At 60.6% G+C, this 112,294-nt stretch carries 115 protein-coding genes (2 of these 115 cut by a window edge); 76 read left to right on the top strand and 39 right to left on the bottom strand.

The annotated features are described in order from the left end of the window. The 8 genes from K8B33_RS07055 to K8B33_RS07020 form a co-directional block, all read left to right on the top strand. Positions 1-1,115, top strand: partial view of an HNH endonuclease gene (locus tag K8B33_RS07055; RefSeq protein WP_223424980.1) — the 3' portion only. It extends 28 nt beyond the left edge of the window; the window shows 1,115 of its 1,143 coding nt (coding positions 29-1,143); its start codon lies off the left edge, out of view; it ends in the stop codon at positions 1,113-1,115. A gap of 472 nt (positions 1,116-1,587) precedes the next feature. Then, positions 1,588-2,826, top strand: a complete 1,239-nt coding sequence (locus K8B33_RS07050) for a hypothetical protein (protein WP_223424978.1) — start codon at positions 1,588-1,590, stop codon at positions 2,824-2,826. Between the two features lie 84 nt (positions 2,827-2,910). Then, positions 2,911-3,813, top strand: coding sequence for a hypothetical protein (locus tag K8B33_RS07045; RefSeq protein WP_223424976.1), 903 nt, complete (start codon positions 2,911-2,913; stop codon positions 3,811-3,813). A gap of 42 nt (positions 3,814-3,855) precedes the next feature. Then, on the top strand, positions 3,856-4,743 hold the full coding sequence (locus K8B33_RS07040; protein WP_223424974.1) for a hypothetical protein: 888 nt from the start codon (positions 3,856-3,858) through the stop codon (positions 4,741-4,743). Positions 4,744-4,845: 102 nt separating this feature from the next. Further along, positions 4,846-5,463, top strand: a complete 618-nt coding sequence (locus K8B33_RS07035) for a class I SAM-dependent methyltransferase (protein WP_223424972.1) — start codon at positions 4,846-4,848, stop codon at positions 5,461-5,463. 166 nt (positions 5,464-5,629) lie between these two features. Beyond that, complete coding sequence (locus K8B33_RS07030; RefSeq protein ID WP_223424969.1) at positions 5,630-6,406, top strand: PhzF family phenazine biosynthesis protein; 777 nt, start codon at positions 5,630-5,632, stop codon at positions 6,404-6,406. A 160-nt stretch (positions 6,407-6,566) separates the two neighbouring features. Then, complete coding sequence (locus K8B33_RS07025; RefSeq protein ID WP_223424967.1) at positions 6,567-6,893, top strand: hypothetical protein; 327 nt, start codon at positions 6,567-6,569, stop codon at positions 6,891-6,893. Between the two features lie 255 nt (positions 6,894-7,148). Continuing rightward, positions 7,149-7,865 carry a hypothetical protein gene (locus tag K8B33_RS07020; RefSeq protein ID WP_223424965.1) on the top strand — a complete coding sequence of 239 codons (717 nt, stop codon included), beginning with the start codon at positions 7,149-7,151 and terminating at the stop codon, positions 7,863-7,865. A 139-nt stretch (positions 7,866-8,004) separates the two neighbouring features. Here the strand turns inward: K8B33_RS07020 and K8B33_RS07015 are convergent, their stop codons facing one another. Next, entirely contained in the window at positions 8,005-8,466 is a 462-nt protein-coding gene (locus tag K8B33_RS07015; RefSeq protein ID WP_223424963.1) for a hypothetical protein, read from the bottom strand. 174 nt (positions 8,467-8,640) lie between these two features. Between K8B33_RS07015 and K8B33_RS07010 the strand changes: the two genes are divergently transcribed. The 26 genes from K8B33_RS07010 to K8B33_RS06885 all read left to right on the top strand — a co-directional run bounded on the left by K8B33_RS07010 (position 8,641) and on the right by K8B33_RS06885 (position 25,454). Beyond that, positions 8,641-9,678: an AraC family transcriptional regulator gene (locus tag K8B33_RS07010; RefSeq protein ID WP_223424960.1), complete on the top strand. Its 1,038-nt coding sequence runs from the start codon at positions 8,641-8,643 to the stop codon at positions 9,676-9,678. Between the two features lie 266 nt (positions 9,679-9,944). Further along, positions 9,945-10,526 carry an NADPH-dependent FMN reductase gene (locus K8B33_RS07005; protein WP_223424958.1) on the top strand — a complete coding sequence of 194 codons (582 nt, stop codon included), beginning with the start codon at positions 9,945-9,947 and terminating at the stop codon, positions 10,524-10,526. Between the two features lie 113 nt (positions 10,527-10,639). Further along, on the top strand, positions 10,640-11,041 hold the full coding sequence (locus K8B33_RS07000) for a hypothetical protein (protein ID WP_223424956.1): 402 nt from the start codon (positions 10,640-10,642) through the stop codon (positions 11,039-11,041). 47 nt (positions 11,042-11,088) lie between these two features. Then, entirely contained in the window at positions 11,089-11,736 is a 648-nt protein-coding gene (locus tag K8B33_RS06995; protein ID WP_223424953.1) for a dihydrofolate reductase family protein, read from the top strand. Between the two features lie 12 nt (positions 11,737-11,748). Beyond that, positions 11,749-12,303, top strand: coding sequence for a dihydrofolate reductase family protein (locus K8B33_RS06990; protein ID WP_223424951.1), 555 nt, complete (start codon positions 11,749-11,751; stop codon positions 12,301-12,303). A gap of 52 nt (positions 12,304-12,355) precedes the next feature. Next, positions 12,356-12,613 carry a type II toxin-antitoxin system Phd/YefM family antitoxin gene (locus tag K8B33_RS06985; protein ID WP_223424948.1) on the top strand — a complete coding sequence of 86 codons (258 nt, stop codon included), beginning with the start codon at positions 12,356-12,358 and terminating at the stop codon, positions 12,611-12,613. Continuing rightward, positions 12,601-12,912 (top strand): type II toxin-antitoxin system RelE/ParE family toxin, encoded by a 312-nt coding sequence (locus tag K8B33_RS06980; protein ID WP_223424946.1) that lies wholly within the window; start codon positions 12,601-12,603, stop codon positions 12,910-12,912. Before K8B33_RS06985 ends, K8B33_RS06980 begins: the two co-directional genes overlap by 13 nt. A gap of 229 nt (positions 12,913-13,141) precedes the next feature. Further along, positions 13,142-13,990: an alpha/beta fold hydrolase gene (locus K8B33_RS06975; RefSeq protein ID WP_223424943.1), complete on the top strand. Its 849-nt coding sequence runs from the start codon at positions 13,142-13,144 to the stop codon at positions 13,988-13,990. Between the two features lie 160 nt (positions 13,991-14,150). Beyond that, positions 14,151-14,621 (top strand): eL43 family ribosomal protein, encoded by a 471-nt coding sequence (locus K8B33_RS06970; protein ID WP_223424941.1) that lies wholly within the window; start codon positions 14,151-14,153, stop codon positions 14,619-14,621. Positions 14,622-14,807: 186 nt separating this feature from the next. Beyond that, positions 14,808-15,170 (top strand): Imm50 family immunity protein, encoded by a 363-nt coding sequence (locus tag K8B33_RS06965; protein ID WP_223424939.1) that lies wholly within the window; start codon positions 14,808-14,810, stop codon positions 15,168-15,170. A gap of 14 nt (positions 15,171-15,184) precedes the next feature. Then, a complete protein-coding gene (locus tag K8B33_RS06960; protein ID WP_223424937.1) occupies positions 15,185-15,799 on the top strand; it encodes a LysE family translocator in 615 nt (204 codons plus the stop codon). Positions 15,800-15,961: 162 nt separating this feature from the next. After that, the gene (locus K8B33_RS06955) at positions 15,962-16,234 is read left to right on the top strand and encodes a hypothetical protein (RefSeq protein ID WP_223424935.1); all 273 of its coding nucleotides are present in this window, start codon (positions 15,962-15,964) and stop codon (positions 16,232-16,234) included. A 12-nt stretch (positions 16,235-16,246) separates the two neighbouring features. Beyond that, on the top strand, positions 16,247-16,657 hold the full coding sequence (locus K8B33_RS06950; protein ID WP_223424933.1) for a hypothetical protein: 411 nt from the start codon (positions 16,247-16,249) through the stop codon (positions 16,655-16,657). A 97-nt stretch (positions 16,658-16,754) separates the two neighbouring features. Beyond that, positions 16,755-17,162, top strand: coding sequence for a GFA family protein (locus K8B33_RS06945; RefSeq protein ID WP_223424930.1), 408 nt, complete (start codon positions 16,755-16,757; stop codon positions 17,160-17,162). Between the two features lie 65 nt (positions 17,163-17,227). Beyond that, positions 17,228-17,653, top strand: coding sequence for a GNAT family N-acetyltransferase (locus K8B33_RS06940; RefSeq protein WP_223424928.1), 426 nt, complete (start codon positions 17,228-17,230; stop codon positions 17,651-17,653). A gap of 474 nt (positions 17,654-18,127) precedes the next feature. Further along, entirely contained in the window at positions 18,128-18,841 is a 714-nt protein-coding gene (locus K8B33_RS06935; RefSeq protein WP_223424926.1) for a sulfotransferase family 2 domain-containing protein, read from the top strand. Between the two features lie 149 nt (positions 18,842-18,990). After that, positions 18,991-19,485: a DUF2938 domain-containing protein gene (locus K8B33_RS06930; RefSeq protein WP_223424923.1), complete on the top strand. Its 495-nt coding sequence runs from the start codon at positions 18,991-18,993 to the stop codon at positions 19,483-19,485. A 1-nt stretch (position 19,486) separates the two neighbouring features. Next, positions 19,487-19,897, top strand: a complete 411-nt coding sequence (locus K8B33_RS06925) for a VOC family protein (protein ID WP_223424920.1) — start codon at positions 19,487-19,489, stop codon at positions 19,895-19,897. A gap of 47 nt (positions 19,898-19,944) precedes the next feature. Continuing rightward, positions 19,945-20,490, top strand: coding sequence for a YdeI/OmpD-associated family protein (locus tag K8B33_RS06920; protein ID WP_223424918.1), 546 nt, complete (start codon positions 19,945-19,947; stop codon positions 20,488-20,490). A 106-nt stretch (positions 20,491-20,596) separates the two neighbouring features. After that, the gene (locus K8B33_RS06915) at positions 20,597-21,241 is read left to right on the top strand and encodes a glutathione S-transferase family protein (RefSeq protein WP_223424915.1); all 645 of its coding nucleotides are present in this window, start codon (positions 20,597-20,599) and stop codon (positions 21,239-21,241) included. Between the two features lie 92 nt (positions 21,242-21,333). After that, the gene (locus K8B33_RS06910; protein ID WP_223424912.1) at positions 21,334-22,164 is read left to right on the top strand and encodes a class I SAM-dependent methyltransferase; all 831 of its coding nucleotides are present in this window, start codon (positions 21,334-21,336) and stop codon (positions 22,162-22,164) included. Between the two features lie 66 nt (positions 22,165-22,230). Beyond that, complete coding sequence (locus tag K8B33_RS06905; RefSeq protein ID WP_223424910.1) at positions 22,231-22,617, top strand: VOC family protein; 387 nt, start codon at positions 22,231-22,233, stop codon at positions 22,615-22,617. A gap of 46 nt (positions 22,618-22,663) precedes the next feature. Continuing rightward, complete coding sequence (locus tag K8B33_RS06900) at positions 22,664-22,984, top strand: VOC family protein (protein WP_223424908.1); 321 nt, start codon at positions 22,664-22,666, stop codon at positions 22,982-22,984. Positions 22,985-23,090: 106 nt separating this feature from the next. Beyond that, complete coding sequence (locus K8B33_RS06895; RefSeq protein WP_263284577.1) at positions 23,091-23,711, top strand: class I SAM-dependent methyltransferase; 621 nt, start codon at positions 23,091-23,093, stop codon at positions 23,709-23,711. Positions 23,712-23,792: 81 nt separating this feature from the next. Beyond that, complete coding sequence (locus tag K8B33_RS06890; protein ID WP_223424905.1) at positions 23,793-24,557, top strand: SDR family oxidoreductase; 765 nt, start codon at positions 23,793-23,795, stop codon at positions 24,555-24,557. Positions 24,558-24,590: 33 nt separating this feature from the next. Continuing rightward, on the top strand, positions 24,591-25,454 hold the full coding sequence (locus tag K8B33_RS06885; protein ID WP_223424902.1) for a methylated-DNA--[protein]-cysteine S-methyltransferase: 864 nt from the start codon (positions 24,591-24,593) through the stop codon (positions 25,452-25,454). 21 nt (positions 25,455-25,475) lie between these two features. Here K8B33_RS06885 and K8B33_RS06880 read toward each other — a convergent pair whose 3' ends face one another. The 15 genes from K8B33_RS06880 to K8B33_RS06810 all read right to left on the bottom strand — a co-directional run bounded on the left by K8B33_RS06880 (position 25,476) and on the right by K8B33_RS06810 (position 44,076). Further along, entirely contained in the window at positions 25,476-28,595 is a 3,120-nt protein-coding gene (locus K8B33_RS06880; RefSeq protein ID WP_223424899.1) for a CHAT domain-containing tetratricopeptide repeat protein, read from the bottom strand. A gap of 9 nt (positions 28,596-28,604) precedes the next feature. Further along, positions 28,605-29,354 (bottom strand): 16S rRNA (uracil(1498)-N(3))-methyltransferase, encoded by a 750-nt coding sequence (locus K8B33_RS06875; protein ID WP_223424896.1) that lies wholly within the window; start codon positions 29,352-29,354, stop codon positions 28,605-28,607. 70 nt (positions 29,355-29,424) lie between these two features. Beyond that, positions 29,425-30,777, bottom strand: coding sequence for an adenosylmethionine--8-amino-7-oxononanoate transaminase (locus K8B33_RS06870; RefSeq protein ID WP_223424894.1), 1,353 nt, complete (start codon positions 30,775-30,777; stop codon positions 29,425-29,427). A gap of 330 nt (positions 30,778-31,107) precedes the next feature. After that, positions 31,108-34,248, bottom strand: a complete 3,141-nt coding sequence (locus K8B33_RS06865; protein ID WP_223424892.1) for an efflux RND transporter permease subunit — start codon at positions 34,246-34,248, stop codon at positions 31,108-31,110. A gap of 21 nt (positions 34,249-34,269) precedes the next feature. Beyond that, positions 34,270-35,400, bottom strand: a complete 1,131-nt coding sequence (locus tag K8B33_RS06860) for an efflux RND transporter periplasmic adaptor subunit (protein ID WP_223424890.1) — start codon at positions 35,398-35,400, stop codon at positions 34,270-34,272. Beyond that, on the bottom strand, positions 35,397-36,173 hold the full coding sequence (locus K8B33_RS06855) for a TetR/AcrR family transcriptional regulator (RefSeq protein ID WP_223424887.1): 777 nt from the start codon (positions 36,171-36,173) through the stop codon (positions 35,397-35,399). Before K8B33_RS06855 ends, K8B33_RS06860 begins: the two co-directional genes overlap by 4 nt. Before the next feature lie 218 nt (positions 36,174-36,391). Beyond that, complete coding sequence (gene hemW / locus K8B33_RS06850; protein ID WP_223424884.1) at positions 36,392-37,543, bottom strand: radical SAM family heme chaperone HemW; 1,152 nt, start codon at positions 37,541-37,543, stop codon at positions 36,392-36,394. A 209-nt stretch (positions 37,544-37,752) separates the two neighbouring features. Continuing rightward, positions 37,753-37,998, bottom strand: coding sequence for a hypothetical protein (locus tag K8B33_RS06845; protein WP_223424882.1), 246 nt, complete (start codon positions 37,996-37,998; stop codon positions 37,753-37,755). A 154-nt stretch (positions 37,999-38,152) separates the two neighbouring features. After that, positions 38,153-38,770, bottom strand: coding sequence for an RdgB/HAM1 family non-canonical purine NTP pyrophosphatase (gene rdgB / locus K8B33_RS06840; RefSeq protein WP_223424880.1), 618 nt, complete (start codon positions 38,768-38,770; stop codon positions 38,153-38,155). Then, a complete protein-coding gene (gene metW / locus K8B33_RS06835; protein ID WP_449697242.1) occupies positions 38,770-39,402 on the bottom strand; it encodes a methionine biosynthesis protein MetW in 633 nt (210 codons plus the stop codon). Before metW ends, rdgB begins: the two co-directional genes overlap by 1 nt. Further along, positions 39,389-40,567, bottom strand: coding sequence for a homoserine O-succinyltransferase MetX (gene metX / locus K8B33_RS06830; protein WP_223424877.1), 1,179 nt, complete (start codon positions 40,565-40,567; stop codon positions 39,389-39,391). Before metX ends, metW begins: the two co-directional genes overlap by 14 nt. Before the next feature lie 171 nt (positions 40,568-40,738). Then, positions 40,739-41,680 (bottom strand): substrate-binding periplasmic protein, encoded by a 942-nt coding sequence (locus K8B33_RS06825; RefSeq protein ID WP_223424875.1) that lies wholly within the window; start codon positions 41,678-41,680, stop codon positions 40,739-40,741. Between the two features lie 13 nt (positions 41,681-41,693). Next, positions 41,694-42,092 (bottom strand): acyl-CoA thioesterase, encoded by a 399-nt coding sequence (locus K8B33_RS06820; protein ID WP_223424873.1) that lies wholly within the window; start codon positions 42,090-42,092, stop codon positions 41,694-41,696. Positions 42,093-42,121: 29 nt separating this feature from the next. Further along, a complete protein-coding gene (locus tag K8B33_RS06815) occupies positions 42,122-43,504 on the bottom strand; it encodes a TRAP transporter large permease (protein WP_223424871.1) in 1,383 nt (460 codons plus the stop codon). Then, the gene (locus tag K8B33_RS06810; RefSeq protein ID WP_223424869.1) at positions 43,495-44,076 is read right to left on the bottom strand and encodes a TRAP transporter small permease subunit; all 582 of its coding nucleotides are present in this window, start codon (positions 44,074-44,076) and stop codon (positions 43,495-43,497) included. Before K8B33_RS06810 ends, K8B33_RS06815 begins: the two co-directional genes overlap by 10 nt. Before the next feature lie 224 nt (positions 44,077-44,300). Here K8B33_RS06810 and K8B33_RS06805 point away from each other — a divergent pair, with 224 nt between their 5' ends. The 9 genes from K8B33_RS06805 to arsH all read left to right on the top strand — a co-directional run bounded on the left by K8B33_RS06805 (position 44,301) and on the right by arsH (position 53,936). Further along, positions 44,301-45,272: a PstS family phosphate ABC transporter substrate-binding protein gene (locus K8B33_RS06805; protein ID WP_223424866.1), complete on the top strand. Its 972-nt coding sequence runs from the start codon at positions 44,301-44,303 to the stop codon at positions 45,270-45,272. Positions 45,273-45,474: 202 nt separating this feature from the next. Further along, positions 45,475-47,772, top strand: coding sequence for an ABC transporter permease subunit (locus K8B33_RS06800; RefSeq protein WP_223424863.1), 2,298 nt, complete (start codon positions 45,475-45,477; stop codon positions 47,770-47,772). 12 nt (positions 47,773-47,784) lie between these two features. Then, positions 47,785-49,461 carry a phosphate ABC transporter permease PstA gene (gene pstA, locus K8B33_RS06795; RefSeq protein ID WP_223424861.1) on the top strand — a complete coding sequence of 559 codons (1,677 nt, stop codon included), beginning with the start codon at positions 47,785-47,787 and terminating at the stop codon, positions 49,459-49,461. A gap of 45 nt (positions 49,462-49,506) precedes the next feature. Then, the gene (gene pstB, locus K8B33_RS06790; protein ID WP_396020966.1) at positions 49,507-50,400 is read left to right on the top strand and encodes a phosphate ABC transporter ATP-binding protein PstB; all 894 of its coding nucleotides are present in this window, start codon (positions 49,507-49,509) and stop codon (positions 50,398-50,400) included. Between the two features lie 26 nt (positions 50,401-50,426). Beyond that, positions 50,427-51,152 carry a phosphate signaling complex protein PhoU gene (gene phoU, locus K8B33_RS06785; RefSeq protein WP_223424859.1) on the top strand — a complete coding sequence of 242 codons (726 nt, stop codon included), beginning with the start codon at positions 50,427-50,429 and terminating at the stop codon, positions 51,150-51,152. A 135-nt stretch (positions 51,153-51,287) separates the two neighbouring features. Continuing rightward, a complete protein-coding gene (locus tag K8B33_RS06780; RefSeq protein ID WP_223424857.1) occupies positions 51,288-51,635 on the top strand; it encodes a metalloregulator ArsR/SmtB family transcription factor in 348 nt (115 codons plus the stop codon). Positions 51,636-51,659: 24 nt separating this feature from the next. Next, positions 51,660-52,157: an arsenate reductase ArsC gene (locus K8B33_RS06775; protein WP_223424855.1), complete on the top strand. Its 498-nt coding sequence runs from the start codon at positions 51,660-51,662 to the stop codon at positions 52,155-52,157. Continuing rightward, entirely contained in the window at positions 52,157-53,227 is a 1,071-nt protein-coding gene (gene arsB, locus K8B33_RS06770) for an ACR3 family arsenite efflux transporter (RefSeq protein ID WP_223424852.1), read from the top strand. Before K8B33_RS06775 ends, arsB begins: the two co-directional genes overlap by 1 nt. Continuing rightward, positions 53,220-53,936: an arsenical resistance protein ArsH gene (gene arsH, locus K8B33_RS06765; RefSeq protein ID WP_111655361.1), complete on the top strand. Its 717-nt coding sequence runs from the start codon at positions 53,220-53,222 to the stop codon at positions 53,934-53,936. The genes arsB and arsH overlap by 8 nt, the downstream gene beginning before the upstream one ends. A gap of 12 nt (positions 53,937-53,948) precedes the next feature. On the opposite strand, the gene K8B33_RS06760 is transcribed toward arsH, so the two are convergent. The 3 genes from K8B33_RS06760 to K8B33_RS06750 form a co-directional block, all read right to left on the bottom strand. Next, positions 53,949-54,212, bottom strand: a complete 264-nt coding sequence (locus K8B33_RS06760; RefSeq protein WP_223424850.1) for a Txe/YoeB family addiction module toxin — start codon at positions 54,210-54,212, stop codon at positions 53,949-53,951. Further along, positions 54,205-54,471 (bottom strand): type II toxin-antitoxin system Phd/YefM family antitoxin, encoded by a 267-nt coding sequence (locus tag K8B33_RS06755; protein WP_223424847.1) that lies wholly within the window; start codon positions 54,469-54,471, stop codon positions 54,205-54,207. Before K8B33_RS06755 ends, K8B33_RS06760 begins: the two co-directional genes overlap by 8 nt. Positions 54,472-54,561: 90 nt before the next feature. Continuing rightward, positions 54,562-55,125, bottom strand: a complete 564-nt coding sequence (locus K8B33_RS06750) for a TMEM165/GDT1 family protein (RefSeq protein ID WP_223424844.1) — start codon at positions 55,123-55,125, stop codon at positions 54,562-54,564. A 282-nt stretch (positions 55,126-55,407) separates the two neighbouring features. Here K8B33_RS06750 and K8B33_RS06745 point away from each other — a divergent pair, with 282 nt between their 5' ends. Genes K8B33_RS06745 through K8B33_RS06735 form a run of 3 tightly spaced genes read left to right on the top strand, consistent with a single transcriptional unit; the run spans position 55,408 to position 56,853 of the window. After that, positions 55,408-55,617, top strand: a complete 210-nt coding sequence (locus K8B33_RS06745; protein WP_223424842.1) for a SlyX family protein — start codon at positions 55,408-55,410, stop codon at positions 55,615-55,617. Positions 55,618-55,642: 25 nt separating this feature from the next. Then, positions 55,643-56,440: an AraC family transcriptional regulator gene (locus K8B33_RS06740; RefSeq protein WP_223424839.1), complete on the top strand. Its 798-nt coding sequence runs from the start codon at positions 55,643-55,645 to the stop codon at positions 56,438-56,440. A gap of 47 nt (positions 56,441-56,487) precedes the next feature. After that, positions 56,488-56,853: a VOC family protein gene (locus K8B33_RS06735; RefSeq protein ID WP_223424837.1), complete on the top strand. Its 366-nt coding sequence runs from the start codon at positions 56,488-56,490 to the stop codon at positions 56,851-56,853. A 54-nt stretch (positions 56,854-56,907) separates the two neighbouring features. On the opposite strand, the gene K8B33_RS06730 is transcribed toward K8B33_RS06735, so the two are convergent. The 5 genes from K8B33_RS06730 to K8B33_RS06710 form a co-directional block, all read right to left on the bottom strand. Then, on the bottom strand, positions 56,908-57,852 hold the full coding sequence (locus K8B33_RS06730; protein ID WP_223424835.1) for a hypothetical protein: 945 nt from the start codon (positions 57,850-57,852) through the stop codon (positions 56,908-56,910). Positions 57,853-57,961: 109 nt separating this feature from the next. Then, the gene (phoR, locus tag K8B33_RS06725) at positions 57,962-59,281 is read right to left on the bottom strand and encodes a phosphate regulon sensor histidine kinase PhoR (protein WP_223424832.1); all 1,320 of its coding nucleotides are present in this window, start codon (positions 59,279-59,281) and stop codon (positions 57,962-57,964) included. Between the two features lie 78 nt (positions 59,282-59,359). After that, complete coding sequence (gene phoB, locus K8B33_RS06720; RefSeq protein WP_223424830.1) at positions 59,360-60,061, bottom strand: phosphate regulon transcriptional regulator PhoB; 702 nt, start codon at positions 60,059-60,061, stop codon at positions 59,360-59,362. An 88-nt stretch (positions 60,062-60,149) separates the two neighbouring features. Continuing rightward, on the bottom strand, positions 60,150-61,025 hold the full coding sequence (ubiA, locus tag K8B33_RS06715) for a 4-hydroxybenzoate octaprenyltransferase (RefSeq protein WP_223426069.1): 876 nt from the start codon (positions 61,023-61,025) through the stop codon (positions 60,150-60,152). 112 nt (positions 61,026-61,137) lie between these two features. Continuing rightward, positions 61,138-61,722 carry a chorismate--pyruvate lyase family protein gene (locus K8B33_RS06710; protein ID WP_223424828.1) on the bottom strand — a complete coding sequence of 195 codons (585 nt, stop codon included), beginning with the start codon at positions 61,720-61,722 and terminating at the stop codon, positions 61,138-61,140. 316 nt (positions 61,723-62,038) lie between these two features. Here K8B33_RS06710 and rd point away from each other — a divergent pair, with 316 nt between their 5' ends. The 3 genes from rd (at position 62,039) to K8B33_RS06695 (ending at position 63,843) form a co-directional block, all read left to right on the top strand. Continuing rightward, positions 62,039-62,203, top strand: coding sequence for a rubredoxin (gene rd / locus K8B33_RS06705; RefSeq protein WP_223424825.1), 165 nt, complete (start codon positions 62,039-62,041; stop codon positions 62,201-62,203). Next, complete coding sequence (locus K8B33_RS06700; RefSeq protein WP_223424823.1) at positions 62,203-63,351, top strand: FAD-dependent oxidoreductase; 1,149 nt, start codon at positions 62,203-62,205, stop codon at positions 63,349-63,351. Before rd ends, K8B33_RS06700 begins: the two co-directional genes overlap by 1 nt. A 102-nt stretch (positions 63,352-63,453) precedes the next feature. Next, positions 63,454-63,843 (top strand): SCP2 sterol-binding domain-containing protein, encoded by a 390-nt coding sequence (locus tag K8B33_RS06695; RefSeq protein ID WP_223424821.1) that lies wholly within the window; start codon positions 63,454-63,456, stop codon positions 63,841-63,843. 91 nt (positions 63,844-63,934) lie between these two features. Here the strand turns inward: K8B33_RS06695 and K8B33_RS06690 are convergent, their stop codons facing one another. From K8B33_RS06690 to znuC, 3 genes are all read right to left on the bottom strand, one after another. Next, a complete protein-coding gene (locus tag K8B33_RS06690) occupies positions 63,935-65,896 on the bottom strand; it encodes a hypothetical protein (RefSeq protein WP_223424819.1) in 1,962 nt (653 codons plus the stop codon). A 265-nt stretch (positions 65,897-66,161) separates the two neighbouring features. Further along, positions 66,162-66,947, bottom strand: a complete 786-nt coding sequence (locus tag K8B33_RS06685; RefSeq protein ID WP_396020975.1) for a metal ABC transporter permease — start codon at positions 66,945-66,947, stop codon at positions 66,162-66,164. Then, complete coding sequence (gene znuC, locus K8B33_RS06680) at positions 66,940-67,752, bottom strand: zinc ABC transporter ATP-binding protein ZnuC (protein ID WP_223424817.1); 813 nt, start codon at positions 67,750-67,752, stop codon at positions 66,940-66,942. Before znuC ends, K8B33_RS06685 begins: the two co-directional genes overlap by 8 nt. 166 nt (positions 67,753-67,918) lie before the next feature. Between znuC and K8B33_RS06675 the strand changes: the two genes are divergently transcribed. Together K8B33_RS06675 and K8B33_RS06670 are read left to right on the top strand one after the other, a co-directional pair. Further along, positions 67,919-68,836 (top strand): metal ABC transporter solute-binding protein, Zn/Mn family, encoded by a 918-nt coding sequence (locus tag K8B33_RS06675; RefSeq protein WP_223424815.1) that lies wholly within the window; start codon positions 67,919-67,921, stop codon positions 68,834-68,836. Positions 68,837-69,118: 282 nt separating this feature from the next. Then, positions 69,119-70,285 carry a cellulase-like family protein gene (locus K8B33_RS06670; RefSeq protein ID WP_223424813.1) on the top strand — a complete coding sequence of 389 codons (1,167 nt, stop codon included), beginning with the start codon at positions 69,119-69,121 and terminating at the stop codon, positions 70,283-70,285. 21 nt (positions 70,286-70,306) lie between these two features. Here the strand turns inward: K8B33_RS06670 and K8B33_RS06665 are convergent, their stop codons facing one another. Continuing rightward, positions 70,307-71,221, bottom strand: coding sequence for a homoserine kinase (locus K8B33_RS06665; RefSeq protein WP_223424810.1), 915 nt, complete (start codon positions 71,219-71,221; stop codon positions 70,307-70,309). A 113-nt stretch (positions 71,222-71,334) separates the two neighbouring features. On the opposite strand from K8B33_RS06665, the gene polA reads away from it, so the two are divergent. Continuing rightward, on the top strand, positions 71,335-74,136 hold the full coding sequence (polA, locus tag K8B33_RS06660; RefSeq protein WP_223424808.1) for a DNA polymerase I: 2,802 nt from the start codon (positions 71,335-71,337) through the stop codon (positions 74,134-74,136). 51 nt (positions 74,137-74,187) lie between these two features. Here polA and K8B33_RS06655 read toward each other — a convergent pair whose 3' ends face one another. Both K8B33_RS06655 and yihA read right to left on the bottom strand, forming a co-directional pair. Continuing rightward, entirely contained in the window at positions 74,188-74,697 is a 510-nt protein-coding gene (locus tag K8B33_RS06655) for a hypothetical protein (protein WP_223424806.1), read from the bottom strand. An 883-nt stretch (positions 74,698-75,580) separates the two neighbouring features. Continuing rightward, positions 75,581-76,306, bottom strand: coding sequence for a ribosome biogenesis GTP-binding protein YihA/YsxC (yihA, locus tag K8B33_RS06650; protein ID WP_396020965.1), 726 nt, complete (start codon positions 76,304-76,306; stop codon positions 75,581-75,583). Positions 76,307-76,508: 202 nt separating this feature from the next. On the opposite strand from yihA, the gene K8B33_RS06645 reads away from it, so the two are divergent. From K8B33_RS06645 to K8B33_RS06605, 9 genes are all read left to right on the top strand, one after another. Then, on the top strand, positions 76,509-76,805 hold the full coding sequence (locus K8B33_RS06645) for a c-type cytochrome (RefSeq protein ID WP_223424804.1): 297 nt from the start codon (positions 76,509-76,511) through the stop codon (positions 76,803-76,805). 14 nt (positions 76,806-76,819) lie between these two features. Continuing rightward, positions 76,820-77,464 carry a c-type cytochrome gene (locus tag K8B33_RS06640; RefSeq protein WP_223424802.1) on the top strand — a complete coding sequence of 215 codons (645 nt, stop codon included), beginning with the start codon at positions 76,820-76,822 and terminating at the stop codon, positions 77,462-77,464. A 174-nt stretch (positions 77,465-77,638) separates the two neighbouring features. After that, positions 77,639-78,292 (top strand): thiol:disulfide interchange protein DsbA/DsbL, encoded by a 654-nt coding sequence (locus K8B33_RS06635; protein WP_223424800.1) that lies wholly within the window; start codon positions 77,639-77,641, stop codon positions 78,290-78,292. Positions 78,293-78,318: 26 nt separating this feature from the next. Then, positions 78,319-79,218 carry an endonuclease/exonuclease/phosphatase family protein gene (locus K8B33_RS06630; protein WP_223424798.1) on the top strand — a complete coding sequence of 300 codons (900 nt, stop codon included), beginning with the start codon at positions 78,319-78,321 and terminating at the stop codon, positions 79,216-79,218. Positions 79,219-79,261: 43 nt separating this feature from the next. Continuing rightward, a complete protein-coding gene (gene recC / locus K8B33_RS06625; RefSeq protein WP_223424796.1) occupies positions 79,262-82,576 on the top strand; it encodes an exodeoxyribonuclease V subunit gamma in 3,315 nt (1,104 codons plus the stop codon). Continuing rightward, the gene (gene recB, locus K8B33_RS06620) at positions 82,569-86,171 is read left to right on the top strand and encodes an exodeoxyribonuclease V subunit beta (protein ID WP_223424793.1); all 3,603 of its coding nucleotides are present in this window, start codon (positions 82,569-82,571) and stop codon (positions 86,169-86,171) included. The genes recC and recB overlap by 8 nt, the downstream gene beginning before the upstream one ends. Next, entirely contained in the window at positions 86,168-88,003 is a 1,836-nt protein-coding gene (recD, locus tag K8B33_RS06615) for an exodeoxyribonuclease V subunit alpha (RefSeq protein WP_223424791.1), read from the top strand. Before recB ends, recD begins: the two co-directional genes overlap by 4 nt. Before the next feature lie 131 nt (positions 88,004-88,134). After that, positions 88,135-90,114: a PAS domain S-box protein gene (locus tag K8B33_RS06610; RefSeq protein ID WP_223424788.1), complete on the top strand. Its 1,980-nt coding sequence runs from the start codon at positions 88,135-88,137 to the stop codon at positions 90,112-90,114. After that, positions 90,111-92,171 (top strand): phospholipase D-like domain-containing protein, encoded by a 2,061-nt coding sequence (locus tag K8B33_RS06605; RefSeq protein WP_223424785.1) that lies wholly within the window; start codon positions 90,111-90,113, stop codon positions 92,169-92,171. Before K8B33_RS06610 ends, K8B33_RS06605 begins: the two co-directional genes overlap by 4 nt. A 17-nt stretch (positions 92,172-92,188) precedes the next feature. On the opposite strand, the gene K8B33_RS06600 is transcribed toward K8B33_RS06605, so the two are convergent. Beyond that, complete coding sequence (locus K8B33_RS06600) at positions 92,189-93,544, bottom strand: deoxyguanosinetriphosphate triphosphohydrolase (protein WP_223424783.1); 1,356 nt, start codon at positions 93,542-93,544, stop codon at positions 92,189-92,191. Positions 93,545-93,722: 178 nt separating this feature from the next. On the opposite strand from K8B33_RS06600, the gene K8B33_RS06595 reads away from it, so the two are divergent. Both K8B33_RS06595 and K8B33_RS06590 read left to right on the top strand, forming a co-directional pair. Further along, complete coding sequence (locus tag K8B33_RS06595) at positions 93,723-94,388, top strand: type 1 glutamine amidotransferase domain-containing protein (protein ID WP_223424780.1); 666 nt, start codon at positions 93,723-93,725, stop codon at positions 94,386-94,388. Positions 94,389-94,508: 120 nt separating this feature from the next. Continuing rightward, positions 94,509-94,988, top strand: coding sequence for a glutathione peroxidase (locus K8B33_RS06590; RefSeq protein ID WP_223424778.1), 480 nt, complete (start codon positions 94,509-94,511; stop codon positions 94,986-94,988). Positions 94,989-95,000: 12 nt separating this feature from the next. Here K8B33_RS06590 and K8B33_RS06585 read toward each other — a convergent pair whose 3' ends face one another. From K8B33_RS06585 to K8B33_RS06570, 4 genes are read right to left on the bottom strand one after another with little or no spacing between them, the layout of a single operon-like run. Then, on the bottom strand, positions 95,001-96,725 hold the full coding sequence (locus K8B33_RS06585; RefSeq protein WP_223424775.1) for a SulP family inorganic anion transporter: 1,725 nt from the start codon (positions 96,723-96,725) through the stop codon (positions 95,001-95,003). A gap of 25 nt (positions 96,726-96,750) precedes the next feature. Then, positions 96,751-97,206: a DUF6691 family protein gene (locus K8B33_RS06580; protein ID WP_223424773.1), complete on the bottom strand. Its 456-nt coding sequence runs from the start codon at positions 97,204-97,206 to the stop codon at positions 96,751-96,753. Positions 97,207-97,209: 3 nt separating this feature from the next. Further along, positions 97,210-97,644, bottom strand: coding sequence for a YeeE/YedE family protein (locus K8B33_RS06575; protein WP_223424771.1), 435 nt, complete (start codon positions 97,642-97,644; stop codon positions 97,210-97,212). Positions 97,645-97,702: 58 nt separating this feature from the next. Continuing rightward, positions 97,703-98,023 carry an ArsR/SmtB family transcription factor gene (locus K8B33_RS06570; RefSeq protein ID WP_223424768.1) on the bottom strand — a complete coding sequence of 107 codons (321 nt, stop codon included), beginning with the start codon at positions 98,021-98,023 and terminating at the stop codon, positions 97,703-97,705. A gap of 111 nt (positions 98,024-98,134) precedes the next feature. Here K8B33_RS06570 and K8B33_RS06565 point away from each other — a divergent pair, with 111 nt between their 5' ends. The 4 genes from K8B33_RS06565 (at position 98,135) to K8B33_RS06550 (ending at position 101,324) form a co-directional block, all read left to right on the top strand. Further along, a complete protein-coding gene (locus K8B33_RS06565) occupies positions 98,135-99,007 on the top strand; it encodes an MBL fold metallo-hydrolase (protein ID WP_223424766.1) in 873 nt (290 codons plus the stop codon). A 12-nt stretch (positions 99,008-99,019) separates the two neighbouring features. Further along, a complete protein-coding gene (locus tag K8B33_RS06560; protein WP_223424763.1) occupies positions 99,020-99,466 on the top strand; it encodes a gamma-glutamylcyclotransferase family protein in 447 nt (148 codons plus the stop codon). A gap of 127 nt (positions 99,467-99,593) precedes the next feature. Then, on the top strand, positions 99,594-100,370 hold the full coding sequence (locus K8B33_RS06555; protein WP_223424761.1) for a hypothetical protein: 777 nt from the start codon (positions 99,594-99,596) through the stop codon (positions 100,368-100,370). A gap of 99 nt (positions 100,371-100,469) precedes the next feature. Next, positions 100,470-101,324, top strand: coding sequence for a DUF6279 family lipoprotein (locus K8B33_RS06550; protein ID WP_223424759.1), 855 nt, complete (start codon positions 100,470-100,472; stop codon positions 101,322-101,324). Positions 101,325-101,372: 48 nt separating this feature from the next. Here K8B33_RS06550 and wrbA read toward each other — a convergent pair whose 3' ends face one another. From wrbA to trhA, 3 genes are all read right to left on the bottom strand, one after another. Continuing rightward, positions 101,373-101,975: an NAD(P)H:quinone oxidoreductase gene (wrbA, locus tag K8B33_RS06545; RefSeq protein WP_223424756.1), complete on the bottom strand. Its 603-nt coding sequence runs from the start codon at positions 101,973-101,975 to the stop codon at positions 101,373-101,375. Positions 101,976-102,190: 215 nt separating this feature from the next. Continuing rightward, positions 102,191-103,330: an acyl-CoA dehydrogenase family protein gene (locus K8B33_RS06540; RefSeq protein ID WP_223426066.1), complete on the bottom strand. Its 1,140-nt coding sequence runs from the start codon at positions 103,328-103,330 to the stop codon at positions 102,191-102,193. 233 nt (positions 103,331-103,563) lie between these two features. Continuing rightward, positions 103,564-104,208, bottom strand: a complete 645-nt coding sequence (gene trhA, locus K8B33_RS06535) for a PAQR family membrane homeostasis protein TrhA (protein ID WP_223424753.1) — start codon at positions 104,206-104,208, stop codon at positions 103,564-103,566. A gap of 203 nt (positions 104,209-104,411) precedes the next feature. Between trhA and K8B33_RS06530 the strand changes: the two genes are divergently transcribed. From K8B33_RS06530 to K8B33_RS06490, 9 genes are all read left to right on the top strand, one after another. Next, positions 104,412-105,206: a crotonase/enoyl-CoA hydratase family protein gene (locus tag K8B33_RS06530; RefSeq protein WP_223424751.1), complete on the top strand. Its 795-nt coding sequence runs from the start codon at positions 104,412-104,414 to the stop codon at positions 105,204-105,206. Between the two features lie 59 nt (positions 105,207-105,265). Beyond that, the gene (locus K8B33_RS06525) at positions 105,266-105,646 is read left to right on the top strand and encodes a helix-turn-helix domain-containing protein (protein ID WP_223424749.1); all 381 of its coding nucleotides are present in this window, start codon (positions 105,266-105,268) and stop codon (positions 105,644-105,646) included. 239 nt (positions 105,647-105,885) lie between these two features. Further along, positions 105,886-106,329, top strand: coding sequence for a Dps family protein (locus K8B33_RS06520; RefSeq protein ID WP_223424747.1), 444 nt, complete (start codon positions 105,886-105,888; stop codon positions 106,327-106,329). 132 nt (positions 106,330-106,461) lie between these two features. Then, positions 106,462-106,866 (top strand): CBS domain-containing protein, encoded by a 405-nt coding sequence (locus K8B33_RS06515; protein ID WP_223424745.1) that lies wholly within the window; start codon positions 106,462-106,464, stop codon positions 106,864-106,866. 87 nt (positions 106,867-106,953) lie between these two features. Next, positions 106,954-107,820, top strand: a complete 867-nt coding sequence (locus K8B33_RS06510) for a crotonase/enoyl-CoA hydratase family protein (protein ID WP_223424742.1) — start codon at positions 106,954-106,956, stop codon at positions 107,818-107,820. Positions 107,821-108,055: 235 nt separating this feature from the next. Beyond that, complete coding sequence (locus K8B33_RS06505) at positions 108,056-108,739, top strand: helix-turn-helix transcriptional regulator (protein WP_223424740.1); 684 nt, start codon at positions 108,056-108,058, stop codon at positions 108,737-108,739. A gap of 76 nt (positions 108,740-108,815) precedes the next feature. After that, on the top strand, positions 108,816-109,310 hold the full coding sequence (locus tag K8B33_RS06500; protein ID WP_223424737.1) for an Mpo1 family 2-hydroxy fatty acid dioxygenase: 495 nt from the start codon (positions 108,816-108,818) through the stop codon (positions 109,308-109,310). A 135-nt stretch (positions 109,311-109,445) separates the two neighbouring features. Further along, positions 109,446-110,252: a helix-turn-helix domain-containing protein gene (locus K8B33_RS06495; RefSeq protein WP_223424735.1), complete on the top strand. Its 807-nt coding sequence runs from the start codon at positions 109,446-109,448 to the stop codon at positions 110,250-110,252. A 46-nt stretch (positions 110,253-110,298) separates the two neighbouring features. Then, a complete protein-coding gene (locus tag K8B33_RS06490; protein WP_223424733.1) occupies positions 110,299-111,561 on the top strand; it encodes an O-acetylhomoserine aminocarboxypropyltransferase/cysteine synthase family protein in 1,263 nt (420 codons plus the stop codon). A gap of 12 nt (positions 111,562-111,573) precedes the next feature. Here the strand turns inward: K8B33_RS06490 and K8B33_RS06485 are convergent, their stop codons facing one another. Beyond that, a protein-coding gene (locus K8B33_RS06485; protein WP_223424731.1) for an AraC family transcriptional regulator crosses the window boundary here: on the bottom strand, positions 111,574-112,294 show its 3' portion. 263 nt of this gene lie beyond the right edge of the window; only the last 721 of its 984 coding nucleotides appear in the window; its start codon lies off the right edge, out of view — the gene reads right to left on this strand; it ends in the stop codon at positions 111,574-111,576.

The following is a 112,294-nucleotide window of genomic DNA, read 5'->3' as shown; positions in this document are numbered from 1 at the left end:
CTGAAAAACCTGATAATGAGTTTTCACTGGAGCATATATTTCCGCAGTCTTTGGGGGGAGCCCAAGCCTCTGATCTGTTTAAAACACGTCATGTTTGTCAGCGATGCAACTCTATAATGGGAATGTTCGTTGATGCTCCTTTAGTAAAGAACTTCTTTAGCCAGAATGATATGGCCGAGAATGCTTTATATTATATCGACTTAAACAAGCCAAGGCCTCTTCCGCTTCGCTACATGGGGGTTCACCAAGGTTTGGTGTCAGACCCTAATTTGACGTGTGAATTATGGATGGGGGCGCACGGTGGATTGGTATACCATCGAAGACTCAAAGCCGACTCTAGGTACGATACGATCGCTGGCGGAAATCCGATTGACAATAAAAAATTTGGCGGCGAGGTCTATATATTTGCTCAACATTCAGATGAATATTGGAATCTTGTGTTGCTCCAGTCTGTCATGAAGAGCTTTAAATCCGCCAAGAGAATATCGGGGAATATTGATCTTCCAAATGACGACAATTACTTCCATGAGCCTACTTCAGATGAGGATGAGTTCCTGTCAAACCTAAAAAATGCTCAAGGAAAAGTACACAAAGGAAGTATGGCGGTCCAAATTGGATTTGAGCAAAGGTTTTTATGTAAGTTTGCTTTGGGTGTAGGGGCTAATAGGCTTGGAGAGCGCTATTTAGAGAGTAGAGAAGCGACAGAGCTTAGGAATGCTCTCTGGGCTAAAACCTCTGATGAAAGAGACTCATATGATGTGGAGTTTTCTGACTTCTTTCAGAATCGAGAACCTGAAGAAGCAAGGCTTTTAGCATGGCCCGGCGTGCACACAATAATGCTCTATCCCGTTCATGGACGGTTGGTAGCAATAATTTACCTCTATGGGAAAAACAGGATGATGGTCACTATATCCAAGGACGAGAGTTTTTGGTCAGCCTCAATCGACCGGCCTGAGGTGTACGTCCTTTGTCCATCTCTCAACAAGTTCTCTGGTCCTATCCGTGTGGAAGATCTGTTGGCGCACCGTCTCGGTCATCGCCAAATAAGCGACTTGGCTGAAATAGAGGAGAAACGCTTTGATCCTAGCACTTTGCCGAAAATTACGGACCTCTAACAAATTGCTGCACACGGACAAATTACTCGCTACGCTCGCAATTTTCCGGTGAGCAAGGCGTTATGTGTCCGCAAAGGTGGAGATAAGGAGTTTCGTTGTGGCGAAAATAAGAAATACTGTGAGCCACCCGGATGGATTCCACGGGCTACCGTGGTATGAGATTAAAGATAACAAGATATATCCCACCGTTTCTCATCCAGACGGTTGGAGTGGGCTGCCGTGGTATGAAATAAGGGGCGACAAAATATATCCCACTGTAAGCCATCCCAAAGGATGGTCAGGCTTGCCATGGTTTGAAATTAAAGGTAACAAAATCAATTGTACTGTTAGTCATCCAGATGGGTGGCAGGGCCTCCCGTGGTATGAAATCGTATAAACACATAACCAAGCGCAGCACTACGCAGCCTTCGGCTGCCGGACGCTCGCAAGCTCGCGCCGGTGTGCGCGGCGTTAGACGTCAGAGGAGAAGTTTGTGGCTCGGGAAGACTATCTTTTCACGGGGCCCGATTGGCATTCAGTTGATCGGCATCAGCGCCAACAAATGGCCGCAGAGATTGAGAAGGTCGACTCTGATCGTTTACTGAATACGTCTGTAGACGATTTGGCGCTCTACTTCTCTGAGAAGTACAAAATCGGCGTTCCGGTTCTTGACGAGGAGAACTTGGTGGTCGATCAGCGAGAGAAGCAGATTGACGTCAGCAGGGATCCGAACAGATACATCACAGATCGAAGTAGACCCTTCTACATCACCGGGTCGGAAATCGAAGTGGAGATCCCGTTCACCGGGGAGGCGGAGGCCTTCAAAATTCAGCCAAACCCGTACACACTGAGCCCGCCGCGGGCGAGCGTACGCGACAACCTACTGACGTTCACGATCGTAGGAACAAATCTTGAGGCTACGCAGGTCCGAGGTGAGATAGAACGGACCCTTCGAGAGATCCAATCGTATCTGACGAATCTTCGAGCCAACGTGGCCAGTTTGAATGGGCAACTTCAGGGTGAGGCTCATAACGTGATCGAGGCGCGACGCAACAAGCTCCTTGCAAACCGCAATACCGTTGCGTCGCTCGGCTTCAAAATGAAAGAGAGGCAGAGCTCTCCGAAAACATATGTTCCGCCGGATGTACGGAAGAAGATTTCCCCTATCATGCCTCCCGCGAGTTCTGCGCCGTACAAGCCAGAGCCCGCACTGGGCCAGACCGACTATGAGCACATCCTTGGTGTCATGCAAAGCATGACACAAGTTATGGAGCTGAGCCCCTCCGCATTTCACGACGTTGACGAAGAAGCTTTGCGCTCGCACTTCCTCGTTCAACTCAACGGGCACTACCAGGGTCAAGCTACTGGAGAGACGTTCAACTACGAAGGAAAAACGGACATTCTCATTCGCTCGGAAGGCCGAAACATCTTTATCGCCGAGTGCAAGTTTTGGGCGGGTCCCAAGAAGCTTACGGAGACTATCGACCAGCTCCTTGGTTACAGCTCCTGGAGAGATACCAAAACATCGGTCGTAGTGTTCAATCGGAACCGAGATTTCTCAAAGGTATTAGCGGCAATACCTGACGCGGTCCGCGCGCACCCGCAATACAAGAAGGATTTGCCTGGGTCGACCGAAACAGTCTTCCGATACCTCTTTGCCAATCGAGATGACAGAAATCGCGAGCTGTACCTGACTGTTATGGCTTTCGACGTTCCAACGCTGCGGCCATGACGTATAACAAGTGGTCCCAGGCGACGGCCTACGGCCGCGCCTGAACTCCAACGTTAGTGGCAACCCACGAATAAAGTGTAATTTATGGATTCAATATTTCGTTTTATCAATGAGTTCCAGCCTGAGAATTTTTACTCAGTGCTTAACTCGCAATTCGCATCATCGATACTAGGAGCGCTACTAGGGGCCTTCGCGGGCGCTTTTGCGGCTCATAAGATTGCATTGAATGCCAAAAAACGAGAGGAGTTGGAGCAACAGATTCGAGGATTGAACGTGGCGCTCTCTACCGCATTTCTGATCTGCAACTCGGCCCTATCTCTCAAGAGTCAGCATATAGAATCATCCTACAAGAAGTTTACTGCAGACCGGAAGTCTTATGAGGATGCCTTGAAACAACCGCCAGCTGGAGGTGTAATTCAGTTCGAAACAGACCTTAAGACTCTTCACATGCCATATTTACCTCTAGAGGTTCTTGAGAAGAACGCTTACGAAAGAATTACGATTAAGGGTCGTCCGTTGGCGCTAATTTCTACCATAGCTAACTCTGTTGAAGCGCTTCGAAATAGTTTAGATCATCGAAATAATCTAATCGAAAAATTTAAAGGGCTATTCCCAACAATTCCAAACAAAGATCGACTCGACTATTATTTTGGATTTCCCTTGCCTGGAGGGAGAGTCCATCAAGAATTCCTGAATACGATGGAAGGAATATATCAGTATGCTGATGATGTGATCTTCTTTAGTTCGTTACTCTGTGAAGATTTAAAGAAATACGGTGAAGGAATTAGAAAGATATATAAGGAAAAATACGACAAGAAAGTGGAGAACATTGTGGGGTTTGATTTCAAGACACCTAAAGCAGTAGCCATTTGGCCAGATGAGGAGAATTACAAAGACTGGATGGAAATGTTTGTTGAACAGGAAGAGGTGCTGCCTTGGTATCGACGTATTTTTTCCACTAACAAACCAAAGCAGTCGGACGAATAAATGCGTCGCTGTTTTGGGCGTTAGCCATTTAAAGGACTCACTATGGATTCAGCTGTAGACCGCTACACAGGGCAAATTGTTGATGGCGAGCAACTCTGGTACATCGACCCGGTTGATAAGGAAGGTTACATCTGCCGAGGATGTGGGGTGACGGTCAACCCTGTTTCCTTCGAGGCTTACCACAAAGTACGTCCTCATTTCAAAGAGCTTCCATCCAAGCCTCATGAATCGTGGTGTGACATTGAGGGCGAAGAAAGGCTCATCGTCAGGGCGCGCAAAGAGCGCGTCACTACTCCGGCAGGGTTTCCTGGTTCTTTCCCTTCAAAACTACAGCTGGTTGATGAGCGGGAAAAAGTAGCTACACCAGGTGTGCCCATGGAAGGGAAACGCACTTCATCTGGTGGCAGTTCATCAGGAACGACAACGAGGAAAACACACACTCAATGGGCAGCACACACGATCCGGCCTATTTGCCGTACGTTCATGAATTTCCCCAATGACCGCGATCTTCCACTTGGCGTTCCCGGTGCATATGGAAACAGCTATGATGAAGTCGTTCGAAAACTTGCGTCACGGGATATCGTGGTATATCCCCAAAAGCATATTTTTATCGCTCCACTGAGCTGGTCTAAACCGAAAGAGATTTCTGGAAAAACTGTTGTTGAACTGAGTTACGGCTTTTGGGCCAACAAGAAGCTTTCATCGCCCTATCGTCTGGTCATCGACTCCTCGAGCTGGAGTGCTGCGAAGAAGAGCTACGTTCTTACAGAGCTAGAAGTTTCCCGTAAAGAAGCCAAGGAACGATCTGGCGCAGGCAAGAAATCTGAGAAGAGTTGGGTGTTCTTTGTTGGCCAGCAGGATTCGACCAGCCCATCGGATTTCGTTGTTTCAGATCACCGCCTAATCTGTTGCCTCACGGGAGAACTGTGAAATGGCTAACCCGGCGGTGTAGCGGGTGCTGCGCGATAAAGCCGCGCAGCACCCCTGACCTTGAACGTTAGCTCTTTGGGGCAATACTGGAATACATGAGCTATGAAAGATTCAAAAGATTTTTGGGATAAAGCTGCAGAAAAGTATATTAAGACTCCTATTAAAGATGAGGCTACGTATCAACAGAAGCTGGCAATTACTCAAGAGTTTCTAAGGTCAGATTCAAAGGTGTTAGAGTTCGGCTGTGGCAGTGGCGCCACTGCAATCTTTCATGCCCCTTATGTAAGACATGTTGTTGCTACTGATATATCTGACAAGATGATAGAATCGGCCAAGAGCAAAGCGGTCGAAGCTGGAGTAAAGAACATTGCTTTTGAGCAGGGAACACTAGAGAGCCTAAAACTCCAAAATGAAAGCTTCGACGCAGTTTTGGGGCTAAATGTATTACATCTTTTGGAGGATGTGGATGATGCGATTGCTAAAGTCCATCAAATTTTAAGAAAAGATGGTGTGTTTGTTTCAAGCACATCGCTAATAGCAGAAATCAATTTCGCTTTTCGATGGTTGATCTCCGGTATGCAGTTAATTGGTTTGGCTCCTTATGTCAGCCGGATTACAAAGAACGGCCTTATTTCCAAATTAATGAAATCCGGTTTTACTATTGAGCGAGAATGGCAGACTAGCCATGAATCGGTGTTTATAGTCGCTAGAAAGATCTAGTCAAGAGGTTGTGTGAAAGCTAACAATCGGCTGTTGTCGCCCCTCTGGGGCTGGGACGGCCTTTCTGCCGCTTCGCGGCTACAAGTCCACCCCAAAGCCGGACGGTAGGCACCGGATTTGCCCACAGATGGTGGACATCCTTTGTAGTTAAAAAAATGAGGAAAATGTGAGCTTCCCAATCTACCAGATCGATGCTTTCACTAACCGGCTCTTCGGCGGCAATCCTGCTGCGGTTGTCGTACTGGATGAATGGCTCGAGGACGAGACCCTTCAGGCTATCGCGGCAGAGAACAATCTCGCTGAAACGGCATTCGTCATCCCGGATGCAAAGTGCTCCGAGCTACGATGGTTCACTCCCGTAGTGGAAGTGGAGCTATGTGGTCATGCCACGTTGGCCGCTGCATACGTGCTGTTCCAGGAGCATTTAGGAGCGGAAAGCCATCTTCGGTTTGAAACTAAAAGTGGTCGCCTTGCGGTGATCCGAAAAGAGAATTTCCTCTTCCTCGATTTTCCTTCACGCCCCGGCAAGGCGGTATCCGTCGATGACAGCCTCATTGAGGTGCTTGGGACAGTACCAGAATCCGCATTCCTGGCCCGGGACCTGATGGTCGTGCTTGAAAGCGAGGCACAGGTGAAGTCGTTCTCGCCCAACTACCTTGCGATCCAGAGCCTTGACGCGTTTGCACTCATCATCACCGCCCGTGGCGATGAAGTGGATTTTGTCTCCCGCTTCTTTGCGCCTGGTGCCGGAGTGCCGGAAGACCCGGTGACGGGATCTGCCCATTGCACCCTCATTCCCTACTGGGCTGATCGTCTCGGGAAGACTGAGTTGGTAGCACGCCAGCTTTCCAGCCGCGGGGGAGAACTTAGCTGTGAGCTTCACGGAGACCGCGTCTTGATCGGCGGTGAAGTCGTTGAGTATATGAAAGGAAAAATCCTTTAAAGCCGGCTTCTATCTTTGGGGCAGGCCCGCATTTTCCGAAAAGGCTTCTCTAGGAAGTGAGAGGCCTGATTACAATTATGATAAAGTACTGGATCAGCCATTTTGCGGCGGCTGCGCCTCTGCCACGAGGCAGCTCGTGTTGGTAGCGCTAGAGGGTTTTATGGAAGAGAAACGGGTTGTTCTATCTTTCGGATCTTTTGTCTTGGTGGGTCTTACCATTGGCATAACGGGAGGCTTTGTATATGGAACTTTCTTTAGCATAAAAGCCCTTATAAATGGCGAGCTGCTTCAGGCTGTCCTGGCGCTCCCGGTTGCCACAGTCGGAAATGGGCTTTCTGTGGCAGTAAGCTCAGCGGTGGGATACCTCCTTTACAAGAGGCTAGTCGCGCGTTTCTACAAGCTGGGCGTGTTGAGTGGTACCTATGAAGAGCCAACCGAGCCTGGTGATATAGCGTTCAGCGATTCCTCCGACGATTCGGTGAGTTAGGGGGCAGAGAATGGCTTTCCTGGCTCAGCGTTATGAGCTATTGAGGTTGAAATGCTAACCATACTCTCTGCAAAAATCTCTGGGGTCAGGTCTGCAATTTCCCACTAAAAGGTTTCTTTTGAAAATAAGAGGCCTGACCCGAATGATACTATTGGCGCATCCTTCCCCTGAGTCTAAAGCCACGGTAGCCTGTATCATTCAGACGAAAAGATTTGCCGTGTGGCAAGCAACCATTGAATCCGGGGGGGTGGCATCATGAGCCGCGTGATTGGGGCACTATTGCTTCTGTGCTTTTTACCTGCCTGTACAACCTACCAGACGCCAGGCGCAGGGGTCGCCATCGGCGATCTTTCCCAGGCGCCCCCGGATATCGCTGAGATGATCCAGCGGGAGCCCGCCGCCCAGTTTCCGGCTCGCCTTGCGACAGCGCGAGTTCAGGCCTCGGGATATGGAATTCGCACCGCTCGGTGCTATGGGGGCGGCGAGTTCTGCGTAATCACTGCGAGAGATTTGGAGGAGGAGGAAGATTACACCCGCCTTTCCGGTATGCCGGGAGTGTTGGAAGTAGGGCGTGTGACCCGGCTCTTGTTGCCGGAGAGAGTAGCCAGCATTGATGACCTTCGTCTGGCTGCTGCCAGGCTGAAGGCAGATGTGTTAATGGTTTACACGATGGATACTCATGTGGATGTTGACGGCCAGAGCCTGGGCCCGGTCACAATGCTGACACTCGGTTTTCTATCAAACAGGCATGTGCATATTACTTCCACAGCATCGGCCGCCTTTCTCGATGTAAGGTCGGGGTTCCTTTATGGTGTTGCAGAGGCAACAGTATCTGATGACTCGCGGAGCAGTGTATGGGCCCAGGATCAGACGATCGAGGTCTTGAGGTTGGCTTCAGAGCGTGGTGCCCTGGAAAAAATGCTCCATGAGGTTGAAGTGCTATGGGCATCTTTGTACGACACCTATAAATAATCAATGAAGTACATCTCTGGGGTCAGGTCTCCTATTTCCCACTAAAGTGTTTTTGGGAAATAAGAGACCTGACCCCAATAACATACCGCCGCATCGCGCCTGGCTACCCGAGAAACGCACTCAACGTCGCATCCTGCTATCAGAAACGCCACCCTATATGCACGGTAGGGAATATGCTGACGCGGTCCTGATCATAGCGTTGCTCCGATAGCTCGACATCGTCAACGTTGAACAAATAGCGTGCCGATATCCAGGGCGAGATAAAAAGATTTTCGTTCATTTGAAAACGATACCCGGCCCGCGGGCCGAAGCCTGTCATGACATCGCTGGCTCTTTCCCCCGACCCTCGCAGACGATACCTAGCCTTGGTTCTGTCAACATCACCGCCGAAGAACCAGCCTCGGCCCTGCCCGCTTGTATAGTAGTCCACCTTGAAGGTGACTCCGGATACGTCAACCTCAAAACGATCATTGCCGTGCAACCAGCGCGGAACGTCGGCACTGAAACTGCCAAGTTGCATGCGCCAATGGCCACCCTTGAACAGGTAGGCAGCGTGGATGGAATGCCCATTGACAAGATAAGCAAACGGATCCGCTTCCATCTCAAAATGCGCGGAGGCTGCTATGGGTGTGAGCCACAACGCAGTGACAAATATAAACCTTCTCACATCATGCCCCTGTATCATCAAAGCGGAAGCCAACGAGTTGCCTTTGTGCAGCGAATTAGCTATAAACCGCTCCTATCGGAAACAGTATGCTAGTGGGGTTCTCTCTGGATGAAGATCGCTCAACCGGACAAAATGAGTAACTATTCCGGACATTCAGCGTCTGTATCAGTGCGATCTGTCCTGCCGGTGCTTGCATACCTGCAAAGCAAGCAGCTGGATGTTAAGAAAATACCTGAGCTGGCCAGAATCAAGGCAGTATCTCTTGATGATATTGAAGCCAGAGTGCCGCACGCTTTGGCCATTTCAGTATGGGAGAGGGCGAGTCGACTCGCCGGCGATGAACATATTGGATTGCATGTCGCTGAATGTGTAAGGCCCGGATCATTTGGTGCGCTGGAATACGCGATTCGCTCCAGTCATGATCTGGGAGCGGGTATTAATCGTCTGGTGCATTATCATCGCGTTATGCACGATATCGCAGAAGTCAGACTCGAGACTGCGGGAAAGAGCGCCATACTCAGCCATTGCCTGCCTGTGCCTGGCGGCGCACCGCAGCCTGTATCCGAGTTCATCATGGCAGGATGGTATCTTGCCTTCTGTCGCCTGACTGGCGTCAGGCTCCGCCTTGACGAAGTCCGTTTTGCCCACGCCAGGCCTGCGAGTGTTCTGGAGTACCAGCGTATTTTTAATGCGCCGTTAAGCTTCTCGCATGATCGAAGCGAACTGGTTTTTCCCGCCGGTTTTCTGGAACTACCGATGCTGGAATCTGATGCCGAGTTACAGCGACTGCTCGAATCTGTTGTCATGACCATGCATGAAAACCTCCCGGCATCCGAGGGCATTATCGGCCAGGTTCTGCGACTGCTACGTGATGAATTGTGTGATGGTGAGCCGACCATGGAGGCTATTGCCAGGAAGCTTTGCCTGACGCCGCGAACGCTGCATCGCCGGTTAAAAGAGGAAGGCACTAACTTCCGCGTTGTTGTGAACACAGCGCGGCGCGATCTGGCTGAGCGCTACCTGCGGGAAGGACGCATGACGATCACTGAAATTGCCTTCCTGCTTGGCTATTCCGACGCGAACGCTTTTCACCGCGCCTTCAAGCGCTGGACCGGCCATGCCCCCCGCAGCCAACCCGTTTCGTGATCGGCATCTGTAACCGCGCCCATCACGCGCCAGTAATCTCTGGGGTCAGGTCTCCCATTTCCCGCTGAACGTGTTCTTTGAGAAGTAGGAGACCTGACCCCAATGACTGACCCAATGACATTTCCTCTTGACCTCAATATAACTTGAGGTTTTAGGCTTGTGGTGTCGAACTTGAATTTCCCATGAGGATGACACTATGAAAATCACGCAAGCTGCAGTACCAATGACCGTTACAGCAGGCCTGGTTGCCACTTTCGGAGGTAAGCATGTCTGAGATCAAACATCGGCTGGCCGTCATTGTTGCCAGCACCCGAGAAGGGCGTCTGGGCCCTGATATTGCCCATTGGTTTGTCCAGCAGGCAGCGCAGCAGGACGATCTGGAGATCATTCTGGTCGACCTGCATGAGGCAGGCTTGCCCGATACCTTGGTCAATGATGAGTTGAAAATACCCGAGACAGTGAAACAGCTTGGCCGAAAGCTGGCAGCAGCAGACGCTTTTGTTGTGGTCACACCGGAGTATAATCATGGCTATCCAGCCCCCCTGAAGACCGCGATTGACTGGTTTCAAGAGGAGTGGTGGGCAAAACCTGTCGGTTTTGTCTCCTATGGCGGCGTGTCAGGCGGCCTGCGAGCGGTTGAGCAATTGCGGCAGATCTTCCCGGAAGTCCATGCACTTACGGTAAGGGATTCGGTGAGCTTTCAGAACGTCTGGCAACTGTTCGACGAGAAAGGACGTTTGATCGAGCCGGACCGTCATGAGCGCAGCACCGCAAAGATGATTGAGCAACTGCGTTGGTGGAGTGCCGCGCTCAAGGCGGGTAGAGCTGCGCAGGCCTATACTGCATAGACATCAAAGAAATAGACATCAAAGAAATAGTCATATAGAAGCCTGCGAAAGGAGCATTGGTAACTGCCATGCACCTACCGCTTTCTACGTAAGCTAATCTGCAGGGCAGACGAATGTTTATTATCCGAAAGGTGCTATGGGTGGACTGCACCGCCGCCGCGATAGCAGGCGCAACGGTGCTGCTTCTCAGCGGGTGGCTCAGTCATCTGCATCTTCTTCCGCAAGAGCTTCTGGTGTTCATCGGTGGGGTCAATCTGACTTACGGTGCCTATTCGTTTTTCCTTGCTCGCCAGGTGGCGCGGCCAATAATCTTGATCAACCTGCTGGTGTTCGCCAACGCCGCGTGGGCCGTCGTATGTTTGGGTCTGGCGGCGAGGTTCTGGGGCGAAGCAAGTCTTTGGGGCATCGCGCACTTGGTCGGTGAAGCGCTATTCGTCGGCGGGCTGGCCGCGCTGGAGTGGAGCCAGCGGCAACAGCTGGCAAACCCCGTTCCGCATGTCGATTATTCAATGTGAGCTTCGACCAGGTGCTGCATACACGGCACAGGCGAGAGGAAAACGCGATGAGCAAGGTATTCGTGAACATCGGGCTTAGCCTCGATGGCTACATGGCACCGGAAGGCATGGCGATAGAGCACTGGGATAAGCCCGACTACAAGGACTGGGGTGCGAAGTGGGGCGCGATGATGGGCTGGATTCTGGAGCTGCAGTACTTCCGCGAGAACCTGAAGTTCGGGCCGGGTGGCGAGACCGGCCCGGTTAATGACATGCTTCGTTACACCATGGAGCGTAGCGGCGCGAGCATCATGGGTAAACGAATGTTCGAGCAAGGCGAGGTCTCATGGCCGGAGGAGGCTCCATTTCATACGCCAGTATATGTTCTCACCCACGAGAAGCGTGGCCCCTGGGTCCGGCCGGGCGGGACGACATTCTACTTCGTCAATGACGGCCCTGAGAGCGCCCTTGAGCAGGCCCGTGAGTCTGCGGGTGGTCGCGATATTCGTATTTCGGGCGGCGCGGATGTCATCCAGCAGTACTTGAATCTGGGCGTGATCGATGAACTTGAGATAGCGATGGCTCCCGTGGTATTCGGCAGCGGCAGGCGCCTTTTCGAGAATCTGCGCGAGCCGGCTCCAAGGTTCCGGGTCGACAAAGTTCTTGATACGCCAGCTGCAACACACTTGCGATATGTGCGTGAGAATCCGCAATAGACGGAGGATGCCATGGGACTCCTGACCTTCAGTATCAACGTCACCCTGGACGGCTGCGTCGACCACCAGGAAGGCATCGCCGACGACGAGACGCACGCCTTCTTCACCTGCCTCATGGACGAGAGCGGGGCGATGCTGTGGGGCCGGGTCACCTACGAGATGATGGAGGGCTACTGGCCAGCGGTCGCCCGCGGCGACGCGGAGGCACCGCCGGCGATACGCGAGTGGGCGGTCAAGCTGGAGGCCAAGCCGAAGTACGTGGTGTCCTCGACGCGAAAGGACTTCCCGTGGACCAACAGCCACCATATCGCCGGCGACCTGCGCATGGGCGTGCAGAAGCTCAAGGACGCGACCCCGGACGGGGTGCTCATCGGCAGCGGCAAGCTCGCGACCGAGCTGGACCGACTGGATCTGATCGACGAGTACAAGTTCCTCGTCCACCCCAGGATCGCCGGCCACGGCCCGACCCTGTACGAAAGCGGGCTACCCGGGACGCGACGGCTCGAGTTGATCTCGGCGAAGCCGCTCCGCTGCGGCGCGGTTGCCATGCACTATCGGCGCGCGTAGCCGCTATCTCCCTCGAGTGATACTATAGTGGCACTCTGAGAGGGGAAGACCCATGAAAGTTGAGCTGGTAACCAGTCTTAAGCGGCATGCGACCAAGATCCTGGCGGATCTGCATGAGAGTAAAGAGGCCGTGCTGATAACCGAGCATGGCCAGCCATCAGCCTACTTGGTAGATGTGCAGGATTACGAGTTTATGCAGCGCAGATTGGCGCTGCTAGAAGGATTGTCCAAAGGAGAGCGAGCAATTCTGGAGGGTAAAGTCACCCCCCATGGCGAGGCCAGGGAGCGGATGCAGAAGTGGCTGAAATAACGTGGACAGATCCGGCGCTGGATCAGCTGGGCGAGATAGCGGAGTACATTGCTCTGGACAAACCTGACGCGGCGGTAGACCTTGTTAAGCGGGTTTTTTCTATAGTAGAGCAACTTGAGCAGTTTCCGGACTCTGGCCATGTTCCTTCAGGGTTGCCCAATTCGATCTACCGGGAACTGTATGTCAGGCCATGCCGAATTTTCTACCGGCAGGACAATGGCGTCGTTCTTGTCATACACGTGATGAGAGAAGAAGGGCAGCTCCGCAAGCTTCTTCTGGACGCTGAGTTGAACAGCTAACAACCAGTCACAGGCGGCCAGCTTCGACCAGATGCTAAATACAGAACGCAGGCGATAGGTTGGTGTCAAGTCATGACTGAGCCAAGAGTCGAGTGGTGGATCCGGCCAGTGATCCAGACGAAAGAATCCCGGAATTTTTTCTTCCCGGGCTCCGAAAGTCCATGACAAAAAAGAAACTACCGTGACGGAAAGTAGCTCGCGCGCGGTTTATGAAGAATATGGGGGTGTTATGAAAGCTAAAGTAGTAGCTGATGCTGGTATTTCACTCTACACCGAATCATTCGGCAATCCGGACCATGAACCCGTTGTTCTTGTCATGGGTGCAATGTCGTCGGCAGTTTGGTGGCCTGATGATTTTTGTATTCGGCTGACCGAAATAGATCGTTACGTAATCAGGTACGATCATCGTGACACAGGAAAATCCACCAGCTATGAGCCAGGCGAAGCCCCATATTCTGTCGAGCATCTTGCAGATGATGTGGTTCGCGTAATGGATGGCTATGGGCTGCCGGCAGCCCACTTGGTAGGCATGTCTCTGGGAGGTTTTCTGTCCCAGCTCGTTGCTCTCAAGTACCCGAGCCGGGTAAAGAGTTTGACGCTGATATCTTCAGAGCGGTTGGCAGATACAGACCCGGATATGCCTACGCTAAGTCCTGCAGTCATCGACTATCACCAGCAGGCAGGAGCGCTTGACTGGTCTGATAGAGATGCAGTGGTGGAGTATCAGGTTGGAGCATGGCGAATCAACGCCGGTACTGCCCATGTATTTGAAACCGAAAAGATTCGCAAGATCGCTCAGGAAAGCTATGATCGCACGCAAGACATTTTGACTACATTCAATCACACCACATTAGGTGGGGGCGAGGAATGGCTTGATCGGCTGAATGAGATCACTGCCCCGACACTGATCATTCATGGCACAGAAGACCCGGTGCTGCCTTATGCACATGGATTGGCTCTGAAAGACGCGATTCGTCATTCAGAACTGCTTACACTGCAGGGTGCTGGGCATGAGCTGCATTCCGCTGACTGGCCAGTGATTATTCAAGCACTGAAGAAGCAGACATCAGAATCATAGACGGCGGGTATAAAATGATGCAGGTAGTGTCGATAGATTAAGAATCATCACCCGTGCGCTTAGACAAACCGGGGAGTGCTGACGAACGCATATAGATTCGAAGAATAGCGAGGAGGTTGCTCCTGATTACCAATGTCTGAGAAAAACAGTGAGGAATTGCATGAGTCTGCCATGTCCATTCTGTGGATTTGAAGCATCTGACTTCAGGGAGAGTTACAACTGGCGATGCGGAAAGTGTGGCAAAGACTACGCGGGATGGCTTATCGATCAGAAAGCGAGAGCCAGTTCGCCGAGGGGTGCTACGCATGACAACGCAAGGAAGAATGAGCCGCTGTTTTCACGGCAGAATATCCCTTCTGAAGCTGAGCCCGTGAAGTTTGCTCAATCGTTGTTTGTATTGGCAATCCTTCTGTTGTTGGTTATGAGCTTCGTCATCGAAGGCATATTCTCGTGGGTTTTCCCTGTTTCGATACCTTTGGTCGGCTATTACGCCTTTACCATGCATAAAACAGGCTACGCCATTTCTCAGCACGCTGTTTATCACCGTGACAGGAATGCGATTATGTACAGGATTCATTTATGGGGGGCTGTCGCGTATATTTTTCTGGCCTCTGGTGTTTGGTTCTATTGATGGTGGGCATATAACCGACAGAGTATGTGGGTCAGCGCAAAGCGCCATCGTTTACAGCCGGTGCTTGTCTTCACCCCGGCGGCGGAGCAGTATTCAAGCGGGGTGACCTGCACTGAATCAGGGGTGCCCGTTGATGTAGTGGTTGTCCCTTTAGAGAGGTGTCCAGTGAGTTGGCCTCATCACCTGATGAATCCTGAATCGTTGTCCACGTTGTTCGATTCCATCGATGAGCTGGACAGGTTGAATGTGTTCGAGATCACCCTCAAGAGAGAGGGCCCGGTTCTGGCGCTTCGCGCGGACCTTCCCCGATTTCCGGAGCGCCCCTCGAAGCGTTGGCCGCCCGGCGCGAATCGGGTTCAGGTCTCCATTGAGCTTCTGGGGGTTGAAGGGCTTTCGCTATCTGGATTCGCGCCCGTGAATCACGGGCATCTGGAGGTGGAGCCTTCGCTGCCAGGCTACGCGTTTTCGTTTCATGCGCAGAACCTGGCGCTGAGTGGAAGGTGTTCCGGCCTGCGCATCGCGGGCGTCAGTGCTTATCTGGAAGCATAAGCAGGAGGGCTTTCATGATGTCAGCGGAGTTTCTCATCACTTCCCTGATTGTGGTGCTCATGCCTGGAACGGGCGTGGTGTATACCGTTTCCATGGGGCTTGCACAAGGTCGCGTGGCGGGACTGTTTGCAGCCCTGGGCTGCACGCTTGGCATTCTGCCGCACCTGGCGGCAACGATACTGGGTCTGGCCGCACTGATGCATACCAGTGCTTTGGCGTTTCAGCTGCTGAAGTATGCTGGTGTGGCCTACCTCCTTTATCTGGCTTATGCCACCTGGCGCGACCGCTCTGCGTTTGCCGTAGAATCGGCGCCGTCACGCACAGCTCGACGCGCGATCGTCATCAAGGCGTTCTTGCTCAACATTCTGAATCCCAAGCTCACCCTCTTTTTCCTTGCCTTCCTGCCGCAGTTTGTGGCGCCGGGTGTCGTTCCACCGTTGGTGCAATTGCTTGTCTTGAGCGCCGTCTTTATGCTCATGACCTTTGCGGTGTTTGTGATGTACGGTCTCCTTGCGTATCTGTTTCGCAGGGCCGTTATAGAATCGCCCCGCGTCCAGTCCTGGCTCCGCGGAATATTTGCGGGTGCCTTTGCCGGGTTGGGCGCTCAATTGGCGTTGTCTGAAAGGTAAGTAAGAAGGAGAGCCTGCCCAGATCGCCTCTACGCTGAGTTGACGTAGTTTCCAGGCTGTTGGTTATCCGGTGAATTGTTTTGGTGCGCGCCTGAAGTAAGAACACTTAATTTTCCGAATGCTATTGGTCTGTGATGTACATTTTATAATAAGGGGGAATGAATGAAGATTAGAACGAGCCAGGGAGTTATTACAGGTGGCGAGCTTTTCAATATTGTATCGCATGGATGGTTCATCGGGATATTGGCAATTATGTTTCCATTTTTTATTCTGGGTGCTCTTGGCTTGCTGTTAGTTGGTGAATTCTCTTTATCCGGATTTCTCCTGGTGACCTTTATGGTCCCACTTATAATTGGGATTCAGGCATTGATTTCTGCAGGGATTGTTCTTCTGGGGTTGTGTATCTTTCCTCCCGGAAAAGAAAACTCGTCGTGAAGCGGGAAAATAATGAGATTCTCGGATTCGATAGTGGTGGCTTTGGCCATTGTGCTAATGGTGGCGGGTGTGAATCTTTTCGACGGGTTGACGGACCTGAAGTTCTTCGAAGGAGAAAGATCCCGCTTCATAGTCCCTGTATATGTCCTGGGTAATGCTGCTATGGGTGCTGTGCCTGGCATAATAATAGGGTGGTATGTTACTCATCGCACGCTTCTGATTGGCGCATGTGCCGGATTCGTCTCCGGCGTTATTATTCACTGGATGCTTATTAGCCAGCTCGGCGCCAGAAAAGACGAGCTGGCCGTTCTCGCTACTCACACGAGCTTGGCGGAGGGGGTTGCTTCTGGGATAGATAGTGCCATCGCCCTGTGCGCGTTCTCTGCGCTGGGCATGGTTCTCAGGCAGCGTCGTGAGCGATAGCAATTAGGCCAGCGGATGCTGCCCTGGAAATTCGGTGCCCGTTGGCGAAACTCAAAAGGGCGGCCGGTGTGGGCCAAAAATAGCAGGAGATATTTCGATGTACTCAGGGAGTTGCCTCTGCGGGGGCGTCCAGTTCAACGTAAAGGCGGAACTCGAGCCCATTCAGGTTTGCCACTGCTCGCAGTGTCGCAAAGCGCAGGGCGCGCCGTTTGCGACGAACATTCCGGTAGCCGCTTCGGCGTTCCAGCTGATCAGCGGTGGGGAGTTGCTTACAGAATTCGAATCCTCGCCGGGCAAGAAACGTGTCTTCTGCAGCCGGTGCGGTTCGCCCGTCTACAGCAGCAAAGATACCCTGCCAGGCGTTCTTCGTCTTCGTGCCGGTCTCATCAATGAACGGCTGGGGACTAAACCCATTGCGCATTTTTACACTGCTTCAAAGTGCAATTGGTGGTCTATTAATGACGATTTGCCGCAGTTTGCAGAGGCCTATCTCCCGAAGGGGTGACGGATACCCCAATCAGGCGCCGCACGCGGGGCGAAGGATGTCAGGAACGGTTTTTCGAGGTGAGAATGGCTATCGAATTCAAGGTGAATTTTCCCATAGCGACAGACCAGTTCATTGAGCTTCTCGAAAGCTCCACCCTGGGAGAGCGAAGGCCGATACATGACCGCGTTTGCATGCAGGGAATGCTCGCCAACTCCAATCTTGTCGTTAGCGCTTGGGATGGTGCTTTGCTCATAGGTATTGCGCGCAGCGTCACTGATTTCCACTATGCGTGTTACCTTTCTGACTTGGCCGTTCGTGCGAGCTATCAAAATGCAGGCATTGGAAAACGTTTGCAGTCTCTCACCCAGGAGCAGCTTGGACCGCGATGCAAGCTGATACTCATCGCCGCACCTGCAGCCGATGCTTACTATGCGGGGATCGGGTATGCGAAAAATGATCGGTGTTGGGTCCTGGAGAGAGATATTTCCATTCATACATATCCGGCGTAATGGCGATGATGTCAGAAGGGATGAAATCCCCGCCGTAGCTGATGATAAAGCATGGTGTTTTCCGGGGAGAAGGGAGTTTTTGTGACTAAAGAAGAGGCGTTGAAGGCAAGTCGTAACGGGCAATAGCGGCTCTATTTATGTTTACATCCTATTATTGACAGGGTGGTTATGGGCCTTGAGACCGGACCATTCTTCGGACTTTGTCTTGCCATTATTTTTGTATTTCTTTGGGAGGGCTATGCTTTCCCCTGGTTTCATTTGCAAGCCCTGCAGCCATGGAGCCGGGCCGCAACTACGCCGCTCGGAACGTGCCTTGGAGATGGGTGCTCGGAGTATGCGCTTCCTGGGAGCGGAAAGGCCGTAGGCGTGAAGCGATCAGGCATTGTACGAAGGGGCATTGCGCTGGATGCGCAATTTCGCGAATATAGCAAGCGGCGGCTCAGAACGCCTGGTGGACTGACTCGGAACCTTTATATGATCATTTCGCACAAGCACAAATTCATCTTCATTAAAACCTGTAAGACCGCCGGTACGAGCCTGGAGATTGCGCTTTCCAAATACTGTGGCCCGGATGACATCATCACGCCCATTAGTGCGGTGGACGAGCAGGTTCGTCAGTCGCTGGGCTATCTCGGCCCGCAGCACTACCTGAAGGCGAGGTCGGAGTATACCCTGGCGGATTACTGGCGGTGGATGCGTAAGCGCGAACCGATCAGTCGCTTTTACAATCATATCTTCGCTCAGGATATACAGCGCCTGGTTCCCGCTGACGTATGGAATAACTACTTCCGCTTCTCTATCGTTCGGAACCCGTTTGATCGCGCCGTCAGCCGTTTCTTCTGGCGCCATCGTCGTGGCGAGGTATCGCCAGAGCAATTCCGCAGTTTCCTGTTCAAGGATCCCGAGGCACTGGGCCGCAATCGCAAGCGCACGGAAATTGATGGGGAGTCAGTGGTCGATCTTATGATCCGCTTCGAGCACCTCGAAGAGGATCTGCTGACTCTCTCTGAAAAACTGGGTTTGCCCCGGGACCTGTACACTGAATTCAAGTCCTTTGGCGCGAAAAAAGGCCATCGTCCGAAGAATTCAACCCCCAAAGAGTTATTCGCCGGCTTTGATGATGGCATTGAATTGATCATGAAGGTCTGCAAGAAAGACATTGAAGAATTCGGCTACGGGCCCCCATAGGTCGGGTCGGAGCGTCGTTATTTCCTGACGCAGGTTCACTGATTGATCTGGTGGGCAGGCGCTTTTTTTGTGTGAATGTGGCGTCGGTCAGACGCCTGGCATACATGTCTATGGGAGCATGTGCTGATGGCCTCGTAAGGAGGATTGATATGACACTTCAGGTAACGGCCGTGATGTTCATCGGCATGGGCGCGACCCTGGTCATGGACCTTTGGGGTTACTTTCAGAAAAAGGTTGTGGGTGTGCCGCCGCTCAATTACTGCCTTGTGGGCCGCTGGCTCTGTCATATGCCGAATGGCAAATTCGCGCATCAAAGTATCTTTTCTGCGGCATCAAAGCCCGGGGAGTGCACCGTGGGTTGGGTGGCGCATTATGCCATTGGTATCGCCTTTGCTGGTGCCCTGGTTCTGATTGCCTCTCCGGGCTGGATTCAGCAGCCGACGCTTGTGCCTGCTCTCCTGGTAGGCCTGGCGACGATAGCGATCCCGTTTCTGGTTATGCAGCCCGCTTTTGGTCTGGGAATCGCTGCCGCGAAAACGCCGAACCCGCGCAGAACCCGGATGCTGAGCCTGGCAGCGCATACATCATTTGGACTGGGCTTGTATCTCGCCGCACTGGCGTTCAGCCCTGTGTTGGGAGGTTGAAATGAAATCGATAACCACGTCGCTCATGTTCGTTGGTGATCAGGCAGGCAAGGCCGAAGAAGCTGTGAAACGCTATGTGTCGCTGTTCGCGAATTCGCGGCTCATTGATATCGAACATTACGGTGCCGATGAGCATGAGCCGGAAGGGGCGGTCAAGATCGCGCGGTTCACGATTGGCGGCACCGAATTCCTGGCGATGGATAGCTATCTTGATCATCAGTTTAACTTTACGCCGTCCATCTCCTTGCGCGTAGAGTGCGAGTCGGAGCAGGAGATAGAAGACGCTGCGCGCGTGCTGGCTGAAGGAGGCGCCGAGCTTATGCCGTTGGATAATTACGGCTTCAGCGAGAAGTTCGGATGGCTGAATGACAAGTACGGCGTGTCCTGGCAGCTGAATTTCTCGGCCTCCTGAGGCGCTCCGGCCACATGGAAAACGGGTATCGAAAAGGTGCATCGACGATGAGTGGCAAGACCATGCAGTGCATGACGACGCTGTTGCAACCGGCGAAGCCGGGTGACGGAACGCCCTGGGCGTTCGTGATTCTGCCGAAGAGCGTGGCTGAAAAGCTGCCTCGCCGAGGCAGGACCACTGTGGACGCAAAGATCAACGGCCATGCCTTTCGCGTTACGCTTGAGCCGGATGGCCAGTTGAGTCACTGGTTACGTGTCGATGCCCCGCTCCTTGAAGCCTCGGGCGCATCCGTTGGTGAGAGGGTGACGCTGGATATCACGCCAGTGGCGCGGGAGCCCGAGCCTGAGGTGCCTGCGGATCTGCAAGCGGCTCTTGCGGCAGCACCCGAGGCGCGGGCGGTCTGGGAGGCGACAACCACCATCGCACGCGTGGACTGGATACACTGGGTGACGTCCGCGAGGCAGGCAAAGACCCGTGCCAAGCGGATTCACGATGCCTGCGACATGCTCGCCTCCGGCAAGCGGCGTGTGTGCTGTTTTGATCCTTCCGGCTATTACAGCAAAGCGCTTAAAGCCCCGGAAGTGGCTAGCTGAAACAACAACATGTGTCGAATCTGCTCCGCCCTGAACGACGGGATGATGATGCGGCCCTGTCGGCCGCAGGCATCACGCCGCGACAGCTTCAGGAAGGAGATCACTGATGATTACCGTATACGGATTTGGCAAAGTCACCCCGTTGGTAGAAGGCATCACACGCGACTTGCGTGCGCTCTGGGCGCTGGAGGAATGTGAACTGGCCTATCAGGTTCGCGGGCTGGATGACTTTGCCGGGGAATTGCATCAACCGGCGTATCTCAGCATCAACCCGTTCGGACAGGTGCCGGCCATCGAGCATGATGGCCTGGTGATTTTTGAATCCGGCGCTATCGTGGCCTATCTGGCGAATCAGTCAGAAAAGCTCTTGCCGGCGAATGCGGCGGAACAGGCTCATGCACTGCAATGGTCGTTTTCTGCCTTGGATACGGTCGAGCCAGCGATGACGCAGATTGCCGCGATGGATTTGTTCGAGCCGGATGCCGGCTGGGTAAAGGCGCGACGCCCCGCGCTGGTGAAAATGGCAAATGATCGTCTTGCAGTGCTCGAACAGGTCTTTGCTGACAAGGACTATCTGTTGGGTGACCGGTTCACGTATCCGGACATTCTGATGGCGGCGGCCTTGTGCCAGATTCAGCATACGGATCTTCTGAAGGCCTTCCCCAGCGTCACCGCGTATCGCAGTCGTTGTCTGGCCAGATCAGCGTGGCGCCGGTGCCTTGACGCCTATCATCAGCGTCTGGCAGCGTAATACGGTATTGCAGTTCGTCAATGAGGTATCTGTAGCGACGCCACGCCACACGAAAGTGCATTCCGGGGCGCACATAGCAAGGAGGTCGACGTATGAGCGACAAAATGCCTGCCACAGACACACCGGAGAACTGGGGCGCGGCCAGCCGGGGTTATGCAGAGGACGTTGCGCCGGTCCTGATGCGCGCTTTTACTGAGCCGTTGGTCGAGCGGCTTGCTGTGGATCAAAGCGCGGAGGTGCTGGAAGTAGGTGCTGGTTCCGGAGTGCTTACCGAAGCGCTGTTTCCCCGGGTGAAATCGGTGATGGCCACCGATTTTGCCCCGAAAATGATTGAGGTGCTGCGCGAGCGGTTGCGGGCGGCGGGGGCTGCGAACGTTCAGTGCAAGGTCATGGACGGTCAGTCTCTGGCGTTTCCTGACGCGAGTTTCGATGCCGCAGCGTCCAGCTTCGCGCTGATGTTCTTCCCGGATCGGGTAAAAGGCTTTGCGGAGCTGTGCCGCGTGGTGCGTCCTGGCGGCCGCGTGGCCGTGACCGGTTGGGCTGGTCCGGACCGGTTCGAGTCGTTCGGGCTTTTTCTGGCTGCCGTGCAGGCCGCATTCCCGGATATGCCGGCGCCGCCGTCCCCGCCGCCTGTTTTTCGCCTGTCTGATCCTGCGGCTTTCAAGTCAGAGATGGAGGCCGCCGGGTTTCGTGATGTCCAGGTAGAGTTTGTTGCACGTGAACTGGCATTGCCTGACTTCGACGGACTGTGGCGCATGATGACGGCGGGCGCGCCGCCCGTGCAGGCGTTGCTGGATCGCGTTGGCCCTTCCGGCAAAGATCGCCTCCGCGAGCGCCTGTACGCGATCATCGAGGAGCGGTTCCCGGGCGGCATCATCAAGGTAACCAATGTGGCGACCCTGGGCGTGGGTGTCGCCCCGTGATGAGGGCCCACAGGTACTGCTGATCGGGCTGAAACGAAGTGCAGCGTATGCCGAGGTGCAAATATGATGGCGTACACCATGGTAGGCACGCAGGATCTGGAGAAAGCGCGGGCGTTTTACGACCCTGTTTTTGACAACATGGCACTGGAAGTCTGCTGGGAAGATGAGGCCTGTGTTTCTTACGGCAAGAACGATGATCTGAGTTTCCCGCGTTTCTTCGTCGGCTATCCGTTTGATGGCAAGCCGGCCAATGTCGGCAACGGCGTCATGACCGCATTCCAGTTTGAAGAAACGAATCAGGTGGATCGTCTTTACGAGTTGGCCATGCAGCACGGCGGCAGTTCAGAAGGTGAGCCCGGCTACCGACCCCAGTACGCCGAGGGCTTTTACGCTGCTTACGTCCGCGATCCGGATGGCAACAAGCTGGCGTTTGTGATGTATCCGAAAGAGTAAACATCAGCGCGAAATCCACAGCAGTTAATCGACTGAGAGTCTTGTCATGAAGAAGATACATATCGCGATTTCCACCGATGATATCGAAAAGACCGTGACGGACTACACGGAGCGCCTGGGCTTTGCGCCCTGTGTGCTGGTGCCGCAGCAGTACGCGTTATGGAGAAGCGATACGCTGAACCTGTCCGTCCGTCAGGATGTCACCGCCCGCCCGGGCTCACTCCGGCATCTCGGATGGGAGGACCCCGACGCGACGGCATTCACCCAGAATGCCGACGTTAACGGTGTCGTCTGGGAACGATTTAACGCAGCGCATCAGGCAGAAGAAATTAATGCGTTATGGCCTGATGCCGGTTACAAACCTTGACCTTCCCCCCGTGTCAGACATTAAGTTCGATGCCATGAAACCAGAAGAGATAGCCGCGCAGCTCCGCTGCCCCAATGGGGACCAGGCAGGCGACGTGGCGCAGCGAATGAACCATGCCAATCAGAGCGCGAATCGTGCGTGCCTGGAGCTCCTGCAGGTGGCGACGGGGGACCGGGTGCTGGAAATCGGGCCCGGCAATGGTGCTTTCGCAGGGGAGATTGTCGCCGGGGCGGCGCAGGTCGCTTATACCGGGCTGGACTGGTCCGCCGACATGGTCGACGCAGCACGCAAGCTGAATCGGGCGCTGGTGCAGCAGGGGGAGGCGGCATTTCTGCAGGGAAGCTCGGACGCCTTGCCTTTCCAGCGCGCGAGTTTCGACAAGGTGCTCTCGGTTCACACCCTCTACTTCTGGGAACACCCGGAACGCCACCTGAACGAGATTCGGCGCGTGATGAAGCCGGGTGGCCGTTTTTGCCTTGCCTTCGCCGACCGGGCTTTCATGCAGGCGCTGCCGTTTGTTGCCCATGGATTCACGCTGTACGACTTCCCGCACGCGGAGCGTCTGCTGCGCGCCAGCGGGTTCGACATTCTGGCCGAACGGCAGCTACAGGATACCGGGCACAGCAATACCGGTGATGTGGTGGACAAGGTCATCAACATCATCGTGGCGACGGTGCCCGCCTTTCATGTGAGCAGCCGGCCAATTCAGCAAGATCCGGGTCGGTAACCGACGCATGGCCTCATAGACTGACCTCGCACAACACCGCAAAGGCGGATCACATGAGGTCAGTCACATGAGGTCAATCACATGAAAAGGCTCGAAGGTAAGGTGGCTATCGTAACGGGGGCGAGTGCCGGCATCGGTGAGGCGACGGCGCGCCTGTTTGCGCAGGAGGGCGCCTCGGTGGTGGTGGTCGCGCGTCGTGCTGAGGTGCTTGATGCGCTGGTGCATGCCATCACCAAAGCCGGTGGTGAGGCATTGGCTGTCGCGGGTGATGTGGGTGAGGAGGCGTTTGCCCGCGTTATGGTCGAGCGCACGCTGGCGCGCTTTGGTCGTCTGGACATTGTTATCAACAATGCGGGCATACTGGGCGCCATGGGGCCGGTACCGGACATGGCCTTGTCGGATTGGCAGCAGGTGATCACGACCAATCTGACCAGTGCTTTTCTGGCGGCGAAGTATCAGTTGCCGGCGATGTTGGCGAGTGGCGGCGGCTCGCTTGTTTTCATGTCGACGTTTGTGGGGCATACGGCAGGTATGCCGGGCATGGCGGCGTACGCGGCGAGCAAGGCGGGCCTGGTCGGCCTGACGCAGGTGTTGGCTGCCGAGTATGGCGCGCAGCGTATCCGGGTGAATGCCTTGTTGCCGGGCGGTACGGATACCGAGGCTGCGCGGGAGTTTGCGGATACGCCTGAGGCTCAGGAATTCGTGGCGGGCCTGCATGCGTTGAAGCGTATCGCCGCGCCAGAAGAAATCGCGCACGCTGCACTGTATCTGGCGTCGGATGACGCCAGCTTTACCACCGGTTCTGCCATGCTGGTGGACGGCGGTGTATCCATCAATCGAGTTTGAGGGATTCGACTCTTCCTGTCCGAGGACCAGGCCATGGCTTTATCTGATTATGAACGCGTTGAAAAAGCGATGGCTTATATGGTCGATCATGCGTCGCGCCAGCCGAGCCTTGATGAGGTGGCCGCGCAGGTGCACCTCAGCCCCTATCACTTCCAGCGGCTGTTTTCCCGCTGGGCGGGCACCACGCCCAAGCGTTTTCTGCAGGCCGTTACGCTGGAACGCAGCAAGCTTTTGATCGAGGATGAGCAGGCGCTGCTGGCGGTATCGCACAGCGTTGGCCTGAGCGGCGGCTCACGGCTGTACGATCATTTTGTGCAGCTGGATGCGGTGACGCCGGGCGAGTACAAGCGCAAGGGGGAAGGGCTGGCTATCCAGTACGGGTTTCACCCCACTCCGTTTGGGCCGATGTTTGTGGCCATGACGCAACGGGGCATCTGCCGCCTGGCGTTCGTGGGCGATGGTGGTGCTGACGATCCGGTGGCGGCGCTGCGCCGGGACTGGCCGTTAAGCACCGTTGAGGAAAATATGACGGTCACTTCTGCGGTAATAGAAAATTTGTTCAGCGCGTCATCGAAGGGCCAGAACGGGCCGCTGTCGTTGCATGTTGCGGGCACCAATTTCCAGATGGCGGTATGGCGAGCCTTGCTGCGTATTCCGCCGGGAAAACTGGCAAGCTATTCCCAACTCGCTCGGGTGTTGGGTCGTCCCGGTGCGGCCCGCGCGGTAGGGAATGCCGTGGGCGCCAACCCCATCGCATTGCTGGTCCCCTGTCATCGGGTGATTCAGCAAAGTGGTGCGCTGGGGGGCTATCGCTGGGGCCTGATGAAAAAGCAGATGGTGCAAGCCTGGGAATTGGCCGAGAAAGCAACAGACCCGATCGAGGGCCGGGCAAACTGACAGTCCGCGGCCGCAGCGACGTCAGAGCCAGTTGCCCATCAGAATAAACGGCGCCCAGTAATAGGGGTGACTGAAAGGCCGGTCCGGGTTGGTGATATACGGCTCAGGCACATTGCCTGATGCAGGCCTGGCCAGACCGCGTGTCAGGTTTTCCGGTACGGCAGAGAGGTCCATCTGGCCGCCCAGCAACGCCAGTTGGGCGCGACGCAGTGCTTCGGCCTTGTGCGTCTGCGCGTGCACCCGATGGTCGTAGAACTGCTGCATGAACAGGCCGGTGCTGGCATCGGCGACCGGCCACAGGGTGGCAATGACCGCTCGCGCGCCCTGACGCTGGGCCATCACACCGAACCCTTCGACTTCGCGCCCGTTATCTCCCGGACCGCCCACGGCGGTATCGCATGCCGACAGGGTGAGCAGATCAACCTCATGCAGAGGGAAGGCGCCATGGCGAAAGTCTTCCAGACTGAGTCGTTGATCGTTACCGAGCACCAGGAAGGAATCCGCTTCAGTGCCGTGCCCGAAATGAAAGTGGCTGGCGATATGCACTACCGGATACGCGTCTTCGAGTATTTCGGTCAATGCGTCGGCATCAAATTCGCCATCCAGATGAATGCTGCCGTGCAGCATGCCGCCTTCGGGATTGCGCAACGGATCGCGCACCACCGAGTGCAGCTCGAACGGCACTGCGGGCAGTGCAGAGAAACCGGCAGCCGCTTCGCTCACTCCCAGGCCAGCGACGCGCCAGTCGGTCCGTGGTGGTGTGGTCAGATTGGTGCGTGCGGCGGCGGTGTAAATGCTGAGGGCATAGTCTTCAACCAGCCAGCGTTCGCCGGAGTGCAGGGCGGCCAGCGGCAAGTAACGGAGATTGGCGTCCAGGCCCAGCATCAGCACGCGCGCCTGGGCTTGCTGCAGATCATCATGGACGGGGGCAATCAGCACGTCATAGAGCGCGCGTGCTGGCGCCTGCGGATCGCGTCGCGGGTCCTGGAGGACCTGCCGATAGGCAAGGATCAGGCGGTTGAGTTCAGCTTCGCTGATGGCGCTGTCACGATGCAGCTGTACATCGGCCGTGGTGACGAGAATGCGCAGCCGCTCTGGTGTCACCAGATAATGCAGCAGTACGGTGCCCGGGCCGAGCTGCCGGAGTGTGCCTTGCAGTGCGCGCAGGCTGTCCAGGTCATGTTCAGCAAAGGCCATGGCCCGTTCGGGGCCGAGTGCAGCAAAGGCGGAGCGCAGGTCCTGCAGATGTGCCTGGTAAGCCTGCCGGGCCACAGCCAGATCTGCTTGCAGGGTCTGATAACGCGCCTGCTGCGCGGCGTCTCTGGTGGCGCGCGGCAGGCGTGACAGTTCATCGTACTCGCGGCCGAGGGCGGCCAGGTTGGCACCAATCTCGTTGTAACGTGCCACCCATGGCGCCTCGAAGGCATTGCTGGTTGCTGCGCCAGAAACCCCCGCCGCGCGCTGGTCACGGCGCACGAAGTCCACATACTCCTGTTCCTTGAGCAGGCCGAGTATCTGTTCGGCCTCGCCCAGACGCCCCTGGCTGATCAGCAGGTCGGCCAGCTCGGTGTAGACGACGCGTTTGTCTGCGAGCAAGGACGTTTGCAACGCGGCATCCAGGGTCTGTGCACCGGCGCGCAGTGACTGGATGGCGTTGACGGCGCGCTTGCCGTAGAACGCCGCTTCGTAAGGCCGATCCATCAACAGCAACAGCTGTTGCAGTGCGTGGTTGACCTGCCATTGCAGCGCCGGCGCGGACGCCATGTCTGCGACCACCAGGGTTTCTTCATAGATGGCCAGTGCCTGCTCATACTGCCCGAGGTGCTGGCGTGTACGACCCTGCGCGAATGCTGCACTGTGCTGTGCTGAGAAGCCGATGTCCTGGTAGATCGTCTGTGCTTGCTGATAGTGGCGCAAAGCTCTGGCATGCCTGCCCTGGGCTTCGTACACGCTGCCTATGCCGTACAGGCTGGCCGCTTCCGCATGGCGCCGGTGTGTACGGCGGGCGATGCGCAGGGCCTGTTTGTGGTGGGCCAGCGCGGCGTCAAGTTGGCCCAGCTGCTGGAGGGCGTTGGCACTGTTGTTGAGTGCGGCGCGCTCGCCGTCGCGGTCGCCACTGTCGCGCATGATCTCGATCGCTTGCTGATAGTATTCCAGCGCCTGCCCGGATTGGCCGAGCTGATGGTGGGTCACGCCAATATGCATCAGCGAGCGGCCTTCCCAATAGCGATCGCCCAGCGCGCGATAGCGCGCCAATGCCTGCTCGCCATGGGCCAGCGCGAGCGCATACTGGCCGAGTTCGCCGTACAGGACATACAGGTTGTTGTGGATCAGTGCTTGCAGCGAGATGTCTTCCGCCCGCTGCGCACTGTCCAGCGCACGGGACAGTGTTTCGACGGCGAGCGTATTGTTTCCCTGGAGCTGATACAAGGTGCCGATATAAAACAGGGCGTCGCTTTCAAGACGTACATTTTCAAGACTGTCGTCGCTGATTTCGCGGGCGATGACCAGTACCTGCTGATGCTCCGTCAATGCGGCGGCGTACTGGCCCAGATCCTGATACAGCAGAGCGAGGCGTCGTCGTGAGCGTGCTTCGCCAGCTAAATCGCCGAGCTCGGCGCGCTTGAGTAATGCTTGCTGGTAGTGCTCCATGGCTTGGGGATAAAGCGCCAGGCGCTCATAGACGATGCCGAGGTTGTTGTGGGTGGTGCCCTCTGCCTCGAGCGCCGCAACCTCGCGGTGAATCTGCAACGCTTGCTGATAATGCTCCCGGGCCTCTTCCAGCGCACCAAGGCTCAGAGAGACGTCGCCGAGATCCTGAAGTGCCCCGCCTTCGCGGCTGCGATCGCCCAGTTCACGATGCAGCGCCAGGGCTTGCTCATAGTGACTGCGTGCGCAGGCGTACTGTCCAAGGTCTTCATATTCGTAGCCGAGGGCGTGCAAGGTCTCGGCTTCGCCGTGCCGGTCGCCGAGTTGGCGGTGCTGCGCCAGCGTGGCTTCGAGCTCAGGCTCGCTGCACACCGGTGACGGCGGGGTGGCCTTGTGCAGACTGGTGCAACCACTGAAGCTGGCCAACAGGCACAGGAGCGGCAGCAGGGGATGGTTTTTCCGGGTGGTGTATCGCAATGGCAGCATGGCCATGGCAGGCGCCTACTGTGTAGTTGATGGGTCTTGTGAGAGGGACAGATCGGCCATAGTCCACAAGGCCGCCAGCAAGGCGACCGGCGCTGTCTCGGCGCGGAGGACGCGGTTGCCGAGGGCGAAGGCGATGAAACCGGCGTCTTGGGCGGCGGTCAGCTCGCCCTCGGTCAAGCCGCCTTCCGGGCCCGTCAGCAGGGCAAGGCTGCTGGCGGCGCGCAGCTGCGCGGGCGCCAGCGGTTGTTCGCCGGGATGGGCAATCAGTTTCAGGTCGGCATCGGTATGTTGCACGAAGGTGGTCAGCGGCAGCGGTGGCAGGATCGTCGGGACGCGGTTCAGGCCGCACTGCTCGCAGGCACTGATGGCCACCTGTTGCCAGTGGCGGCATTTCTTTTCCAGCCGTTCGCCATCCAGCCGCACGTCGGTACGTTCGGTCAGCAGCAATTGAAAGGCGGTGGCGCCCAGTTCGGTGGCTTTCTGGATGGCGTAATCCATGCGCTCGCCCTTGATCATCGGCAGGGCGACGGTCACGGGCCAGGGCGCGCTGCGGTCGTCGTGGCTGTGGGCATAGGGAATGGCGGTGACGCTCTTCTTGCTGATGGCGCTGATGCGCGCCGACCATTCGCCGCCGTCGCCGTTGAACAGGCTGATCTCGTCGCCCACCGCCATGCGCAGCACGCGGGCGATATGGTGACTGGCGTCCGCACCCAGTTCGGTGGGCGTGTCGAGGGCGAAGGGTTGCGGGTCATAAAAGCGGCGCATGGCGGATCCGATAGCGGGTGTTGATCCGGCTATGGTAGCGGAAAGGCGGTGCGCGGCGCTCCCTCATTGTTCAGTCGCGGGTGGCGAGATTGATGCCTTCCCAGGCCACCTCGGCCAGATGGTCAATCTGTTCTGGTGTGATGATATACGGCGGCATGAAATAGGTGACGTTGCCCAGTGGCCGCAGCAGCGCTTCGCGCTTCAGGGCATGCTGGTAAACGCGCAGGCCGCGCCGTTCGCGCCAGTCGTAGACTTCGCGGGTTTGCTTGTTCTTGACCATTTCCACGGCGGCAATCATGCCGGTCTGGCGTACTTCGGCCACATGCGGGTGATCTTCAAAACGCGCCAGTGCCTGGCCCATGTGCGCCGCCAGCTTCTGGTTTTCGTTGATCACGTCATCGGTTTCGAAAATCTTCAGTGTGGCCAGGGCGGCGGCGCAGGCCAGCGGGTTGCCGGTAAAACTGTGCGAGTGCAGGAAGGCCCGCAGGGTGTTGTAGTCGTCGTAAAACGCGTTGTAGATCTCATTGCTGGTGAGCACGGCGCACAGCGGCAGATAGCCGGCAGTCAGGCCTTTGGAGAGCGCCATGAAGTCCGGCGTGATGCCGGCCTGTTCGCAGGCAAACAGGGTGCCGGTGCGGCCGAAACCCACCGCGATCTCGTCGGCGATCAGGTGGACGCCATACTTGTCACAGGCTTCGCGCAGCAGCTTCAGGTAGATCGGATGGTACATGCGCATGCCGCCGGAGCATTGCACCAGGGGTTCCACGATCACGGCGCAGATTTCTTCGTGGTGTTCCGCCAGGATGGCTTTCATGCCAAGGAACTGGCGCCGGGAATAAGCTTCCCAGCTTTCGCCTTGTTCGCGGTGAAAGCAGTCCGGGCTGGGCGCGGTGTGCACTTCCATCAACAGCGGTTTGTAGGTGGACTTGTACAGATCCACATCGCCGACGGCGAGGGCGGCGAGCGTCTCGCCGTGATAGCTGTTGCCCAGGGTTACGAAGCGATGCTTGCGCGGCTTGCCGACGTTCTGCCAGTAGTGGAAGCTCATCTTCAGTGCGACTTCGATCCCGGAGGAGCCGTTGTCGGCGTAGAACACCCGGTCCAGTCCCGGTGGTGTGATCGCCACCAGCTGCTCTGAGAGCGCCACCACCGGCTCGTGGGAAAAGCCTGCCAGGATCACATGTTCCAGCTGATCCAGTTGCTCGTGTACCGCCTGATTGATGCGCGGATTGGCGTGCCCGAACAGGTTCACCCACCAGGAGCTGACGGCATCGATATAGCGGTTGCCGTCGAAGTCATGCAGCCATACGCCCTCACCGCGCTTGATCGGGATCAGTGGCAGCGTCTCGTGATCCTTCATCTGTGTGCAGGGATGCCAGAGGACTTGCAGGTCTCGCTCGATGATGTCGCGGTTGCTGGTCATGGGGGGTGGGTACTCCCTGGGGTTGAGGCTTGGGAGACAAGGGTACTGTGCTGGAGCCTTTGGGGGTAGGGTGTGTGGCGTCGTGCGCCGGGAATACACGGATGCGAAGAGGGCGTAGGGTGTGCTGAGCGTAGCGAAGCGCACCGCTTGCTCACGTTCACTACTGCACTCTGGCAATGGCTCCTCAAAAAACCCGAAACGCCCTGCTGTGACGTCGGTTGTTGCCGGGCGTCCGCGGGGGCGGTGCGCTTCGCTGTGCTCAGCACACCCTACGCACACCCTACGGCCCCCCCACGGGGCGTTCTGCTCCGTGAGGGGCGCGCGGGGGGCTTAATGCGCGGGTTGCAAATCGCTCATTTCTTCGCCGGTGTTGCCCATGTCCTTGCTGATGTACAGGTACATGGCCGGTACAACGAACAGGGTGAACAGGGTGCCCAGGGTCATGCCGGTGGCGATGACGAAGCCCATGGCGAAGCGTGAGCCGGCGCCGGGGCCGCTGGCGATCAGCAGGGGCACCATGGCCAGTACCAGCGCTGCGGTGGTCATCAGGATCGGCCGCAGACGAATGGAGGTGGCTTCCTCGATGGCGCGGCGCTTGCTCAGGCCCTGCTCCTGGAGCGAGTTGGCAAACTCCACGATCAGGATGCCGTGCTTGGAAATCACACCGATCAGCGTTACCAGGCCCACCTGGGTATAGATGTTCATGGAGGCGGTGGGCCAGTAGAGCCCGCCCATCTGGGCAAAGCCACTGATGATGTTGAGGATCGCCATGCACAGCAAGGCGCCACACACCGACATCGGTACCGACACCAGCATCACCAGCGGATCGCGCCATGATTCGAACTGAGCCGCCAGCACCAGATAGATGATCACCAGTGCGAAGAAGAACGTCAGGATCAGCTGCGAACCTTCGGTGCGGAATTGCCGGGACTGCCCCGCATAGTCGGTGCGGTAGCCCTGGGGCAGGATTTCCGAGGCGGCGCTCTCGAGCACGCCCAGTGCCTCACCCAGCGAGACGCCTGGCCGGGGCACGGCCGATATGGTGATGCTGTTGAGCTGCTGGAAGCGGTTCAACTGCTGCGGCTGCACCGTGTGCTTGAGTGTCGCAAAAGTTGACAGCTGCACCAGCTCGCCGCTGCGGGTGCGGGTGTAGTACTCCAGGATCTGATCCGGGTTCAGGCGGTCGGCACGCTGCACCTGGGGAATCACTTTGTAGGAGCGATTCTCCAGCGCGAAGCGGTTGGCAAAGCCACCGGCCAGCATCCCGGACATGTCCTGGTTCAGGCTGCGCATGTCGATCCCCAGGGCGGCGGCCTTGTCCCGGTCGATGACGATTTCCGCACGCGGCTTGTCGATCTTCAGGTCGGTGTTGAGAAAGATGAACTTGCCACTTTCATACCCCTTGCCGACGATCTGCTGCACCAGCTCACTGGCCGCAGCGATAGGCTGCGTGGTGCCGATCACGAACTCCACCGGGAAGCCGCCGCCGCCCCCGCTGGGCAGCGGCGGTGGCTGGAACGCTGCCAGCTGCAGCCCGGGGATGGTGCCGATCATGTTGTTGATGTCCTGCTCCAGCACTTGCTTGGTGCTGCGCTCGCGCTGGTCCCAGGGCTTGAGCACCATGCCGGCCAGGCCGTCGCTGGTGCTGCCGGAGCTGCCGCCGCCAAAACCGTTGATCAGGAATACCTTGTCCATTTCCGGCAGCTCCTGCACTTGTCGGCGCAGGGCGTCGGTATTCTGCTGGAAGTATTCCATCGTGGTGTAAGGGTCAGATTCCGCGAACGCGAGAATGAAGCCCTGATCTTCCTCCGGCGCCAGTTCTTCCGGCAGGCTGACAAACAGGAAGTAACAGGAACCCAGTGCAATGGCGCCGAATACCGCAACAACGAGCTTGTCATTGAGCATGGTGTGCAGGCCGTTGCGGTAGGACAGCCGCAGGGATTCGAACTTGCCGTCCAGGTATTTCTCGAGCTTGCCGCCGCCGTTTTCGTTGTGGGGCTTGAGCAATTTGCTGCACAGCATCGGCGACAGTGTCAGCGCCACAATCCCGGAGAGCAGCACGGCGCCAGCCAGGGTGAAGGCAAATTCCACAAACAGGGTGCCGCTGAGGCCGCCGATAAACCCGATGGGCAGGTACACCGCGACCAGGGTGGTGGTCATGGCGACCACCGGCCAGGCCAGTTCGCGGGCACCCTGGATCGCTGCGTCGTAGGGTTGCATCCCCTCCTCAACATGCCGGTGAATATTCTCCAGCACGATGATCGCATCATCCACCACGATGCCGATCGCCAGCACCATCGCCAGCAGCGTCAGCAGGTTGATCGAGAAGCCCATCAGCAGCATCAGGAACATGGCGCCGACCATGGACAACGGAACGGCTACAGTGGGAATGATTACTGAACGCAGTGACCCCAGGAACAGGAAGATCACCACGATGACGATGATGACCGCCTCGACAATAGTGGTCAGTACCTCACTGATGGCGCTCTGGATGTATTCCGTGGAGTCGTAGGGAATATCACCGGACAGGCCGTCGGGCAGCTCGGGAATGATGTCGGTATCCCAGACCTCGCGCACCGCCTGGATGACGTCCAGGGCGTTGGCGTCAGGCGCGACTTCGATGCCGATAAACGTGGCGGCCTGGTCGCCGAACGTCACGGTGGTGGCATAACTTTCTGCGCCCAGCTCGATGTCGGCGATGTCGTCCAGGCGGATGATGGCACCGCCTTCTTCGCGCACGATCAGTTGCTCGAATTCCGCCGCCGTCTGCAGATCGGTCTGTGCTGTCAGGTCGACACTGACCATGGCGCCCTTGGTGGAGCCCACGGCGGAGAGCACGTTGTTGGCCTGCAGGGCGCCGAACACATCACTGGCCGTGACGCCCAGTGCCGTCATGCGCTCCGGCTTGAGCCAGATGCGCATGGCGAAGGTGCGGCCGCCGAGGATTTCAGCGCGCTGTACGCCGGGCACCGTGGACAGCAACGGCTCTACGACCCGCACCAGATAGTCGGTGATCTGGTTGTTGTCGAGAATCTCGCTGTAGAACGCCAGATACATGGCAGCTGTGGCATCGCCTTCCGCGAGCTCGACCACAGGGTCTTCCGATTCCGCCGGCAACTCGCCGCGCAGCTTGTTGACCTTGGCGGCCACCTGGGTCAGCACTTCGTTGGGGTTGGCATCCAGGCGCAGGAATGCCTGGATGCTGGAGACGCCGCCGAAGCTGCTGGAGGTGATGTAATCAATGCCGTCCGCCGTGGCGATTTCCCGTTCCAGGGGCGCGGTGATGAAGCCCTGGATCAGGTCGGCGTCGGCGCCAATGTAGGCGGTGGTTACACTGATCACCGCATTCTGCAATTCCGGATACTGGCGTACGTTCAGCTCCATCGCGGCGCGCACGCCGAGCAGGAAGATGAACAGGCTGACCACACTGGCCAGCACCGGCTTGCGGATAAAGATGTCGGTAAATTTCATGTGTCGTTATCCCGGTGCTGATCAGGTGTTGTCAGGCGTCGGTGCGGTATCGGCCTGCGGTGCGGCTTCGTCGCTGATGATCACGCTGGCGTTGTTGCTCAGCTTGAGCAGGCCGGATGTGGCCACCCGGTCGCCGGCTTCCAGGCCTTCGGTGATGGCCACCATATCGCCGAGGGTACGTCCCGTACGCACGAAGCGGCGGCTCACCGTGAGGCTGGGTTCGCCGTTCTCGTCTGCCTCGCCCTCAATCACCACAAACACGGCGTTGCCGTAGGGGTTGTAGCTGACGGCGGTCTGCGGAATGGCCAGCAGCGCTTCGGCATCGCCGAGATCAATGTTGACCCGGGCGAACATGCCCGCGCGCAGTTTGTTGTCCGGGTTGTCCAGCGTTGCCTGGATGGTGAAGTTGCGGGTGCCCGGATTGATGCCCGGTTCCATGGCGGTGATCTGGCCGCTGAAGCGCTCACCGGGCCAGGCGTCGACGGTGGCCTCGATATCCATTTCCAGCTGAATGCTGGCCAGTCGTTGCTCGGGCAGGCTGAATTCGATGTACACCGGATCAAGCTGTTGCAGGCTCACCACCGGGGTGCCCGGTGACAGGTATTCGCCCAGATCGACCTGGCGAATGCCCAGCTGGCCGGAGAAGGGCGCGCGAATGGTCTTCTGGTTGACCCGGGCCTGCTGGGCGTTGAGGGCGCCGCTGGCCTGATCCGCCTGACTCTGGGAGCGATCCAGTTCCGCCTTGGAAATGCTGCCCTGCTGGTTCAGCCGCTTGCTGCGGTCCAGTTCCAGCCGCGCCAGCTCGGCCGCGGCTCGCAGGGACTGCAATTCGGCGCGGTCGGTGGCGTCATCCAGCTTCAGCAGAATGTCACCTTTTTCAACCATATCGCCGGAATTGAATCGTATTTCGGTGACGATGCCGGCAGATTCCGTGGTCAGCTGAGTGCCGTTGACGGCCCGCGCTGTGCCCACGGCACTGATGCCCCGTGCCCAGCTCGCGTCCTCTGCCTCAGCCACCGTGATGCTGGCGGCTGGCATCGGCATGCTGTCAAAGAACTGGTTCATGCCAATGCGCATGACCGCCTGGATGCCGAACACCAGGCCAAAAACCACGAAACAGGCCAGCAGGACCAGAAACATTTTCTTGTTCATTGCGATGCGCCCTCAATGGGTTGAGCTGCCCGAGCGGCTACGGCCGGTCGGAAATCATCAAACAGGGTGGAACAGATGCGTGACACCAGTGCGTCCAGTGCCACGTCGTCGAACGGATCCAGCAGAGGTTGCCAGTTCAGTCCGTTGAGCTGCGCGGTGCCGTGGCACAGCAACAGCCGGTACGGGTCACGTATATCGTTCTTGTCCAGCACGCCTTCCGCGTGAACCATGTGATGCATGCCAATGGTCATGGCGTATTGTCCCAATGCCAGCTCCAGAGGATAGCGGCCGCGGCTGTCCACATCCCCGGCGTCGATGCCGTCGCTGACAATGCGCGAGACCAGATCGCCAATCGGACGGTGTGCCTCGATGACCGCGTCTCGTCGGCGCTGGGAGGCAGAACCCCACACCGCCTCGGTAAACACGTACTGGGTCAGACGGTAATGATCCGGGTGCCGTTCGGCAAACAGCATGTCAGCCACCATCAGCGCAAACATGCGATCCCGGGACGGTGCATCCCAGTGTGCGGCCCGTGCCATGGTGGCGACCCGTTTCTCAGCCTGGTCGGCGCAGATCGCCAGCAACAGATCCTCTTTCGAGGAGAAATGCTGGTACAGGGTGCCGGTGGCGTAGTCACAGGAGCGCGCCACTTTGGCCATCTGCAGGGTCAGCAGGCCCTGGCCACTAATCTGTTCTCGGGCAGCGTCGAGAAACAGCTGCTCTCGTTCCGCGAGTTCACGCAGGCGTCTTTCCCGGGTCCCCATGGATGACATGTCTCCGGCGATGGGTTGAGTATGGTTGCGAATTCGGACTAAATTATGAATATGATTCACTTTATGAGCAAGAGTCGCTCAGATAGCCAGTCAGGATGACTGAGCGAGCGAGAGCCGTATTGTAAAAATGCGCAGTATCGGGCTATGGCCGGGACATTGGCAGAAGATCGTGACAGATGCTGGCAGTAGCGCGTGAAGGGGCGGGTTCGGTGTGCGGCTCAGTGGCCGGGCATAAACAGGCTGATGGTGTGATTCAGGTGCGCCAGCCCGAGCGGTGTGCACATCAGCTGATCGGGATGGTCCACCAGCAGACCTTGTTGGCGCGCCTTGTCGAGGGGGGCTGCCAGGGTGCTCAGGGGCAAGCCGGTGCGGGCGCTGAATGTCGCGGCGTTGACGCCGTTCACCAATCGCAGCGCGTTCATCATGAACTCACCCGCAAGCTCGTCGGTGGCGACGATCGCGGTACCGCGCCGCGCCGTGCCGCCCTCGGCAAGATAGTCCGCGGGCATACGGGTCTTGCGATAACGCACCAGTTGCCGGCCCTCGGGGGTATCCCGGGTCACCTTGCCATGGCCGCCGGCGCCCAGAGCCAGGTAGTCACCGAAGGCCCAGTAGTTGAGGTTGTGTCGGCATTGCTGTCCGGCCCGGGCGAACGCTGAGACTTCGTAGCGGCCATAGCCGGCTGCCGACAGCAGGGCAAAACCGGCGGCTTCGGTGTCGGCCATGCTGTCGCCGTCGGGCTGAACGGGGGGCGCCCGAAAGAACGCCGTGTTGGGCTCGATAGTCAGTTCGTACCAACTGATGTGCGTTGGTGCGAGCGCGATGGCCTGGCGCAGGTCCGCCAACGCCTCATCGGGTGACTGTCCCGGCAGGGCGTGCATCAGATCCAGATTGAGGTTATCGAACCCGGCGCGGCGCGCTTGCTCTGCCGCCCGCAGTGCTTCGGCACCGCCGTGGATACGGCCCAGCGCGCGCAGATGGCCGTCATGGAAACTCTGCACGCCGATGGAGAGACGATTGATGCCAGCCTGGCGAAAACCGTTGAAGCGATCTTGCTCCACCGTGCCGGGGTTGGCTTCCAGGGTGATTTCGCAGTCTGGTGCCAGGGTCAGGCGCTGCGCCAGGGTGCTCAGCAGGCGGTGATAGAAATCCGGTGACAGCAGGCTCGGCGTGCCGCCACCGAAGAAAATGCTGGTGATCTCGCGCTGCTGCACGTCCGGCAGTTCCTGCTCCAGATCCGCCAGCAGTGCGCTCAGATAAGCGGCTTCGGGCAGCGCGCCGCTGCGCTCATGGGAATTGAAGTCGCAGTAGGGGCATTTGCGCACGCACCAGGGCAAGTGGATATAGAGTGACAGAGGGGGCAGGGGCATAACGGGCCAGGGGCTGATGATCCGGACGGCAAGTGTAGCAGCCAATGCCGGGCAGCGGGTGGCAAGCTGTTCGCGGGGACTGACGCAGGCACTAAAGCAGGCACTAAAGCAGCAGGCACAAAGCAGGCCCGGGGCAGGCATAAAAAAAGGGTGGCCAGCTGGCCACCCTTTTCGTTACTGCCTGGGTCGCAACGCGTGCGTTATGGACCTCAGTTAGCCATGTCCTCGTAGGTGTCTTCCGCAGCATCACGGGTATCCTCGTAGGCTTCATCGGCACTGCGGCCTGCTTCTTCCATCGGGCCGTCGTTGCCCATCAGGGAATCATAGCCGTCTTCCACGCGATCCATGCCGTCATCAAAGGCTTCGCCAGCTTGCTCGCCGGGGCCGGGATCGCCGCAGGCAGACAGGGCGAAAAGGGAAACCAGAGCAAAACCGGCAATATGCATCTTCTTCATGAATATCTCCTCCATGTGACTGAGATGTCAGGCGCTGCTGACATGTGACAAGGCAGAGCCTACTGGTTATTCGTGAAGAATGTGAGGGGCGAGTCTGCCTTTTGGCAGAGGTTTAACACTAATTTGTAGTTCTTTCGCGGTTCCTGACCTGATTTCAGCGAACAGGCAAGCGCTGGCGGGCAACTGCCATGAAGTCGGCGAGCGCTTTACCGCGATGGCTGAGGCGATGTTTTTCTGTTGCCGACATTTCAGCGGCGCTGCACCCGGCGCCATGGGCGAAGAAATGCGGATCGTAACCAAAGCCGCCATGACCTTGCGGCGTCAGGTGTATCGCACCCTCCCAACTCCCCTGGCAAATGATCGGCACGGGGTCTTCTGCGTGACGCATGAAAACAATGACGCACTGGTAGCGTGCACTGAAGGTGTCGGTGCTATCGGCCTGGCTAACCGAGGCACGCAACTGGCGCACCAGTTCAGCATTGTTGTCGGCATCCGAGGCATCCGGCCCGGCGAAGCGTGCGGAATAGATCCCCGGCGCGCCTTTCAATGCATCGACTTCCAGCCCGGAGTCGTCGCTGATGGCGGGCAGGCCGGTATGCATTGCGGCGTTACGCGCTTTGATAATCGCGTTCTCGACAAAGGTCAGGCCGGTTTCGTCGGCTTCCGGCACCCCGAATTCGCTTTGTGGTAACAGCCGTATGCCCAGCGGTTGCAGGATGTCGGCCAGTTCGCGCAGCTTTTTCTGATTGCCTGACGCCAGCACCATGTCCATCAGCAGGCCACCCGGTAAATGGCGATTTCGCCAAACACATTGGGCCACAAGCGAGTGCCAATGCCCGAGGCATGATCATTGTTCAACACCAGCCGGTCGAGAATGCGATAGCCCCGCTGGCGACAATGCGCATCGAAATCGTTGACCGTGCACAGATGAATGTTGGGCGTGTCATACCACTGATAAGGCAGGCGCCGGGATACCGGCATGCGGCCTTTGAAAAACAGATAACCGCGCACGCGCCAGTGGCCGAAATTGGGGAACGTGACAATCGCCTCGCGGCCGACGCGCAGCATTTCTGCAAGCACCAGGTCTGGACGCTGCACGGCCTGCAATGCCTGAGTCATCAGCACATAGTCGAAACGTTTATCCGCTATATTGCCCAGCCCTTCATCAATGTCCTGCTCGATGACGTTTACGCCACGGCGAATACAGCCGGCAATATTGTCCTGATCAATTTCCAGGCCGTAACCCTGCACGTTGCGCGTGTCGCGCAGGTTCTGCAGCAGCTGGCCCTCGCCGCAGCCCAGGTCGAGCACGCGCGCGCCCTGGGGTATCCATTCGCGGATCAGCGACAGGTCGGTGCGCAGTGTTTCACCGCGTGTGTCGGGCAAGGTGTCAGCGGCGGTCATGACGTGCCTCCAGGTCGCTGGCAATACGATGCATCCAGGCGCCGAACAGCCGGGTATATTCCGGGATGTCCAGCAGGAAGGCATCGTGGCCCTTGTCGGTATCGACTTCGGCGTAGCTCACATCGCGGCCCACCGCCACCAGCGCGTTGACGATCTCTTCCGAGCGTTCCGGTGCGAAACGCCAGTCCGAGGTAAACGACACCACCAGGAACGGGCAGGTTGCCTGTGCCAGTGCGCGCTCAAGGGAATGGTCAAAGTCCCGTGCCGGATCAAAATAATCCAGCGCCTTGGTCATGAGCAGATAAGTGTTGGCGTCGAAATTGCGCGAAAACGTCTCGCCCTGATGACGCAAATAACTTTCCACCTGGAACTCGACATCGAAACCGAAATGGAAGCGACCGCTGCGCAGGTCGCGACCAAACTTGGCGCGCATGGCGTCGTCACTCAGGTAGGTGATGTGGCCGACCATGCGCGCCAGAATCAGCCCCTGCCGGGGATAGGTGTCGTGCAGATAATAGTGGCCGCCATGGAAATTCGGGTCGGTGAGAATGGATTGCCGGGCGACTTCGTTGAACGCAATATTCTGGGCCGACAATTTCGACGCCGAGGCGATCACGGCGGCATGGGCAATGCGCTCCGGGTAATCAATGGACCATTGCAGCGCCTGCATGCCGCCGAGGCTGCCGCCGATCACCGCCGCCCACTTCTGGATGCCGAGGCGATCCGCCAGGCGGGCCTGGCTGTTGACCCAGTCCTTCACCGTGACCATGGGGAAATCCGGCCCCCAGGGCTGGCCGGTTTCCGGGTTGATGCTGGCCGGGCCGGTAGAGCCATGGCAGCCACCGAGATTGTTCAGTGACACCACAAAGAAACGGTTGGTATCAATGGGCTTTCCCGGGCCAATGCAGCCGTCCCACCAGCCGGGTCTGCGATCCTCTTCGCTGTGGTAGCCGGCGGCATGGTGATGCCCGGAGAGCGCATGGCAAATCAGCACCGCGTTGGTCGCGTCGGTGTTCAGGGTGCCATAGGTCTCATAGATCAGGTCGTAGGCCGGCAGCACGCGACGGCATTCCAGCTCCAGAGGCTGGTCAAAATGCATCACGGAGGGCTTTACCAGGCCAACGGAGTCGTGTGCAGGGGTGTCATGTGCAGGTGTGTCGGGCATCGTTATCCGGTTAAGTGTGTCCGGTCAGGCAACAGCAAAGAGCGCAAGTCTAAACAGCGCCCGGGAGTGCTGCAATGCAGCCACAGAGAATGTCACGCCCGCGTGCAGAGTGCCAATGTCGAGTATCAATGCCGGGTGCCAATCTCGGGCGCCAGCCTGGCGCGCCCCGTGTCATGGTGCGCCCGCCGGGTGGCCGTGCGCCGTGCTGAACCATAACCGTGGATCGTCCAGCGGTGTCTCTGGCGGCAACAGCGGATTTTCCAGCACCAGCAGGCGCCGCTGGCCCGGATTGGCTTGCGCCAGTGCCTGCCGGTTGACCGGGTGCTCGTGGAACAACCGCATGAAGCTGCCGTCGGCAAGCGCGCGCTCCAGCCCTGCCGTCAGACGTTCAGCGAGTGCGCTGTTATCCCGGGCGACGAAGAAGTAGGTGGCGGTGGGGTAATAAAGCAGTAGCTCAGGCTCGACCATCAGATTCATGTCGGGCCGCTGTGCCACTTCCTGCCAGGGCTCGTTGAGCATGCGGGGAAGAAAATCGAAGCGCCGTTGCTGCAGCATCAAGAACAGCGGCTCATAGCCCGCAACGCGCTGCACCGGGATGCCATTGGCGGCAAGAATATCGGTGTCGGGCCAGTCGTGTCCCTGCCCGGCCTGCATATGTCGCAGCCCTGCCAGATCGTTGATCTCGGCAAAGCGCGGGGCGTCGTCACTGCGGATCAGCAACAGGCGATAGCCGCCGAGCCCGCGGGCCAGGGGAATGCGAATCGGCGTCAGCGCGGCTTCGCGCTCCTGTGAGGTCATGGTCCACACAACATCCAGTGAGCGGCCGGTGGCCAACTCGCTGAGGGCGCGGCTCTGGGGCATGGGTGTCGGGGTGGCGCTGAGCGTAAAGGCGCCATGGCTGTCGCGGGTCTTTTCCAGCGCCAGCGTCAGCATGGCGATGAAGTAGCTGTTGCGCTGGTCGCGGCTGTTCTCGACCGCGATGTGGCGGATGTGGGTGGTGTTGTGGGTGGAGTTGTCCGCCGGCTCGGGCAAGGCCTCGGCCAGGGCGGACGTGTGTGGCAGTCCGGCAAGTAGCAGCAGAGCGGTCATTCGGTACAACATCTGCCTGCGCATGGGGATCTCCCGGTCAGGTGTTCTCCTGCAGTACGGTGCGGGTGCGGCCGGTTTCGTCGATGGCGACAAAGGTGAACAGGCCTTCGGTGACCTTGGCCACTTCGCCCAGGCTGCGAATCCAGACTTCCACGCGAATGCGCATGGAGCTGCGCCCCACATCCAGCAGGTCGGTGTAACAGCTGACAACGGCACCGATGGGCACCGGGCGCAGGAAGGACATGCCGTCAATGGCCACGGTGGCGACGCGGCCCCGGGCTGCTTTGCGGGCACAGACGGCGCCCGCCAGATCCATCTGGGACACCAGCCAGCCGCCGAAGATGTCACCGTTCCAGTTGGCGTCCTGGGGCATGGCGATGGTCTGGATGGCCAGCTCGCCGGTCGGTTGTGGTTCGTCGTCGCGCTCTTCAGTCATTGTTCTGTTCCGGTTGTGCAGTCGTCGGGTCAGCGAGATACCAGCCCTGGCAGCCAGGTGGCCAGCGCTGGCCACACCGCGAGCAGGAGCAGCATCAGCAGTTGTATAAGGATAAAGGGTATCACGCCGCGATAGATATCTGCTGTGTTCACCGTCGCGGGGGCGACACCGCGCAGATAGAACAGCGCGAAGCCGAACGGCGGCGTCAGAAAGGACGTTTGCAGGTTGAGAGCGATCATCACGCCCAGCCAGATCGGGTCCAGGCCCAGCATCAGCAGGGCCGGGGCGACGATGGGCACCACCACGAAGGTGATCTCGATAAAGTCGAGAATGAAGCCGAGCAGGAAAATCAGCAGCATCACCATCAACATGGCCCCGAAGGCGCCGCCCGGCAGGCCGGTGAGCAGCCGCTCCACGGCGTCACCGCCGCCGTAGCCGTGAAACACCAGGGAAAACACCGACGCGCCGATCAGGATCATGAAGACCATGCTGGTGACGCGGACGGTGCCGCGCATCACGTCTTGCAAGCGGCCCAGGCTCAGCTGGCGCCGCAGTATGGCCAGCAGCGTGGCGCCGGTGGCGCCCACGGCGGCGGCCTCGGTGGGTGTGGCCTTGCCGGTCAGAATGGCGCCGAGCACCGCCACGATCAGCAACAAGGGCGGCAGCAGGCTGGTAATCAGCGCGCGGGCCAGCGGGGGCTGCGGGGCGTCGCCGGCGGCTGCGGGGGTGACGCGCGGCAAATAGTGCGGGCGCCACAGCGCGACCGCCAGGATGTAAGCCGCATAAAGCCCGACCAGCACCAGCCCGGGCACCACAGCCCCGGCAAAAAGATCACCCACGGACACACTGTCGAAGGACCACAGGCCCTGGCGCAGCTGCGCCTGCTGATAGGCGGTGGCCAGCACGTCGCCCAGCAGAATCAGGGCAATGGAGGGTGGAATGATCTGGCCCAGCGTGCCGGTGGCGCAGATCAGGCCGCTGGCGATGCCGGGGTGGTAGCCCTGGCGTAGCATTGTGGGGAGGGCAATCAGGCCCATGGTCACCACGGTGGCGCCGACGATGCCGGTGCTGGCGGCCAGCAGGGCGCCGACCAGGATGATGGCGATGCCCATGCCGCCGGGCAGTGGCCCGAACAAACGGGACAAGGTGCCCAGCAGGTCTTCGGCGATGCGGGATTTCTCCAGCATCATGCCCATGAACACGAATAACGGCACGGCGATCAGGGTGGTGTTGCTGACAATGCCGAACAACCGGTTGGGAATCAGCCCCAGCTCGCCGGGATCAAACACGCCAGCGAGCATGCCGGCAAAGGCGAACAGCAATGCCACCCCGCCCAGCGTAAACGCCACCGGGTAACCCGCCATCAGCACCAGACAGACCGTGACGAACATCAGCAGGGCGATTATTGCCATGGTTCGCTCTCCTGCTGTGGCTGCTGTGGCGTGGTGGGCCGGCCATCGCGCGGCGGCACCGGGTGCCCGGTCAGCACCAGCAGCGCGCGCAGCATTTCGGCGGCCGCCTGAATCAGCAGCACGGTGGGGAGCACCAGTAACAGGCTCTTGAGCAGATACAGGAAGGGCAGGCCGCCAGCTTCCTGTGAGCCCTCGCCACGCGCCCAGCTGAGCAGCACATAATCCAGGCTCATGACGAACAGCGTAATGGCCAGCGGCAGCAACAACAGAAGGCTGCCCAGCAGATCGATGCGAGCACGCCCCTGTGGCCCCAGGCGCTGGTAAAAGATGTCGACGCGCACATGCTCGTCCCGCGCCAGGGTGTAGCCCGCGCCCAGCACGAACAGCGCTGCGTGCAGGTACAGGGCAGATTCCTGCAAGGCGATGCCGCCGATATCAAAGCCATAGCGCAGCACCACGATGACCATCATGACGGCGACCACGCCCAGTGCCAGCCAGCTGACCAACCGGCCGGTGAGCAGGCTGATGCCTTCCAGCAACGCCAGTGCTGCCCGCAATCCTCCCGCCAACATGCGCCCCCCGCCTTTTCTGATGATCGTGTCGTGTGCCGTGCGGCAACGGCGCAGTATATCTCAACCCGGCCCGACGTCTGCCCGGCATACATCCCGGCATAAATAATGTCGTGCGCCCGGATTATGTCCGGGTGTCATGGAATCTTCATAATGGCCCCCTATAGTCCCGGATCAAGCGCAGGGCATCTGCGTGCCTAAACGATTGGGGAAACCTGGAGATCACTATGAAACTGCGTACGGCTCTTACCGCTGCTGCGGTAGCCATCACCACCACTTTCAGCGGCTTTGCCGTGGCGGACGTCGATCCGAAACTGCCAGCCTACCAGCGCGTGGGTGGCATTTCCGGTAACGTGAACAGCATCGGTTCCGATACCCTGAACAACCTCATGACCCTGTGGGCTGAGGAATACAACAAGTTCTACCCGAACGTGCGCGTTCAGGTGCAGGGCGCTGGTTCTTCCACCGCACCGCCGGCCATCACCGAAGGCACTGCCAACCTGGCGCCGATGAGCCGCGCCATGCGTGACTCCGAGATCCAGTCTTTCGAGAACCGTCACGGCCACAAGCCTTACGCGGTACCGGTTGCGATCGACATGGTGGCGGTCTATGTCAACAAGGACAACCCCATCGAAGGCATGACGCTGGCGCAGGTTGACGCTGTGTTTTCTGCGACCCGTCGTTGTGGTTACAAGGAAGACATCACCCGCTGGGGCCAGCTGGGCCTGACCGGCGCCTGGGCAAACCGTGATTTCACCGTCTACAGCCGTAACGCAGTATCCGGCACCTACGGCTACTTCAAGCAGAACGCACTGTGCGATGGCGACTTCAAGCCCACCATCAATGAGCAGCCGGGTTCTTCCGCTGTCGTGCAGGGTGTTGCCGAGTCCATCAACGGCATTGGCTACTCCGGTATCGGCTACATCACTTCCGGTGTGCGGACTGTCCCGCTGGCGCGTGAAGAGGGCGATGCCTTCGCTGACACGACGGCCGAGAATGCGGCAACCGGTGACTACCCGCTGGCGCGCTTCCTCTACGTCTACGTGAACAAGGCGCCCAACGGTGAGCTGGACCCGATCACCCGCGAGTTCGTCAAACTGATCCTGTCAAAAGAAGGCCAGGAAGTGGTTCTGCGTGACGGCTACGTGCCCCTGCCTGAGTCTGAGGCTGCCAGGCACCGTAAGGCGCTGGGCCTGTAAGTCTCTGATCTGAAAAGAAGTACAAGTAAAAGCGCCGGGCGTGATGCCCGGCGCTTTTTTTGTGGGTGCCGTGTCTGTTGTGGATGCCGTGCCTGGCCAACAATCATGACGCGATATTCATTTGTTACAGCGGCTGTCACATTGCTGTCATTTAAGGCGTCTAGTCTGCGGGTCTCGGATTCAGCTTGCCGGATTATCACCTATGACCGATTCCCAGAACGCCCACGCTCCGGAAAACAGAGGCTTTCGCCATCTGCTGCCCGATGCTGATGCGCGCAAGAAGCAGCGCCGACGGCGCATGATCAATGACAAACTCTCTGCGTTCGGCATTTCCATGGCCGGGATGGGTGTGGTTGGCGCGCTGGCGCTGATCTTCGTTTACCTGTTCAGTGAAGTGACCCCCTTGCTGCGTTCCGTCTCGGTGACACCGCAGCTGGGCTATGCCCTGCCGGCGGCCGGCCCGGAAACGGAAACCCTGCACGTGACCCTGGACCGTTACCAGGAAATCGGCACGCAGGTCACCCGCGATGGCCGCATCATCTTCTTCGAAGCAGACTCCGGTGAAGTGCGCAGCGAGTTCTCGGTGCCGCTACCGGAAGGCACCGAGGTGACCAGCTTCGGTTACGGCGAGAAGCGTGATGGCGTGCTGGCGTTCGGGCTGAGCAATGGCCAGCTGATGGTCGCCAAGATCGAATACGAGTTGACCTATCCGCAGGACTTCCGGGTAACAGTGCCCAAGGTCACCTACCCGCTGGGCGAGGCGCCCGTGGATGTGGATGAACAGGGCCAGGCACTGACCCAGATCGCCATCCAGGAAAGCAGCCGCGGTACGGTAGCAGTCGCCCGCACCGCTGATCAGCGGTTGCTGGTGAATGCCTACCGGACCCAGCGCAATATCTTCTCCGGTGATGTGCGCGTGTCTGCCACCCGCACCGAAATGCCGACCTATCCGCATGCGGTGACGCGGATTCTGGTGGATAACAGCCAGCGCAACGTGTTTATCGCCGACCCGGCGGGCTATGTGGCCTACTACAATATTTCCGACGTCAACAACCCGTCCATGGTGGAGCGCCGCCGGGTCATCGACAGCGGAAAGCAACTGACCAGCATGGCGTTCATGGTGGGCACCGTATCACTGGTGATTGGTGGTGAAGACGGTTCGCTGGCGCAGTGGCAACTGGTGCGGGACGATCAGAATCGGTACAGCCTCGCGCGGATGCGCAGCTTCATACCGCACGATGCGCCGGTGACATTTATCGATACCGAGTACACCCGCAAGGGCTTCCTGAGTGGTGCGGCGGATGGCTCCCTCGGTATCCACTTCGGCACGTCCAGCCGCACGCTGCTGCAGGAGCGTGTGATCGACGCGCCGATAGGCCGCATTGCCATCTCGCCGATCAACGGCCGAATGCTGGTGGTGGATCAGTTTGATGGTGTGCACCCGCACCTGGTGGACAACCCCCATCCGCAGATCTCGTTCCGTGCGCTGTGGCAAAAAGTCTGGTACGAGGGGCGTGGCGCGCCGGATTATGTCTGGCAGGCGTCCTCCGCCACCGATGAATTCGAGCCGAAAATGAGTCTGGTGCCGCTGACGGTGGGCACGCTCAAGGCAGCATTCTTTGCCATGCTGATCGCCATGCCGGTAGCCGTCATGGGCGCCATTTACTCGGCCTATTTCATGACGCCGCGCATGCGTGGTGTGGTCAAGCCCAGCATCGAAATCATGGAAGCATTGCCCACGGTGATTCTCGGTTTCCTGGCAGGCCTCTGGCTGGCGCCGTTTGTGGAAGATAACTTGCCGGTGGTGTTCACCATGTTGTTCGGTTTACCGCTGGGCATGTTGCTGGCCGGCTATATCTGGTACCGCCTGCCGCAGGAGTACAAGAACTATGTCCCGGCAGGCTGGGAAGCCGCAGTGCTGATCCCTGTCGTGCTCGGCATCGGCTGGTTGTGTGTGGCGTCCAGCCCGTACATTCAGCTGTACTTCTTCGATGGTTCCATGCGCCAGTGGTTTACGGACCAGGGCATCAACTATGACCAGCGTAATGCGCTGGTGGTGGGTATCGCCATGGGCTTTGCCGTGATCCCGACCATCTTCTCGATTGCCGAAGACGCGGTATTCAACGTGCCGAAACATCTGACCCAGGGCTCGCTGGCATTGGGCGCCACGTCCTGGCAGACGGTGATGGGTGTGGTGCTGCCTACGGCCAGCCCGGGCATTTTTTCCGCGGTGATGATCGGTTTCGGCCGAGCTGTCGGTGAGACGATGATCGTTGTCATGGCCACCGGTAACAGCCCGGTGGTGAACTTCAATATCTTCGAAGGTATGCGCACCCTGTCCGCCAACGTGGCGGTAGAGCTGCCGGAAACGGCGGTCGGCAGCACCCACTTCCGCGTCCTGTTCCTGGCTGCGCTGGTGTTGCTGGTGATGACCTTTGTCGTCAACACCATTGCCGAAATCGTGCGCCAGCGTCTGCGCGCACGCTACAGCAATCTTTGATCGGGGGATCCCATGAGCAAGAAACAAGGCTGGTTTAAAAGTGGCACCCCCTGGATCTGGCTGAACGGCGGGGCGGTCGCGCTCAGTATCGTGATGGTCGCCGGGTTGTTGGGGTTGATTGCGGTACGCGGTCTGGCGCATTTCTGGCCGGCACCCATTGTGCAGTTTGACTACACGCAGCGTGATGGCACGCAGGAAGTGGTCATGGGCGAGGTGGTGCGCAGTCAGACACTGGCCGGCACTATCGTGATTGATTCCGGCCGCCCGGATCTGGCGCAGCCGGATGATCTGGTTACCCGCTTCCTGATCAAACGCGGTAACCGGGATGTGACCAGCCGTGATTTCATGTGGTACCTGCAGCCCGCCATGGGCGAGATGAGCAGGCCGGCTGACGCTGTAGTGATAGAGCGGCGCGAGTGGGGCAATTTCTATGGCCTGCCCCGGGCGGTGCTGGAAGGCGATGTCATCGTGGCCGAGGGCGACGCAGTCATGGTCGAACTGCGCAACCGCATGGCGCGCGCGCTGAGCATCCGTGATGAGATCAACAAGATCGAACGCAGCGATATCGGCGACATCAACTACCGCATGGAACAGATCCGGCTGGGCTCCCGCCGCATCGCACTCAATGATCGCCTCTCGGAAGAGGAAAAAGCGGCACGGGTTGCTGAACTGGAGAGTGGCCGCCAGGCGCTGGATGATGAGTACGCGGTGATTCAGCAGCGTCTGGATCAACTGAATGTCGAAGCCAGCCGGGATACCCTGCTGGCGTTGACGGCAGATGGCAGGGAGATGCGTATCAGTCTGCGCGATATCGTGCGCGTTACGCAGCCCAATCAATTGTCCCTGTTCGGCAAGATGGCCAATTATGTGGATCGCTTCTGGGAATTCATGAGCGGCAATCCACGGGAGGCGAACACTGAAGGCGGTATTTTCCCGGCCATTTTTGGCACCGTCACCATGGTCTTCATCATGAGCCTGGTGGTGACGCCGTTCGGTGTGCTGGCGGCTATTTACCTGCGCGAGTACGCCAGACAAGGGCCGTTGTTGCGCGCCATCAGAATCTCCGTGTACAACCTGGCGGGTGTGCCGTCCATTGTGTACGGGGTGTTTGGTCTGGGCTTCTTTGTCTACACCATTGGTGGCAGCATTGATCAGCTGTTCTACCCTGAATCCTTGCCGGCGCCGACATTCGGTACGCCCGGCCTGATGTGGGCGTCATTGACGCTGGCGCTGCTGACACTGCCGGTGGTTATCGTATCCACCGAAGAAGGCTTGTCGCGGATTCCCAGCACCATTCGCCAGGGCTCGCTGGCGCTGGGTGCGACCAAGGCTGAAACCCTGTGGCGGGTGGTCGTGCCGCTGGCGACACCGGCGATGATGACCGGCATGATTCTGGCGATTGCACGGGCTGCCGGTGAAGTGGCGCCGCTGATGCTGGTCGGGGTGGTGAAGCTGGCACCGACGTTGCCGGTGGACAGCTACTTCCCGTTCATTCATCTCGACCGCAAGATCATGCACCTGGGCTTCCACATTTATGATGTCGGCTTCCAGAGCCCGAATGCCGAGGCGGCGCGGCCGCTGGTATATGCCACCGCTCTGGTGCTGGTGGGCATTATCGTGGTGCTGAATCTCACGGCGATCAGCATTCGAAACCGGTTGCGCGAAAAGTACCGCGCGGAATCCGACTAAGTATATGTTCAAGCGCAAGGTCGCCGCGCAGACAGGAGCAGACAAATGTCCGAATCAAGCACATCAGATACACATCGCAAACAGAATGGAAATGATGCCATGACATCCACAGAGCAGAGCAGTCACGGGTTCGACGCCAGCCAGCTGCGCCAGAGTGGCGCGCCGCAGCTGAATCTGGCCAACGAAAAACTGAAGATGGATGTCCAGCATCTGAATCTGTTCTATGGCAATGACCAGGCGCTCAAGGACATCAATCTGGTCATTCCCGAGAAAAAAGTCACGGCGTTCATCGGGCCGTCCGGTTGCGGTAAATCCACGCTGCTGCGCTGCTTCAACCGCATGAATGATCTGGTGGATATCTGCCGTATCGAAGGCAAGATCATGCTGGATGACAAGGATATCTATGCCCGCGGCGTGGACGTGGCAGAGCTGCGTCGCCAGATCGGCATGGTATTCCAGAAGCCCAACCCTTTCCCGAAATCCATTTACGAGAATGTGGCTTACGGCCTGCGCTTGCAGGGGGGCAAATCCAAGCGTGTGCTGGATGAAGTGGTGGAGAAGTCCCTGCGCGGTGCGGCACTGTGGGATGAGGTGAAGGATCGTCTGGAAGACAACGCCTTCGGCCTTTCCGGTGGCCAGCAGCAGCGTCTGGTGATTGCCCGCGCTATCGCCATTGAGCCTGAGGTCATTCTGCTGGATGAGCCGGCGTCGGCGCTGGATCCGATCTCCACGCTCAAGATCGAGGAGCTGATCAACGAGCTCAAGGATCAGTACACCATCGTGATCGTGACCCACAACATGCAGCAGGCCGCGCGGGTGTCCGACTATACCGCCTTCATGTACATGGGCGAGATGGTCGAGTACAGCGATACCGACAGCCTGTTCACCAATCCGCAGAAGAAGCGCACCGAAGATTACATTACCGGTCGCTACGGTTAAGCGCAGCACACAGAGAGAGCCAGATCATGGACAAGGATAATTATCAGCATCACATATCACAGCAGTTCAACAAGGACCTGACGGCGGTGCGCAACCATCTGATGGAAATGGGCGGACTGGTGGAGAAGCAGGCCGCCGACTCTCTGGACGCGTTGCTGAAAGGCGACACCGGCATGGCGGAGAACGTGCTCAAGGTCGAGGACCGCATCAACAAGCTGGAAATGATGATCGACGAGGAATGCTCGCGCATTATCGTCCTGCGTCAGCCGGCAGCGTCGGACTTGCGCATGATCGTGGCCATTTCCAAAGCGGTTGCCGACCTTGAGCGCATCGGTGATGAATCGGCCAAGATCGCCCGCATGGCGATTCAGTTGGCGGAAGAGGGTGAATCCCCGCGCGGCTACGTCGAGGCACGGCATATCGGCGCGCATGTGCGCCGCATGCTGCACGATGCACTGGACGCCTTTGCCCGTTTTGACGTGGACAAGGCCGTGGAAGTCGCGGCGGAAGATGACCAGGTGGACCTGGAGTACCGTTCCGCGATGCGCTCGCTGGTGACCTTCATGATGGAAGATCCGCGCTCCATCACCCGCGTGCTGAACGTCATGTGGACCCTGCGCTCGCTGGAGCGGATTGGTGACCACGCCCGCAACATCTGCGAACAGGTGGTCTACCTGGTGCAGGGCAAGGACGTGCGGCACATCACCAGCGAGAAGATGCAGGAAGAAGTGCGCAAGCCCGGCAAGCGCTAAGCGCCCCGGGTTGCATGCCCTGATTCACTGCCCCGACCGATTGCCCTGACCGACAGCGTTGGTCGGGGCAGGGGCTTGATTTATATATCCGCTTATCCGAATATACGGATCAAATAACGCGGGAGCCTTCAGACCATGAGCCTGTCACTCAGCCCGGCGATGCTGTGCAAATGCCTCAGCGACGAGACCCGCCTGCAGGCCACCCTGCTGGTGGCGCGCTTCGGCGAGCTGTGCGTGTGTGATCTGGTGGCGGCCCTCGACGCACCGCAATCCACGGTGTCGCGGCATCTGGCGCAGTTGCGCAGTTGTGGCCTGCTCAGCGGTCGACGCGCCGGACAGTGGGTGCATTACCGCCTCAATCCGGAGCTGCCGGAGTGGGCAGGCCGGGTCATCGGCGAACTGTGTGCCGCCGCGACGCTGGCGCATCCTGATCTGATACGCCGCGCCCAGGGCTGTTGTCCGCCCCCCGTCGCCCTGTCATAGCCTGTCGCACTACAAGGAGCCTTCATGCAGCTGCCCCTGAAAATACTCGTCCTGTGTACCGGCAACTCGTGCCGCTCGATCATTGCGGAGGCGCTGGCCAATCATCTGGGTGCAGGGCGCCTGCAGGCATTCAGTGCGGGCAGCGCGCCCACGGGGCAGGTCAATCCCCATGCACTGTCGGTGCTGGCGCGCCACGATGTGCCGGTGCAGGACCCGCGCTCCCAGTCCTGGGATGCCTTCGAGGACCAGCCGCTGGATCTGGTGATTACCGTCTGCGACAACGCGGCCGGCGAGAGCTGCCCTGTCTGGCTTGGCGACACCGTCAAGGCGCACTGGGGGGTGCCGGACCCGGCGCATGTTGCAGACTCCGGTGCGGACGCGGCGGTGATCGAGCGCGCGTTCGAACTGACCTATCAGCAGATGGCCCGCCGCATTGAGGCCTTGCTGGCGCTGCCGCTGGCACAGCTCAGTCCGACAGAGCTGGCCGGTGAACTGGACGCGATTCAACGGCGGTGCGACTGATGGGTGTTTTCGAACGTTTTCTGAGCGTCTGGGTCGGGCTGGGCATTCTGGTCGGCATCAGTCTCGGGCTGGCGATCCCCGGCGTATTTTCTGCCGTGGCGGGGATCGAATACGCCCACGTCAACCTGGTCGTGGCGGTGCTGATCTGGGCGATGATCTACCCGATGATGGTGCAAGTGGATTTCACCGCCATCAAGGATATCCGCAAACGCCCTCAGGGCATCTGGCTGACGCTGGTGGTGAACTGGCTGATCAAGCCCTTCACCATGGCCGCTCTGGGCTGGCTGTTTTTCCGCGTGCTGTTTGCCGATCTGGTTGATCCGGCTTCCGCCACGGAATATATCGCGGGCATGATCCTGCTGGGCGTTGCCCCCTGTACCGCCATGGTGTTTGTCTGGAGCCAGCTCACCAAGGGTGATCCGAATTACACCTTGGTGCAGGTGTCGATCAACGACATCATCATGATCTTTGCGTTTGCGCCGCTGGCGGCGTTGCTGCTGGGCATGACCGACATCACGGTGCCCTGGGAAACCCTGCTGCTCTCGGTGGGCCTGTATGTGGTGCTGCCGTTGATTGCCGGTGTCTATACGCGCCGCCTGCTCACCCAGCGGGGAGGTGTCAACGGCGTCAACCTGTTCCTGTCCCGGGTAAAGCCGCTGTCCATCATGGGGCTGGTCGGCACCGTGGTGCTGTTGTTTGGCTTGCAGGCACCGACCATTGTCAGTGACCCCTTCGTTATTCTGCTGATTGCTGTGCCGCTGCTGATACAGAGCTATGGCGTGTTCATTATCGCCTATGGCGGCGCCAGGGCGCTCAAGCTGCCGCACAATGTGGCGGCGCCGGCGGGGCTGATCGGCACGTCCAATTTTTTCGAGATGGCGGTCGCTGTGGCGATCTCCCTGTTTGGTCTGCACAGCGGCGCCGCGCTGGCGACCGTCGTGGGCGTGCTGGTGGAAGTGCCGGTCATGCTCACCCTGGTGGCGTTTGCCAACCGCACCCGTCACTGGTTCGACGGCGCGCCGTCGGTATCCGGCAAGGGTGTCGTTGAAGGAGTAAGAGAGCATGAGTAATGCAGAGTTGCCCAATCTGGCGAGTGACAGCTTCCGGCTGCCGGATAACGAACAGGTTTTCGCGGCCGCGCCCGGCCAACACAAGCCGCGCATCCTGTTGCTCTACGGCTCGTTGCGGCAACGGTCTTTCAGTCGCCTGGTGACGGAAGAAGCCGCGCGTTTGCTGGAGACCATGGGGGCTGAGACGCGCCTCTTCGATCCGTCCGGTCTGCCGTTGCCGGACAGCGAAGACGCCAGCCACCCGAAAGTGGCCGAGCTGCGCGAGATGGTGAGCTGGAGCGAAGGCATGGTCTGGTGCTCGCCGGAACGCCATGGCGCCATGACCGGCATCATGAAGGCGCAGATCGACTGGATTCCATTGTCGCTGGGTGCGGTGCGCCCGACCCAGGGCAAGACCCTGGCGGTGATGCAGGTGTGTGGTGGCTCGCAATCGTTCAACGCGGTGAATCAGCTGCGCGTGCTGGGCCGCTGGATGCGCATGCTGACGATTCCGAACCAGTCGTCGGTGCCCAAGGCGTATCTGGAGTTCGACGCCAACGATCGCATGAAGCCGTCCCCCTTCTACGATCGCATCGTGGATGTCATGGAGGAGCTGATGAAGTTCACCCTGCTGACCCGCGACCGCGTGGATTATTTCACTGACCGCTATTCCGAGCGCAAGGAAAGCGCCGAACAACTGATGGCCCGCGTCAACCAGCGAGCGCTTTGAGCGGATGGCGTTTCAGTAATGGTAACGGCAGGAAATGATCGTGATGGCCGCATCATCCACCGCATAGACCAGCCGGTGCGTGTCATCGATGCGGCGTGACCAGAACCCTGACAGGTTTTCCCGCAGAGGTTCGGGTTTGCCGATGCCCTCGAAGGGTGTTCGCAAGACCTCGTGGATCAGTCTGTTGATGCGTTTCAGGGTTTTCCTGTCCTGGCCCTGCCAGTAGAGATAGTCGGCCCAGGCTTCGTCAGTCCATGACAACAGGCGGTCAGTCATCCAGTGCTTCTCCTGAGGGCGTGCGCTGGCGTGCCTGGCCGGCGCGGTACTGGGCAATGGATTCGCTCAGGTGAGCCGCGTTGGCGGGGGAGCGCAGCAGGTGCACGGTTTCCATGAGGCTGTTGTAGTACTCCAGCGACATGACCACGGCATCCTCGGCGTCGCGGCGGGCGATGATGGTGGTGTCCGCATCGTTCACCACACCATCCAGAACGCTTTTGAGGCCATTGCGGGCTTCAGTAAACGAGATGATTTTCATGGCGTGTCTACCTGTACGGAAAGTTGTACCAGTTTAGCGCATGGGCAAAACATGTCCAGCCTTCTGTACAGGTTGTGGCAGGAGAGCGTACTACAACCCCGTTAACGTCAGCACACCGAACAGGATGAACAGGGCGGCGCTGATGCGGTGGGCCCAGGTTTCGATACGCGGGTTGGTCAGGCGGGCGCCGAGCCAGATCACCGGCACATTGGCGGCCACCATGCCCAGGGTGGAGCCGCTGAGCACGGCCCAGTAGTCCTCGGGGAAGCGTGCCGCCAGGGCGATGGTGGCCACCTGGGTCTTGTCGCCAATCTCTGCCAGAAAGAACAGCACAAAGGCGGCGGTAAAGGCGCCCCAGCGGCGACCGTTGCCGACCTCCTCGTCCTTGTCCGGGATCAGCATCCACAGGCCCAGCAGAATGAAGCTGCCACCGAGCAGCCAGATCAGCATCTGTGTGGGTAACAGCCCGGCCAATGCGGCGCCCAGCCAGACCGACAGGCCATGGTTCAGCAGCGTGGCCAGCAAGATACCGGCCAGAATCAGCCAGGGTGCGCGATAGCGCTGGGCCAGGGCGAACGAGAGGAGTTGTGTCTTGTCGCCGATTTCACCGATAGCAATCAGCGCAGTAGAGATAACAAAGGCTTCGGCCAGCATGATGATCTATCCAGAGGCGGGACTGAATGATGGACACGGGACACAGGCACCCGTCCCGCCGGAGCGGTGCCTGTGTCCCGGGTCTTGTCAGTCCCGGCGGCCGTGGCCGACGGGGTAGAGACGCCATGCCCTGTGGGGCAAGTATGTTGACGGCTCTCTGCAATACGATCGAGGCAGCGACTACTCCCCCGGAACGGATCGCAATATACCGGCAAACCGTGCCGCAGGCCAACCCCTGCTCAGGCATAATGGGGTTATCTGACTCATGCTGGAGGCATGCCCATGGACGCGACCCGTCTGGTAGACATCGAAACCAAACTGGCCTATCAGGAAGACCTGGTGCAGGCCCTCAATGACATCGTCGCGGCGCAGCAGCACAAGATCGACCAGCTGGAGAAAGCCTGCCGGGGGCTGATCGAGCACTTCAGCGACATGTCCGAGGTGGTAAAAAGCATGCAGGCGCCGGAAGACGAAGCGCCGCCGCATTACTGAGTCATTGCTGAACCATTAGCACGCCATGTACGCACACCTGCCTGATCCGCGTCTGCGGCAATTTGTCAGCCATTACTGGCTCAGCCGCAACAACAGCGCGCCGCATTTCAGCGTGCTGCCGGACGGCTGTGTGGATCTGGTGCTGGCGCTGCATGGTGGCCAGTGGCATGCACTGCTGTATGGCACCACCACGGCCCCGGTCACGATTGCGCTGGCACCAGGGCACGATTATCTGGGTATCTGTTTTCGCCCCGGTCAGGCGCGGCATTTTTTTACGGCGCCGGCCGGTGCGTTGACCAATACCGCCTTGCCGGCAGAGACGCTGACGCGATTTCCGTTATCGCCCTTGGTTGAACAGATCGATGAAGCGGAGGCCGGTGCTGTCGATGTTTTCCAGCGGCTGGATAACGCCCTGCTCGATCAGCTGCGCCATGATTGCCCGTTGCCGACGCGGCTGGACAAGGCGCTGCGCCAGCTGAGCCAGCCCTGGGAAGCGCCCCGTTGCAGTCGTACTGCCCCGCCACGGCAGGTGGCCACGTTGGCGGCAGACACTGGCATCAGCGTGCGCCAGTTGCAGCGCCTGTTTCATGAGGCAGTCGGTGTCTCCCCCAAAACCCTGAGCGCCATCCAGCGCGTGCGCTGGACGGCCCGGCAGCTCGCCGCGGATACCGCACACCGGATTTCGCTGGCGGCGCTGGCCTGCAGTGCAGGTTACAGCGACCAGAGTCATATGAATCGGGATTGTGTCCGGCTGTTGGGTGTGACACCCGCCCACTTGCGCCGGCCCGATGTCGCATTTGTGCAAGAGCCTGATCCATCCTGACGGCATCATGGTGATACCGATATAACCCGGATAACAGGAGGCAAGCTATGCATCTCTGGAGCGGTATCATCACGGAAAAAGTCACAGAAAGCAGAGATTTTTATGTGCGGCTGTTTGGCTGCGATGTGTTGTTCGATGAGCCCTGGTGTGTGGTGCTGCGCTTTGGTGATAGCGAAGTGGGCTTCATGCAGCCGGAGTTGCCGCAACAGGCGCCGGTGTTTCGCGGGGCGTATCCCGGGCAGGGCGTCTGGTTCACGCTGGATGTGGACGATGTGGATGCCGAACATGCGCGCCTGAGCGCACTGGGTGTGCCCATCGCTGTGTCACTGCGGGATGAGGACTGGGGGGATCGGCATTTTTCCGTCATTGATCCCAACGGAATCGGAGTGGACATCGTGACACGCGCCACCTGATGCGGTGGTTGCATGCCGGCCTTGCATGCCGACCCTGCATGTCAGTCCGGCATGTCAGCCCTGCTCATTGGCTGCGCGCTGTAGCGTGTTCTGGTTCGCCCGTTCCCGGGCCTTGTAATCAAGGTAGGTCTCGAGATCCAGCTCGCGGAGCTGGTCCGGGTATTGTTCCGTGAGCGCATGCCAGTGCTTCAGTCGCTGGATATGGTCGTCCTGTGCGGGGGCCTGCAGGAAGGATTCCAGCGCCAGATAAAAGCGCATGGTGTTGCGCTCCACCATGCCGCGTACACCTCGCACTGGCTCCTCGCCATTGTCATCAAGGCTGAAGCCGATGCGGTGGCGCCCGGCCGAGGCAAAATAGATGCGCTGCGCGACGCGGGTGACCATGCTGTGGCGCAGGGAGTAGCTGACGTGCACGAGGCTGGTGTTCGCATCGACGGGCACCGCCTGGATCACGATGCGGTAATCCCGGGTGCCAAACGGACCTTCAGGGCCGTACAGGACGGTGTTGAGATAATCATCCTGAAAGCTGAATGTTTCAAAGACATAATCATTGCGGTGCGCATCGTCCGGGCTCTGGTAGTACAGACGCCCGGTATAGAGGCTGACAGTGGTCGGATCGTTACCGAGATCCATGACGCAGGCCTTGATGTTGAAATGCAGAAAAATGATTTCACACCAGACCCGTTTGTCCGACAGCGTGCTGCGAAGTGTTTCGAAGGGCGTGTCGAGAAGCACATGGATGCCGCCTGCCACCGTGTCATTGTCCTGGCGTGACTCAACGTGGACCGGCGCGTCGAAACCCGCATTGCGGATGGCAGCAAGTACGGTGTCGGTATCAATCAGCGGTGCAGTGCCGTTGCTGTCATCCGCCTGGTTGTCATTCGCCTGTAAGGCGGTGACAGGCAGCAGCATGATGCAGGTGAGTGCGCAGGCGAGTGTGCAGGTGATTGCGCGGATGCGCAGGCAACGCAGGATGAGGCGGGTGGTTCCTGTCATCATGCGGTGCGCTCCATGTGGTGCTCTCCGGAAAGTGCTCTCCCTGACACGGTGGCCGCTGAACCCGGCATGCTCGTGTCTGGAATCAGCCTAGCAGATCAAGCGCTCGCCATCATGATGTCATCGCCGCCGCGTCTTCGCTGGCCAGCCGATGGCCGGGGAAGTGGCAGGTGAAGGTGCTGCCGTGGTTGGGTTGGCTTTGTATGGTCAGGGTGGCGTCGTGGCGCAGCAGCACATGCTTGACGATGGCCAGACCCAGCCCGGTGCCCCCGGTCTGGGTGACGCGGCTGGCGTCCGGCCGGTAGAAGCGCTCCGTCAGCCGGGGAATATGTTCGGCGTCGATGCCGATGCCATCGTCACTGACCGCCAGATGGCCGCCGCTGGCGTCCTCCCACCAGCGGATGCTGATCTTCCCGCCCGCCGGGGTGTACTTGACGGCATTGGTCACCAGATTGGCGAAGGCACTGTGCAGCTCCGCCGGGTTGCCCAGCAGCGCGGCGCCGGGTGCCACTTCCAGCTGGATGTCCTGTTGCTTGTCCGTGGCCATGGCCAGGCCGTCCTGGCGCAGCCGCCGCAGCATCGGGGCCAGGGCCAGGCGCTGGGTGTCCAGATCCGCTTCAGTGCCTTCCAGCCGGGCCAGCAACAGCAGGTCATTGACCAGCGCTTCCATGCGCTGGCTTTGCTGGTTCATCTGCAACAGCGCCCGGTGAATCCGCTTCTGCTCTGCGGGCACCGAATCCATCAGGGTTTCCAGATAGCCCTTGAGGACGGTCAGCGGGGTCTTGAGTTCGTGGCTGACATTGCCGACGAAGTCTTTGCGCATCTGCTCCAGATTATGCAGCCGCGTCACATCGCGCACGATCACCAGCCAGTCGCCGGCGCCGAAGCGGGTGATGGTGAACTCCAGCATGCGGTGTTCGTCGGCGGGTGAGGGCAGTGTCAGCGGGTGGTCAAAACTGCCCTCTTTCAGGTAGCTGGCGAAACGCGGGTCGCGCACCAGATTGGTCAGCGTCTGTTGCTTGTCATGGGGCGCCTTGAAACCCAGCAGCTTGTCCGCCGCGCGGTTCCAGTACTCCAGACGCCCCTGCCGGTCGACCACCACGATGGCATCGCGCAGGGCCGTGATGGAGCTCTCGGCCCGGGTCATCAGGAATTCCAGTTCGTTTCGGGCGCTCTTCTCCCGGCGCAGCAGGTGATACAGGCGGTCAAACAGGTCGCCCCAGGCGCCTTTGCTTTCTGGCGGTGCGGACTGGTCGCGCTCGTAGGAGATCAGCCATCGGCTCAGACGAATCAGCTGCCGGGTGCTGAACATGACACAGCCAAGCATGGCGATGAAGGCGGGCCAGATGCTGTCGATCAGCAACGACAGCACCAGTGCAGCGATCAGAATCAGCGCAAGCCGGCGTATTTCATTGCGGAGTGTGGGCGTCACGGGCTCTCCGTTGCCTTCATGCTCGGGACAACATAGCGGATCTATGGCGGATCTGAAGTATAGCAGTTGTAAAGACTGTCAGGCCCGCGCCGTCTTGGTCGAGAAGCGATACCCGGTGCCGCGCACGGTCTGGATAAAACGGTCGAACTCATAGGGCGACAGCGCCTTGCGCAGTCGCCGGATATGCACATCGATGGTGCGGTCTTCCACGTAGACGTTGGCGCCCCAGACCTGATCCAGCAGCTGGGTGCGGGAGTAGGCACGTTCCTGGTGGCTCATGAAGAATTCCAGCAGGCGGTATTCCGTGGGCCCCATGTCCACCGGCTCATCGTTCGCCGTGATGCGATGGCTCACCGGGTCCAGGCACAACCCTTCCACTTCAATGGCTTTCTCGGCGGCGCCGGCAGAGGTGCGGCGCAGCACGGCCTTGATGCGGGAAATCAGCTCGCGTGTGGAGAACGGCTTGGTGATGTAGTCGTCTGCGCCCACATCCAGGCCCTGGATCTTGTTATCTTCCTCGCCCTTGGCGGTGAGCATGATGATGGGAATCTCATTGGTGCTCTCGTCACGCTTGAGGCGGCGCGCCAGCTCGATACCGCTTACCGTCGGCAGCATCCAGTCCATCAGCACCAGTTCCGGCCGCTCATCCACGATGATCTCGTGGGCGCTCTGGGCGTTGTCCGCCTCCAGCACCTCGAAATCGGCCATTTCCAGGGCTACCGCGACCATCTCGCGGATGGCGGGTTCATCGTCCACTATCAATATTCTGTGTCGGCTCATGGCGCTCTCATTCCCGGCTGTCATTTCCCGTCAGTGTCATGGTGCCTATTAGATGGCCATTTCGTGACAGGGATATGACAGTGCGCCATCACAGCAGATATTGCAGGAAGATACCGGCAAACAACACCGCGCCAACCCACTGATTATTCAGAAAGGCCCGAAAGCAGGCCGCGGGCTCGCGGTCACGGATCAGCCACTGCTGGTATATAAACAGCCCCGCCGCTACAGCCATGGCCAGATACCAGGGCCAGCCGAAGCCCAGCCCCTGGCCCAGCAGCCACAGCGGCCACAGCGCCAGTAATTGCAGGATCCCGATAATCAGCCGGTCCGCCTCGCCGAACAGGATGGCGGTGCTCTTGATGCCCACCTTGAGATCGTCCTCGCGGTCGCACATGGCGTATTGCGTGTCGTAAGCGACCGTCCACAGCAGCTTGGCGACAAAGATCAGCCAGGCGGCGGCAGGCAGGCTGCCGGTCTCGGCGGCAAACGCCATGGGAATGGCCCAGGCAAAGGCAGCCCCGAGGAACAGTTGTGGCAGGAAGGTGAAGCGCTTCATGAACGGGTAGATGATGGCCAGCGCGGCGCCCACGAAGGCCAGATAAAAGGTGAAGCGGTTCAGCAGCAGCACCAGCACCAGCGCCACCGCCATCAAGCCGGCAAACAGCATCAGCGCATCACGCCCGCGCAGCGCGCCAGTGGCCAGCGGACGATTCCGCGTGCGCGAGACCTCGCCGTCAAAATTACGGTCGGCATAATCGTTGATCACGCAACCCGCCGCGCGCATCACGATCACCCCCAGCGTAAAGACAATCACGACCCGGACAGACGGCGAACCGTCCCCGGCGACCCATACCGCCCACAGGGTCGGCCACAGCAGCAGCAAGGTGCCGATGGGGCGATCCAGGCGCATCAGTTGAATCCAGGGCCACAGGGCGGGGTAGCGGTGTTGCAGGGCTTCCAGCATGGAGATCCTTGTGTGCAGTATCGTTGGTGGCGTCGCCGGGCTCATCACTGAGCGCGCGGTTTGCGTCATGATACGGTGCACGGCGCCGCGTCGCATCTGTACCGCGGCATTCTTACCGGGTCTGCAACACGCCTTGCAGCGACCAGAAGTGCGGCAGGAATATTTCCGCCACCAGCAGCGGCTTGCGACGTTTCAGAAACAGGGACTGTCGACCCCAGAGCATGCTGTTACCCGGCAGTTGGATCTGTTGTGACGCATTGGCATGACGTGGCAGTGCGGAGGCGGGCATACAGGTGCCCCATACCGCACTGCGGCGTGCTGGCGGGCGGCGAAACAGCTCCGCGCCAAGCGAGCGGCGTGCCATATGGCCGAGTACGCGGTTGGCGCCGGTGAGCGTGCGCAGGGGCAATACGCTGCGGGCAAAGACGGCGGGTTCTCCGTCGAGGGTCAGGATGACTTCGCGAATCAGTGCAGCCCGGCGCGGGCGCAGGCCCAGCAGGCGTGCTTCATCGTGGCGGGGGGGCGCTACCATCTGGCGCAGCGGTGTGACCGCAAAGCGGCCATGCTTCTTCAGGCGGTGGGTCAGAGAGCCGTCATCCGCCAGCCAATCGGTTACAGCGGCGGGGGCCGCCAGATGTGCCAGGGGGCGCCAGCGTGGCGCAGGGGCAAGGATCGGGCTGGGTGTGAAGCGTTTCAATCGGGTCTCCCACGGCGTGGCAAAGCGACGGGCGCCAGCGCACGTCGATTGCCGGGGCACTATGCGGCAGGCCCTGGCGCTTGGCAAGGCGCTTGCCGGCGGTGCAGAATCAGGCTCTTTGGAGGCCATTTTTGCTTTTTTGTCAGACAGGCATTGATCTGTTGCGATATCACACCCGTAGCGTCATTGATTTTTCACGCCTGCATGGCTAGTTTAAGCCCCTTCGCGCGCGGGGCGGCCTCTGTCGTTGCCGTCGCCCTGTCCCCTGCAGGCAGTCCCTGCAGACAGATCCCCCGATTATCAGAGAGGGCAAACCATGAAGAAGTGGGAATGTGTCGTTTGCGGCTTTATCTATGACGAAGCCGAAGGCTTGCCGGAAGAAGGCATCGCGCCGGGCACTGCCTGGGATGACGTGCCCGATGACTGGGTGTGCCCGGATTGTGGCGTCTCCAAGGATGACTTCGAAATGGTCGAAATCTGATGACGGCTCCCATCGTTGTCATCGGAACGGGCCTGGCCGGCTTCAATCTGGTCAAGGAATTGCGCAAGCATGACAAGGCGACGCCGGTGGTCATGCTGACGGCCGACGATGGCCGCAATTATTCAAAACCCATGCTCTCCACCGGCTTTACCAAGGACAAGGGCGCCGATGATCTGGCGCTGGCGGGCCCGGAAAAAACCGCTGAGACCTTTGATATCACGCTGCGCACTGGCGTGACGGTAACGGCCATCGACCCGGCGGCCCACGCCGTGCAGATCGGTGACGAGACTCTGCGTTACAGCAAGCTGGTGCTGGCCTGGGGCGCTGATGTGTTCCGCCCGCCGTTGGAAGGCGATGCGCTGGATCGTGTCTACACTGTCAACGACCTGATGGATTACGGACGCTTCCGCGAGGCCCTGGCGGGCAAGAAGACCGTATTGGTTGTCGGTGGTGGTCTGATCGGCTGCGAGTTTGCCAACGATCTCACCAATGGTGGCTTCAAGGTGCATGTGGTGGAGCCGGTAGGCCGTTGCCTGCCGACCTTCCTGCCGGAGCCGGCGTCGCTGGCGGTGTCCTCGGCGTTGTCCGATCTGGGCGTGGTGTTCCATTTCGGCCCGTTTGTGCAGCGTGTGGATCAGTCCGGCGACGGCGTGCGCGCTACCTTATCGGATGGCAGCACCGTGGAAGCCGATCTGGTGCTCTCCGCTGTGGGCCTGCGCCCGCGCATTGCCCTGGCAGAGGCCGCCGGTCTGCGCGTCAACCGGGGTATCTGCACGGACCGTTCCCTGTGTACCAGCGACCCGGACATTTATGCCCTGGGTGACTGTGCCGAAGTTGACGGCCATGTGCTGTTGTATGTGCTGCCGCTGATGTCCGCCGCGCGTGCGCTGGCGCAGACACTTGCTGGCCAGGACACACCGGTCAGCTACGGTGTCATGCCGGTCACCATCAAGACGCCTGCCTGTCCGGTGGTGTGCATGGTGCCGCCGCAGGACGTGCAGGGCGAGTGGCAGGTGGATGTGGACGGGCATAACGTCAAGGCCCTGTTCCATGATGCCGACGGTCAGTTGCGCGGCTATGCCCTCACCGGCGAGGCCTGCAGCGAAAAAATGAAACTCAACAAGGAACTGCCACCGCTGCTGGCATAAGTCCAGGCGGGGTGCAGTACAGAACGGGGCTGGCGGGGCATACCTTCCGGCCCTGTTTTGTTTAAGATGACGTAACGACGCAACCGACGACGGTGACTGATTATGAGATTCCGCTTGGTACTACTGGTTCTTGGCTGGCGGTTGCGCTGGCTGGCGTGGCGCAATGCCGATTTCCGCAAGCAGCTGGAAAACCGCAATGTGCTGATGCAATGGCGCACCAAGGCGGGGGCGCCAGCGCGCTGGTTTCATTTTCAGCCACACCAGGTGCGTGCGGTCGGCGGTATTCATCCGGCGCCGACGGTCAGCCTGAGCTTCGAGGATGCGGCGTATGCCTTTGCGACATTGAAGGCAGCGGGCAAGAACCAGATGGCGTTCATGGAAGGCATGCAGCAGGGCAAGATTCGCATTGAAGGCGATCCGGGGCAGCTGATGTGGTTCATGACGCTGATGAAGTTCATCGCGCCGGGCAAGAAGAAGCAGCCTGGCAAGTAGCCTGGCAGACAAGAAAGCGACGCATAAAAAAGCCCGGTCACATGACCGGGCTTTTTCTATGGTGCTGACGGTGGGACGTCAGCGGTGTGGCCTAGGGGAACAGGCCAAAGAGCGCACCAAGGATCGGGCCGATGATCGGGATGTCCTCGATGCCGGAGGTGTCACCACCCTCCAGGGCGCCCAGCAACGTGTCCAGCGCATCGCCCAGACCCGGAATGGCGCTGAGGCCATCGGTCACCGGTGCCAGGGCATCGGTCAGCAGAGCCAGACAGCTGGCCGGATCAGTCGGATCACAGAAGTCGCCGAAGTCACCGCCGGGCAGGTCGCCGCCGGGGAACTCAGGTGCTTCGCCTGCCAGCAGCGCATTGATCAGGTCGCCGAGTACCGGGATATCCGCCAGCAACTCGGTGAGGGGCCCCAGCTGGTCTGCCAGGCCGGCGAGGGCGGCCAGGCAACTGGCAGGGTCTGCCGGGTCGCAGGCGTCAAAGCCCGGGAGTTCCGGCAGTCCGCCGTCGCCGCCCGGGAACTCGGGGACTTCACCGGCGAGCAAACCGTTGATGATATCGCCGAGCACCGGGATCTGGCCGAGGGCATCGCTCAGGGGCGCGAGGGCGTCAGTGAGGATGGCCAGGCAGCTGGCGGGGTCTGCCGGATCGCAGGCGTCAAAGCCCGGGAGTTCGGGCATGCCGCCGTCACCGCCCGGGAACTCTGGCAGTTCACCGGAGAGGATGCTGTTGACCACATCGCCGAGTACCGGAATCTGTGCCAGGGCATCAGACAAGGGCGCCAGCAGATCGGTCAGTGCGCTCAGGCAGCCGGCCGGATCGGTGGGGTCGCAGTCATCGAAGCCCGGAAACGCTGGCAGCTCGCCGCCGTCACCGCCCGGAAATTCTGGCAACTCACCGGACAGGATGCCGTTGATGATGTCGCCGAGCACCGGCACGTTATCCAGCAGGTCGGCCAGCGGTGCCAGCAGCTCGGTGAGTGCGCTCAGGCAGCTCGCCGGGTCGGCGGGATCGCAGGCGTCAAAGCCAGGCAGTTCGGGGATATCGCCGCCTGGCGCGCCGCCGTCGCCGCCGCCCAGAATGGCGGCAAGGATATCACCCAGAACAGGAATGCCATCAGCCATTTCCAGCAGTGGCGCGAGTTCGTCGCCCAGTGCCAGCAGGCAGGTCAGCGGGTCACTGTCCGCATCACAGAGGTCGCCAATACCTGGCAGTTGATCGAACCCGGGCAGGCCGTCGAATCCGCCGCCGCCTGTGCCGCCAGGAATAAAGGCGCTGGCCGTTTCACTGATGCACGCGGCCGGATCGAATTCTTCCGCCATCGCTGCCACCGGGCAGATTGCTACCGTAATCACGTTGGGGCCGAGCAGCAGTTCCTGTGCGTTGGCCAGGCTACCGCCCACTTCGGTGAGGCAGTCCACCGGGGTGGTCGGGCCAAGCGGGCCGAGCGCTGCGACGGGGCAAAGGTCGCCCAGCAGGTCGGTCAGGACCGCCGGGCTTGGCGGCGTGAAGTCGCTGAACATGCTGGCGGCTTCTGTGAAACAGCCCGCAGGGTCGAAGTCGCTCTGCATGGCCGCAATCGGGCACAGTGCCGCGGTCAGCGGGTTGTTGCCCAGCAGGGACTGGATGTTCTGCAGTGTCTCGGTGGTTTCTGCCAGGCAGGCAGGGCCGAAATCCAGCGGCAAGATGCCGACGTTGCTGCCGCCTTCCTCATCGGAAACGCCGATCACCGAAAAGCCCTCTGCCGCGTTCGGGCAGAAGACGCTCAGCAGGTCAGCGTCCGCCGCTGAAATGCCCTGCAATGCTTCGTTTTCGCAGGCGATGCGGTCAATGACCTCGCCGATGGTGCCCATTGACGCGGTATTCGGACAAAAGGCAATGGAGAACTCGTTGTTGGTGTCTACAACCGTCAGTAGCGGTTGGTCGCTGCTGCCGGGGGCACCGCTGCCGCCAGGTGCTGCTGTTGGCTGGGTATTGCTGCCCCCACAGGCGGCAAGTACCAAAGCCAGAGCTGCCAGCAAGGCGCTTCTGGATAGCCATCCGTTCATTGGAAAATCCTCTTATATATGTTGTCGCATCCCATATGCGGGACGATTCCCGCCCATTTCGACTATAAGGAGAGGATGGTCGTGAAATATGTAGGCACTGATTTACGTCATGTAACGGTTCAGCAATATTCGGTGTGGGAAATGCTGCCGGTGTGATGATGGGGTTAAGGGAGGGGCGAGAGTGCAGGCAATAGGTAAGTGCCCGGTGGACGCTTGCCTCGGCGACAATGTCATTCAGGTCGAGCGCCGGGTTGCGAGAGAGGGGTCAGCGGCGCTTGGGTAACAGCAGTGTGATGACGAACAGGGCCGCTGCAGAGACGACAATAGAGGGGCCGACGGGCGTGTCGGCGTACCAGCTCAGCAGCAGGCCGCCGAACACGGAAACTGCGCCGAGCAGGCTGGCCAGCACGGCCATCTGCACCGGCGTGCGGACCAGGCGGCGGGCGCTGGCGGCGGGGATGATCAGTAATGAAGTAATCAGTAGCACACCCACAGTGCGAATGGCCCCGGCGATCAGCAGTGCCAGCATCAGCATCAGCAGGGTGCGCGTCGCCGTGATGTTGATGCCTTCGATGCGTGCCAGCTCTTCATTGACGGTGATGCTCAGCAGGCGCCGCCAGTTCAGCGCGGTGAGCAGCAGGATGAAGAGCGTGCCGCCCCACAGCCAGGCGACGTCGCGCCCGCTCACCGCCAGCAAGTCACCGAACAGAAAGCCGAACAGGTCTACCTGCACGGTGGGCAGCAGGCTGACCGCGATGATGCCCAGCGCCAGCGTGGTATGGGCGACGATGCCCAGCAGGGTGTCCCCGGCCAGGTGCTGCTGTTGCTGCAAGGCGACCAGCGTCAGCGCCAGTATCAGGCAGCACAGCACCACGGCGGGGTACAGGCTGATACCCACGGCGAGGCCGAAGGCGGCGCCCAGCAGGGCGCCGTGGGCGAGAGTGTCACCGAAAAACGCCATGCGTCGCCAGACCACGAAAGACCCCATGGGCCCGGCCACGACGGCCACGGCCAGCCCTGCCGCCAGGGGGGCAAGTAACAGCTCAATGATCATGGTGATCACCGTCGCAGGTGGTTGCGTCGCCGCGCGCATCGATATCACCGTGCAGCGTGTGCTCGTGATCGTGCTCGTGGGTATACAGCGCCAGATTGGCGGCGGGATGACCGGCAAACATGTCGTGAAACACCGGGTCCCGGGTGACCGCCTCGGGCGTGCCGGAGCAGCAGATATGGTGGTGCAGGCAGATCACTTCGTCGGTGGCGGCCATCACCAGATGCAGATCATGAGAGATCAGCAGAATGCCGCAACCGAATTCCTGACGCACTTCGTCCAGCAGGCCATACAGGGCATTCTGACCGGCGACGTCGACGCCCTGGGCGGGCTCGTCCAGCACCAGCAAATCGGGTTTGCGCAGCAGCGCCCGGGCCAGGAGCACGCGCTGCATTTCACCGCCGGAGAGTTGTTGAACCGGGCGCTTGTGCAGATGTTTTACGCCGACGCGGGCCAGTGCTGCCCGGCGCTCGCGGGAGCGGCCCGGCATCGCCAGCGCCAGAAAACCGTCCGCCGTCAGCGGCAGGCTGTCATCCACCTTGATGCGCTGGGGCATGTACCCGATGCGCAGTGATCCGTGGCGCTGTACGCGGCCGGTATCCGGTTTGATGATGCCCAGTACGACGCGGGCCAGTGTGGATTTGCCGGCGCCGTTGGGGCCGATCAGGGTAACGATGCGGCCGGCGCTGAGAGTCAGGCTGATACGGGATAGCACGGCTTCGCCCGCGAAGCGCACGGCAACATCCTCCAGCGTGATCAGGGGCCGTGCCGCCGGAGGCGCTGATCGCAGTGATGTGTCGGTCATGGGTACGCTCAACGCTGTTCTTCAGGGGCGGTCGTCAGGGCCAGTCGTCAGCGCGCCACCGGGTGCCGTCTGTGGGCTGCTGCAACGCCGCCGATGATATACTATTACGCTTTGTAACGCGCCCGGGTTCCCGCATCCGGGCAGTCAGCCTGTCGGAAGTTCGCCAATGCGTGTTTTGCTTTCCCTGATCTTGATCGCGCCGCTGCTGCAGGCCCTGCCCGCCGCCGCCGAGACACCGCGCATTGTTGCCAGTGTCGAGCCACTTGCCATGCTGCTGCGCGAGGTGTTGGGTGACGATGCCCGGGTCAGCACCCTGTTGCTGCCGCAGCAGAACCCCCATCAGGTATCGTTTACCCCCGGGCAGGCTCGCGCATTGAGGGACGCGGATCTGGTGATCTGGCTGGGCCCGGAGGCCGAACCGCAGATCGCGCAAATGGTGCAGCGGCACGCCGGGGCGGCCCTGGCGTTGACGGATTTGCCAATGATTTACCGGCGCGACGGTGACGATGGGCATCTGCACACGGACGACCATGATGACGATGACGGGCATCACCATGCCGACCTGCTCGACCCGCATTTGTGGCTGTATCCGGAAAACATGCTGCGCCTGGCGCAGGCCCTGCCTGATCAGGCCGTCCTGGCCAATGTGCCGGACTGGCCGGCGCGGCTGGCGGCCTTCGACGCCCGCCTGAGTGACACCGTGGCCCGGCAGCGTGCGCGGCTTGAGCCACTGTCAGAGCGGCTGTACCTCAGCCACCACGATCCATGGGCCTACTTTGCCGACGCATTTGGCGTCCAGCGCCCCCTGATCATCAGCCATAACATTGAAGCCTCTGCCAGCAGTCGACGGTTTGCCGAGATCCATCGCACCATGGCGGTGCGCGAGGTGCGCTGTGTCATGGCCGAGCCGGAGGGGCGCCGGGCGCTGCTGGAGCGCTTGTGCCGTGATGATTGCCGGCTGGTCGAAGCGGATCCGATGGGGCGCCACCTTGCCAGCGCCGACCCGGCCGCCCACTACACGGCCTTGCTGACGCATCTGGCCGGCTTGTTCAGCGAATGTCTGGGTGGCCCTGACGCGCAGTGAGTAACGGGTCGGTTTCTTGCATAGTCCTGCGTACGAGGTCCGGGCTGGCGGCAGGCACATCGGGCCGATATCTGTCGGGCCATTGTCGTCGGCCGGCAAATGCGTATGCTGAAGCGCTGCCCGTGAAGGGCTTTGTTAACCTGTGGCTGCCAAGGCAATGCGCCCGGCAGGCTGAACGGCTGTTTTCCTGAACGGGGTGCCCATGAGCCGGGGATATAGTGCAGATGAATCAGGGCAAACGTCGTCGCAAGCGTGCCCGGCCAAAGGAGTTTGCCGCGCTTCATGAGTCATGCAGGCCTGCCCGAACAACAAGCCAACAGTCGCCGTCTGCCTGGTAATCAGCGGTTGGCGCTGGCGTGCTGGGATTATTCCTGGCTGACCCGCCGTGATGGCCGCGCTTGCGAATATCGGGATCTGGATCGCGTGTTTGCCGAACTGGCAGAGCGCGGCTACAACGCGCTGCGGGTGGACCCGTTTCCGCACCTGCTGGCACGCGGCGAAAGTGGTCTGATCAGCGACCGCTTCGATGTGCTGCCCGAGGGGGGCGATCTGCGCCGTGGCGCACGCCGACCGGTACAGGTGCAGCCGCGTCGCGTCCTGCCGGAATTGCTGCGCCGCGCGCGGGATCACGGCATTCAACTGTGGCTGAGCAGCTGGTTCGTGCCCGACAGTCAGGCGCGCCGCTCCTTTGTGCGACGCCCCGGGGACTATGTGCGCGTCTGGGCCGAGACACTGGCCTTTATCGAGACCGAAGGGTTCAGCGACCAGATACTGGCGGTGGATTTCTGCCATGAGTTCCCTCAGGCGCCCTGGGCCCACGGCGCTTACCGGCGCATCTTCAATACCCATCCGCTGAACCCTCTGCCCCAGTTACTGAACTGGTCGCCGTCCACCGCGCGCCGGGTGGAGGAGTATCTCATCGAGGTGCCCAGAGCGTTGCGCGCGCTGCACCCCCGCATTCAGTTTGGTGTGTCCGCCGCCGGGCAGGAAGGCAACCTGCGGCAACTGGACACCAGCGAGCTGGATTTCATTGATCACCATGTCTGGCTCAGCGATGACCCGCGTTTCCGTATCGGTAGCGCCGAGTTGCTGCGCATGGCGCCGACGGCGTTGGGTGAGCGCATCCAGGGGCGCGTGGCCGCGTTGCTGTATCGCAGCCGCCAGAGCCAGTGGGCGGAGCGCCTGCGCAAGCGTTTGCACGAACAGGCGGAGTTCGGTCGTTTACGGCGGTTGCTGCCGGTGCTGGGCGAAGGGTATGTGCGTAACGCCCGGGAAAGCAGTCTGGACTGGGACTGGGTGCGCCTGGTGTCGGAGCACATGGTGGTGGCAGCGCTGGATGAAGGTGTACAGGTCGTCAACGTTGGCCTGCACGCCCGCCCTCACAGCCCGGGTTTCTGGGACGATGCCGCCTGGCACCGCCGCATTACTGCGATGATTCGCGAGGGCTGAGTGCGCGCTTCTCTGAACGTGTTACAGGGCGGCCGCACGGCGCGCGAACAGACGCGCAAATTCTTCCGGATCTTTACTGCCCTGACCAATGGCCTGCTCTGACGGCGGAGCGCCGAGGCGGGACAGCCAGAAACGCAGCGCCGCGATGGCCAGTGCCAGCGGCAGACGCATGCGCGCGGCAGTGCCCAGCGGCCGCTCGTGTTGATAGCCATCCAGTAATGCGGTTTCCAGTGTCGGGTCGGGTCGGCCTGTCGCGTCTACGCACCAGTCGTTCATGGCAATGGCGATATCGAATTCCGCACTGGCGGCCCCGGCATTGTAAAAATCCAGCATGCCGGTCAATTGCTCGCCGTTGAACAGCACGTTATCCCGGAACAGATCGCCATGGCACAGCACCGGTGCTGGCTCGTGCTGGTGCCAGCGCTGCAACAGCTTGCCGGCAACCTCCTGCTGGGCGGTGGGCAGCTTGTCCAGATGGTCCGTGACCAGTTGCGAGAGTTGTGCGTTCGGGTCCGGCGCCGGGCCCGGCGGGGGGAGTGGCTGCGAGTGCAGCCGCGCGAGCAAGGCACCAACAGTGGCGCAATGGCTGGTGTCCGGGCTCTGAATATGGCTGCCGGACAGTCGGGGCACCAGCAGTGCCGGCTTGTCGGCAACAGTCATCAGCGCGGTCTTGCCGCCCAGCGGTGCGGCAACAGGCAGGCCCTGGTGGGCAAGCTGTTGCAGCAAATCGATAAACCAGGGCAGGGCTTCGGCGGTCAATGTCTCGAAGACGGTCAGCACCAGTGCCACGGGTATGCCGTTGGCGCGCCGGGCTTCGAGCATGAAATTGCTGTTCTCGATGCCCTCGACGATCGGGCGCTGGCGCACCAGCGTCAGGCCATCCCGGGACAGCAGCTGCTGTATCTGATCATTACTGAGTGGGGTAAAAACTGTCATGGACGGAGTATAGCAACAACCGGGGCACGGGGGCCGCCTTTGCATTCTGTCGGCACTGCGGCAAGATGCTCTATCCATATGCTCCCTCAATAAAACTGCGGACACCCCAGCTCATGTCTGATCACGAATCTGGCCAGCAGCCTGATCAAAAAGCCGTCGTTCTGGTGGACGGCTCCTCCTACCTTTACCGGGCCTTCCATGCTCTGCCGCCGTTAATGGCGTCCTCTGGCCAGCCCACAGGCGCTATTCGAGGCGTGATCAGCATGTTGCGCAAACTGCTGGCGGATTATCAGCCCGAGCAGATGGCGGTGGTGTTCGATGCCAAGGGCAAGACCTTCCGTGACGAGCTGTTCGAACAGTACAAGGCGCAGCGCCCGCCGATGCCGGATGAGCTGCGCGCGCAGGTCGAGCCGTTATATGACGTGATCCGCGCCATGGGATTGCCGCTGATCGTTGAAGAGGGTGTCGAGGCGGATGACGTGATCGGCACGCTGGCGCGCCAGGCGGCGGCGAACGGGCAACCTGTGGTGATCTCCACGGGCGACAAGGATATGGCGCAGCTGGTGGATGCGCGCATCACACTGGTCAACACCATGACCGGGACAGTCCTGAACCAGGACACGGTGGTGGACAAGTTCGGTGTGGGCCCCGAGTTGATCATCGACCTGCTGGCGCTGATGGGCGACAAGGTAGACAACATCCCGGGCGTGCCCGGTGTCGGCGAAAAAACCGCGCTCGGTCTGCTCCAGGGCATCGGTTCCATGGATGCGATTTATGCCAACCTGGACAAGGTGTCCGGGCTGACGATTCGCGGTGCCAAGACCTTGGCGAAGAAGCTTGAAGAGCACCGCGAGCAGGCGTTCCTGTCGTATCAGCTGGCAACCATCAAGGTAGATTGCGCACTCAACGAAACACTGGATGATCTGAAGCTTGGGGCGCCCGACAAGGCGTCGTTGATTGAGCAGTACCGCGCACTGGAATTCAAGAGCTGGATTGCTGAATTGCAGGACGGGGAGACGCAGGCAGCAGAAGAGGCTTCGGGCGCGGTGTCGGGAGGCGTGCCAGGAGAGACGAGCAATCTCGACGAAACGTCTGCTATCAGTCGCGAAGACTATGACACCATTACCGATATGGCGGCGCTGGACGCATGGATAGAAAAACTGAAAAAAGCGCCGCTGTTTGCCTTTGATACCGAAACCACCAGTCTGGATTACATGCGCGCCGAACTGGTCGGGGTGTCGTTTGCGGTGGCCCCGGGCGAGGCCGCTTATGTGCCGGTGGCGCATGATTATCCCGGCGCGCCGGATCAGCTTGATCGTGACGAGGTGCTGGCAAAACTCAAGCCACTGCTGGAAAGCGACGCGCACAGGAAAGTCGGCCAGAACCTGAAATACGATATGAGCGTACTGGCGCAGTACGATCTGCATCTGGGAGGCGTGGCGTTTGACACCATGCTCGAGTCCTATGTGCTGGATTCGGTGGCGACCCGTCATGATATGGATTCACTGGCACTGAAATATCTGGGGCACAAGAATATTGCGTTCAAGGATATTGCCGGCAAGGGTGCCAAGCAGTTGACCTTCAACCAGATCGCCATCGACGATGCGGCGCCCTATGCGGCCGAAGATGCAGATATTACGCTGCGCCTGCACGACACTCTGTGGCCGAAGCTCGAAGCGATACCGACGTTGGTCAGCGTACTCCACGATATCGAAATGCCGCTGGTCAGCGTGTTGTCGCGGCTGGAGCGCAACGGCTGTTATGTCGATGTCGATATGCTGCGCCGGCACAGTCAGGAGCTGGCCAAGCGCATGGGCGAGCTGGAAGCAAACGCCTTCAGCGAGGCCGGCCGAAAATTCAATCTCAGCTCCCCCAAACAGCTCGGTGCGATTCTTTATGAAGAGCAAGGGATTCCGGTAATCAAGAAAACACCGAAAGGCGCGCCCTCTACCGCAGAAGCGGTGTTGCAGGAGCTGGCGCTGGACGGGCACACCCTGCCGCAGATCATCATGGATTACCGTGAGCTGTCGAAGCTCAAGAGTACCTATACGGATCGCCTGCCTGAAATGGTGCGTCCGCGCACGGGGCGCGTGCACACGTCTTATCATCAGGCTGTCGCGGCAACGGGGCGTTTGTCTTCCAGTGATCCCAATTTGCAGAATATTCCGATTCGCAGCGAGGAAGGCCGGCGCATCAGGCAGGCATTCCGGGCGCCGCCGGGCCGCAAAATAGTCGCGGCGGATTATTCCCAGATCGAGCTGCGCATCATGGCGCACCTCAGCGGCGACAAAGGGCTGCTGGATGCGTTCGCAAAAGGCCTGGATATTCACCGCGCCACCGCCGCAGAAGTGTGGGGCAAGACGCCGGATGAGGTCAGTGATAATGAGCGCCGCAATGCCAAGGCGATCAACTTCGGCCTGATCTATGGCATGAGTGCGTTTGGTCTGGCGCGGCAGTTGGGTATTCCCCGGGGCGAAGCCCAGGAATATATCGATCTGTATTTTCAGCGCTACCCCGGCGTCAAGGCGTACATGGACAACACCCGTGCGCATGCGGGTGAAAAAGGCTATGTGGAAACGCTCTACGGTCGCCGGCTGTATTTGCCGGAAATAAACAGCCGTAACGGCGCCATGCGACAGGCGGCGGAGCGGACGGCGATCAACGCGCCCATGCAGGGCACTGCTGCGGACATCATCAAGCGCGCCATGATTGCTGTCGATGCCTGGCTGGCGAAGAGTGAACTGAAAGCGCTGATGATCATGCAGGTGCATGATGAGCTGGTATTTGAAGTGGCGGAGCAGGATGTGGAGGCGCTGATCAAGGAGGTGTCGGCGCTGATGTGCAACGCGGCCGACTTGCGTGTGCCGCTGGTGGTAGACCCCGGCGTCGGTGACAACTGGGATCAGGCCCACTGATACGGCGCCGCCGACTGTTCAGTCGGCGGCCTGCCGTGCAGTGTCAGTTGCTCAGAAGTAGACGCTCAGCAACACATCTGCGGCGCCCAGATCCAGGATGTTGAAATCGCCATCCACGTCGGTGAAGGTGGCGCCGACACGTACCGCGAGGCTGGCGCGCGGCGCCAGGTTGAATTCGGTACCGAAGAAACCACCGAGCTGCAGGATGTTGAAGCTGCCGTCACCATCGTCCAGCGAGGTGTAGCTCAGGCTGCCGTCGAAAAAGGTGCGCAGGTAAGGCGCGCCGAAATCCTGATAGATGCGCGCGCCGCCGCCCAGGCCCAGGTTGGTATTGCCGTCAGCGTTGACGATGCGCAGGCTGCCGTAGGCCATCAGATCATCGCTCAGGAACATGCCGAGGTTATAGGTCGGGCCGGAGGCGCCAAAGCTCTCCAGGCTGTTGCTGCTGAAAGGCTGTGTCAGAAAAAGCGCGAAGTCGCCTTCGCCGGGCTGTTCGGCGGCGTGGGCGGTGGCGGACAGCAGCAGGGCGGCGGTGATCAATGCAAGCAATCGGTTCAACATGGTGTATGTCCTTATGTTTTGTCAGGGTATGGCCGCAATCGAGGGGCCGCTGCGGCGCGACAGCGAGAGTAGGTGGCTGTCGGTGGGGGCACAATGCGATAGCGGCGCTGATCCCCTGTATGGGGGAGGCCAGTCACCTGTTTGGATGAGAGAGCAGGAGGCGAAGCGTGATCGAGTTGGCAGATTGCACGGCGGGAATGTCGGTGCGGATGAACAAACAAGCGGTTGGATAAGTGTGCTGAGGTAAAATCTGTAAAAGTCGCAAAATATTGAACGCGGTCTCACCGAAAAGCAGGAACTTAACGCCGGTTCGGTGCATCATAACAACAGCTACGGAGCGGTACCCCCCGATCCCCCAGTAACCCTCGCCGGTCCGTAGCTTTTTTAGTCTCTGGTTCTTCCCCCAAAGAACTGGAGGCGGCAAGCCTCCCTGGCAGCGCAGTCGTTCCCTTCCCCCGATTTGCTGCCAGGGATTTTTTTTGCCTGCAGATTTCCTCCCCGGGAGTTCCACAGGCTGGCTGTTATAGATGCAGCAAAAGCCGTGCCAAGATCACGTCACCCGCATGTTTGCTGCCCGGATCTGCCCGAGTGCTCGAGTGAGTGCCCCGCGTATGCCCCGCTGTGGCATCGATCAGGTGACCTGCTGTGACACTGTCTGACGCTGCGCGACGATTGCTCCGCCGGAGGCCGTTGCGGTGGGGTAAACGCAGGTTTGACGAGTGTTTCACGGCGCTGGGGCAATAATCCAATTACTGCGGCGCGGTTCCCCCGATCCCCCCCCGATCTCTGCCGGGCTGCAGTGGATAGCGCTGGCGCGTTCCCCTCGCGCCGGTGGCAGCAAGCTACCCTGGCAGCAGCATCAATCCCCCCTCGATATGCGCTGTCAGGGTTTTTTTTGCGGGGCATGCTCGGCAGCAGTGCTTTCGACCCTTTCGACAAGGGTGTCCTCAGGCGTGTCGGCGGCATCGGTGACCGCCAGCCATTCGGCCAGCTTGTCCCAGGCGTCGGTCAGCCCGGTGCTGGCGGTGGCGGAAAACAGCTGCACCGTGAGCTCCCCGGGGTGGCTCTTCAGGGCCTGGCGGGTTTTGAGCAGGGTGGTCTTGGCTGCCCCGTGGCTGAGCTTGTCAGCTTTGGTAAGCAGGATGTGCAGCGGCATGCGCGCCTTGGCGGCCCAGTCCACCAGCATCAGGTCGTAATCCTTGAGCGGGTGGCGGATGTCCATGAGCAGCACCAGGCCACGCAGGCACTGGCGCCCGGCCAGATAGGCGTCCAGGTCGCGCTGCCACTGCTCGCGCATGCCCTTGTTGACCTTGGCGTAGCCGTAGCCGGGCAGATCAACAAGACGGCGGGTTTCATCCAGCGTGAAGAAGTTGAGCAGCTGGGTGCGGCCCGGCGTCTTGGAGGTGCGCGCCAGGCTCTTCTGGTCCGTCAGGCGGTTGATGGCACTGGACTTGCCGGCGTTGGAGCGGCCGGCAAAGGCGACCTCGAAGCCCTCATCCGGGGGGCACTGGCTCAGCTTCGGGGCACTGATGCTGAAGCTGGCCTGGCGCAGCAGGCGCTCCGCAGGGTGCATGGTGGTTGATGCTGATCGGGGCGTCGTCTGGCGCATAATATCGGTCAATCCCGTGAAGGCTGCGGGTCATTGGGGTGTCTCGCAGAATAGGTATGATGCGACACAACGGTAGTATATAATGCGCGCCGCCAGCGCTTCGCGAAACCCCGAGGGGTGCTGAGCTGCCTGAATGGTAACTTTATCCCGATTGGACCTCAGCCACGCCGATTTGCCGAGTGTGGTCACAGGAGCGCGGACTATGAAGTGGAAGACAGCAGTAATTGCAGCAGTTTCAGTGTTGGCACTCAGCAGCGCGGCCAGTGCGGCCACGGTGGAAGAGCGCTACAACTCCAGCTGCGTGTTTTGCCATGCCAGCGGTGCCGCAGGCGCCCCGAAGACGGGTGATGAAGCTGCCTGGGCGCCTCGTCTCGAGAAAGGCATGGAGACGCTGGTCAAGCATACCCGTGAGGGGCTTAATGCGATGCCGCCGCGGGGTATGTGTGGCGACTGCAGTGATGACGAGTACCGCGCTCTGATCGAATACATGACCAAGTAATGTAAGGAATGGCCATGAAATCCCTGAAGCTGTTTGCTCTTGTACTGGCGGGTGTTCTCGCCGGCCAGGCCCACGCCGGTGATGCGGCGGCGGGCGAAGCCAAAGCCGCTGTGTGTGCGGCGTGCCATGGCCCGGACGGTAACAGTCCGGCTGCCGACTTCCCGAAAATTGCCGGCCAGGGCGAGAAGTACTTCGTCAAGCAGCTCATGGATTACAAGAGCGGCGCCCGGGAAAACGCGATCATGCGTGGTCAGGTCGCGGGACTGTCCGAGCAGGACATGAAGGATCTGGCAGCCTTCTACGCCGCCCAGCCCATCGAAGTGGGTGCTGCGGACCCTGATCTGGTGGAAGCCGGTGAGCGTCTGTATCGCGGTGGCAACATGGATACCGGGCTGGCCGCCTGTTCAGGCTGCCACGGCCCGGCAGGTGACGGCATCGCGGCGGCGGGCTTCCCGGCGCTGAGCGGCCAGCACGCACGCTACATCGAAGAGCAGCTGCGCGCCTTCCGCGCGGCGGGTCGTGATGATCTCGGCGCGGCGGCCTACCGTCGTAACGACACCACCAGTGACGAGCCGGGCATGATGCAGGCCATTGCTGCGAAGATGTCGGACCGCGAAATCAAGGCGGTCGCCAGCTTCATCTCGGGTCTGTCGAAGTAAGACGGTCCGGATGGGGTGCCTGGCACCGGAAAAGGGCGGCCCTCGGGCCGCCTTTTTTGTTTGGCGGCCTGCACGCAAGCCTCACTAAAATCGTATATCCTCCTGTTATCGGGGAGCATTTGCCGAATCTGTCGGTCAAAGCCCCTAATCAGAACCGAATCAAGGAGATTCCCGATGTTGCGACAGATAGCCGGGGCAGTTGCCCTGCTGGGCCTTGCTTTCAGCGCCAGCGTGGCCAATCAGGCACTGGCAGACGGCAAACACAGCCGTTTCGCGGAAGGCACCCATTACCAGGTGCTCAGTGAGCCGGTCAGCGTGGCGGACCCGGACAAGATCGAAGTGCGGGAGTTCTTCTTCTATGGTTGCCCGGCCTGCTACAACGTGGAGCCCACCGTCAACGACTGGAAGGCCAACGCAAGCGATGATGTGGACTTCGTGCGCAGCCCGGTGCTGTTCATTCGTGGTGCAGAGCCGCTGGCACGCGCCTATTTTGTCGCAGAGGCCAAAGGCATTCTGGACGAAATTCATCAGCCGATTTTCGATGCCATCCACAAACACCGCGAGCCGCTGTTCAGCGTGCCGGCCCTGGCGAATTTCTTCCGCAAGTACGGCGTTGACCCGGATGAGTTCAACGAGCTGTACTCGTCTTTCGGCGTTTCGACCAAGGTGCGTCAGGCGGATACCGCGTCACGGGATTACCGCCTGACCGGCGTGCCGTCCTTCACCGTGAATGGCAAATACGTGGTGCTGCGCAATAACCTGCGTAACGACCGGGAGACCTTCGAGGTCATCGATTATCTGGTCAATCTCGAGCGCGAGACGCATTGAGGCAACCTGGATCGGGGCAATCTGGTATGACGCAGGCAGGTGAAGACACCTTCTCGCTGGTAAAACCGAAAGGTGGCTTCTCCCTGGTGCGGGAGGGGCTGCGCCGCCGTACCCGGCGGCCACGCAGCATCGCCCTGCCGGATGATCGTTTGCGTCTGATGAGCTTCAACATCCAGGCCGGGATCGGCACCAGTAATTTTCGTGAGTATGTCACCGGTAGCTGGAAGCATCTGGTGGCGCACCCGGACAGCGTCGACAATATCCGCAACATTGCCAGCGTGCTGCAGAGTTACGACATGGTGGCCCTGCAGGAAGTGGATGGCGGCAGCCTGCGTTCGCGCTTTACCAATCAGCTGGTGCATCTGGCCTCGTTGGCCGAGTTTCCCTTCTGGCACCAGCAGCTCAATCGCAATCTGGGTCGTTTCGGCCAGTTCAGCAACGGCATGCTCAGCCGTGTGGTGCCCTATCACGTGGAAGACCATCGCCTGCCGGGGCTGCCCGGGCGCGGCGCGTTTATCGCCAAGTACGGCCACCCGGACATGCCGCTGGTGGTCGTGGGGGTGCATCTGGCGCTGGGCGGCAAACACCGCAACGCGCAGTTGGCGTACCTGGCGGGGCTGCTCAAGCAATACCGGTACGTGGTGATCATGGGTGATTTCAATTGCCTGCCCCACGAACTGCTCAACTCGCCACTCTCCGAGCTGGATCTGCGGCTGATGGATGGCGAGCATCGCACCTATCCCAGCTGGGCGCCGGAAAAGCATCTTGATCATATTCTGGTCAGCAGCGGCCTGCAGGCGGTGGAAACGGCGGTACTGAACAGTTGCCTGCTTTCGGATCACCTGCCTGTGGCCACCGAAATCGTCATTCCCGGCGAAGTGCTCACCGCCAGCCGCGAATGGCCCCTGGAGAAATCAGACCGGTAACCCCTCGCTGGCGGCGCAGCCCTGCGCGCCGTATCATCCGGCGATGCACTATCTCTATCAGTCCAACCGTCTCGAACATCTTGCTGCCATGCTGGCTGCCGTCATGGCGGCGCGCCCGTCGTCGCCGCTGGTGCCCGAGCAGGTGCTGGTGCACAGCCCGGGCATGGCCACCTGGTTGCGACTGTATCTGGCCGCCGAGCGCGGCATTGCCGCCAATATCGCCTTCCCCCTGCCGTCGTCCTTTTTCTGGCAATTGCATCGTCGTCTGCATCCTGAGCTGCCGGAGCAGTCTGCCTGGAGCAAGGAGCATCTTCTCTGGCATCTGCTGGCCGAACTGCCTGCCTTGCTGGAGGAACCGGACGGCGCGCCGTTGTTGGCTTATCTCGGTGACGGACGATCATCGAGCCAGCGCCCTTTGCGGCGCTACCAGCTATGCCAGCAGATTGCCGATCTGTTCGACCAGTATCTGGTCTACCGCCCGGCCTGGCTGGTGGCCTGGGAGCGGGGTGACTGGCAGGGCGTGCCGGCCAGCCGTCACTGGCAGCCGCTGCTCTGGCAACGCCTGGCCCGGCGCATACGCGCCCTGGCGCCGGATGATCTGCACCGGGGTGAGTTGATGGACGCCCGACGTCTGGCGAGCAATCTCAGCGCGCGGCATCTGCCTGAGCGTGTGTTTCTGTTCGGACCCACGACCCAGCCCGCCGCACAGCTGGAAGCGCTGGGCGCGCTGGGCGAACAGTGCGATGTGCATCTGTTTTTGCTCAATCCCAGTGCCGAATACTGGGGCCATGTGCAGAGCGACCGGCAACTGGCGCGCAGCCGCGTCAATGCACTGCGCGCCGGACAGGTGTGGGAAGAATTGCCCGGCGAAGTGGGCAATCCGCTACTGGCCTCGCTGGGTGGCCAGGGGCGTGAACTGCTGGAACTGTTGCTGGGTGGCCTGTGGCCTGCGGCGCAGGAGGTGGATGCCTTCGATGCGCCGACAGAAGACACCCTGCTGGGTCAGGTGCAGGCCGATATTTTTCATCTGCGCGATGGCCGCGAGGCGCCCCGGCCGGCCAGCGCGTCGCACCATATCCAGCTGCATGACTGTCACAGCCCGATGCGAGAAGTGGAGGTGCTGCACGACCGCCTGCTGGCCCTGTTTGACGAGGATGCCACCCTGACGCCTCGGGATGTTGTGGTGATGATGCCGGATGTCGGGGAGTATGCGCCGCTGATCGAGGCGGTGTTCGGTGCCCAGCGGCAGGGCGAACGTGACAGCAGTATTCCCTGGGCCATCGCAGATCGCTCCCTCGCGGATGAAGCGCCGCTGTTGCGCAGTGTGCTGCAATTGTTGCAGCCGCGGGTCAGTCGCTTTACCGCCAATGAGGTGATGGACCTGCTGGATGTGCCAGCGATTCGGCAGCGTTTCGGTTTTGTCGTGGATGATCTGCCGCTGCTGCGCAGCTGGATCGAGCAGGCTGGAATTCGCTGGGGGCTGGATGGCAGCCACCGGGCGCGGCTGGACTTGCCGGCGTTCCGGGAAAACAGCTGGGCCGCCGGCCTGGAACGTATCCTGCTGGGGGTGGCGCTGGGCGAAGATGAAGTGCTCTGGGAAGCGGTTCCCAGCCTCGCCGGTCTGACCCAGGGCCAGGCCGAGCTGGCCGGGCGCCTGGGCGAGTGTCTGCATCGGCTGCAACGTTTCGAGGCCGAGCTGGGCGAGCCGTGCAGCGCGGCGCACTGGCAGCAGCGGCTTAACCGTCTGCTGGATGATTGCTACGCCGCCGATCCGGCCTGGGACGCGGAACTGGATCAGCTGCGCACAGCGCTGGATGAGCTGGCCCGGGGCGCGACCCAGGCGCTCCAGGATCAACCTCTTGATGTCGAGATGATTCACAGCTGGCTGCGACAGACGCTGTCCGGCAGTGCGGGCGGGCAGCGCTTCCTCGCCGGGCGCGTCAACTTCTGCACCCTGATGCCCATGCGCAGCGTGCCGTTTCGCGTGGTCTGTCTGCTGGGCATGCAGGATGATGCCTACCCGCGCCCGGAGCATCCGGCCGGGCACGACCTGATGCGTCTCAAGCCATTGCCGGGGGATCGTTCCCGGCGCGCCGAGGACCGCTACCTGTTTCTCGAAGCGCTGTTGTCGGCGCGTGACCATCTCTATATCAGCTGGTGCGGCCGCGACGCCCAGGACAACAGCGAGCGGCCGCCGTCCGTGGTCCTGGCGGAGCTGACGGATTATCTGGATCAGGCATTTCTTGATCCCGGCCTGGCCAGGGCCTTGACCGTGGTCCATCCGCTGCAACCCTTCAGTCCCCGTTATTTCTCGCAACAGGGCGGTGACGCCCTGTTCTCCTACGCACGTCACTGGGCGGATGTGGCGGCGGCGCGCAAGTTGAGCTGCCTGAATCCGCCCTTGCCGGCCGATGCCGGGCTCAGTGAGCGGTTGCTGGATATCAGCACCGTTGAGCTGAATCGCTTCTTGCGTAACCCCGCCCGCGCGTTTCTGGAATGGCGGCTGGGTGTCTACCTGGGTGACACCACGCGGGTGCTGGAGGATGACGAACCGTTTGCTGCCGGCGGCCTGGAAATCTGGCAGCTGGAGCAACAGGTGCTGGAACGTGTGTTGGCCGGTGAGGCACTGGAACCGTTGATCACGCGTTGGCAAGGCAGCGGCCAGCTGCCGCCGGGGGCGCCGGGGGAAGCGTTGGTGCAAGCCCACGTCACGTCAGCGGCGGAGCATGCCCGGCGGGTGCGACGGCTCTGGGCCAAAGGCGAACTGCTCTCTCCCATGGCGTTCGATATTGCTGGCACCGGCGCGGCGTCGGATGTGCGGCTGGGCGGGCATTTTCAGGAGTTGGCCAGCTGTGGTGTGCAGATCAGTTCGGCCTCGCGGTTGTTCAGCAGCGCGGACGCACCACGCAAGGAAACAGCACTGAATGCCTCGGCAAAGCTGCCCAAGGTCCGGCATATGCTGGCGCTGTGGCTCAATCATCTGGCACTCAATACGTTGCCGCTGAATGAGTCGGCCCGGCGCAGTACAGCGTTCTTCCGGGATGTGCGCCTGCATCTGCCGGCGCTGCCTGCGGAGGTGGCACAGGAACATCTGCGCGAACTGTTGGCGCTGTACCGGCAGGGCCTGGCGGCGCCGTTGCCGTTCATGCCGCAAACCGGCTGGGCCGCGCTGGTCTGGCCGGAGGATGTGGAGCGCGTGGAAAGCGTGTTGCTGGGCAGTGACCGCGTCGCGGGCGAGGCGGCTGACGCCGCGGTTGCACGGCTGTTTCCCGAACCCGTGATGCGCGAATTTATCCGCCACGGCCGTCGTATTCTGGCGCCGCTGCGTGATGTGGCCCAGGTGCTGCCCTATGAATAAAGTGACGCACAGCCTGAACCTGCCGCAGCCGCTGGATCTGACCAGTATCACGCTGGACGGCTTCAATCTGATTGAAGCCAGCGCCGGTACCGGCAAGACATTCTCCATTGCCGGGCTGTATCTGCGTCTGGTGTTGGGGGTGGGTCAGAGCGCGCCGATACCGGTGGAAAGCATTCTGGTGGTGACCTTTACCCGGGCGGCGGTGGCGGAGTTGCGCGGCCGCATCCGCGCGCGCCTCAGCGACGCGCGGCAGCTGTTCCAGCGCGGCGCCAGTGATGATGCGTTCGAGCGTTACCTGTTGCAGCACATCAGCGCCGACCAGGCCCTGCTGTTGCTGGAGCGCGCGCTGACCAGCATGGACAACGCCGCGATTTTCACCATTCATGGTTTCTGCCAGCGCCTGTTGCGGCAGCACGCGCTGGATCTGGGGGCGCCCATGGAGGTGGCGTTCGTGGAAGACGACAGCGCCCTGGTGCAGCAAGCCGTGGCAGATTTCTGGCGTCGCTTTGTCTATGGCGGCCCGGTGCGTGGGCAGTTGGACGGCGCCCGCCTGGTGGCCTGCTTTGGCACGCCGGACGGCTTGCAGCAACAGCTGCGGCCCTTGCTGCGTGAACCGCTGCCGCGCTTGCGACCGGCGCTGGATATGCCGGGGCTGGAGAAGCAGGCCCGGCATCGGGATGCCATGTTGTCGGAGCTGCGTGTCGCCTGGCAAACCCACGGCAGTGTGGTGAGTCGGCACCTGCAACAGGCCTGTGACGACAAGGTATTCAATGGCCGCAAGTTGCAATGGCGCTGGTTGCAGCCCGCCCTGAACCAGCTGGACGCCTGGGTCGCGGGTGAGGCGGACAGCCCGGTGGCGCGCACCGGTAATGGCGAGTTGCAGAGCCGTCGCCTGTATCCGGAGGAGTTGCGCGCTGCGGCGAAACCGGAACGGCTTGCCGACGTGCCCGGCCACGAGTTGCTGGATCTGCTGCCGGATATTGTGCGCGCTGATGAGCTGGCCCCGGCGCTGGAACGCGCCGGCCTGCTCAGCCACGCCCGTGAGCAGGTGCTGGCGCGCATGGCCCGGCTGAAAGAAAACGCTGGCCAGCGCGGGATGGATGATTTGCTCTCCGATGTGGCGCGCGCATTACAGGGCGAGGGCGGCGACACATTGGCCAGCGTACTGGCGACACAGTACCCGGTCGCGCTGGTAGATGAATTCCAGGACACCGACCCGATGCAATACCGGATTTTCCGCACGCTCTACCACGGGCGAGCGGATACCGCGCTGTTCATGATCGGTGACCCCAAGCAGGCGATCTATCGCTTCCGGGGCGCCGACATTCACGCCTACCTTGCCGCCCGGGAAGACTGTGCTCCAGAGCGCCGCTTTACGCTGGGCGTCAACTGGCGTTCGGGCACGCCCATGGTGCGGGCAGTGAACAAGCTGTTTGCCAGCCATGACGATCCGTTCGTGCTGCCGGGCATTCGCTTCCACAACGCGCGGGCCGCAGGGCGGGCCGATGCCATGCCGCTGGTGACGGACGACAAGCGCGCCGCACTGACGATGGTGCTGGCGGACCCGGACGCCGAGGCACTTGGCGACAGCAAGGGGCGCGGTCAGTTATGGCAGGCGCAGTGGATTGCTGCCGAAATCCGCCGCCTGCTCGGCCTGGCCGCCGCGGGCGGCGCGGCCATCGGCGAGCAACCGCTGGTGGCGCGGGACATTGCCGTGCTGGTGCGCGGGCATGCCGAGGCGCGCCAGGTGCGCGATGCGCTGGCGGAGCAAGGCCTGGGCTGTGTGTATCGCGGGCGGCAAAGCGTGTTCGATACGGCCATCGCGGCGGACCTGGAACAGGTGCTGGCGGCGCTCGCGGAACCGGAAAATGAAAGCCTGGTGCGCAGCGCGCTGGGCACGGCGTTGTTTGCCCAGCCGCCGGCCACGCTGTACCAGCGTTTCCAGCATCCGCAGGAGTGGCCGAGAACCCTGAACCTGTTCCACGAACTGGCGCGCCAGTGGCGCACCCGGGGTGTGATGCCGGCGCTGTACCACCTGTTCGAGCAGGAGCACGTGCTGGTGCGTTTGCGCGCGACCCGCGACGGAGAGCGCCAGCTCACAGACCTGCTGCATCTGTGCGAATTGCTGCAACAGGCTGCAGGCAGTCAGGGCGGCCCGCGTGAGTTGCTGCACTGGTTTGCGCGCCAGCGCCAGACCGGCAGCGACCAGGACGGTCGCCAGTTGCGTCTCGAAAGTGAAGACAATCTGGTGCAGGTGGTGACCATCCATACCAGCAAGGGCCTGCAGTATCCGGTGACCTTTGTGGCGGGCATGTGGCATGCACCGTCCCGGGCGGCGATGGATATCGGTTATACCGACGACGAGGGTCCCTGCGTGGCGCTGGATGCGGAACGCCTGCTGGATGAGGCGGCGTTGGCGGAGGTGCGCGACAAGGCGCGCAGCGAACGTTTGGGTGAGGACATGCGCCTGCTGTACGTGGCACTGACTCGCAGCATCCACCGTTGTTACGTGATGTTCGCTCCGGTGGGGCAGGGGCGCAGTGAAGCGGCATTGCATCACCTGTTGGGGCTGGGCGCCGACGAGACCGATGTGGCGGATTACCGGCGCTGCATGGATGCCCTGGCGGAGAATCGCACGGTGGCCTGGTGTAGCGACATGCCACGCGTCAGCGGCCCGCTGCCGGCCGCCGAGCGCGTCTCGGCGCGCGGCGTGCGCACGTTTAGTGGCGTATTGCAGGATGACTGGCGGCTGACCAGCTACAGCGGCCTGACGCGGAATCTTGAGCACCCGCAGGCGGAGCATTTTGAACCGGCGGAAATCAGTGTGCCCGGTCCCGGTGCGCCGGGTTCGGGTGCGCCCGTTTTGCAGCAGGGTATTCATGGTTTCCCCCGTGGCGCGGCGCCGGGGATCTGCCTGCACGGTATTTTCGAGCGCATTGATTTTCGCGCCCGGACGGTCAATCCGGAGATGGTGGGAGAGCAACTTTCCCGGCATGGCATCAGCAGTGACTGGACGCATGTGGTGACACGCATGGCAGAGGCGGTTTGCCGTTTGCCGCTGGCGCCGGATGCGCCCGCCCTGGGTGATGCGGCGGCCTGGCAGGCCGAGATGGAATTCATGCTGCCGGTCGCCGGGCTGGATGCGGTGGCGCTGGAACAGGCGGTGCAACTGCTGCCCGCCGCGTTGCCGCGCCCGACCCTGGGGTTCGAGCGGGTCGCAGGCATGCTGCGGGGCTTTATTGATCTGGTTTTTGTCGCCGACGAGCGCTACTTCCTGGTGGATTTCAAGAGCAACTGGCTGGGGCCGCAGGGTCGCGACTATCACCCCGCTGCGCTGGACGCTGCGATGGCGGAGCACCGCTACGATGTGCAGGCCATGTTGTATGCCCTGGCTTTGCATCGCCATCTGCGGCAGACCTTGCCGGATTATGATCCGGCCCGGCATTTTGGCGGCATCGGTTATCTGTTTCTGCGCGGCATGGCAGCGCCGGATGCGGCGCCCGGGCAGGGGGTCTGGTTTGCGCAGCCCGATGTGGCGATGCTCACACGTATTGATCAGCTGTTCGGCGCGACGGCCGACGGGGAGGGCACATGAGCGCCCTGCGCTGGCTGGAGCATCGTCTCGACAAGGGGCTGCTGCGGCCGCTGGACATGAGCCTGGCGCGCCTGGTGGCGCAGCACAGCCCGGACGACGACGAGCCGGTATGGCTGATGGCACTGATCAGCCATCTGGCCGGGCAGGGGCATGTGTGTCTGGACCTGAGTCTGCCGATGCCACGTCCCTTTGATGCGGACGACTGCCCCTGGCTGGTGCCGACCGTCGCGCCGCTGGCCGATGGCGTGATTATTGGCGCGCCGGATGACATCGCGCCGCTGATTCTGGAGGGCAACCGTCTTTACCTGTCACGGCACTTTCAGGCGGAGGGCCGGGTGGTGCATGCGGTGCGGCAGCGTTGCCAACTGCGTGACTGGCCCGTGGGGCTGTTGGGCAGCCTCGCGGCGCCGCTGTTCCCGCCGGTCGCAGACGGGCAAGTCGATTGGCAGAAAGTGGCGGCCATCAATTGTGTGCTGCATGGCTTTGGCATCATTACCGGCGGGCCGGGTACCGGCAAGACCTGGACGGTGACACGCATGCTCGCCCTGCATCTGCTGGCGGCGCAACAGCACGCGCCACTGTCTCTGCCACGGCTGCGACTGGCGGCACCCACTGGCAAGGCGGCAGCCCGCTTGACTGAATCCCTGCGTGCCGCGCTGGCCGACCTGCCGTTACCGGATGCACTGCGTGCCGCGATGCCGGTGGAGGCGGTGACGCTGCATCGTTTGCTCGGCGCCAGCCGCGATGGCCGTCCGCGTTATCACGCCGGGCGGCCCTTGCCGGCGGACGTGGTGGTGGTGGACGAAGCCTCGATGATTGATCTGGGGCTGATGACGCAACTGGTGGCGGCGTTGCCGGACCATGCGGCGCTGTATCTGGTGGGTGACAGGGACCAGCTGGCCTCGGTGGAGGCCGGCAGTGTGTTTGCCGATCTGTGCGGGCATGCGGATACCGATCAACCGGACACGGCCGTGCGGCAACGCAATCGCTTTTCACCCAATCTGTTCAGCCGCTTGCTTGGCGAATCCCTCGCGGGTGTCTCGCAGGATGGGCAAACCGGACTGCCGGATGATCAGGTGGTGCGTCTGGAGCAGGTGCATCGCTTTGATGCGGCGTCCGGGATTGGTCGTCTCGCGGAGGCAGTACGTCTGGGGGATCAGGCGGCGGTTGATGCATTGCGGCAGGCGCCGCCGGCCAACCTCAGCTGGCCCGCGCCAGATCGTGCGGCGCTGGTGGAGGATGCCATTACTGCACTGACCCCGATGTTGACGCTGGCCGCCCGGGGCGCGCCTGCCCGGGACGTGTTGGCCGCCTTTGGCCGCTTTCGCCTGCTGTGCGCCCAGCGTCGTGGGCCGCTGGGCATGGAGACGTTCAACGCGCTGATCGTGCGTACATTGCGTGCACGGGGCCTGTGTGGGCCGCATGCCTGGTTTCCCGGACGTGCCGTGCTGCTGACGCGTAATGACTGGAGCCAGGGTCTGTTCAATGGCGATGCGGGCGTCGCGCTCATGGACCCGGCAGACGGACAGTTGAAGGTGGTTTTCGCCGGGGCGGATGGTGAGTTGCGCTATGTGCCACCGGTGCGGTTGCCGGACTTCGAGGATGCCTGGGCGATGACGATCCACAAAAGTCAGGGCAGTGAATTTGATCGTGTGCTGGTGGTGCTGCCGGACAGTGACTCACCACTGCTGGGCCGAGAGTTGCTCTACACCGCCATCACACGGGCCCGGGAGTCTGTGGGCGTGGCGAGTACGGATGAGGTGCTACGCTTGACGTTGGCACGCAAGGTTCGTCGCAGTTCCGGGCTGGCGGAGCGTCTCCGGGAGTCATGACGGGATTGCAGCAAAACAACAAGAATATGTTCAACGGCGATGATAAGGGTGTAGCGTTGTGATGACACACAGAGGTGTTGGCCGCACGGGGGTACGGCATTCAGCTATGAGGACATTGCAGGAGAGACGGTATGAAACTGCCGGCGATGCCAGCGGACGAGGCGTTAAGACAAGCGGCGCTGGAGAGGCTGGATATTCTCGATACACCGGCCGAGGCACGGTTTGATCGTTTGACCCGTATTGCCCGGGAGGTGTGTGATGTGCCGATCGCGCTGGTCACACTGCTGGATGGCAGCAGGCAGTGGTTCAAGTCCTGTCAGGGACTGGACGTCACCGAGTCCGATCGGCGGATTTCCTTCTGCGGCCACGCCATTCTTGATAACCGGATGCTGGAAGTGCCAGACGCCCTTGAGGATGAACGCTTCCGTGATAACCCGCTGGTGACGGGTGAGCCCTTTGTGCGCGCCTATGCCGGCGTGCCGCTGAGAACCGTTGACGGCTATGCTGTCGGCACCCTGTGTGTTCTGGATACACGTCCTCGGCAGTTGACCGACCCGCAGCGTCGTGCCCTTGAAGATCTTGCCGTCATCGTGGCCCAGGAAATCAACCGGGAATATGAAAAAGACCGCTTGCGGTTGAATGCGACCATCGAAGGTACCCACATCGGCACCTGGGAGTGGCATCTGCGGACCGGTGAAACACTGCTCAATGAGCGTTGGGCCAATATTGTCGGCTATAGTCTTGCCGAGTTGGCACCGATCTCGATTGATACCTGGCGCCAGTTATCACACCCGGGGGACTTTCAGGCGTCGGGCGCCATTTTGCGGCAGCATCTGCGTGGGGAGACGGATTTCTACGATTCGGTTACCCGAATGAAGCACAAGGACGGGCATTGGGTCTGGGTGCGTACTCGCGGGAAAGTCATGAGCCACTCGCGGGACGGCAAAGCGAAAATGATGTTCGGTACACTGTCTGATATTTCAGAACAGAAGAATGCCGAGCAGGCCCTGAAAACCAGCGAAGAGCGATTGCGTGCCCTGTTCGAGATGTCACCCATCGGCATCGCGCTCAGTGATTTCTACTCGGGAAAGTTTGTGGAGGTCAACCAGTCGTTGGTGATCTCTTCCGGCTACACGGAGAGTCAGCTCCTGCAACTTTCGAATACGGATATCACGCCGCCGGAATATCAGGAGATTGATGCGTTCTATCTGCGCCAGATGATAGAGACCGGGCGCTACGGACCCTATGAGAAGGAAATTATCGGTCTCAAGGGGCAGCGTTATCCGGTGATGCTCAGTGGCGTGTTGTTGACAGATTCCGGTGGGCGCAAGCTGGTCTGGTCGATCGTGAATGACATCGGTGAGCGCAAACTCATGGAAAAACTCAAGGACGAGTTCATCGCCACCGTGAGCCATGAACTGCGTACGCCGCTGACATCCATCTCCGGTGCACTTGGCCTGCTGGCCGGCGGTGCCATGGGGGAGTTGCCCGAGGGCATCAGGAAAATGGTGGATGTGGCCAGCAAGAACAGCGAGCGGCTGGCGCGTCTCGTGAATGATCTGCTGGACATGGAAAAGCTGCTGGCCGGGAAAATGACGTTGCAGATGGAGGTCGCAGGTGTGAGGGGGCTGATTGATGAAGCGGTGAGATCCATCACGCCATTTTCGCAGCAGCATGACGTCAGCCTGACAGTGCGTTGCGAGGATGTCGGCGCGATTCGCGTCGATGAACATCGCTTTCATCAGGTCATGACGAACCTGCTGTCCAACGCGGTGAAGTTTTCTCCGCCGAAGGGCGACGTCGTGATTCAGGCCGTCACCCACCCGGCCGAGGGCAAGCCGTCGTCGGTGCGCATCAGTGTGATCGATGAGGGCGAGGGTGTTCCCGAGGCCTTCCGTGACAGAATTTTCGAGAAGTTTTCCCAGGCGGATTCCTCTGACAGCCGGTACAAGGCGGGTACGGGGCTGGGGCTGGCCATATCCAGAGAGCTTGTGCAGCGCATGGGTGGCCATATCGATTTTGTTTCAACGCCGGGAAAGGGCGCGACCTTTTACGTTGATTTTCCCTTGCATGATGGCTCTTCAAACGATGGTAGTGGATTGCAAGAATGATCGACCGGCAGTCGCGTTTGTTTGTATTGAAATGGGTGGCGTTGGGCGCGTGTGTGCTGAGCCTGATGGGCTGCGCCAGCCGTGCGTCGCTGACTGGCGAAACGTTCCGGCTCAGCATGCCGGCGCTGGAAGCGGCTATCGCAGATACCACGATCGAGGCTGTGCGGGTGGATGGCGCCCTGCGGCTGGGCTTTATCAATGACAATGAACATCTCTGGTTTACTGTCAATGAGCTTGAGCGTCTCCGCGAAGAAGGTGTGGACATCATTCTCACAGAACTCAATACGCGGGAGCGGTTGCGTCGCCCGCCACGCTATGCCGAGGCGGTTGTCACGCTGGATGAAGACGAGTTTGCGGCAATTCTCCACGACATGCTCAGCTTGCTCACGCCGCTGGGCCCGGAGGAGGGGCTTTCCCTGCGTCTGCGCCGTCGCGAGTTGGTGAGTTGGCGAGACAGCAACAGTGATCTGCAAGTGGCACCATGGGTAGATGTACCGTCCTCCGTGAACGTCACGGGCAGCATCACGGACCGGCAGCTTTCGGCACGCATGCTCACGCTGCTGCAGGACTTCAATCGCCACAGCGACGAGGCAGCCTTCGGCCCCATGTTGTTTACCCTGACGCCGGATCAACCCGGCGCGCTGGGCTGGATTTATGCCGATGTGGAGGCCGGCGAGTTGTACTACATTGTCGCACCGGTCGCCGGCTCGGACATTGCTGCGCCGATCCTGCGCGTTTCGCTGAAGACGCTGGACCGCGTCGTGGTGCGCAGTCATATCATCACCTTTTTCAAGAACCCGGTGACCACCGTCCGGCGGTTGTTCGGTCACGTGGAAGATGCTGTGGTGAGCGCGGTGCGCCGCGCGCCACGGGATGTCGATCCCGATGCGCCGCTGAACGAAGGTTCAGGCATGGACCTCGTAGCCTGGGAGTCGCACCTGGATCGGCTGACGCACAGCCACCGCTATCCGGGCGAGTTGACCTACCTGATTGGCGGGGACGCCTTTTTTCCTGAACTTGTCGAGCGCTTTCATGGTGCCAGTGACAGCATCGATATCCGCACCTATATCTTCGACAACGATGAATATGCTGTGCAGCTGGCGGATCTGCTGCGTGCGCGCAGTGACGACGTGCGCGTGCGGGTGATGATGGATGATCTCGGTTCGATGATGGCCGGGTTGACGCCGCCGCCGGAGGGTTACAGTGCCGGCTTCCAGCCGCCGACGGATATGGTGCGTTACCTGCGCAGCGGTTCTGACGTGCAGTCACGGCGGGTGGGCAACCCCTGGCTGACCGGCGACCATGCCAAGCTGACCATCGTCGATGAAGAGGTCGCCTATCTGGGCGGTATGAACTACGGCGCCGAGTATCGCTATCACTGGCACGACATGATGGTGCGCGTGGAGGGGCCGGTGGTGCGCCGTCTGCAGAACGAATTTGATCGTGCCTGGGCACACGCCGGCCCCGGGGGCGACCTGGCGTACCTGGCGCGGTCCTTGCGGTTGCCGCGGATTGAGGAAACCGAGATGCCGGAAGGCATGGTGCCGTTGCGCGTCTTGCGCACGCGCACAGGCAAGCGGGAAATCCTGCGCGCCCAGCTGGCGGCGATTCAGGCCAGCCAACAGTATATCTATATTGCAACGCCTTACTTCACCGAACCGGATGTCATCAAGGCATTGTTGGGGGCGCGCGCCAGAGGCGTGGATGTGCGGGTGGCGCTGCCCGGTGAAGGCAATCACGGCATCATGAACAGCGCGAATCTGTTTACGGCAAATCAGTTGCTGGCCGGCGGCGTGCGCATCTTCATCTATCCCGGCATGACCCACGTCAAAGCAGCGGTGTATGACGGCTGGGCCAGTTTTGGCTCAGCCAACTTTGATCGTCTGAGCTTCAAGATGAATCAGGAAATCAATCTGGCGACGTCGGATGCGGAGGCCGTGGCGCGTCTTCATCGGCAGCTCTTTACGCCGCACTTTGCGGCGAGTATCGAATTGACGGAGCCGCTGGAGTGGACCTGGGAAGACTATATCGCGGGCATGCTTTCCCGGCCGCTTTGAGTTGCGGCCGGTTTATCTCAATAGCGTGTGACGGCCATGCCGGAAAATTGCTTGGCCAGATACGTGGCATAGTCATCGGTCATGCCTGAGAGAAAATCCAGCGCCCGCATCATGCACTGATACATGCGCTCCTGTGGCGGCAACTGGTCCAGGTTCGGCGGAAAACTGTGGCGACCGATAAGATCAATGATGCGCTGATGCCGAAAATTGCTTTCATCACCGCGCGCGTGGCTTGCGGCGGCTTCAATCAGTCCCTCCAGCAGTTTGCCGATGACTTCAAAGGCACCGATTTCCAGCTCCACTTTACGCGGATGTTCGAACACCTTGGTGCGGGCCAGCTGTTTGGCATTTTCCACGACGTCGCGGACCGCCGGTTCGCAGTGCGAAATCAGATCGCCGCGCAGTTTCCCGGCGAGGAGACGGTCATGATTCGCCATGAAGGCTTCAACACCCGCTTCGATGAAACGCTCGATAATCTTGCCGCGCAATAACGCCGCCCTGCGGCCGACGCGCACATCGGAATGCAGCAGCGTTCGCACTTCATCATTGTCCGGAATGACCGGGGACAACAGCGCATGCACCTCGTCCCAGTGCAGCAGGTCCATTTCCAGGCCATCTTCCAGATCGATGATGGCGTAGCAGAAATCATCCGCAGCTTCGACCAGATAAGCGAGCGGATGTCGTGCAAAGACATCCTGGCTCTCCTGGAGCAGCCCTGTGGCGCTCACCACTTCCCGGAATGCGGCGGCTTCCGCCACAAACGTGCTGTATTTCCCCGGGCGCGGGCAGGCGGGCTGCTGGCCGGTGGCAGACAGCCACGGATACTTGAGGAACGCGGCCAGCGTGGCATAGGTGAGGCGCATGCCGTCGTCATACTGGTGGTACTCGCTCTTGGTCAGGATGCGAAAGCCCTGGGCATTGCCTTCGAAGATGGCCAGGTCCGACGCCTGCTCCGGTGCCAGTTCCTGAAGGTAGTGCTTGCCGCGCTCGCCGAACCAGGCGCGGATGGCGCGCTCACCGGTGTGGCCGAACGGCGGGTTGCCGATATCGTGAGCGAGGCAGGCTGATTGCACGATATCGCCAAGATCCGTCGGATTGGTGTCGCGGGGCAAAAGCCGTTGCTGCTCCAGGCGCTCCCCGACTCGAATGCCGAGGGTGCGGCCGACGCAGGATACTTCCAGTGAATGGGTCAGCCGATTGTGCACGTGATCGTTGGTGGCGAGTGGATGCACTTGCGTCTTGCGGGCCAGCCGGCGGAATGCGCCGGAGAAAATAATCTTGTCGTGATCCCGGATAAAGGCAGTACGTCCCCGTTCGTCTTTGGCTGCGCGGTCGCCCAAACGACGCTTGTTCAACAGAGTACTCCAGTCCATATCCGGTTCCCGGGGGTAAACGCCGGCGCAAAGCCTGGCTGTAAAAGGTTGTATGTCTGCGGTTGTGGTCCTGACGTGACAATGCTATCCACGTACATCCATGCATCAATATTCACGTGAGAACGAGAGCAACAGTGTAGCGTGCTTTGCCATGGCTACCACAGAATAAGGAGGCACAATGAGCAAACGTATCCTGATGGTCATTACCAGCGCCAGCACGATGTCCGACGGTGACGCCACCGGGTTGTGGCTGGAGGAGTTCGCTGTGCCCTGGCAGGCTTTTACAACGGCGGGTCTCACGGTGACAGTGGCGACGATGCGTCCCGGCGAGGCGCCCATCGACCCGCGCAGCACGCCGGATGACGAGCAGCGCCGCCAATGGGCCGGTGCCATTGATGCGCTGGCCGCGGCTGCCAGTCTGGAAGATGTCTGGGAGCATGATGTCGACGCGATCTTCATTCCCGGCGGGCACGGCACCATGTTCGACATGCCCGACAACCCGTTGCTTGCCGGCGCCATCGAGCAGGCCTATGCCAACGGCGCGATTGTGGCTGCCGTCTGCCATGGCCCTGCCGCCTTCGTCGGTCCGAAAAAGCCGGATGGCTCGCCTGTGGTGTCCGGCCACCGGCTGACCTGCTTTACCAACGAGGAAGAGCGCGAGGTGGGGCTGGATGCGGCAATGCCCTTCTTGTTGCAGACGCGTCTGGAAGAGTTGGGCGGCAAGCTGGAAACGGCGGAAAAGTTTTCGGATTTCGTGATTGCGGACGGCCAGCTCATTACCGGGCAGAATCCGCCTTCCAGTGAGCAGACCGCAAAGCGGGTGATTGCGGCACTGGGCGAATGACTGTGAACCCGAATAGCCGCACGGTCCGACGACCCGTGAGTCATCGCCTTCTCGCTCCCTGTCCGATGCCGGCAGGGTGGGCTAGACTGATGCACCTTCATTATTCAGGAGTAGGACGACGTGGCTGATGTCTATGGTTTTTCCGCTACCACCATTCGCGGAGAAGAGCGCACCCTGGCCGACTATCGCGGCAAAGTACTGCTGGTGGTCAATACCGCCAGCAAATGCGGCCTGACACCGCAGTACAAGGGGTTGCAGGCGCTGCATGAAAAGTACCAGGATCGCGGCCTGGTCATTCTCGGCTTTCCCTGCGACCAGTTCGGCCATCAGGAGCCGGGCGATGAAACCCAGATCAGTGAATTCTGCGAAATCAATTACGGCGTCAGTTTTCCGATGTTCGCCAAGATTGATGTCAACGGCGACGGCGCTCACCCGCTGTACAAGCATCTCAAGGAAGAGGCACCGGGCCTGTTGGGCAGCAAGGGCATCAAATGGAATTTCACCAAATTCCTGATCGGCAAGGATGGCAACGTCGTCAAGCGTTTTGCGCCGACCGACAAACCCGAAGCGCTGGAAAAGCACATCGAGAAGTTGCTCTGAGCGCGACCAATCCTAGACGACGTCTGCCAGAAATACTTCCGCTTCAAATGCGGACATGAACACCTGGCCGCTCAACTGCTCCAGCAGACTTGAGCGGCCCAGGCGGTCCAGCACCGGCCCCTTCACTTCCGCCAGATGCAGCTGAATATTACGCTGCTGCAAGTCCTTGTTCAGGCCATGCAGGGTATCCAGCGCGGTGCCGTCCACACGACTCACCGACGACATGATCAACACCAGATGCCGGGTTTCCGGTTGGCGTTTCAGTTCGCTGAGGATGCGATCTTCCACGGCACGCACATTGCCGAAGAACAGGCTTTCATCAATGCGCAGGAAGAGCACGGAGTCATGTGTTTCTACCTCGTAGCGCTTCACATTGCGAAAATGCTCGGTGCCGGGCAGCCGACCGACCACGGCGATGTGCGGCCGGCTGGCGCGCCACACCAGCGTGGCGAGTGACAGGCCGATGCCGACGGCGATACCGGCCTCCACGCCAAATACGACGACACCGGCAAAGGTGCCCAACAGGGCAACGGCGTCGGTGCGGTCGTAACGCCAGGCATGCCGCAGGGTGTTCAGGTCCACCAGACCGGCGGCGGCCACAATGATGGTGGCGGCGAGCACGGTCAGGGGCAGTGCGCTGAACAGGCCGGTAAACCCCAGCAACACCAGCGCCATGAGCGCGGCGGCGAACAATCCGGCCATGGGCGTGCGGGCGCCGCCCTCTGCGTTGACCACGGTGCGGGCGAAGCTGCCGGTGACCGGAAAGCCGCCGCTGACGGCGCTGGCCACATTGGCGGCGCCGAGGCCGCGCAGTTCGGCATCCGGGTTGAGCCGTTGCCCGTACCGGGCGGCCATGGACTGGCCCATGGAAACGCTTTCCACAAAGCCGACCAGGCCGATCACCAGCGCCGGTAACAACAGTGCCTGAACCACAGACCAGTCACTGGTGGGCAGCGCCAGGGAGGGCAGGCCGCCGGGCAGCGCGCCCACCACCTGCAGATCGGGTTGCCAGCCCTGCATCACCACCAGCAGGATCGCGCCCAGCACCACGACCATCGGTGCCAGACGGGCAGCCAGTGCGGCACGCACTGCGGGCAGGCCCAGGCGCATCAGTCCCCGGGCAAGAAACAGCCGTGCCAGCACCAGCAAGGCCAGTGCGCCGAGGCCGATCATGCTGGTCAGGGGCAGGGCGTCATCCAGGTTGGCCACCAGCGCCATCAGCAGGGTGACGGCACTGGCGCCGCTGACGTCGATGCCCAGCAAAGGACGTAGCTGGCCGATGATGATCAGCACCGCAGCGCCGGAAATAAAGCCACTGATGACCGGGTGGCTGAGCAGTTGTGCCAGGGCGCCGAGCCGCAGCAGGCCGAAGACAAACAACATGATGCCGGAGAGCAGCGCCAGCATGCCGGCGGCTGCCACGTATTCGGCGCTGCCGGGGGCGAACATGGGCGTAAGGGTCGCGGCGGTCATCAGGGCGAGCACCGCAACGGGCCCCACCGAGAGCACCATGCTGGAGCCGAAGATGGCGTAGGCCACCAGCGGCAGCAGACTCGCGTAGAGACCGACATGGGGCGGCAGCCCTGCAAGCGCGGCATAAGCCAGCCCCTGGGGGATCAGCAGCAGTGTCGCAACCAGTGCAGCAGTCATATCGCCGGTGAGGGCGGCGCGCCGGTAGTGGCGCAGCCAGTCGGGCAACCAGCCGGCGAGTCTGCGCTGCACGTTGTTGTCGGTCATGGGGCGGTGTCCTCGGACCTGACGTTCAGGATGCGGCGGGGCGTTTGCCCGGTCGACGTTCCAGTAATTCAAACACGGCCATGCCGGCCAGCATCGCGATGACAAACACCAGCGCCTTGGCCTGGCCGGCGCCGAGGGCGACCAGTGCCGGGCCGGGGCAGAAGCCCGCCAGCCCCCAGCCGATACCGAAGCCCAGGCCACCGAGCACCAGGCGCTTGTCGATATCACGGCGGGCGGGCAGGCGCATGGGCTCGCCCAGGAGGGAGAGCTTGCGCTGGCCAGCCACGCGAAAGGCGACCAGCCCGACGGCGATGGCGCCGCCCATGACCAGGGCCAGTGACGGGTCCCAGGCACCCGCGAGATCAAGAAAGGCCAGCACCTTGGCCGGATTGGCCATGCCGGCGACCAGCAGGCCGATGCCGAACAGCAGGCCGATCAGAAAGGCGGATACGACAACCGGTAAGGATGAGGTGCGTGACATGGCTCAGGCTCCCAGCAGATGACGGACGATGAATACCGTGGCGAAGCCGCTGCCCATGAACAGCAGGGTGGCCACGATCGAGCGCGGCGACAGACGGGACAGGCCGCAGACGCCATGACCGCTGGTGCAGCCGGCGCCATAGCGAGTGCTTACTCCCACCAGAAGTCCTGCAATCACAAGCAAGGGGTAGTCGGCATCGATGCGCAGTTCAGGCAAGGGCCCGGTCAGCAGCCAGGCAACGGGCGCCAGAATCAGGCCCAGCACAAAGGCGGCGCGCCAGGCGGTATCGCCCCGTTGCGGCACCAGCAGCCCGCCGGTAATGCCGGAAATCCCGGTGATGCGGCCGTTGAACAGGATCATGGCTGCCGCGGCCAGGCCGATCAGGCCGCCGCCGATCAGCGCGCTCCAGGGGGTGAATGCTGCCCAGTCGATGTTCATGGGGCTCTCCTAATGATTGGCCTAATGATTGGCCTTATGCCTGCTGTGATCTGTTGTCTCATGCGCCGTTGTCGCAGTACAGCGTGTAGAGCGTTTGCAGCACCGCCAGCACGTTGGCATCGGCGACGCTGTAGTAAATATGCTTGCCCTCGCGCCGGGTTGTCACCAGCCCCTCGCGGCGCAGTACGCCCAGCTGTTGTGACAGGGTCGGCTGGTAAATACCCAGGCGCTCTTCGAGATCGCTGACACACATTTCTTCCTGGCTCAGCTGGCACAGCAGCAGCAGCCGGTCCTGATGGGCCAGCGAGCGTAATAGCTGGGTAGCGTCGCCGGCGGCTGCGCGCATCTTGTCGATACTGATTGTCGAAGTGTCGGGCATGATCAGGGGCTCACTTGTCAGGTCATATCAGGCACACGCAAACATTATATTGAAATACAATATATCTGCAAGTATATTGTATTTCAAATGGCCTCAGAGCAGGAGAACAGTATGAGCAAGGCTACCCCACAGGTCGCGCCGTTTCTTGATGATGATACGGAAACCTGGAGCTACGTGGTTTATGACCGGCCCGGCGGGCACGCAGCGGTGATCGACCCGGTGCTGGATTTTGATAACGCCTCGGGGCGCACCAGCACCGGCGGCGCGCAGCGGCTGGTGGATTTTGTGCGCGCACAGGATCTGACGGTGGACTGGATTCTGGAAACCCATGCCCATGCCGATCATCTGTCTGCGGCGCCCTTTATCCGTGATCAGGTCGGCGGCAAGATCGCCATTGGCGAGAAGATTCGCGATGTGCAGAAAATCTTCCGCGCGGTGTTCAATCTCGAGAAGCAGTTTCTCTGCGACGGCAGTCACTTCGACCATCTGTTCAAAGAGGACGAGACCTTCCACATCGGTGAGTTGGTCGGGCGCGTGATCTATACCCCGGGGCACACCCCGGCGGACATGTCCTGGCTGATTGGTGATGCGCTGTTTGTCGGGGATACGCTGTTCATGCCGGATGTCGGCACAGCGCGCTGTGATTTCCCCGGCGGGGATGCGGCCACCTTGTATCAGTCTGTGCAGCGTTTGCTCGCGCTGCCGGCAGAGACGCGCATGTTCATGTGCCACGACTACCCGCCGGAAAGTCGCGACACGCACGCCTGTGAAACCAGTGTGGCGGAGCAGAAACGCAGCAATATCCATGTGCATGACGGTATATCGGAAGCGGCGTTCGTGGCGATGCGCACGAAGCGCGATGCCACGCTGGGGATGCCACGGCTGATTCTGCCGTCCATTCAGGTCAATATCCGCGCCGGGCAGATGCCACCTGCCGAAGATAACGGTACGGTGTACCTGAAAGTGCCGGTCAACGCGCTCTGACAGGAGGCGGTCATGCGCCATCTGAAACGCACGGCGCTGGTGCTGCTGGCGGCCAGCATCGGTGTGTTGGGCTACCTCTGGCTGACGCTGCTCAGTCCCTGGGGCTACCATCCGCCGGCAGACCTGCCGGCTATCGAAGCCACCATGGATGGTGAGCGCGCCCATCAGGTGTTCGCCTATGGCACGCTGACGCGCCCCTGGGTGCGCCGTATCGTCATGGGGCGCGCCGGAGCAGCCAGCCCGGACGCGCTGGCGGGTTATCGCCGTGAAGCACTGGATGTGATGCCGGAAGCGGGCGCCCGCACGACGGGCCTGGTGTTCGAGGTGACGCCTCGGGAACTGGCGCGGCTGGATCGCTATGAACGCCTGGGCATTCGCTATGCGCGTGAGTTGAAACGCCTGGAGAGCGGCGAATTTGCGTGGGTCTATCGGCGTCTGGCAGCAGCCGACGAGCCGTGATTTTGGCAATTCGGGTATTTTTACAACCCGTGTAAGGCACTCGGCGATGGGCTCGTTATAGTAGACCTCATAACAAACACTCGTGCAGCGCTACACGCGTGCAGTGCAACAATGCAGGAATCGCCTCATGACGCAACGCCCTCCCGTTCAGCAGCGCCTCCCTCGCCGTGCTCTCAATCCTGTTACCGGCAGTCCTGTTACCGACCGTATTGCGCGCCTGATTTGTGCCTCGCTACTGGTGCTGGGCCTGGCATGGGCCGGGGGTGTCAGTGCGCAAGGTACGGTGGAGAGCACGGCGGAGGCCGCGCGCCTGCAGGCGACGCTGGATGATGGCGCCCGGCATGCCCGATACTGGCAAGGGATCTGGGCCAGCGGTTATGGCCTGGCGACGGCCTTCTATCTCAGCGAGGCCGAGCGCACGGACAACCGGGAAACCCGTTTCGATGCGCATGTTACGGCAATCAAGACCGGGCTGGCTTTCGCTGATGTCCTGATCAGCCCGCCGCCGCACCAGCGGATGCGTCGTGCGATGGACACAGACGAACAGGCACCTGACCTGGCGCGGGCCCGGGCCGCCGTGGCGACGCTGGCGATCCAGGAACAGCGCCGGCAAAGCTGGCGCGCCCGAATCGGCCCGCTGCTGGTGAATGCGGCAGGGGGGCTGGCCATTGGCGTCAGTGATGATCGCCCGCGGGATGGCTGGCTGAATTTTGCCTCCGGCATGCTGGTCACCGAGGTGCGCATCCGCACCGAACCGCGTCACGCCTCACGTCACACCTCGCGTTATGCAGACCGCTATGCGTCGGCACCGCGCAACACGCTGCGCGTGGGTGACGACCAGCTGGTGTATGACTGGCAGTGGTGGCTGGCACCGGGCCACGCCGGTCTGGCGGTGCGCTTCTGATCGTCGTCGGGATCGGCAACATGTCCCTCACGCAACATATTCCTCACGCGACATGACTGACACTGTCGTCATGTTGCGGATACCTCATCAGGAAACGGTATGACACAGCGCCCGGGTTGGTGGTGGCACCTCGTGGCCGCGCTGTGCTGTGCCGTGTTGCTGGCGGGGTGTCACCGGGTGGACATCGCCTACGAGCGGGGCGACTGGTTTGTCGCGCGCTGGGCGGGCGGGTTGCTGGATCTGGATCGCGACCAGCGACAGGCTGCGCGGGCCTTGATCCAGGATTATCGGGACGGCCCCGGCCGCGCCCGGGCCGGTGAGTTGGCAGCACTGCTGGATGCATTGAGGGATACCCTGAGCGCCGACGAGCTGACTTCTGAGGCATTGGCGGTGCAGAGGGCTGCGTTAGCCCACTTCGGGCGTGATCTCAGTGGCGATCTGATTCCTGGCATGGTGACGGTGCTGTCGACTATGCGGCCTGAACAGGTCCGTCATCTGAGTGGCGAGCTGGAGGCGATGCTGGAGGAGGAAGCCGCGCGCGATACGGCGGCGCGCCAGTCGCGATTGTACGAGGCAGTCAGCCGCTGGACGGGCAGGCTGGATACCGCCCAGGAGCGCCTGCTCGATGACTGCATTGCGCAGATGCCTGAGGCATGGCACCGGCAGCGGGCCTGGCGCGCGGACATGAATGCGCAGTTGATCGCGCTGCTCGACGACGCGGCGGATGCGCCGGCGCTGACGGCCTACTTTCAGGCGCGCTATCAGTTACGACCGGATCAACGTCCTGAAGAGATTGCGCTGCTGCAGCGTGAGGGGGTTGCGGTCATGCAGGGCTGCCTGGTGCAGTTGCATCCGACGTTGACGACACGACAGCGCGAGCGTGTGCTGGGGCGCCTGGACGATTACCGTGATGCATTGCAGCGTGTCGCCCGGCGCAGCGACAGTGAGGGATAACCGGACGGGTGGCCCCGTCCGGTGTGGGGCTCAAGGTGCTGTCACAAGTTACTGCGTCAGCTTGGCCGCCAGTTCCGCCACATGCTTGCCCTGGAAACGGGCGATTTCCAGCTCGTTGGCGCTGGGCTGGCGGCTGCCATCGCCATCGGCCAGTGTGGACGCGCCATAGGGTGTGCCGCCGGTGATTTCTTTCATGTTGGTCAGTGCCTGGCAGGTATAAGGCACGCCGACCACGACCATGCCGTGGTGGAACAGTGTGGTGTGGAATGAGGTGATGGTGGTTTCCTGGCCGCCATGCTGGGTGCCGGTGGAAATGAAGACGCTGCCGATCTTACCCACCAGCTTGCCGCCTGCCCACAGGCCGCCGGTCTGGTCGAGGAAGTTACGCATCTGGCCGGCCATGTTACCGAAACGGGTCGGGGTGCCGAAGATGATGGCGTCGTAGTCCCCCAGCTCATCCGGTGTCGCCAGCGGCGCTTTCTGGTCCACCTTGGCGTGCATCGCCTTGACGGTGGCTTCCGGCATGGTTTCCGGTACACGCTTGATGGTGACCTCGGTGCCTGCGACCCCGCGTGCGCCTTCGGCGACGGCGTCCGCCATGGTCTCCACGTGCCCCCAGGTGCTGTAATAAAGAACCAGTACTTTCGCCATGCGTTGTTACTCCTTGAGAAAATGCCTGAATGGGTCCATGTCCGTTGAGAGACTGTTGAGAGTCTGTTGAGACATGCGAATCCGCAGAATAGGGGGTGAGCCGGAGGCGAAACACGGGGTCTGGCGGGGCGGATTGTTCAGTTTTTTAGATGAATCGGCCTGCCGCAGGGGCGGCAGGCCGGTCTGGTGCGTGTTGCAAGGGTTCGGTGCAAGGGCTAGATACTGCGCGAAATCAGTTCTTTCATGATTTCGTTGGTGCCGCCGTAGATACGGTTGGCGCGGTTGTCGATGTAGGCCCGGGCAATCGGGTACTCGAGCATGTAACCGTAGCCGCCGTGCAGCTGCACGCACTCATCCACGACTTTGCTGAGCAGGTCCGACACCCAGTATTTGGCCGCACAGGCGGCTTCCGGGCTGAGCTGATTCTTCAGCACCAGTTCCATGCAACGGTCCACGTAGACCCGGGCAATCTGCACTTCAGAACGCATTTCAGCCAGCTTGAAGCGGGTGTTCTGGAATGCCGAGATGGGTTTGCCGAAGGCCTTGCGGTCCTTGACGTATTCCACCGTGGTGGCCAGCGCGGCTTCCGCCCCGGAGACACACATGATGGCGATCATCATGCGCTCCCAGGCCAGCTCTTTCATCAGCATGATGAAGCCCATGCCTTCCACGCCCAGCAGGTTGCTTTTCGGCACGCGGACATTGTCGAAGAACAGCTCGCAGGTATCCTGGCCACGCATGCCGACTTTCTTCAGCGGCTTGCCTTTGGTGAAGCCTTCGCGGCCTGCCTCGATCATCAGCAGGGACACATCCTGCGCGCCCTTGCCGGAATCACCGGTGCGTACCGCCACCACGGCCATATCACACAGGTAGCCGTTGGTGATGAAGATCTTCGAGCCGTTGACGATATAGTCGTCACCGTCAGCCTTGGCCGTGGTCTTGATGGCCTGCAGATCAGAGCCGGTGCCGGGCTCGGTCATGGCAATGGCCGTGACCGCCTCGCCAGTGGCCATCTTCGGCAGCCAGTGCTGCTTTTGTGCTTCGTTGCCGAAATTGAGCAGGTAATTGGCGACGATGTCGGAGTGCAGGGAGAAACCGCAGGCGGAATCGCCGGAGCGGGCCTGCTCTTCCATCAGGATCATGCTGTAGAGGCGATCCACGTTGGAGCCGCCGTACTCTTCCGGCATGGTCGGGCAGAGCATGCCCAGCTCGCCGGCCTTGTTCCACAGGTCGCGATCAATGTGCTGCTGTGTTTCCCACTTTTCGTGGAACGGTGCGATTTCGGTTTCGAAGAAGCGGCGCGCGGTAGCGCGAAAGGCTTCATGGTCCGAATCGAAAAGGGTGCGGGGCATCATGGGTGCCACCGGCTTGGGGATATGAATAGCTGCCATGGTGAAGGCTTCCTGTCGGAGTGTGCGTCGGAGGGCGGACCCGGGCTTCTTTGAGCTGGCTCACTGCGCCAGTGATTCGGCCAGTGACCCGAGGGTCATGCGCGCTACATTTAAGGCAGCCCGGCGCGGCCGGTCAATGTCCGGATCAGACAGGCCAGTCAGTTTTGGTCAGGTGGGACGCATGGTGGGACGTATGTTCAGTACGGCAAGACGCCATACCAGACCGCAAAGAAATGACAGGCACTGCCGCCCATCACGAACAGATGCCAGATGGCGTGGTTCATCGGGATCAGGTGCACCAGATAGAACACCACGCCCAGGGTGTAGGTAATGCCCCCGGCCAGCAGGAGATAGAAGCCAAGGGTGTTGATGTTGGCCAGCAGTTCACCGGAGGCAAACAGCACCAGCCAGCCCATCATCAGATAGATCAGCACCCGCAGGATTTTGTAGCGATTGCCGAACAGCAGCTTCAGGACCACACCGGTGAAGGCCAGTCCCCATATGACGCCGAACAGGGTCCAGCCAATGGTGCCGCGCATGTTGACCAGCAGGAACGGGGTGTAGCTGCCCGCGATCAGAATGAAGATGGCGCAGTGATCCAGCATCTTGAAGATGCTGCGCAGTCGCTCGCTGCGAAAGCCGTGATACAGCGCAGAGGCGCCATACAGCAGCGTCAGGCTGGCGCCAAACACGGCAAAACCGACGATTTTCCAGGGGTCGCCCAGGCGGGCGGCCACGACCACCAGCAGTATCGTGCCAACAATGCTCAACAGAGCGCCGATCCCGTGGGTCAGGCTGTTGAGATTTTCTTCCAGCGTTGAGTAGGTTTCCCCGGTGATCATTGGGCGAATTCCGGTGAGTGGGGTGAGTAGGCGAGATGGCCGATATGCAGGGAGGCTGTCATTTCGTTAGAGACGGCCATTTCGCTAAAGACTAGCACTGCTATGTGGCGCGCACCATCACCTGGCCACTGTTCCCGCCGCTGTTCTGATGCCATCATCGCTGCAACCATTTCTTCGATATCTGCCCAGACGGAGTGCTCGCCATGTCCGCGTCCCTGTCATCGACCGCGTCAGACACGGTCACCGTGGTTGCTGAGCCGCCGCTGCTCTGGATCACCATCAATCGCCCGGCCCAGCGCAATGCCGTCAACGGCCCTGCGGCACAGGCCCTGGCGGATGCCTTCCGGCGCTTCGAGCAGGATGATGCGCTGAGCGTTGCGATTCTCAGTGGCGCCGGCGCGCACTTCTGCGCCGGTGCAGACCTGAAAGCCGTCGCCAGTGGTGAAGACGCCAACCACCTCAGCCCGGAAGGCGACGGCCCCATGGGGCCCAGCCGCATGCAGCTGAGCAAGCCGGTCATTGCCGCCGTATCCGGTTATTGCGTGGCCGGCGGGCTTGAGCTGGCGGCCTGGTGTGACATGCGCGTAGCGGATGACACTGCCGTGTTCGGCGTATTCTGTCGGCGCTTCGGGGTGCCGCTGATTGATGGCGGCACCGTGCGTCTGCCGCGACTGATCGGGATGAGCCATGCCATGGACATGATCCTGACCGGCCGCCCGGTCGCTGCGCAGGAGGCACTGCAGATGGGGCTGGCCAACCGTGTCGTGGCGCAGGGTGAGCTGCATGACGCCGTCAGAACCCTGGCGTTGCAGATTGCCGGTTTTCCGCAGACCTGCCTGCGCGGTGATCGCGCCAGTGCGTATCAGCAATGGGGGATGGCGGAGGCCGCGGCAATCGCCAATGAGTTTGACCATGGCCTGGCGACATTGCAGTCGGGCGAGACGGTTTCCGGCGCCAGCCGCTTCCGCGACGGGCAGGGGCGCCACGGCGACTTCTGAGCGTGTCTGGCTGAAATTGCGTTATGCGCAATGCGTGATTTTCGTGTTGCCTCCAGCGCATGGTGCGACATCGCGGTGCTTCGCACAATCGCGCCATGGATATCGGCGAAGTGCTCAAGCGCAGGCGGGAAAACCGCATGGAAACCCTGGAGGATGTTGCCTTCCGGGCGGGTACGGACGCCAGTAATCTGTCGCGCATCGAGCGCGGCCTCCAGCAGCCTTCCCTTTCCCTGCTTGACGGTTTGGCCGTGGCGCTCGAGACGCGTGTCTCGGACATCTATACGGAGCTCGAGGCGGCGCGCAACCTGCCGGCGAGCAAAACCCCCAAGCCTGAGCCCTGGGCGGCGGACCTGCAGCGGCTTCAGCGTCATGTGCGTGAGCTGGACGCTGACAAGCGCGCCATGCTGGTGGATATTGCCAAGCTCCTGAAGCGGCACTGAGTGCCCGCGTTTCTCTCTTCCCCCCTCTTCTGCTTATCAATAGCTAAATGCTATCAATCCGCTTGTTTTGATGCTCTTTAACTTTGCCCGCCACCGCCGTAGTGTGATGATCAACGGTGCATGGACTGCGACGCCCCGGAACTCAGGTATCTGATCGTCGTCGGACATGACAGGCATGCCGGGAGGATCCCCGGCCCATTTCGTTCCACCACATCCCGACAATCCGGGAAGGAGCGCATATGAATCATAATCCCGAAGTGGCAGCGGCCCTCTCACGTCTTCTGGCCGAGAGTTACACGCTGTACCTCAAGTCCCATAACTTTCACTGGAATGTGAAAGGTCCCAACTTTCATGCGTTGCACCTGCTGTTCGAAGAGCAGTACACCGAGTTGGCTCAGGCGGTGGATCTTATCGCTGAGCGTATTCGGGCCATCGGGCAGCGCGCACCGGGCAGCTACGCCGAGTTTGCCAGCCTGTCTGCCGTCAAGGATGCGCAAGGTGAACCGGATGCCGAGGCGATGCTGGCGGAGCTGGCGGCGGATCATCGCACCGTCGCGGAGCAGGCTGATCGTGTACTGCGTATCGCGCAGGAGCACAGGGATGAGGGCACGGCGTCGTTGGCGGGCGGTCGTATTGAAATACACGAGAAAGCCGTGTGGATGCTCAGCGCCCACCTGGGTTGATCCTGCCCTGACGATCCCTGCGGCATCTGCCGTGTTCACCCCTGGCTGGCGCGGGTCAGTCAGGGGTGTATATTTGAATAAAGATAGGTGATGGCAACGACGCGAACACGACGTAAGGAAAGGAGAAGCAACATGAGCAGCCTGTTGGTCAAGGATGTGATGGCGAAGCATCCACCGGCGATAGCAGAGGGGACGCCGCTTACCGACGTAGTGGATACGCTGTTACGGCACAAGCTTACCGGGTTGCCGGTGATCGACAGTGACGAGCAGGTGGTGGGATTTGTGTCGGAGCAGGACTGCCTGCGCAGCATGCTGGTGTCCAGTTACCACGCCGAAGGGTCGCCCAAGGTGGAAGATGTGATGCGCCGGGACCCGCTGACCATAGGGCTGGATCGGTCCGTGGTGGATATCGCCGAGCAGATGATCAAGCAGAAGCCCAAGATCTACCCGGTGGTGGATGAGCGCCACCGTCTGGTGGGGTTGCTGGTGCGTAGCCAGGTGCTCACGGCGCTCAAGAATAATCGCGGCAGTACCTGAGGCGCTGCCTGCTGTGTCCGGGGCTTACGCTGTCGCAGCCCGCTCTGCTATGGTCTGAGGCTTCCTGCCGCTTCCCCGAGGACGACCATGGCTTATCAGGACATTCTGTTTGATGTCAGCGACCGCATACTGACGATCACCCTCAACCGCCCCGACCGACTCAATGCCTGGACGCTGCAAATGCGCACCGAGATGCTCGATGCGCTGGAGCGTGCCAACCAGGACGACGATATCGGCGTGATCGTGGTCACCGGTGCCGGCCGCGCCTTCTGTGCCGGCATGGAGCTGGAGCGCCCCGAGGGCAATATCTTCGGCTATGACACGCCCCAGGGTGACGAGCTCAATATCGACGAGATTCGTGATTCCGGCGGTGAGCTGTCGCTGGCGATCTATCGCTCGAAGAAACCGGTGATTGCGGCCATCAACGGCGCCGCCGTTGGTGTGGGCATCACCATGACCCTGCCGATGGATTTTCGCATTGCGGCGGAAGGCGCCAAGATCGGTTTTGTCTTCAGCCAGCGCGGCATTGTGCCGGAGGCCTGCTCGAGCTGGTTCCTGCCGCGCCTGGTCGGCATGCAGAACGCCATGGAGTGGGTGCTCTCCGGTGAAATTTTCTCCGCCGAGGAGGGCCTGCAGAAAGGGCTGTTCCGCAATCTCGCGCCCAGGGATGAGGTGCTGGAAGCGGCCTATACCCTGGCGCGCAAGCTGATGCACAAGACCTCGCCCATTTCGCTGGCGCTGGCGCGGCAGATGCTCTGGCGCAATCCCAACTTCGATCACCCCATGCATGCCCATAATGTGGACTCGCGGCTGATGTACATCACCAGCGAACGCCAGGATGGCCGGGACGGCTTCAAGGCATTCCTGGAGAAGCGCGACCCGGTGTTTACCGCCCGCGTCTCGGAATCGGTGCCGGATCAGTTTGATTTCTGGCCGGAGCCAACACTCAAGTAGCCCGCATTCAAGTCGCCAACACAAGAAGCAGCTGCTGCCACAATCTGTCAGTATGGGCTGGTACAACGGGATCTCCTTCACTCACGGGAAATTCACGCCCATGCTGACGCCTTACCTCGCTATTCGCTGCCCGTCAGTCCCGGCGCTCTCAGTCCCGGCGCTCTGCCCGGGTTCAGACTGCTCGGGTGCATGCCGCTCGGGTTCAGTGCATACGGATGCGGGAGAGTAGGGCGCCATGGACAAGACCGCTCGCCTGTTCAGCCTGATGGATGCCCTGCGTCGTCGCCGTTTGCCGGTCACTGCCGCCACACTGGCGGATGAGTTGTCGGTATCGGTGCGTACCATCTATCGGGATGTGCAGGCACTGATCGCCCTGGGGGCCACCATTGATGGTGAAGCCGGTATGGGCTATGTGCTGCGCACCGGATTCTTCCTGCCGCCACTGATGTTCGATGATGCAGAGCTTGAGGCGCTGGTGCTCGGGGCCAGCTGGGTGGCCGGGCAGGGCGATGAAGAGCTGGTCCGTGCGGCACATAACGTACTGGCCAAGGTCGCCACCGCCTCGCCGCGGGATCTGCGCGACCGCATTGATGGCATCGGCCTGTGGGCCTCGCCGGTGGAGGGCGATCCCGGCACGGTGTTTCTGCCCCGGGTCCGTGAAGCGATTCGCCTGGAGCAGATGCTGCATATGCACTACCGGCGCGCGGATGGTGAGGCCAGCGAGCGCACGGTGTGGCCGATCATGCTGGCCTTCTTCGAGCGGGTGCGCATGCTGGTGGCCTGGTGTGAGTTGCGGCAGGGGTTCCGGCACTTCCGGCTGGATCGTATCAGTGAGCTGACCGTGCCTGGCGGTCATTACCCCCGGCGTCGCAGTGTGCTGGTGCGGGAGTGGCGCCGGGAAATGCGCATTCCCGAGTAGCGGGCTCATACAATCCCGGGCGGCTGGCCGGGTCTACCATGCGGGCATCTTGTCAGTACAATAACGAGGCCCGACCATGCGTGACTTGCAGACATTCCTCAATGATTACGGTGACAGCCACCGTAACCCGCTAAACCAGTGGATCCACATTATCTGTGTCCCGGCGATCCTGTTTTCCACCCTCGGCCTGTTGTGGCTGATTCCGGTGGGCAGCTGGCTGGGCCTGAGCCCGGAAGTGGCCTACTGGGTCAACGGCGGCACCCTTCTCGCGGCACTCTCCGGCATCGTGTACCTGCGCCTGTCCATCGGGGTGTTCCTGCTGATGACCGGCTGGTTTGCGCTGTCCGTCTGGGGCATTGTCGCTATTCAGAATGCCGGTTGGTCTCTGTTCTGGATCAGTCTGGTGGTCTGGGTCGCGGCCTGGCTGGTGCAGGTCTATGGCCACAAGGTCGAGGGCAAGAAGCCGTCCTTCGTGGAGGATCTGGTGTTCCTGCTGATCGGCCCGATCTTTGTCAGCTTCGAGGTGGGCGCCAAGCTGGGATTGCCGGTTCCCCGGCCTGCCGGGCACTGAGCCTCTCCCTCTCTGTCCCTGTCTCCTGATCTGCTGGCCTGCGGGCCAGCATTCGGTTCGTTATGGCCGCCGTTACGCAACGCGGCGGTTTTTGGTTATGCTGAAACATGACCCTGGCCAGCGAACGGATGCCCTTTGACGTCGGAACAACCGCCCCACCCGTCCCATAGCCCAGCCTCCCTGCACGGCACCATTTACGTATGGCCGGACCGCTGGGTGGTGCGTGGGCAGTTGATGGCCAATCGCCCTCACCGGCATGTCAGTGCGTCGTTGCTGCTGGGGCTGGACGGTGCCTTCGAGCTGGAGGTCGATGGCGAGCGGCGCCAGACCAGCGCCGCGCTGGTCGCGCCGGATGCCCGTCAGGCGCTTGATCCGGTGGGGACCCGGATGCTGGTCATGCAGCTGGACCCGGACAGCCCGGCCTGGCGACGTCTTGTGACGGCATTGCATGGCCGGGACACGGTGGATCTGCCGCTTGCTCCGGGACTGACAGACGCGCTGGCGAGCGCTGCCGATTGTCAGGCGATGGCGGCGGCGCTAGAGCGCCTGCTGGGGGCGACGACCACGGAAGAAGCGCCTCTGGACCCGCGTGTGGCCCGCATCTGCGCCCATCTGCGTGACACCCTTCCCGAGCGTCTGGATGCCGGTGCCCTGGCGGAGAATGCCGGGATTTCGGTGTCTCGATTGACCCACCTGTTCCGTGAGCAGACCGGGGTGCCCCTGCGGCGTTTTTTGCTGCACCTGAAAATCACCCGCGCTGTTGCGCGCTGGCACCCGGGTATGACGCTCTCCGCGCTCGCGGCAGAGGCGGGTTTTTATGATCAACCCCACCTGATCCGCACTGCCCGCGAAATGTTCGACGCCCTGCCTTCGATCTACATTAGTGCCGGGCAATTCGACATCTGCCGCTGTGCGCCCCACCTGCAGGAATCTTTGCGGTAAGCTTTTACTCTTGCAGGTGCCATGGATTCTTGACCAGGAGAGCATTATGAAAATCGAAACCGTCGCCATTCATGGCGGCTTTGCCGGCGACCCGGAAACACACGCGGTGGCAGTGCCGGTGTACCAGACCACCAGTTACTATTTTGATAACACCCAGCACGGCGCGGATCTGTTTGATCTGAAAGTGCCGGGCAATATCTACAGCCGCATCATGAACCCCACCAATGCGGTGCTGGAGCAGCGCGTTGCCGAGATGGAAGGCGGCATCGGTGCGCTGGCCATGGCCTCCGGCATGGCGGCCATTACCGCCGCCATCCAGACGCTGGCGCGGTTGGGCGACAACATCATCTCTGTCAGCCAGTTGTACGGTGGCACCTACAACCTGTTTGCCCACACGTTGCCAACCATGGGCATCGAGGTGCGCATGGGCAGTGGCGATGATCCGGCGGCGCTGGAAACACTCATCGATGATCGCACCCGCGCCATCTTCTGCGAGTCGATTGGTAACCCGGCGGGCAATATTGTGGATCTGAGCGCGCTGGCGGATCTGGCCCATCGGCATGGTCTGCCCCTGATCGTGGATAACACCGTGGCAACGCCGGTGCTGTGCCGCCCGATCGACTTCGGTGCCGATATCGTCGTGCATTCCCTGACCAAATACATGGGCGGCCACGGCACCACAGTGGCGGGCATCATTGTCGATTCCGGCAAGTTTGCCTGGAAGGACAATCCCCGTTTCCCGCAATTCAATGAACCGGACCCGTCCTACCATGGCGTGGTATATACCGACGCATTGGGCGAGGCGGCCTTTATCGGGCGGGCGCGTGTGGTGCCGTTGCGCAATATGGGCGCCGCCCTGTCGCCGTTCAACGCATTCCTGATTCTGCAGGGTATCGAGACGCTGTCCTTGCGTATGGAGCGGCATTGCGAAAACGCGCAGAAAGTCGCCGAATACCTGAAAGGTCACAAGAAAGTGCGTTGGGTCAAATATGCCGGCCTGAAAGACGACCCTTATCATGCGCTGGCGCAGCGTTATACGCGCGGTACACCGGCATCGATTCTGAGTTTCGGTATCGAAGGCGGTCGTGAAGCGGGGGCAAAGTTCATCGACGGATTGCAGATGATCAAGCGTCTGGTCAATATCGGTGACGCCAAATCACTGGCGTGCCATCCGGCCACCACAACGCACCGGCAGCTGGACGAGCGTGAGTTGGAGAAGGCGGGGGTGAGCTCCGATATGGTGCGCTTGTCTGTGGGCATTGAGCATATCGACGACATTCTTGCCGACATCGCCCACGCGCTGCCCTAGGGAACCTGCACGCTACTGACGCGCATCGCGAAAACGGGCCGGGCTCTCGCCGGCCCAACGGCGAAACGCTTTGGCAAAAGCACTTTCATCTGAAAACCCCAGCGCCTCGGCGATATCGGTCAGGCGCTGGTCGGTGCGCAAGTATTGCTCCGCCATCTGATACAGCGCTGCATCGCGCAGCAACTTGAAAGAACTGCCTTCATCCGCCAGTCGCCGATTCAGGTGCCGGCCACTGATGCCCAGTGCCTCCGCCACTTTTTCCTTGCCCCAGTGCGGGTGCTCACGCACCAGCGCTTCCACCTGTGCAGCCAGACTCTGGGCGGACAGGCTGGCGAGCATGCGGTCGGCGACGCCGCGCAGGTGCTCGCGCATGGCCGCGTTGGCCTGGATAAGCGGGATCGCCAGATCGCTTTCCTGCAGCAGCATACTGTAGTCATCGGCCTCGAATTCCACCGGACAACCCAGTAGCGAGCGGTAGCGTTCGGCGTTGTCCCGTTGCCCGTGCTGCATGCGGATGGCGCCGGGGCGGAATTGCTCGCCGGTCACCCAGCGGGAAAGATGCACCAGGCAGCCCAGCACCGCTTCGGCACGCACTTCCAGCGTCGTCAGAAAGCCGGGCCGGTAGCGTAACCGCAGCCCGCCGCGTTCGGCTCGTGCCTCGAAATGGCTGCCTTCACTGATGATCGGGAAATACTCGAGCAGGGTGTCCACCGCATCGCCGAGGGTGTCGCAA

This window comes from Alcanivorax limicola, from assembly GCF_019931215.1.
Lineage (GTDB): Bacteria > Pseudomonadota > Gammaproteobacteria > Pseudomonadales > Alcanivoracaceae > Isoalcanivorax > Isoalcanivorax limicola.
The sequence above is the reverse complement of the archived record's forward strand: the minus strand, read 5'-3'. Positions and strand labels throughout refer to the sequence as shown.

Excerpts from the sequence above, each read along its gene's own strand:
- K8B33_RS07045 (WP_223424976.1), top strand. The coding sequence starts at position 2,911 with ATGGATTCAATATTTCGTTTTATCAATGAGTTCCAGCCTGAGAATTTT.
- K8B33_RS07040 (WP_223424974.1), top strand. The coding sequence starts at position 3,856 with ATGGATTCAGCTGTAGACCGCTACACAGGGCAAATTGTTGATGGCGAG.
- K8B33_RS07035 (WP_223424972.1), top strand. The coding sequence starts at position 4,846 with ATGAAAGATTCAAAAGATTTTTGGGATAAAGCTGCAGAAAAGTATATT.
- K8B33_RS07025 (WP_223424967.1), top strand. The coding sequence starts at position 6,567 with ATGGAAGAGAAACGGGTTGTTCTATCTTTCGGATCTTTTGTCTTGGTG.
- K8B33_RS07020 (WP_223424965.1), top strand. The coding sequence starts at position 7,149 with ATGAGCCGCGTGATTGGGGCACTATTGCTTCTGTGCTTTTTACCTGCC.
- K8B33_RS07015 (WP_223424963.1), bottom strand. The coding sequence starts at position 8,466 with ATGGAAGCGGATCCGTTTGCTTATCTTGTCAATGGGCATTCCATCCAC.
- K8B33_RS07010 (WP_223424960.1), top strand. The coding sequence starts at position 8,641 with ATGAAGATCGCTCAACCGGACAAAATGAGTAACTATTCCGGACATTCA.
- K8B33_RS07005 (WP_223424958.1), top strand. The coding sequence starts at position 9,945 with ATGTCTGAGATCAAACATCGGCTGGCCGTCATTGTTGCCAGCACCCGA.
- K8B33_RS07000 (WP_223424956.1), top strand. The coding sequence starts at position 10,640 with ATGTTTATTATCCGAAAGGTGCTATGGGTGGACTGCACCGCCGCCGCG.
- K8B33_RS06995 (WP_223424953.1), top strand. The coding sequence starts at position 11,089 with ATGAGCAAGGTATTCGTGAACATCGGGCTTAGCCTCGATGGCTACATG.
- K8B33_RS06990 (WP_223424951.1), top strand. The coding sequence starts at position 11,749 with ATGGGACTCCTGACCTTCAGTATCAACGTCACCCTGGACGGCTGCGTC.
- K8B33_RS06985 (WP_223424948.1), top strand. The coding sequence starts at position 12,356 with ATGAAAGTTGAGCTGGTAACCAGTCTTAAGCGGCATGCGACCAAGATC.
- K8B33_RS06975 (WP_223424943.1), top strand. The coding sequence starts at position 13,142 with ATGAAAGCTAAAGTAGTAGCTGATGCTGGTATTTCACTCTACACCGAA.
- K8B33_RS06970 (WP_223424941.1), top strand. The coding sequence starts at position 14,151 with ATGAGTCTGCCATGTCCATTCTGTGGATTTGAAGCATCTGACTTCAGG.
- K8B33_RS06965 (WP_223424939.1), top strand. The coding sequence starts at position 14,808 with ATGAATCCTGAATCGTTGTCCACGTTGTTCGATTCCATCGATGAGCTG.
- K8B33_RS06960 (WP_223424937.1), top strand. The coding sequence starts at position 15,185 with ATGATGTCAGCGGAGTTTCTCATCACTTCCCTGATTGTGGTGCTCATG.
- K8B33_RS06955 (WP_223424935.1), top strand. The coding sequence starts at position 15,962 with ATGAAGATTAGAACGAGCCAGGGAGTTATTACAGGTGGCGAGCTTTTC.
- K8B33_RS06950 (WP_223424933.1), top strand. The coding sequence starts at position 16,247 with ATGAGATTCTCGGATTCGATAGTGGTGGCTTTGGCCATTGTGCTAATG.
- K8B33_RS06945 (WP_223424930.1), top strand. The coding sequence starts at position 16,755 with ATGTACTCAGGGAGTTGCCTCTGCGGGGGCGTCCAGTTCAACGTAAAG.
- K8B33_RS06940 (WP_223424928.1), top strand. The coding sequence starts at position 17,228 with ATGGCTATCGAATTCAAGGTGAATTTTCCCATAGCGACAGACCAGTTC.
- K8B33_RS06935 (WP_223424926.1), top strand. The coding sequence starts at position 18,128 with ATGATCATTTCGCACAAGCACAAATTCATCTTCATTAAAACCTGTAAG.
- K8B33_RS06930 (WP_223424923.1), top strand. The coding sequence starts at position 18,991 with ATGACACTTCAGGTAACGGCCGTGATGTTCATCGGCATGGGCGCGACC.
- K8B33_RS06925 (WP_223424920.1), top strand. The coding sequence starts at position 19,487 with ATGAAATCGATAACCACGTCGCTCATGTTCGTTGGTGATCAGGCAGGC.
- K8B33_RS06920 (WP_223424918.1), top strand. The coding sequence starts at position 19,945 with ATGAGTGGCAAGACCATGCAGTGCATGACGACGCTGTTGCAACCGGCG.
- K8B33_RS06915 (WP_223424915.1), top strand. The coding sequence starts at position 20,597 with ATGATTACCGTATACGGATTTGGCAAAGTCACCCCGTTGGTAGAAGGC.
- K8B33_RS06910 (WP_223424912.1), top strand. The coding sequence starts at position 21,334 with ATGAGCGACAAAATGCCTGCCACAGACACACCGGAGAACTGGGGCGCG.
- K8B33_RS06905 (WP_223424910.1), top strand. The coding sequence starts at position 22,231 with ATGGCGTACACCATGGTAGGCACGCAGGATCTGGAGAAAGCGCGGGCG.
- K8B33_RS06900 (WP_223424908.1), top strand. The coding sequence starts at position 22,664 with ATGAAGAAGATACATATCGCGATTTCCACCGATGATATCGAAAAGACC.
- K8B33_RS06895 (WP_263284577.1), top strand. The coding sequence starts at position 23,091 with ATGAACCATGCCAATCAGAGCGCGAATCGTGCGTGCCTGGAGCTCCTG.
- K8B33_RS06890 (WP_223424905.1), top strand. The coding sequence starts at position 23,793 with ATGAAAAGGCTCGAAGGTAAGGTGGCTATCGTAACGGGGGCGAGTGCC.
- K8B33_RS06885 (WP_223424902.1), top strand. The coding sequence starts at position 24,591 with ATGGCTTTATCTGATTATGAACGCGTTGAAAAAGCGATGGCTTATATG.
- K8B33_RS06880 (WP_223424899.1), bottom strand. The coding sequence starts at position 28,595 with ATGGCCATGCTGCCATTGCGATACACCACCCGGAAAAACCATCCCCTG.
- K8B33_RS06875 (WP_223424896.1), bottom strand. The coding sequence starts at position 29,354 with ATGCGCCGCTTTTATGACCCGCAACCCTTCGCCCTCGACACGCCCACC.
- K8B33_RS06870 (WP_223424894.1), bottom strand. The coding sequence starts at position 30,777 with ATGACCAGCAACCGCGACATCATCGAGCGAGACCTGCAAGTCCTCTGG.
- K8B33_RS06865 (WP_223424892.1), bottom strand. The coding sequence starts at position 34,248 with ATGAAATTTACCGACATCTTTATCCGCAAGCCGGTGCTGGCCAGTGTG.
- K8B33_RS06860 (WP_223424890.1), bottom strand. The coding sequence starts at position 35,400 with ATGAACAAGAAAATGTTTCTGGTCCTGCTGGCCTGTTTCGTGGTTTTT.
- K8B33_RS06855 (WP_223424887.1), bottom strand. The coding sequence starts at position 36,173 with ATGTCATCCATGGGGACCCGGGAAAGACGCCTGCGTGAACTCGCGGAA.
- hemW (WP_223424884.1), bottom strand. The coding sequence starts at position 37,543 with ATGCCCCTGCCCCCTCTGTCACTCTATATCCACTTGCCCTGGTGCGTG.
- K8B33_RS06845 (WP_223424882.1), bottom strand. The coding sequence starts at position 37,998 with ATGAAGAAGATGCATATTGCCGGTTTTGCTCTGGTTTCCCTTTTCGCC.
- rdgB (WP_223424880.1), bottom strand. The coding sequence starts at position 38,770 with ATGGACATGGTGCTGGCGTCAGGCAATCAGAAAAAGCTGCGCGAACTG.
- metW (WP_449697242.1), bottom strand. The coding sequence starts at position 39,402 with ATGACCGCCGCTGACACCTTGCCCGACACACGCGGTGAAACACTGCGC.
- metX (WP_223424877.1), bottom strand. The coding sequence starts at position 40,567 with ATGCCCGACACACCTGCACATGACACCCCTGCACACGACTCCGTTGGC.
- K8B33_RS06825 (WP_223424875.1), bottom strand. The coding sequence starts at position 41,680 with ATGCGCAGGCAGATGTTGTACCGAATGACCGCTCTGCTGCTACTTGCC.
- K8B33_RS06820 (WP_223424873.1), bottom strand. The coding sequence starts at position 42,092 with ATGACTGAAGAGCGCGACGACGAACCACAACCGACCGGCGAGCTGGCC.
- K8B33_RS06815 (WP_223424871.1), bottom strand. The coding sequence starts at position 43,504 with ATGGCAATAATCGCCCTGCTGATGTTCGTCACGGTCTGTCTGGTGCTG.
- K8B33_RS06810 (WP_223424869.1), bottom strand. The coding sequence starts at position 44,076 with ATGTTGGCGGGAGGATTGCGGGCAGCACTGGCGTTGCTGGAAGGCATC.
- K8B33_RS06805 (WP_223424866.1), top strand. The coding sequence starts at position 44,301 with ATGAAACTGCGTACGGCTCTTACCGCTGCTGCGGTAGCCATCACCACC.
- K8B33_RS06800 (WP_223424863.1), top strand. The coding sequence starts at position 45,475 with ATGACCGATTCCCAGAACGCCCACGCTCCGGAAAACAGAGGCTTTCGC.
- pstA (WP_223424861.1), top strand. The coding sequence starts at position 47,785 with ATGAGCAAGAAACAAGGCTGGTTTAAAAGTGGCACCCCCTGGATCTGG.
- pstB (WP_396020966.1), top strand. The coding sequence starts at position 49,507 with ATGTCCGAATCAAGCACATCAGATACACATCGCAAACAGAATGGAAAT.
- phoU (WP_223424859.1), top strand. The coding sequence starts at position 50,427 with ATGGACAAGGATAATTATCAGCATCACATATCACAGCAGTTCAACAAG.
- K8B33_RS06780 (WP_223424857.1), top strand. The coding sequence starts at position 51,288 with ATGAGCCTGTCACTCAGCCCGGCGATGCTGTGCAAATGCCTCAGCGAC.
- K8B33_RS06775 (WP_223424855.1), top strand. The coding sequence starts at position 51,660 with ATGCAGCTGCCCCTGAAAATACTCGTCCTGTGTACCGGCAACTCGTGC.
- arsB (WP_223424852.1), top strand. The coding sequence starts at position 52,157 with ATGGGTGTTTTCGAACGTTTTCTGAGCGTCTGGGTCGGGCTGGGCATT.
- arsH (WP_111655361.1), top strand. The coding sequence starts at position 53,220 with ATGAGTAATGCAGAGTTGCCCAATCTGGCGAGTGACAGCTTCCGGCTG.
- K8B33_RS06760 (WP_223424850.1), bottom strand. The coding sequence starts at position 54,212 with ATGACTGACCGCCTGTTGTCATGGACTGACGAAGCCTGGGCCGACTAT.
- K8B33_RS06755 (WP_223424847.1), bottom strand. The coding sequence starts at position 54,471 with ATGAAAATCATCTCGTTTACTGAAGCCCGCAATGGCCTCAAAAGCGTT.
- K8B33_RS06750 (WP_223424844.1), bottom strand. The coding sequence starts at position 55,125 with ATGCTGGCCGAAGCCTTTGTTATCTCTACTGCGCTGATTGCTATCGGT.
- K8B33_RS06745 (WP_223424842.1), top strand. The coding sequence starts at position 55,408 with ATGGACGCGACCCGTCTGGTAGACATCGAAACCAAACTGGCCTATCAG.
- K8B33_RS06740 (WP_223424839.1), top strand. The coding sequence starts at position 55,643 with ATGTACGCACACCTGCCTGATCCGCGTCTGCGGCAATTTGTCAGCCAT.
- K8B33_RS06735 (WP_223424837.1), top strand. The coding sequence starts at position 56,488 with ATGCATCTCTGGAGCGGTATCATCACGGAAAAAGTCACAGAAAGCAGA.
- K8B33_RS06730 (WP_223424835.1), bottom strand. The coding sequence starts at position 57,852 with ATGATGACAGGAACCACCCGCCTCATCCTGCGTTGCCTGCGCATCCGC.
- phoB (WP_223424830.1), bottom strand. The coding sequence starts at position 60,061 with ATGAGCCGACACAGAATATTGATAGTGGACGATGAACCCGCCATCCGC.
- ubiA (WP_223426069.1), bottom strand. The coding sequence starts at position 61,025 with ATGCTGGAAGCCCTGCAACACCGCTACCCCGCCCTGTGGCCCTGGATT.
- rd (WP_223424825.1), top strand. The coding sequence starts at position 62,039 with ATGAAGAAGTGGGAATGTGTCGTTTGCGGCTTTATCTATGACGAAGCC.
- K8B33_RS06700 (WP_223424823.1), top strand. The coding sequence starts at position 62,203 with ATGACGGCTCCCATCGTTGTCATCGGAACGGGCCTGGCCGGCTTCAAT.
- K8B33_RS06695 (WP_223424821.1), top strand. The coding sequence starts at position 63,454 with ATGAGATTCCGCTTGGTACTACTGGTTCTTGGCTGGCGGTTGCGCTGG.
- K8B33_RS06690 (WP_223424819.1), bottom strand. The coding sequence starts at position 65,896 with ATGAACGGATGGCTATCCAGAAGCGCCTTGCTGGCAGCTCTGGCTTTG.
- znuC (WP_223424817.1), bottom strand. The coding sequence starts at position 67,752 with ATGACCGACACATCACTGCGATCAGCGCCTCCGGCGGCACGGCCCCTG.
- K8B33_RS06675 (WP_223424815.1), top strand. The coding sequence starts at position 67,919 with ATGCGTGTTTTGCTTTCCCTGATCTTGATCGCGCCGCTGCTGCAGGCC.
- K8B33_RS06670 (WP_223424813.1), top strand. The coding sequence starts at position 69,119 with ATGAGTCATGCAGGCCTGCCCGAACAACAAGCCAACAGTCGCCGTCTG.
- K8B33_RS06665 (WP_223424810.1), bottom strand. The coding sequence starts at position 71,221 with ATGACAGTTTTTACCCCACTCAGTAATGATCAGATACAGCAGCTGCTG.
- polA (WP_223424808.1), top strand. The coding sequence starts at position 71,335 with ATGTCTGATCACGAATCTGGCCAGCAGCCTGATCAAAAAGCCGTCGTT.
- K8B33_RS06655 (WP_223424806.1), bottom strand. The coding sequence starts at position 74,697 with ATGTTGAACCGATTGCTTGCATTGATCACCGCCGCCCTGCTGCTGTCC.
- yihA (WP_396020965.1), bottom strand. The coding sequence starts at position 76,306 with ATGCGCCAGACGACGCCCCGATCAGCATCAACCACCATGCACCCTGCG.
- K8B33_RS06645 (WP_223424804.1), top strand. The coding sequence starts at position 76,509 with ATGAAGTGGAAGACAGCAGTAATTGCAGCAGTTTCAGTGTTGGCACTC.
- K8B33_RS06640 (WP_223424802.1), top strand. The coding sequence starts at position 76,820 with ATGAAATCCCTGAAGCTGTTTGCTCTTGTACTGGCGGGTGTTCTCGCC.
- K8B33_RS06635 (WP_223424800.1), top strand. The coding sequence starts at position 77,639 with ATGTTGCGACAGATAGCCGGGGCAGTTGCCCTGCTGGGCCTTGCTTTC.
- K8B33_RS06630 (WP_223424798.1), top strand. The coding sequence starts at position 78,319 with ATGACGCAGGCAGGTGAAGACACCTTCTCGCTGGTAAAACCGAAAGGT.
- recC (WP_223424796.1), top strand. The coding sequence starts at position 79,262 with ATGCACTATCTCTATCAGTCCAACCGTCTCGAACATCTTGCTGCCATG.
- recB (WP_223424793.1), top strand. The coding sequence starts at position 82,569 with ATGAATAAAGTGACGCACAGCCTGAACCTGCCGCAGCCGCTGGATCTG.
- recD (WP_223424791.1), top strand. The coding sequence starts at position 86,168 with ATGAGCGCCCTGCGCTGGCTGGAGCATCGTCTCGACAAGGGGCTGCTG.
- K8B33_RS06610 (WP_223424788.1), top strand. The coding sequence starts at position 88,135 with ATGAAACTGCCGGCGATGCCAGCGGACGAGGCGTTAAGACAAGCGGCG.
- K8B33_RS06605 (WP_223424785.1), top strand. The coding sequence starts at position 90,111 with ATGATCGACCGGCAGTCGCGTTTGTTTGTATTGAAATGGGTGGCGTTG.
- K8B33_RS06600 (WP_223424783.1), bottom strand. The coding sequence starts at position 93,544 with ATGGACTGGAGTACTCTGTTGAACAAGCGTCGTTTGGGCGACCGCGCA.
- K8B33_RS06595 (WP_223424780.1), top strand. The coding sequence starts at position 93,723 with ATGAGCAAACGTATCCTGATGGTCATTACCAGCGCCAGCACGATGTCC.
- K8B33_RS06585 (WP_223424775.1), bottom strand. The coding sequence starts at position 96,725 with ATGACCGACAACAACGTGCAGCGCAGACTCGCCGGCTGGTTGCCCGAC.
- K8B33_RS06580 (WP_223424773.1), bottom strand. The coding sequence starts at position 97,206 with ATGTCACGCACCTCATCCTTACCGGTTGTCGTATCCGCCTTTCTGATC.
- K8B33_RS06575 (WP_223424771.1), bottom strand. The coding sequence starts at position 97,644 with ATGAACATCGACTGGGCAGCATTCACCCCCTGGAGCGCGCTGATCGGC.
- K8B33_RS06570 (WP_223424768.1), bottom strand. The coding sequence starts at position 98,023 with ATGCCCGACACTTCGACAATCAGTATCGACAAGATGCGCGCAGCCGCC.
- K8B33_RS06565 (WP_223424766.1), top strand. The coding sequence starts at position 98,135 with ATGAGCAAGGCTACCCCACAGGTCGCGCCGTTTCTTGATGATGATACG.
- K8B33_RS06560 (WP_223424763.1), top strand. The coding sequence starts at position 99,020 with ATGCGCCATCTGAAACGCACGGCGCTGGTGCTGCTGGCGGCCAGCATC.
- K8B33_RS06555 (WP_223424761.1), top strand. The coding sequence starts at position 99,594 with ATGACGCAACGCCCTCCCGTTCAGCAGCGCCTCCCTCGCCGTGCTCTC.
- K8B33_RS06550 (WP_223424759.1), top strand. The coding sequence starts at position 100,470 with ATGACACAGCGCCCGGGTTGGTGGTGGCACCTCGTGGCCGCGCTGTGC.
- wrbA (WP_223424756.1), bottom strand. The coding sequence starts at position 101,975 with ATGGCGAAAGTACTGGTTCTTTATTACAGCACCTGGGGGCACGTGGAG.
- K8B33_RS06540 (WP_223426066.1), bottom strand. The coding sequence starts at position 103,330 with ATGATGCCCCGCACCCTTTTCGATTCGGACCATGAAGCCTTTCGCGCT.
- trhA (WP_223424753.1), bottom strand. The coding sequence starts at position 104,208 with ATGATCACCGGGGAAACCTACTCAACGCTGGAAGAAAATCTCAACAGC.
- K8B33_RS06530 (WP_223424751.1), top strand. The coding sequence starts at position 104,412 with ATGTCCGCGTCCCTGTCATCGACCGCGTCAGACACGGTCACCGTGGTT.
- K8B33_RS06525 (WP_223424749.1), top strand. The coding sequence starts at position 105,266 with ATGGTGCGACATCGCGGTGCTTCGCACAATCGCGCCATGGATATCGGC.
- K8B33_RS06520 (WP_223424747.1), top strand. The coding sequence starts at position 105,886 with ATGAATCATAATCCCGAAGTGGCAGCGGCCCTCTCACGTCTTCTGGCC.
- K8B33_RS06515 (WP_223424745.1), top strand. The coding sequence starts at position 106,462 with ATGAGCAGCCTGTTGGTCAAGGATGTGATGGCGAAGCATCCACCGGCG.
- K8B33_RS06510 (WP_223424742.1), top strand. The coding sequence starts at position 106,954 with ATGGCTTATCAGGACATTCTGTTTGATGTCAGCGACCGCATACTGACG.
- K8B33_RS06505 (WP_223424740.1), top strand. The coding sequence starts at position 108,056 with ATGGACAAGACCGCTCGCCTGTTCAGCCTGATGGATGCCCTGCGTCGT.
- K8B33_RS06500 (WP_223424737.1), top strand. The coding sequence starts at position 108,816 with ATGCGTGACTTGCAGACATTCCTCAATGATTACGGTGACAGCCACCGT.
- K8B33_RS06490 (WP_223424733.1), top strand. The coding sequence starts at position 110,299 with ATGAAAATCGAAACCGTCGCCATTCATGGCGGCTTTGCCGGCGACCCG.